Annotated in this window: 90 protein-coding genes and 1 pseudogene (1 of these 91 cut by a window edge); 58 read left to right on the forward strand and 33 right to left on the reverse strand. The window is 39.0% G+C overall.

Translation table 11 applies throughout. The features are described 5' to 3' along the window. Positions 1-731, reverse strand: partial view of a bacillithiol biosynthesis cysteine-adding enzyme BshC gene (bshC, locus tag U0R11_RS06840; protein WP_406750838.1) — the start only. Its footprint begins 832 nt before the window's first position; the window shows 731 of its 1,563 coding nt (coding positions 1-731); the start codon lies at positions 729-731; its stop codon lies beyond the left edge, outside the window. A gap of 107 nt (positions 732-838) precedes the next feature. Between bshC and U0R11_RS06845 the strand changes: the two genes are divergently transcribed. Then, entirely contained in the window at positions 839-1,975 is a 1,137-nt protein-coding gene (locus U0R11_RS06845; protein ID WP_406750840.1) for a PorP/SprF family type IX secretion system membrane protein, read from the forward strand. Positions 1,976-1,977: 2 nt separating this feature from the next. Here the strand turns inward: U0R11_RS06845 and U0R11_RS06850 are convergent, their stop codons facing one another. Further along, a complete protein-coding gene (locus U0R11_RS06850) occupies positions 1,978-2,442 on the reverse strand; it encodes an NADH-quinone oxidoreductase subunit A (protein WP_406750842.1) in 465 nt (154 codons plus the stop codon). Next, complete coding sequence (locus tag U0R11_RS06855) at positions 2,442-3,059, reverse strand: DedA family protein (protein WP_166373766.1); 618 nt, start codon at positions 3,057-3,059, stop codon at positions 2,442-2,444. The genes U0R11_RS06850 and U0R11_RS06855 overlap by 1 nt, the downstream gene beginning before the upstream one ends. Positions 3,060-3,173: 114 nt before the next feature. On the opposite strand from U0R11_RS06855, the gene U0R11_RS06860 reads away from it, so the two are divergent. From U0R11_RS06860 to U0R11_RS06870, 3 genes are read left to right on the forward strand one after another with little or no spacing between them, the layout of a single operon-like run. After that, a complete protein-coding gene (locus U0R11_RS06860; RefSeq protein WP_166373767.1) occupies positions 3,174-3,557 on the forward strand; it encodes a hypothetical protein in 384 nt (127 codons plus the stop codon). Positions 3,558-3,601: 44 nt separating this feature from the next. After that, positions 3,602-7,930, forward strand: coding sequence for a CusA/CzcA family heavy metal efflux RND transporter (locus U0R11_RS06865; RefSeq protein WP_406750844.1), 4,329 nt, complete (start codon positions 3,602-3,604; stop codon positions 7,928-7,930). After that, positions 7,923-9,053, forward strand: a complete 1,131-nt coding sequence (locus tag U0R11_RS06870; RefSeq protein WP_406750846.1) for an efflux RND transporter periplasmic adaptor subunit — start codon at positions 7,923-7,925, stop codon at positions 9,051-9,053. The genes U0R11_RS06865 and U0R11_RS06870 overlap by 8 nt, the downstream gene beginning before the upstream one ends. Here the strand turns inward: U0R11_RS06870 and ispE are convergent. From ispE to U0R11_RS06890, 4 genes are read right to left on the reverse strand one after another with little or no spacing between them, the layout of a single operon-like run. Then, entirely contained in the window at positions 9,050-9,859 is an 810-nt protein-coding gene (gene ispE / locus U0R11_RS06875; RefSeq protein WP_406750848.1) for a 4-(cytidine 5'-diphospho)-2-C-methyl-D-erythritol kinase, read from the reverse strand. The genes U0R11_RS06870 and ispE overlap by 4 nt on opposite strands. Before the next feature lies 1 nt (position 9,860). After that, positions 9,861-10,853 carry a VWA domain-containing protein gene (locus U0R11_RS06880; RefSeq protein ID WP_406750850.1) on the reverse strand — a complete coding sequence of 331 codons (993 nt, stop codon included), beginning with the start codon at positions 10,851-10,853 and terminating at the stop codon, positions 9,861-9,863. Further along, entirely contained in the window at positions 10,850-11,710 is an 861-nt protein-coding gene (locus U0R11_RS06885; protein WP_406750852.1) for a VPS52 family protein, read from the reverse strand. The genes U0R11_RS06880 and U0R11_RS06885 overlap by 4 nt, the downstream gene beginning before the upstream one ends. After that, a complete protein-coding gene (locus tag U0R11_RS06890; protein WP_406750854.1) occupies positions 11,710-12,582 on the reverse strand; it encodes a DUF58 domain-containing protein in 873 nt (290 codons plus the stop codon). Before U0R11_RS06890 ends, U0R11_RS06885 begins: the two co-directional genes overlap by 1 nt. Positions 12,583-12,682: 100 nt before the next feature. On the opposite strand from U0R11_RS06890, the gene U0R11_RS06895 reads away from it, so the two are divergent. The 7 genes from U0R11_RS06895 (at position 12,683) to U0R11_RS06925 (ending at position 18,420) form a co-directional block, all read left to right on the forward strand. Next, the gene (locus U0R11_RS06895) at positions 12,683-13,024 is read left to right on the forward strand and encodes a DUF4296 domain-containing protein (protein WP_406750856.1); all 342 of its coding nucleotides are present in this window, start codon (positions 12,683-12,685) and stop codon (positions 13,022-13,024) included. A 44-nt stretch (positions 13,025-13,068) separates the two neighbouring features. After that, positions 13,069-13,920 carry a glycerophosphodiester phosphodiesterase family protein gene (locus U0R11_RS06900; protein WP_406750858.1) on the forward strand — a complete coding sequence of 284 codons (852 nt, stop codon included), beginning with the start codon at positions 13,069-13,071 and terminating at the stop codon, positions 13,918-13,920. Continuing rightward, a complete protein-coding gene (locus U0R11_RS06905) occupies positions 13,920-15,452 on the forward strand; it encodes a GH3 auxin-responsive promoter family protein (RefSeq protein ID WP_406750860.1) in 1,533 nt (510 codons plus the stop codon). Before U0R11_RS06900 ends, U0R11_RS06905 begins: the two co-directional genes overlap by 1 nt. 5 nt (positions 15,453-15,457) lie before the next feature. Next, positions 15,458-15,910 (forward strand): GatB/YqeY domain-containing protein, encoded by a 453-nt coding sequence (locus U0R11_RS06910; RefSeq protein ID WP_406750861.1) that lies wholly within the window; start codon positions 15,458-15,460, stop codon positions 15,908-15,910. A gap of 1 nt (position 15,911) precedes the next feature. Next, entirely contained in the window at positions 15,912-16,973 is a 1,062-nt protein-coding gene (gene rlmN, locus U0R11_RS06915; protein ID WP_406750863.1) for a 23S rRNA (adenine(2503)-C(2))-methyltransferase RlmN, read from the forward strand. Positions 16,974-16,982: 9 nt separating this feature from the next. Then, on the forward strand, positions 16,983-17,567 hold the full coding sequence (locus U0R11_RS06920) for a precorrin-2 dehydrogenase/sirohydrochlorin ferrochelatase family protein (protein ID WP_406750865.1): 585 nt from the start codon (positions 16,983-16,985) through the stop codon (positions 17,565-17,567). Positions 17,568-17,817: 250 nt separating this feature from the next. Beyond that, on the forward strand, positions 17,818-18,420 hold the full coding sequence (locus U0R11_RS06925; RefSeq protein WP_406750867.1) for a transposase: 603 nt from the start codon (positions 17,818-17,820) through the stop codon (positions 18,418-18,420). Between the two features lie 213 nt (positions 18,421-18,633). Here the strand turns inward: U0R11_RS06925 and fbaA are convergent, their stop codons facing one another. Continuing rightward, positions 18,634-19,716: a class II fructose-bisphosphate aldolase gene (fbaA, locus tag U0R11_RS06930; protein ID WP_109324434.1), complete on the reverse strand. Its 1,083-nt coding sequence runs from the start codon at positions 19,714-19,716 to the stop codon at positions 18,634-18,636. Positions 19,717-20,246: 530 nt separating this feature from the next. On the opposite strand from fbaA, the gene rplC reads away from it, so the two are divergent. From rplC to carA, 30 genes are all read left to right on the forward strand, one after another. Beyond that, the gene (gene rplC / locus U0R11_RS06935; protein WP_275612322.1) at positions 20,247-20,864 is read left to right on the forward strand and encodes a 50S ribosomal protein L3; all 618 of its coding nucleotides are present in this window, start codon (positions 20,247-20,249) and stop codon (positions 20,862-20,864) included. Positions 20,865-20,906: 42 nt separating this feature from the next. After that, a complete protein-coding gene (rplD, locus tag U0R11_RS06940; protein ID WP_109324431.1) occupies positions 20,907-21,536 on the forward strand; it encodes a 50S ribosomal protein L4 in 630 nt (209 codons plus the stop codon). A gap of 37 nt (positions 21,537-21,573) precedes the next feature. Then, positions 21,574-21,861, forward strand: coding sequence for a 50S ribosomal protein L23 (gene rplW, locus U0R11_RS06945; RefSeq protein WP_109324430.1), 288 nt, complete (start codon positions 21,574-21,576; stop codon positions 21,859-21,861). Positions 21,862-21,908: 47 nt separating this feature from the next. Then, the gene (gene rplB, locus U0R11_RS06950; RefSeq protein ID WP_109324429.1) at positions 21,909-22,736 is read left to right on the forward strand and encodes a 50S ribosomal protein L2; all 828 of its coding nucleotides are present in this window, start codon (positions 21,909-21,911) and stop codon (positions 22,734-22,736) included. A gap of 3 nt (positions 22,737-22,739) precedes the next feature. Further along, the gene (rpsS, locus tag U0R11_RS06955) at positions 22,740-23,018 is read left to right on the forward strand and encodes a 30S ribosomal protein S19 (RefSeq protein ID WP_109324428.1); all 279 of its coding nucleotides are present in this window, start codon (positions 22,740-22,742) and stop codon (positions 23,016-23,018) included. A gap of 39 nt (positions 23,019-23,057) precedes the next feature. Then, complete coding sequence (gene rplV / locus U0R11_RS06960) at positions 23,058-23,435, forward strand: 50S ribosomal protein L22 (protein WP_109324427.1); 378 nt, start codon at positions 23,058-23,060, stop codon at positions 23,433-23,435. 23 nt (positions 23,436-23,458) lie between these two features. Next, entirely contained in the window at positions 23,459-24,286 is an 828-nt protein-coding gene (gene rpsC, locus U0R11_RS06965) for a 30S ribosomal protein S3 (protein WP_109324414.1), read from the forward strand. Positions 24,287-24,329: 43 nt separating this feature from the next. Continuing rightward, the gene (rplP, locus tag U0R11_RS06970) at positions 24,330-24,749 is read left to right on the forward strand and encodes a 50S ribosomal protein L16 (protein ID WP_109324413.1); all 420 of its coding nucleotides are present in this window, start codon (positions 24,330-24,332) and stop codon (positions 24,747-24,749) included. Between the two features lie 38 nt (positions 24,750-24,787). Further along, positions 24,788-24,979, forward strand: a complete 192-nt coding sequence (gene rpmC, locus U0R11_RS06975; protein ID WP_109324412.1) for a 50S ribosomal protein L29 — start codon at positions 24,788-24,790, stop codon at positions 24,977-24,979. Positions 24,980-25,047: 68 nt separating this feature from the next. Next, positions 25,048-25,305, forward strand: coding sequence for a 30S ribosomal protein S17 (gene rpsQ, locus U0R11_RS06980; protein WP_406750872.1), 258 nt, complete (start codon positions 25,048-25,050; stop codon positions 25,303-25,305). 46 nt (positions 25,306-25,351) lie between these two features. Next, positions 25,352-25,720 (forward strand): 50S ribosomal protein L14, encoded by a 369-nt coding sequence (gene rplN, locus U0R11_RS06985; protein ID WP_109324411.1) that lies wholly within the window; start codon positions 25,352-25,354, stop codon positions 25,718-25,720. Between the two features lie 41 nt (positions 25,721-25,761). Further along, positions 25,762-26,097 carry a 50S ribosomal protein L24 gene (gene rplX / locus U0R11_RS06990; protein ID WP_166373780.1) on the forward strand — a complete coding sequence of 112 codons (336 nt, stop codon included), beginning with the start codon at positions 25,762-25,764 and terminating at the stop codon, positions 26,095-26,097. Positions 26,098-26,141: 44 nt separating this feature from the next. Beyond that, entirely contained in the window at positions 26,142-26,696 is a 555-nt protein-coding gene (gene rplE / locus U0R11_RS06995; protein WP_166229555.1) for a 50S ribosomal protein L5, read from the forward strand. 39 nt (positions 26,697-26,735) lie between these two features. Then, positions 26,736-27,005 carry a 30S ribosomal protein S14 gene (rpsN, locus tag U0R11_RS07000; protein WP_109324408.1) on the forward strand — a complete coding sequence of 90 codons (270 nt, stop codon included), beginning with the start codon at positions 26,736-26,738 and terminating at the stop codon, positions 27,003-27,005. Positions 27,006-27,081: 76 nt separating this feature from the next. Continuing rightward, on the forward strand, positions 27,082-27,477 hold the full coding sequence (rpsH, locus tag U0R11_RS07005; protein WP_109324407.1) for a 30S ribosomal protein S8: 396 nt from the start codon (positions 27,082-27,084) through the stop codon (positions 27,475-27,477). A 61-nt stretch (positions 27,478-27,538) separates the two neighbouring features. Further along, positions 27,539-28,096, forward strand: coding sequence for a 50S ribosomal protein L6 (gene rplF, locus U0R11_RS07010; RefSeq protein WP_406750875.1), 558 nt, complete (start codon positions 27,539-27,541; stop codon positions 28,094-28,096). Positions 28,097-28,143: 47 nt separating this feature from the next. After that, positions 28,144-28,491 (forward strand): 50S ribosomal protein L18, encoded by a 348-nt coding sequence (gene rplR, locus U0R11_RS07015; RefSeq protein ID WP_406750877.1) that lies wholly within the window; start codon positions 28,144-28,146, stop codon positions 28,489-28,491. Positions 28,492-28,499: 8 nt separating this feature from the next. Continuing rightward, the gene (gene rpsE, locus U0R11_RS07020) at positions 28,500-29,018 is read left to right on the forward strand and encodes a 30S ribosomal protein S5 (protein WP_166229560.1); all 519 of its coding nucleotides are present in this window, start codon (positions 28,500-28,502) and stop codon (positions 29,016-29,018) included. 35 nt (positions 29,019-29,053) lie between these two features. Further along, positions 29,054-29,233, forward strand: a complete 180-nt coding sequence (gene rpmD / locus U0R11_RS07025; RefSeq protein ID WP_406750879.1) for a 50S ribosomal protein L30 — start codon at positions 29,054-29,056, stop codon at positions 29,231-29,233. Positions 29,234-29,278: 45 nt separating this feature from the next. Further along, on the forward strand, positions 29,279-29,725 hold the full coding sequence (rplO, locus tag U0R11_RS07030; RefSeq protein ID WP_109324402.1) for a 50S ribosomal protein L15: 447 nt from the start codon (positions 29,279-29,281) through the stop codon (positions 29,723-29,725). Positions 29,726-29,742: 17 nt separating this feature from the next. Continuing rightward, the gene (secY, locus tag U0R11_RS07035; protein ID WP_406750881.1) at positions 29,743-31,062 is read left to right on the forward strand and encodes a preprotein translocase subunit SecY; all 1,320 of its coding nucleotides are present in this window, start codon (positions 29,743-29,745) and stop codon (positions 31,060-31,062) included. A 1-nt stretch (position 31,063) separates the two neighbouring features. Beyond that, positions 31,064-31,870, forward strand: a complete 807-nt coding sequence (gene map / locus U0R11_RS07040) for a type I methionyl aminopeptidase (protein WP_406750883.1) — start codon at positions 31,064-31,066, stop codon at positions 31,868-31,870. A 10-nt stretch (positions 31,871-31,880) separates the two neighbouring features. Then, the gene (gene infA / locus U0R11_RS07045) at positions 31,881-32,099 is read left to right on the forward strand and encodes a translation initiation factor IF-1 (RefSeq protein WP_092013982.1); all 219 of its coding nucleotides are present in this window, start codon (positions 31,881-31,883) and stop codon (positions 32,097-32,099) included. Positions 32,100-32,127: 28 nt separating this feature from the next. Further along, complete coding sequence (gene rpmJ, locus U0R11_RS07050; protein ID WP_109324399.1) at positions 32,128-32,244, forward strand: 50S ribosomal protein L36; 117 nt, start codon at positions 32,128-32,130, stop codon at positions 32,242-32,244. 43 nt (positions 32,245-32,287) lie between these two features. Next, positions 32,288-32,665 (forward strand): 30S ribosomal protein S13, encoded by a 378-nt coding sequence (rpsM, locus tag U0R11_RS07055; protein WP_109324398.1) that lies wholly within the window; start codon positions 32,288-32,290, stop codon positions 32,663-32,665. 45 nt (positions 32,666-32,710) lie between these two features. Beyond that, positions 32,711-33,106, forward strand: coding sequence for a 30S ribosomal protein S11 (gene rpsK, locus U0R11_RS07060; RefSeq protein WP_109324397.1), 396 nt, complete (start codon positions 32,711-32,713; stop codon positions 33,104-33,106). Positions 33,107-33,209: 103 nt separating this feature from the next. Beyond that, on the forward strand, positions 33,210-33,815 hold the full coding sequence (rpsD, locus tag U0R11_RS07065; protein WP_406750885.1) for a 30S ribosomal protein S4: 606 nt from the start codon (positions 33,210-33,212) through the stop codon (positions 33,813-33,815). A gap of 71 nt (positions 33,816-33,886) precedes the next feature. Then, positions 33,887-34,876, forward strand: coding sequence for a DNA-directed RNA polymerase subunit alpha (locus U0R11_RS07070; RefSeq protein WP_166373786.1), 990 nt, complete (start codon positions 33,887-33,889; stop codon positions 34,874-34,876). Between the two features lie 90 nt (positions 34,877-34,966). Next, the gene (rplQ, locus tag U0R11_RS07075) at positions 34,967-35,584 is read left to right on the forward strand and encodes a 50S ribosomal protein L17 (RefSeq protein ID WP_406750888.1); all 618 of its coding nucleotides are present in this window, start codon (positions 34,967-34,969) and stop codon (positions 35,582-35,584) included. 89 nt (positions 35,585-35,673) lie between these two features. Beyond that, positions 35,674-36,774, forward strand: a complete 1,101-nt coding sequence (gene carA / locus U0R11_RS07080) for a glutamine-hydrolyzing carbamoyl-phosphate synthase small subunit (RefSeq protein ID WP_406750890.1) — start codon at positions 35,674-35,676, stop codon at positions 36,772-36,774. A 58-nt stretch (positions 36,775-36,832) separates the two neighbouring features. On the opposite strand, the gene U0R11_RS07085 is transcribed toward carA, so the two are convergent. From U0R11_RS07085 to U0R11_RS07095, 3 genes are all read right to left on the reverse strand, one after another. Further along, positions 36,833-38,254, reverse strand: a complete 1,422-nt coding sequence (locus U0R11_RS07085) for a TonB-dependent receptor (RefSeq protein WP_166373789.1) — start codon at positions 38,252-38,254, stop codon at positions 36,833-36,835. 93 nt (positions 38,255-38,347) lie between these two features. Beyond that, positions 38,348-39,208, reverse strand: coding sequence for an N-acetylglucosamine kinase (locus U0R11_RS07090; protein ID WP_406750892.1), 861 nt, complete (start codon positions 39,206-39,208; stop codon positions 38,348-38,350). A 4-nt stretch (positions 39,209-39,212) separates the two neighbouring features. Beyond that, positions 39,213-39,452, reverse strand: coding sequence for a cytochrome b5 domain-containing protein (locus tag U0R11_RS07095; RefSeq protein ID WP_406750893.1), 240 nt, complete (start codon positions 39,450-39,452; stop codon positions 39,213-39,215). Positions 39,453-39,550: 98 nt separating this feature from the next. Here U0R11_RS07095 and U0R11_RS07100 point away from each other — a divergent pair, with 98 nt between their 5' ends. The 4 genes from U0R11_RS07100 (at position 39,551) to U0R11_RS07115 (ending at position 43,844) form a co-directional block, all read left to right on the forward strand. Beyond that, positions 39,551-40,036, forward strand: coding sequence for a hypothetical protein (locus U0R11_RS07100; protein ID WP_406750895.1), 486 nt, complete (start codon positions 39,551-39,553; stop codon positions 40,034-40,036). 47 nt (positions 40,037-40,083) lie between these two features. Next, positions 40,084-41,109, forward strand: a complete 1,026-nt coding sequence (gene thiL / locus U0R11_RS07105; RefSeq protein ID WP_406750896.1) for a thiamine-phosphate kinase — start codon at positions 40,084-40,086, stop codon at positions 41,107-41,109. 1 nt (position 41,110) lies between these two features. After that, positions 41,111-41,812, forward strand: a complete 702-nt coding sequence (locus U0R11_RS07110; protein ID WP_406750898.1) for a WbqC family protein — start codon at positions 41,111-41,113, stop codon at positions 41,810-41,812. A gap of 103 nt (positions 41,813-41,915) precedes the next feature. After that, a complete protein-coding gene (locus U0R11_RS07115) occupies positions 41,916-43,844 on the forward strand; it encodes a polysaccharide biosynthesis protein (protein ID WP_406750900.1) in 1,929 nt (642 codons plus the stop codon). On the opposite strand, the gene U0R11_RS07120 is transcribed toward U0R11_RS07115, so the two are convergent. Further along, positions 43,841-44,479, reverse strand: coding sequence for a phosphatase PAP2-related protein (locus U0R11_RS07120; RefSeq protein ID WP_406750902.1), 639 nt, complete (start codon positions 44,477-44,479; stop codon positions 43,841-43,843). The two genes, U0R11_RS07115 and U0R11_RS07120, sit on opposite strands and share 4 nt — an antisense overlap. A 161-nt stretch (positions 44,480-44,640) precedes the next feature. Between U0R11_RS07120 and msrA the strand changes: the two genes are divergently transcribed. Continuing rightward, on the forward strand, positions 44,641-45,198 hold the full coding sequence (msrA, locus tag U0R11_RS07125; protein ID WP_406750904.1) for a peptide-methionine (S)-S-oxide reductase MsrA: 558 nt from the start codon (positions 44,641-44,643) through the stop codon (positions 45,196-45,198). On the opposite strand, the gene U0R11_RS07130 is transcribed toward msrA, so the two are convergent. Continuing rightward, the gene (locus U0R11_RS07130) at positions 45,195-47,912 is read right to left on the reverse strand and encodes a putative LPS assembly protein LptD (protein ID WP_406750906.1); all 2,718 of its coding nucleotides are present in this window, start codon (positions 47,910-47,912) and stop codon (positions 45,195-45,197) included. The genes msrA and U0R11_RS07130 overlap by 4 nt on opposite strands. Positions 47,913-48,074: 162 nt before the next feature. On the opposite strand from U0R11_RS07130, the gene U0R11_RS07135 reads away from it, so the two are divergent. The 4 genes from U0R11_RS07135 to U0R11_RS07150 all read left to right on the forward strand — a co-directional run bounded on the left by U0R11_RS07135 (position 48,075) and on the right by U0R11_RS07150 (position 53,714). Further along, positions 48,075-48,875, forward strand: coding sequence for an N-acetylmuramoyl-L-alanine amidase family protein (locus U0R11_RS07135; RefSeq protein ID WP_406750908.1), 801 nt, complete (start codon positions 48,075-48,077; stop codon positions 48,873-48,875). Positions 48,876-48,883: 8 nt separating this feature from the next. Next, the gene (locus U0R11_RS07140; RefSeq protein ID WP_406750910.1) at positions 48,884-49,831 is read left to right on the forward strand and encodes an MlaD family protein; all 948 of its coding nucleotides are present in this window, start codon (positions 48,884-48,886) and stop codon (positions 49,829-49,831) included. A 6-nt stretch (positions 49,832-49,837) separates the two neighbouring features. Continuing rightward, positions 49,838-50,665, forward strand: a complete 828-nt coding sequence (gene prmA, locus U0R11_RS07145) for a 50S ribosomal protein L11 methyltransferase (RefSeq protein ID WP_406750912.1) — start codon at positions 49,838-49,840, stop codon at positions 50,663-50,665. 109 nt (positions 50,666-50,774) lie between these two features. Continuing rightward, a complete protein-coding gene (locus tag U0R11_RS07150; protein WP_406750914.1) occupies positions 50,775-53,714 on the forward strand; it encodes a DEAD/DEAH box helicase in 2,940 nt (979 codons plus the stop codon). Between the two features lie 18 nt (positions 53,715-53,732). Here U0R11_RS07150 and U0R11_RS07155 read toward each other — a convergent pair whose 3' ends face one another. After that, positions 53,733-54,395 carry a metal-dependent transcriptional regulator gene (locus U0R11_RS07155; protein WP_406750916.1) on the reverse strand — a complete coding sequence of 221 codons (663 nt, stop codon included), beginning with the start codon at positions 54,393-54,395 and terminating at the stop codon, positions 53,733-53,735. Positions 54,396-54,524: 129 nt separating this feature from the next. On the opposite strand from U0R11_RS07155, the gene U0R11_RS07160 reads away from it, so the two are divergent. Further along, entirely contained in the window at positions 54,525-55,847 is a 1,323-nt protein-coding gene (locus tag U0R11_RS07160) for an Nramp family divalent metal transporter (RefSeq protein ID WP_406750918.1), read from the forward strand. On the opposite strand, the gene ribD is transcribed toward U0R11_RS07160, so the two are convergent. From ribD to U0R11_RS07205, 9 genes are all read right to left on the reverse strand, one after another. Continuing rightward, positions 55,839-56,867 carry a bifunctional diaminohydroxyphosphoribosylaminopyrimidine deaminase/5-amino-6-(5-phosphoribosylamino)uracil reductase RibD gene (ribD, locus tag U0R11_RS07165; protein WP_406750920.1) on the reverse strand — a complete coding sequence of 343 codons (1,029 nt, stop codon included), beginning with the start codon at positions 56,865-56,867 and terminating at the stop codon, positions 55,839-55,841. The genes U0R11_RS07160 and ribD overlap by 9 nt on opposite strands. Beyond that, a complete protein-coding gene (locus U0R11_RS07170; protein ID WP_406750922.1) occupies positions 56,860-59,964 on the reverse strand; it encodes an efflux RND transporter permease subunit in 3,105 nt (1,034 codons plus the stop codon). The genes ribD and U0R11_RS07170 overlap by 8 nt, the downstream gene beginning before the upstream one ends. An 8-nt stretch (positions 59,965-59,972) precedes the next feature. Further along, positions 59,973-61,019, reverse strand: coding sequence for a glycosyltransferase family 9 protein (locus U0R11_RS07175; protein WP_406750924.1), 1,047 nt, complete (start codon positions 61,017-61,019; stop codon positions 59,973-59,975). Between the two features lie 8 nt (positions 61,020-61,027). Further along, positions 61,028-62,125, reverse strand: coding sequence for an efflux RND transporter periplasmic adaptor subunit (locus U0R11_RS07180; protein WP_406750926.1), 1,098 nt, complete (start codon positions 62,123-62,125; stop codon positions 61,028-61,030). A 72-nt stretch (positions 62,126-62,197) separates the two neighbouring features. Beyond that, complete coding sequence (locus tag U0R11_RS07185; RefSeq protein ID WP_406750928.1) at positions 62,198-62,680, reverse strand: Lrp/AsnC family transcriptional regulator; 483 nt, start codon at positions 62,678-62,680, stop codon at positions 62,198-62,200. Positions 62,681-62,685: 5 nt separating this feature from the next. Continuing rightward, positions 62,686-63,171 (reverse strand): gliding motility lipoprotein GldH, encoded by a 486-nt coding sequence (locus tag U0R11_RS07190; RefSeq protein WP_406750929.1) that lies wholly within the window; start codon positions 63,169-63,171, stop codon positions 62,686-62,688. Next, positions 63,146-64,546 carry a PSP1 domain-containing protein gene (locus U0R11_RS07195; protein WP_406750931.1) on the reverse strand — a complete coding sequence of 467 codons (1,401 nt, stop codon included), beginning with the start codon at positions 64,544-64,546 and terminating at the stop codon, positions 63,146-63,148. The genes U0R11_RS07190 and U0R11_RS07195 overlap by 26 nt, the downstream gene beginning before the upstream one ends. 24 nt (positions 64,547-64,570) lie before the next feature. Continuing rightward, positions 64,571-65,857 (reverse strand): phosphoribosylamine--glycine ligase, encoded by a 1,287-nt coding sequence (gene purD / locus U0R11_RS07200; protein ID WP_406750933.1) that lies wholly within the window; start codon positions 65,855-65,857, stop codon positions 64,571-64,573. 8 nt (positions 65,858-65,865) lie between these two features. Beyond that, on the reverse strand, positions 65,866-68,187 hold the full coding sequence (locus tag U0R11_RS07205) for a RecQ family ATP-dependent DNA helicase (RefSeq protein ID WP_406750935.1): 2,322 nt from the start codon (positions 68,185-68,187) through the stop codon (positions 65,866-65,868). A gap of 88 nt (positions 68,188-68,275) precedes the next feature. On the opposite strand from U0R11_RS07205, the gene U0R11_RS07210 reads away from it, so the two are divergent. Continuing rightward, positions 68,276-69,244: a KpsF/GutQ family sugar-phosphate isomerase gene (locus U0R11_RS07210; RefSeq protein ID WP_406750937.1), complete on the forward strand. Its 969-nt coding sequence runs from the start codon at positions 68,276-68,278 to the stop codon at positions 69,242-69,244. A gap of 4 nt (positions 69,245-69,248) precedes the next feature. On the opposite strand, the gene U0R11_RS07215 is transcribed toward U0R11_RS07210, so the two are convergent. Continuing rightward, a complete protein-coding gene (locus U0R11_RS07215; protein ID WP_406750939.1) occupies positions 69,249-69,722 on the reverse strand; it encodes a DUF4293 domain-containing protein in 474 nt (157 codons plus the stop codon). Between the two features lie 22 nt (positions 69,723-69,744). Beyond that, complete coding sequence (crtD, locus tag U0R11_RS07220) at positions 69,745-71,214, reverse strand: 1-hydroxycarotenoid 3,4-desaturase CrtD (RefSeq protein ID WP_406750941.1); 1,470 nt, start codon at positions 71,212-71,214, stop codon at positions 69,745-69,747. Between the two features lie 105 nt (positions 71,215-71,319). Between crtD and aspS the strand changes: the two genes are divergently transcribed. Then, the gene (aspS, locus tag U0R11_RS07225) at positions 71,320-73,080 is read left to right on the forward strand and encodes an aspartate--tRNA ligase (protein WP_406750942.1); all 1,761 of its coding nucleotides are present in this window, start codon (positions 71,320-71,322) and stop codon (positions 73,078-73,080) included. On the opposite strand, the gene U0R11_RS07230 is transcribed toward aspS, so the two are convergent. From U0R11_RS07230 to U0R11_RS07245, 4 genes are read right to left on the reverse strand one after another with little or no spacing between them, the layout of a single operon-like run. Beyond that, a complete protein-coding gene (locus U0R11_RS07230) occupies positions 73,075-73,716 on the reverse strand; it encodes a carbonic anhydrase (protein WP_406750944.1) in 642 nt (213 codons plus the stop codon). The two genes, aspS and U0R11_RS07230, sit on opposite strands and share 6 nt — an antisense overlap. A 4-nt stretch (positions 73,717-73,720) precedes the next feature. Beyond that, the gene (locus tag U0R11_RS07235) at positions 73,721-75,250 is read right to left on the reverse strand and encodes a SulP family inorganic anion transporter (RefSeq protein WP_406750945.1); all 1,530 of its coding nucleotides are present in this window, start codon (positions 75,248-75,250) and stop codon (positions 73,721-73,723) included. Positions 75,251-75,294: 44 nt separating this feature from the next. Then, complete coding sequence (locus tag U0R11_RS07240) at positions 75,295-75,651, reverse strand: hypothetical protein (protein WP_406750947.1); 357 nt, start codon at positions 75,649-75,651, stop codon at positions 75,295-75,297. Beyond that, on the reverse strand, positions 75,651-76,589 hold the full coding sequence (locus U0R11_RS07245) for a toxin-antitoxin system YwqK family antitoxin (protein WP_406750949.1): 939 nt from the start codon (positions 76,587-76,589) through the stop codon (positions 75,651-75,653). The genes U0R11_RS07240 and U0R11_RS07245 overlap by 1 nt, the downstream gene beginning before the upstream one ends. A 120-nt stretch (positions 76,590-76,709) precedes the next feature. Here U0R11_RS07245 and fcl point away from each other — a divergent pair, with 120 nt between their 5' ends. Genes fcl through U0R11_RS07260 form a run of 3 tightly spaced genes read left to right on the forward strand, consistent with a single transcriptional unit; the run spans position 76,710 to position 79,389 of the window. Then, positions 76,710-77,648, forward strand: coding sequence for a GDP-L-fucose synthase (fcl, locus tag U0R11_RS07250; RefSeq protein ID WP_406750951.1), 939 nt, complete (start codon positions 76,710-76,712; stop codon positions 77,646-77,648). A gap of 5 nt (positions 77,649-77,653) precedes the next feature. Beyond that, the gene (locus U0R11_RS07255) at positions 77,654-78,391 is read left to right on the forward strand and encodes an SAM-dependent methyltransferase (protein ID WP_406750953.1); all 738 of its coding nucleotides are present in this window, start codon (positions 77,654-77,656) and stop codon (positions 78,389-78,391) included. Between the two features lie 5 nt (positions 78,392-78,396). Next, positions 78,397-79,389, forward strand: coding sequence for a YhdH/YhfP family quinone oxidoreductase (locus U0R11_RS07260; RefSeq protein ID WP_406750954.1), 993 nt, complete (start codon positions 78,397-78,399; stop codon positions 79,387-79,389). On the opposite strand, the gene U0R11_RS07265 is transcribed toward U0R11_RS07260, so the two are convergent. Both U0R11_RS07265 and U0R11_RS07270 read right to left on the reverse strand, forming a co-directional pair. Then, positions 79,386-83,366, reverse strand: a complete 3,981-nt coding sequence (locus U0R11_RS07265; protein WP_406750956.1) for a S8 family serine peptidase — start codon at positions 83,364-83,366, stop codon at positions 79,386-79,388. The two genes, U0R11_RS07260 and U0R11_RS07265, sit on opposite strands and share 4 nt — an antisense overlap. 36 nt (positions 83,367-83,402) lie before the next feature. Beyond that, entirely contained in the window at positions 83,403-83,990 is a 588-nt protein-coding gene (locus tag U0R11_RS07270; RefSeq protein ID WP_406750957.1) for a ribonuclease HII, read from the reverse strand. 131 nt (positions 83,991-84,121) lie between these two features. On the opposite strand from U0R11_RS07270, the gene U0R11_RS07275 reads away from it, so the two are divergent. Continuing rightward, positions 84,122-84,745, forward strand: a complete 624-nt coding sequence (locus U0R11_RS07275) for a porin family protein (protein ID WP_166373824.1) — start codon at positions 84,122-84,124, stop codon at positions 84,743-84,745. Here the strand turns inward: U0R11_RS07275 and U0R11_RS07280 are convergent. Both U0R11_RS07280 and U0R11_RS07285 read right to left on the reverse strand, forming a co-directional pair. After that, the gene (locus tag U0R11_RS07280; RefSeq protein ID WP_406750959.1) at positions 84,742-86,082 is read right to left on the reverse strand and encodes a dihydroorotase; all 1,341 of its coding nucleotides are present in this window, start codon (positions 86,080-86,082) and stop codon (positions 84,742-84,744) included. The two genes, U0R11_RS07275 and U0R11_RS07280, sit on opposite strands and share 4 nt — an antisense overlap. 1 nt (position 86,083) lies before the next feature. Further along, entirely contained in the window at positions 86,084-88,108 is a 2,025-nt protein-coding gene (locus tag U0R11_RS07285; protein WP_406750961.1) for an OmpA family protein, read from the reverse strand. 137 nt (positions 88,109-88,245) lie between these two features. On the opposite strand from U0R11_RS07285, the pseudogene U0R11_RS07290 reads away from it, so the two are divergent. After that, a pseudogene (locus tag U0R11_RS07290) lies at positions 88,246-88,961 on the forward strand (hypothetical protein); the annotation flags it as partial.

Raw genomic sequence — 88,961 nt, forward strand, 5'->3', positions numbered from 1 at the left:
TGGTTTTCTACTAAAGTTTCATGCACCTGATTCAGCAAATCAGCCTCCATCATAGGAAGAAATAAAGATTTTAATCGGGCATCATCAGCATCCAAACAAACTAATCCTTCCGCTCCAAAAAGCTCATGCATATAACATCGGACGGCTTCAGATAAAGTCTTGTTTTGAGTATAGGCTTTTTGGAAAATAGGCAATGAATAGGGCAATGATTGTAAAAAATCACTTATCCCTTCTAAGTTAAATCTCCCCACGGCTCCTTGTTGATGGGTATTCCAAGAGTAGGTCTTTTGGTTCAGGTGCACATGATTTATCTCATCCCAATCATGGTCCTCTGTCGCCATCCAGTAAACAGGAATAAAGTGATATGCTGGATATTTAGCTTTTAATTGTTTAGCCAGATTAATGGTAGAGACTATTTTGTAGATGACGTACAATGGGCCAGTCATGAGATTGAGCTGGTGACCAGTGGTCACGGTAAAAGTATGCGCATCCAGTAATTTTTCAATGGCGGGAGCGTTTTCTACATCTTGGTATTGATCTTGAAGTACTTCTACTAAAGTTTGTCGATTGCTGACAGGGAATGACTTTTTATCAGCTAATTGATTTTTAAAGCCAGCAATGTTCGGGCTATTTTGATATAAGTTTTTTAAATTAGGTTTCTCGTCTAGATAGTCCAACAGTAAAGAACTGAAAGCAGCAATTTGAGATAGCGGGTAACTTTGGATAGGCATATGGTTGAATGGAAAGGGCGGTTAATATATAAAAACCCAACTGTTTTCCAGAAAGTTCGAGCGAAATTAAATATATTTAACAGAATTTTGAGGTTCTAATTTTTCAAATGAGATTTTTCGCCGTTCTTTTCTTACTTCTAGTTGCGCATTTGGGCTTTGCACAACAAACACCTCAAGTTACTCAATTCATGATGAATCGTTATCTGTATAATCCGGCTTTTGCTGGATTTGAGGATTATACAGATATTAAAGTGGGTTATCGACAGCAGTGGGTCGGTTTATCAGAAGGTATGAAGACCTTTAATGCTACAGCCAATTGGTCCATTGATAAGTCGGACAGGACTTCCACGGGACCTACACCTTATATGTCCAAAACGATTCGAAGGTCTTTTATTCCAACAAAACGGAGAAAGAAAGATTATCGTTGGGAATTTCATCAGGGTTTGGGACTACAGGTTCAAGCTGATCAATTTGGCCCCATGTCTACCTTTTCTGTAGCTGGATCTTATGCATACCATGTATCCTTGGGTGGGGAAAATAAGTTGTCAGTGGGAGCAACAGGCGGATATTATTCCAGGGGCTTAAACATGAATAATTTTGATGTAAAAGATGGAGGAGATCCATTAATTTTATATTTAGATCCACCGGCTGGAACAGCCATCACATCGGCACCCACTCCTTATGGATCCCTCACGGCAGGTCAATTAATGGCCAATGTAGGGGTGCTTTATTACAATCGAGAATTTTTCTTAGGTCTTTCGGCAAATCAGTTGATATTTGAGAACTTCACCTATGAGCGCTCTGATCCTTCAGCTTTGGATACGCTTAGTAGAAGGTATTATTGGCCAAATAATTCGGATTTTGACAATGATAAGGTCATGACGCGGGCCTTATATTCGGGAACCATGAAGCCTAATTTATTTGCCATGATGGGTTATCACATCCGTACTTCGAAATATTTTACAGTTTCACCGGCAGCCATGGTGAAGTTTTATAAAGCAGGAACCATGTCCATTGAGGCGAATGTAAAAGCCGATTTCAATCAACAGTTTTGGATTGGTTTTGGATACCGACACAGGGAATCCTATTCTGCCATGTTTGGAGTTCAACTCCGGCATAATATGCACATGTCTTATTCGTATGACTTGAATGCCAACGGACTAGCCTATCAGTCCATGGGTTCACATGAAATAGTATTGGGAATTACAATAAATAATAGGATAGGAGTTCCAACTCCGCATTGATATTATTCTGAAACGTATTTATCTCGAATTTTTTGGTAAGCCTGATCTGGAATTGGGCTATCGTTTGGTAGGCTAGGAGCAATAGGTTTATCCCAATTTAAATATCCCTTCACCCAAGCTAAGGCAAGACCTAAGGTTAAAATCCCAATGAAAATAAACATTTCAACCAAGGCATAGCTGGACCAGGTTGGACTTGCATTTTCTAGGTCAGGATGGTGGAAAACGGAGGCCCAAGGAAAAAGGAAAATAAGTTCGATTTCAAACAAGACAAACATCAAGGCAATCAAATAAAAACGAGGATTGAAGCGAATGTTGGCATTCCCCATAGGTGCTTCGCCTGACTCATAAGTGCTCAGTTTTTCAACATTAGGGCGATTCGGCCTAATCCATTTGGCAAGGGTTAAAATAATGGCTAAGAATAGAATTCCTGCGATCAAAAAGGCCGCGACATATGCGAAAGCTTCCATTACTGCCTCATTTTTAAATAACCTTTAATGACGGTAAAGGTGGTTATCCCTAAAAAAAACAAAATAATATAATGTACATAATTAATGATCCAAGGGAAATGCTGTCCAAGGTAATAACCGGAAGTAACCAAAATTCCTACCCAAAGACCACCGCCAATGACATTTAATAATAAATAACTGTACCAGGGCATTCTACTAATACCTGCCAAGATGGGAGTAAAAGTTCTAACTACGGGTAAAAATCGACTGATAACCAAGGCCATAAAGCCGTATTTATCGAAAAATTCACGAGTTGAATCTAAATGTTTTTTCTTAAAAAAGAGGCTGTCAGGCCTGTTTTCTAGAGATTTTCCAAAGAAACGCCCAGAAAGATAACCTACGAGAGATCCGATTACGGCAGCCAAAAATATGCTGGCTAATAAACCCGAAAGTGGTTCTTTTAAGACACCTGTACCTCCAAATACGCCCGTTAAAAAAAGCAAATAATCACCTGGAAGGAAAAAGGCAAAGAACAGACCATTCTCAGCAAAAACAATCAACGTAATAACAAGCAAGCCTGAGCGAATGATGGTTTCAGAATCAGTTAACTGATGCCACAAAATATTTATTTCATCCATAATAGGGGCTATACAAGCTTATTAATCGTTGGTTTTTAGGCTTTTGTCTCAAAAAAATGTACATTGAGAGTATAAATATCCATTAAAATTTCCATTTTTTCCTACATTTGAGCTATGAAAACTTGGCTAGCCTCCATCCTTTTTGTGATTATCTTTGCGGGATCCTGGATTCCAAAGGTGGGAATGGAACAAAGTTTCAAGGCGAATGAATTGCTAAAACACTTTCAAGATCATAAGCGTCAGGCACCAGCAGGATTTAGTTTCATGGATTTTCTTTGGATGCATTATGCCGCTGATTCCAAACACGCTAAAACAACCAGTCATCCTAGTTTACCTAGTTTTGATTTTAGTGGCGTAAGTGGATATGTCCTACCATCCATTTATTTAGTCTTTATCTTACCGCTACTTTTTGTGTTACCTCGTCGCCAGTTAATCAATTGGCAAAATCTATATCGTTTTTCATTAGCGAGAGTGCTAATTGCACCTCCACGGTACTAGGGAATTGACATTCATTTCCTTACGTTCACCATTTCCATTGAAAAATGATTCATTCGATAATATATTTTAGTATTCGAAATAAACTCATTGTAGGTTTATTCGTCTTAGGACTTGTGGCATGGGGCGGCTATTCGCTCACTCGTTTGCCCATTGATGCATTGCCTGATATCACTTCGAATCAGGTACAAGTGATGACACAATCTCCCGCTTTAGCCGCGTCTGAAGTGGAAAAATTCATCACTTATCCTTTGGAGATTTCTTTGAGAACCATCCCCAATGTGAAGGATATTCGTTCTATTTCCCGCATGGGCTTATCCATTATTACCGTCGTCTTTGAAGATGAAGTAGCGATGGAAGTAGCGCGACAGCAGGTTTCGGAAAAATTAAAAGCGGCCGAACCTTATTTATTACGTGGAGCAGGTATTCCTGAAATGGCTCCAATCACCACGGGTTTAGGGGAATTCTATCAATATACCTTGGACGTAGATCCCGAATTCCGAGATCAATATTCCTTGGCTGATTTACGTACCTACCAAGATTGGATAGTCAAGCGTCAATTGCTTGGGATCAAGGGTGTTGTAGAAGTCAGTTCTTTTGGAGGTTATGTCAAACAATATGAAGTAGCCATTAATCCTGAGCGAATTCGTGCGATGAATATTAGTATCGACGAGCTATTTACTGCCTTAGAAAATAACAATTCCAATTCAGGGGGAAGTTATTTAGAAAAGGGAACCGATGCCTATTTCATTCGTTCAGAAGGGATGATACAGTCCTTAGCAGATATCGAAAATACGGTGATTAAACAGCGTGGTTCGGGTGGATTGCCAGTTTTCGTCAAAGATGTTGCCCAAGTTCAATTTGGGAAAGCGGTACGTTATGGTGCCATGACAAAAAACGGAAATGGAGAGGCAGTGGGTGCGGTAATGCTTTTATTGAAAGGAGCGAATGCCAATACCGTGGTGAAGGATGTGAAAGAGCGTATGGAATTGATTCAAAAAACACTCCCTCAGGGAATTCACATTAATGCTTACCTAGATCGAAGTATATTAATAGGGAAGGCCATTAATACCGTCGAGAAAAATTTAATCGAAGGGGGATTAATTGTGGTCTTTATTCTTGTCTTGTTATTGGGAAATTGGCGGGCTGGACTTATTGTGGCATCCATGATTCCTCTCTGTTTGCTGTTTGCCTTTGCCATGATGAATATCTTTGGCGTTTCAGCGAATCTAATGTCATTAGGGGCAATAGACTTTGGTTTGATTGTGGATGGAGCCGTGATCATTGTAGAATCCATCATTCATCGACTCCATTCAAGGAGGAAAGGAGAAGTCCTAAGTCAACATGAAATGGATGAAGAAGTAAATATCTCAGCTCAAGCCATTTTTAAATCGGCAGCCTTTGGTGTAATCATTATTCTAATTGTGTATTTACCGATCATGGCATTGGGAGGTATTGAGGGTAAAATGTTCCGTCCTATGGCCCAAACGGTTTCGTTTGCCATTTTTGGAGCTCTGTTGCTTTCATTAACCTATGTGCCGATGATGTCTTCCTTATTTCTAAGTAAAAAGGTGAGTCATAAGATTACCTGGGCAGATAGAATCATGAACTTTATGTATGGCAAATACAGCCCTATCGTCAATTGGGCACTCAGCAATCGTAAGAAAGTGGTCATAGCATCCTTTGTGCTATTAGCAGGAAGTATAGGTTTATTTACCACCTTGGGAGGGGAATTTATTCCAGAGCTGAATGAAGGCGATTTTGCAGTAGAAACGATCTTGCCAACCAATGCCTCCCTATCTCAAAGTATAGCGGTCAATAATAATGCTCAGGCCTTGTTGCTTAAAAAATTCCCAGATGAAATCAAGCAAGTCGTGTCACGAATTGGAGCATCGGAAATCCCAACGGATCCTATGGGAATCAATGCCTGTGATTTAATCATTATATTGAATGAACCCAGCGTTTGGAAAAAAGCCAAAAGCATGGAGGAATTGGAAGAAAAAATGGATCGAGAGTTAGATGCCTTTCCTGAAGTAAACTTTGAATTCACCCAGCCTATTCAAATGCGTTTTAATGAGTTGATTGCGGGTGTTAAATCCGATGTGGCCATTAAAATATTTGGCGAAGATCTAGAAATCTTGTTTGATAAAGCGACTGAAGCAGCTCGTTACATTCGAAAAATCGAGGGAGTGGGTGATATCAAGGTTCAACAAATCGACGGCGTGCCGCAGTTAGTTGTTCATTATAATCGCGCTAAAATGGCTCAGTATGGTTTACGTATTCAAGATGTGAACAGACGGGTAAAAATGACTTTTGCCGGAGAAACGGCTGGTTTGGTGATGGAAGGAGAAAAGCGCTTTGACTTAGTGGTTCGTTTGGATTCAGCGCATCGTGCCGATATTCAAAATTTGAAGGAGCTTTATTTAGATTTACCGAATGGTTCTCAAATTCCACTGGAAGAAGTGGCCACGGTAGATTATCAAAATGCCCCTGTCGAAATATCTCGTGATAATACCAATCGACGAATTACCATTGGTATCAATGTGAGAAATAGAGACGTACAAAGTGTCGTGACAGACATTGAAAAGGTCATGAAGAATAAAATTACTTTGCCAGCAGGTTACTATGTTAAGTACGGGGGTACATTTGAAAACCTTCAAGCGGCAAAATCCAGATTGTCCATCGTGGTTCCTTTGGCATTAGCCTTAATTTTTGCGCTCTTGTTTTTTACATTCAATTCCATGTTAGAAGCGGCCATCATTTATTTGGCTATTCCGCTTTCTGCCATAGGGGGTATATGGGCTTTATACCTCAGAGGAATGCCGTTTTCAGTTTCCGCAGGAATTGGTTTTATAGCTTTATTTGGTGTTGCCGTATTGAATGGAATTGTTCTACTTTCTTTTTTCAAACAATTAGCTACGGAAGGGTATTCGGTAGCAGAGCGACTAAAGAAAGGGCTCGAATTGCGTTTTCGTCCAGTTATCATGACTGCTTCTGTTGCTTCCTTAGGATTCTTACCCATGGCTTTGAGTCATTCACCAGGTGCGGAGGTTCAGCGACCATTGGCCACGGTGGTCATTGGGGGCTTAATCACAGCTACCTTTCTAACGCTGGTAGTTATTCCCGTGGTTTATTCTTTGGTGATGACAAGAAGAGAAAAAAAGTTGAAGTCGCAGCCTATGATTGTTTTGGTGATTTTAGCCGGCTTAATGCTTAGTTTTTCAAGCTTAGGTCAGGGATCTAAACCGGTTTTGACCTTGTCAAACTGCATGCAGGATGCATTACAACATAATGCTTTATTGAATACGGGAAACCTAGAAATTCAAAGTGCAGAAGCATTGATTCAGTCTGGAAAGGATTTGCCAAAAGGAAGTATTGATTTTCAATATGGTAAAACGCAAACATATTTTAGTCAGGATTATACCATTATTGCTTCCCAAAGTATTCCTTGGCCAACCTTGTTAAGAGCTCAGGTTAAAGCACTGACGTCCCAAAAAATGTTGGTAGAGAAAAGGCAAAGGATTACCCAAATCTTAGTGCTTTCTAGCGTTAAATGGTATTACTATCAACTGTTAATTCAGCAAAAACATCTAGAATATTTACATCAACAAGATAGTATCTATTCCCAAATGTTGAAGGCAGCCAGTGTCCGTTTCAAACAAGGAGAAACGAACCGATTAGAGGTGGTTGCTGCTGAAGCGCGTTTGAGGGAATTTCAACAGAAGCAGCTTTCCTTGCAAGCAGATATTCAGGCTAATTATCAGAATTTGGCTTACTGGATGAATCGAAAGGAAGTGTTTGTGATACAAAATTCAAATGCTTTAACGATGCAAGCGCCTCTAATTCCAGCTGATTTAGCTAAAAATCCTACGCTTCAATTTTTGGAAGAGCAGGTAGTTCATGCCAAACTTCAAACAGAGGTGGAAAAGAATAAAATGAAACCTGATATTCGGGTAGGAGCTACTACGCAGAGTATTGAAAATTATGGAGGTCAGAACTTTGTTCAGGCAGGTTTATCTTTACCCATTTTTGCCAAAGGGCAGAAGGCGCGTATTTCTGCCGCTCAAAAGCAAGAGCAAGTAGTTGCAAGCCAAAAAGATCAGGTATTAAGTCAAATTAGTACAGATTTACAAAATGCTCAAATATCCTTGGGCAAATTTGGTAATTCATTGAAGTACTACCAACAAACAGCCTTGCCTCAAGCAGAATGGTTGGTTCAAACGGCTTTGAAAAGCTACCAACAAGGGGAAATCGAGTATGTAGAAATGCTTCAAAATACGCAACAAGCTTGGCAGATTAGAGAACAATATTTACAGGAAGTTTTGGCATATAATCAAAACATCATTCAAATTGAAACCATATTAGGAAATGAATAAGCACATCATATATCAATGGATTATCCTAATTTTCATCGGCGGATTGTTGGCCTGTGGAAATAAAGAAACGGAAACAGCAGTAGCCGAAACAGCTGTGTCAAGTATCAAGCTGAGTGCCGAGCAGAAACAAAATGCTGGAATTGAATTAGGACAACTAGAGGAAAAAGAAATGTCCTCCGAAGTGTCTTGCACGGGTTTAGTGGATGTTCCACCTATTTCAATGGCTTCTGTTTCACTGCCAATAGCGGGATATGTCAAATCGACTTTTGAAATATTACCAGGAAAGCTAGTACACAGAGGACAGGTTTTGGCCACGATTACCAGTTTGGATTATATTCAAATGCAACAAGAATATATTCAGGCATTGAGTCAGCAAACCTATTTGACTTCAGAGAAATCTCGTCAACAGGTTTTGAATACAGAAGAAGTGGGGTCTAAAAAGAAACTCCAATTGGCGGAGGCTGATTTTTCTAACGTACAGGCGCAGGTGAAATCCCTTGGCTTGAAATTGGAAATATTAGGTTGTGATTTGAAAACTCTCTCTAAAGGAAATATCTCTTCCTATTTACAATTGAAAGCTCCCATTGATGGCTACATCGTAGATGTATTTATGTCCATTGGGAAGTATGTTCAGCCCACCGATGAATTGGTGAAACTGGTTGGTATAGCTCACAAACATGTGGAGTTGAAAGTGTTTGAGAGAGATTTAAGTAGTTTAAAGATAGGTCAAACAATCCAATTTGAAGCAGAAGGAATGCAAGGTAAAGGGAAAGTGTTTTTGATTGGCAAGCAGGTCGATTTAAGTACACGTACCACCTCAGTCCATGGTCATTTTAATAATGAATCTGATGAGCAACGTTTCACCGTAGGCCAATTTATCAATGCGAAGATTTTGGTAGGAAATCAAAAAATGAAAACCATTCCACAGGCTGGTTTGGCTCGAGTAGGTAAGGGAGGATTTATTTATGTAGAAAACCCACAAGGGATCATGAAACAGGTTCCTGTAAAAGTACTTAGTTCCAATGAGGAATTTGTTGGAGTGCAACCTACTAAAACCTTGCCAGAAGGAAAGGTTGTCATTAAGGGAGCCTCTGCCTTAGAGGCGATCTTTGCTAAGGACTAAGAAATTACACCTTGGAAACAAGTGAAGTTGGCCCAGCGCTCAGCTAGGTCGACTTCTTTGTTGAATATCCCAATGATGGTAGATCCAGAGCCACTCATAGCAGCATATAGGGCGCCTTGATCATATAAATCTTGCTTAATTTGAGCTAGTATAGGGTATTTCGGGAATAAGCTTTGTTCAAAATCATTGGAAATGAGGTCTTTCCAGACTTCTAAAGGCTTTTGAATGGATTGGGCCAAATCAATTTTTGCTGGCTTCGGTTTGACTTGGGAGTATGCTTCCTGCGTGGAAATGCCAAAATTAGGATATATTAGGATGACATGATGACCTTGTAAAGAACAGGCAATAGGACTTAATTTGTCGCCTTTACCTTTGCCTAATTGGGCCTGTTGGAAAAGAAAAAAGGAACAATCGCTGCCTAATTGTTGGGCGTAGGGGACTAATTGTTCGTTCGTTAGTGGTAAATTAAATAAATCTCGTAAACCCATTAAAGTAAATGCTGCATCAGCAGATCCTCCACCTAATCCTGCTCCCATAGGTATGATTTTATGTACATGTAGGTGAACTGCTGGGACTTGAAAATCCTTGGCCAAGGCGTAATATGCTCTTAGACATAAGTTATTTTGAACTTCACCTGAAATAGGCAGACCTGAGGAAGAAAATTCCACCTGTGAGCTTGGACTAATTTCTAGAATATCTGTCCAAGGTATATGAAAGAAGCAGGTTTCCAGTTCATGAAAACCATCTGGTCTTTTGGCAATGATTTGTAGACCTATATTAATTTTGGCATTCGGGAAAAGGACCATATTAATCTTCTAAAATATTACTGATTGGACTAAGTTTTAAAAACAGCCCCAAAAAGAAAAGAATGAAGGCAAAATCAAAGAAAAATTTGCTCTGATCTACATGTTCTTCCCAATATATTTCTTTCACTTTGGTAGATTCCAATTGATTGATTTCATCAAAAATGGCATTTAAACTCTTTTGGTCAGTAGCACGGTAAAACTTTCCATTGCTTTTTTCGGCTATGATACGAAGCGTACTTTCATCCACTGGGTCCAATGAAGGTTTTACACTTCCAACAGCAATGGTATATACTTTGATGCCAAATGTTTTCGCTAATTCAGTGGAAGTCAAAGGATCCAAATTACCTGCAGTATTATTTCCATCACTGATTAAAATGCTGATTTTCTTTGGGTTGGGAGAATCCCTTACCTGATTGATACACATGCCTAGTGCATCGCCTAAAGCAGTACCCTCTTCCTTGATTAATTTAGAATCTAGTCCTAACAAGGCTTGTTTCAAATAACTTGAATCGTTCGTGATTGGACTTGCCAGATAGGGCGCGCCAGCAAATGCTACTAAGGCGATGAAATCATTCTTTCTTTGTTTGACAAAAGAGGTGGCTACTTGTTTGGCAATCACTAATCTAGAAGGACTTACGTCTCGATTCAGCATGGAGGAGGATATGTCGATAGCTAGAGCCATGTCAATTCCATCAGGCTGAATCTTTCTTTTTGGATTGACTTTATAAGGGCCCGCTAAAGCTAAAATGATGCTGGTTAGGAGCATGATTTGAACGATATCTGGGATAAAGCTGATGAAGCGGATTAATCGGTTTTGGATTAAAGGTTTTGTAAATGAAAGGGTAATTCGAGCTTGATTTTTTCTATTTAATAAATATCGAATCAAAAATATAAGCAAGGGAAGGGGGAGAAGAAATAGAAAAATCTCATGTTCCCAATGGTAGGAAAATAGGGAAATAAATTGCTGCCAGGAAAAGAATAATTGGTATTTCATGACTTTTTATTTTCCTGAGATATGACTTTTCTTTCTTCTTGGTATATAGAATTGGCAATTTCCAAAAGCTTGTTGACAGATTCCGTGGTTTTACTAGAAAAATTCCCGCCATAAATCGCCGAATCTAATTCATGTAGGGCCTTGGCCAACTGTTTATTTTCTAAAGTATCCACCATTTCTTTGGTGGTAAACGTGGTAAATGGTTTTGAGGTTAAGCTTTCTATGTATTTTTTCCAAAGCGAAAAGGCTCTTTCTAAATTTTGTAATCCCAATTGATTATTTTCAATATTTCGAGTAAACCTTTGATAAATTCGGCGGAAGTCAGCATTTTTTCGCCACAATAGATAAAGTTTAAACCATTTTTTCAGGCTATTTCCTAAAAACCAATAGATTAATCCCGTGAAAACGAGAAGACCAAGTCCCCAAATGACCACATTTTTCAGGTCGGTTTTTGGCTGCAAAGGTGCGATAGGGACATGTTGATATAGCGAATCCAAATTGATTTTTTCGGGATGTGGTACTAAGCGCTTTAAATATATATGGTCCTTGGTCGGGAAAATTTTAGTACAATCTGACTCTTGCAAGAGGTAAACTGGAATGGCTAAACTATGTTGATTCTCTATTCTAAAAAGTTGAAACGTATAGACGGCAGAATCAATACTACCGCTGGCATCTGTTTTGGTTGGGAAATACGTTCTTTCTACAGCTTGAAATGCCCCAAAGTTTTGGTTCACGGTGGGAAAGAATATTTCTTGGTTTTTACCATGTCGGACCGAAAGGCTATAGTGAATCTGCTGTCCGATCTTGACAGAGTCTTCCAAGAATTGCCCTTTAATTTGAATGGGTTTTTGTTGCATTATTTTCTAACCGTAAACAATTTCACTAGAGTAGGAACAAAATCTTCCCCTGCCCGTATACTGATGTAATCAGCTTGCCATTGTTTACATAATTTTTTGAGCTCTTCGGCTCGTTGGAAACCTTGCTCTTTTTGTAAATTTTTGAAAAATGTAGAACTGGTATTCACCCAAGTAGTCCGTTTTCTTTCAGGATCGAAAATTGGGATAATACCCAAGGATGGAAGTTTTATTTCTTGTTTGTCCAAAATTTGAATGACCACTAAATCATGCATTTGCGACATGGCCCTTAAAAGATCGTGGTAATTCTCATCGATAAAATCAGACAAGACAAATATTAAACTACGCCTTTTTAATATCTGCAAGGTAAATCCTAAAGCCCCTTTTAAGTCGGTCCCTGTATTTTCTGGTTCCATTTTAAAAAGCTCAGTGATGACCCGGTAGGCATGTTTTTTGCCCATGGCGGGAGGCATGAATTTCTCATTTTTGTCAGAAAATCCACAAAACCCTAAATGACTTGCTTCTTGCATGGCTGAAAAGGAAAGTACGCCTGCTACTTCTTTCAATGTTTTAAGTTTGGATTGGGAGTTTCTGCCAACCTGTTGGGAGGCACTTACATCCAACAGGAAAAATACGGTTTGTTCCTTTTCTTCTTTGAATAATTTGACAAAAGTACCGTGGCCTTTGGCGGTGGTATTCCAGTCGATATGACGTACATCATCGCCATAATGGTATTGACGTAAATCGCTAAATTCCAATCCTGAGCCTTTGAAAATGGACGAAAAATTCCCGTGCATTTGGGTATTTATCGCTTTTCTGATGCGAATTTCCAATTGAACAACATGGGAAAGAAAGGAATGAATGTCCGAATCCATGGAATGAATGAGGGCTTAGAATCGTGCTAAATTACCTATTTTTTGAGCAAGTCGAATGAAAAGCCATAAAAGCTTTCTAAATTAAGGGGAAATTTGAACCATGAGAAAAATTTATTTCCTACTATGTTTGGGATTCTTTGCATGCAGGGAATCGTCGGAATCCAAACTCATTGAAGAGGATAAATTAGCTGAGATATTGGTCGATATACACATCGAAGAATCCAAGGTTTCCAATTTGCATTTTGGAAGTATTGATTCATCGATCTTGGCGTACAATTATCAAGAAAAGCGTATTTTTAAAAAGTATGGAGTGGATTCTTTGCAGTTTGCGAGCAATTTTGATCGCTATGTACAAGAGCCCAAGGATTTTCTGCGCTTGTATGATAAGGTAAATCGAATCATGGAAAAACGATTTAAAAAGCCTGAAACTTCACATCGATGAGACAAGTAGGAATATGTATTTTATGGCTATTAAACTTTATGGCTATGGCGCAACTGCCCTTCATTCAAGGACATCGAGGGTTTAGGGGACTTTACCCTGAAAATACCATTCCGGCATTTGAACATGCATTAAAAGCAGGTGTTCGAGTACTTGAGATGGATGTATGTATTTCTGCAGATGGGCAAGTTCTTGTTTCGCATGAACCTTATATGAATTCAATCTATAGTTCCAAGCCAGATGGACAGGCTGTAACGAAGGAAGAAGAAAGGAAATTCAATCTGTTTCTTATGACTTATGAAGATATTAAACAGTTTGACACAGGAAAAAGGGGAAATGCCTCTTTCCCAGAGCAAAAAGCTATGGCAGCGCACAAGCCATTGTTGTCCGAGGTTTTAGCACTCGGCGAAGCTTTTAGAAAAAAATACAAACAGGAAATTTTTTACAATATTGAAATCAAATCTGTGGAGGCAGAATATGGTATTTCTCAACCCAAAACGGTAGAAGAGTTTTCTGAGAAAGTTTGGGCGGTCATTTCCAAGCAGGTAAAACCTGAGTACATCATGTTACAAAGTTTTGATTTCCAAGTGTTAAAATATTGGAATAAGGCCATGTTGGAAGGGAAATTTCCAGCACAAATTAGGCTCTCTGCTTTAGTTTCGAGAAAAAGCCCAGAAAATACAATCAAAGATTTAGGATTCATCCCGGCTATTTACAGCCCTAATTATCAAGCTCTAAGTCCAGAATTGGTGGTTTATTGCCATAAAAATGGAATGAAAGTAGTGCCTTGGACAGCCAATGAAGCGGATGCGATATCTCGTCTGGCGGAGATGGGTGTTGATGCTGTCATTACAGATTATCCTAACCGTGTACCTCAATATTTAAAACCTGTGCATTGATGGCGAACGGAATTTCTTTATTCAATGAAACGCTTTTATGGTTCATGAAACGACGTATGTCGCGGATCGAATCCATTTATACACGTCCATTGGATTTGCAGGAAATTTGTTTGAAGGATTTGATACAAGCAGGAAGGCAAACCGAATGGGGCAAGCAATTTGGCTATGGTCAAATTAACAATTATGCAGCATTTAAGGCACAAGTGCCCATTTCTACGTATGAGGAAATTTTTCCTTACATCGACCGGATGATGCAAGGAGAGCAACAAATCCTTTGGAATAGTCCAGTGACATGGTTCTCTAAATCTTCTGGTACTACGAATGCGCGGAGTAAGTTCATACCTGTTTCTAAAGAATCCTTGGAATCTTGTCACATGATGGGAGGAAAGGACATGATTACTTTATTGATACATAACCGACCCGAAACAAGGGTTTTTGAGGGGAAGGGATTGTCTATTGGCGGTAGTTTGTCTTATTGTGCGACCAATACCAATGTGCTTGTAGGAGATGTGTCAGCAGTTATTATGAAGAATTTGCCTGTTTGGGCTCAAATGATTCGGACACCTTCTTTGGAAGTGGCCTTGATGGATGATTGGGATCAGAAGATTGAGCGTATGGCATTGGAAACATCCAAAGAGAACGTAACGAGTATTTTGGGGGTTCCAACATGGACATTGGTATTGATTGAAAAAATATTAGAGATTACCGGGAAGAGTTCCATTTTGGAAGTTTGGGAAAATTTTGAATTTATGATTCATGGAGCAGTAGCTTTCGGGCCTTATCGGGAGCTATTCCAAAAACAAGTTTTTCGGGATCAAGGAGTAGGTTTTCTGGAAATTTATAATGCCTCCGAGGGGTTTTTTGGTATTCAGGATGATTTGACTTTAAACGACGAATTATTGCTGATGGTGGATTATGGGATCTTTTATGAGTTTATACCCATCAATGATGAAGGGGAAGAACAAGATACGATTGTTGAATTAAGTCAAGTTGAATTAGGAGTCAATTATGCATTAGTGATTAGTACCAATGCAGGTCTGTGGCGTTATAAAATTGGAGATACGGTTCGTTTTACTTCTTTGGACCCTTTCAGAATTAAAATTTCGGGGAGGACCAAGCATTTTATTAATGCATTCGGAGAAGAGGTAATTATGGAAAATGCAGAAAAAGCAATATCTAAAGCCTGTTTGACCACTAATTCTGTTATCAAAGAATATACTGCCGCACCTAATTACATGAATGGGGGCCAACGGGGTAGCCATGAATGGATTATAGAATTTTCAAAAGCACCAAAAGAAATGCGTACCTTTGTGGAGGTATTGGATCAAACCCTTCGTGAGATTAATTCAGATTATGATGCTAAGCGGTCTTATGATTTAGTATTAGGCCCACCCATTGTACATCAGGCTCCACAGGGAACTTTTTACGCTTGGATGCGAGAAAGAGGAAAGTTAGGTGGCCAGCATAAGGTTCCTCGATTGAGTAATAATCGGGAGTTTTTGGAGGGAGTCAAAGCTCATTTTAAAGAATAAAAAACATGTCATTAAAACTTACCATTGAGAACGGGATCAAAGACGCGATGCGTGCTAAAGATGCCGATAGATTACGTGCATTACGCGCCATCAAGTCACAAATTTTATTAGAAGAAACTTCTGGATCCCATGTGGGGGAATTGTCTACTGATACAGAAATGAAGATTTTGATGAAAGCTGCCAAGCAGCGTAAAGATTCATTGGAAGTGTATGTAGCTCAAAACCGTCCGGATTTAGCCGAAAAAGAACAGGCAGAATTGAGTATTATTGAAGAGTTTTTACCAAAGCAGTTGAGTGAAGCAGAATTGACAGAAAAGATTCAAGCTATCATTGTTCAAGTAGGAGCCATGAGCCCAGCTGATATGGGAAAAGTAATGGGAGTAGCTAGTAAGCAATTAGCTGGATTGGCGGATGGTAAAGCCATTTCTACCAAAGTAGGAGAACTTTTAAAGAAATAAAGTGTCAGAAATAGTTAAGAAAGAGGAATTGGGAGCCATCAGAAAGCTCAGTTTTGACGAGTTGAAGCAGCTTATGGTTCAGCATGGAGATCCTGCGTTTCGTGCTAAACAGGTTCATGAGTGGATTTGGAAGAAATCAGCCCGCAGTTTTGATGCGATGGGTAATATTCCGAAAACTACACGCGAGTGGTTAAATCAGCATTTTTCTTTGCAATGCGTGCAAACGGACGATATGCAAATTAGCACGGATCGGACGATCAAGTCGAGTTTTAAGTTGCATGACGGGCATTTGGTAGAGGGGGTATTAATTCCAACTAGGGAAAGAATGACTGCTTGTGTATCATCGCAAGTGGGTTGTTCTTTGACTTGTAGTTTTTGTGCTACGGGATATATGGATCGGAAGCGAAATCTGGAGTCTTATGAGATTTATGACCAAGTCGTATTGATTCGTGATCAGGCTCAAGAGAAATATGGTATCCCATTGACCAACATCGTATATATGGGCATGGGGGAACCCTTATTGAATTATGCCAATGTGTTGAAATCGATTGAGGAAATTACTTCACCAGATGGCTTAGGGATGTCGCCAAAGCGGATTACGGTTTCTACAGCGGGCATTGCTAAAATGATTAAGAAGTTGGGGGATGATCAAGTCAAATTTAATTTGGCGCTTTCTCTTCATGCGGCCAATGATACCAAAAGGAATCAGATCATGCCGATTAATGAAACCAACACATTGGTGGCATTAGCAGAGGCTTTGCGGTATTTTTACGATAAGACAGAAAATGAGATTACATTAGAGTATATCATGTTCAATAAGTTCAATGACTCAGTAGAAGATGCTAAAGAGTTATGGGAGTTTGCTAGAAAGTTGCCTTGTAAGATTAATATCATTGAATATAACCCGATTGCACAGGCTTCATTTGTGAATGCTGAAGCAGATGCATTAGCGAAGTTTACTTCATTTTTAGAAAGTAAAAAAATGATTGTCAATGTGCGTAGGTCTAGAGGCAAGGATATTGATGCGGCTTGTGGACAATTAGCAGGAAAGAAAACAGCATAATTTTATTGGATGGAAGCGCAGAATAGGCTATTTCCTGTTTTTTTGAAACTGGAACAATTGGATGTTTTGGTTGTGGGAGGGGGTAATGTTGCCTTGGAAAAGGTTTCAGCTATGTTAAGGAATGCGCCTAACTCCAAGATAAGCTTGGTGGCTCCATTTTTCAGAGAAGATACATTGAATTATTTGAAGGATTTTCCACAAGTTCAATTGATGCACAGACCATTTGAAGCAGCTGATTTGGATGGAAGGGATTTGGTGATTTGCACAACAGATCAATATACATTACATGTCCAGATTCGTGAATTAGCTCAGCAAAGACATTTATTGTGCAATGTAGCAGATACACCGGCATTGTGTGATTTTTATTTAGGGTCAATCGTTCAAAAGGGGGATTTGAAAATTGCGATTTCGACCAATGGGAAGTCGCCTACTTTAGCTAAACGCATTCGGGCCTTTTTAGAAGAAGTTATCCCGGACGACATTCAAACCTCTTTAGATTCCTTGGAGGCCTTACGAAAAGAACTTAAAGGGGATTTTGAATCTAAGATAAAGGCTTTAAATGAGCTGACTAAAGGTTTGATTTTTAAGAAATAAATCGGCAAAAGACCCTAAGATTTTTTATGATTTACTGATTTTGCTGATTTTTAAAAGATTTGACAACTTTTCAAAAGTTGTCAAATCTAAACTCAAGTAGACAAATCTATTGACAAGGAATCGTTTTTCAAAGTTAGTATCCTAACTGATAAGTTTTCATCTCTACCAAATTTTATCAGTAAACTTATATTCTTCTCGGACGAATGTTAATGCAGTTCATAATTTCTAGATTCGTTTTTTAATCTAGCTTATGGCCTTTGTCGAACACTATTATACTCAATTTACATCTGGAGAGTTTTATCACCTTTACAACAGAGGGGTAGATAGAAAATCAATATTCAAATCTCGATCAAACTATTTTTATTTTTTGCGTCAGTGGGTAAAATATCTTGAGGGCTATTTGGACGTATTGGCATATAGTCTAAACGATAATCATTTTCATTTTTTAGTTCGGGTCAAACATTTTAGTGACAGTGATCTAGGAGGCAAGACGGTTCATCAACTAATTGCGAGTAGACTTAAAAAGTTTTTTCAATCTTATACCATGGCATTTAATAAGCAACATGGACGCGTAGGGACATTGTTTCAAACACCATTTAAGCGGGTATTGGTGGAGAAACCGGAGGATTTGACTACTTTGATAAGTTACATCCATATTAATCCACAGAAGCATGGATTAATATCTGATTTTAGACAATGGGAATGGAGTTCTTATTCCCAGGTAATACAATTCAAAAAGAGTTTTGTTGAAAAGGAATTTGTGTTGGAATGGTTTGGCGGGAAAAAACAGTTTGTTGATTTTCATGCATGGGAATTTAAGGAAACTGATATTCTTTCATTGACGGACGAGTAATGGGGGGATTTATGTTGACATTTGACAATGATTTGACAACTTAGATTTGACAACTTTTTAAAAGTTGTCAAATCTTCCCTTACCCTTACCCTCATTACCCTTACCCTCATTCCAACATAACTTATTCCTCCCTAGTTTTTCCAAAAGCATCAAATTTAGTTAAAAAAATAGGGCTCGATTGAGCCCTATTTTTTCTTGTACATACAGTAAAAATTATAAGTACTGATTGGCATTGTTGGCATTTAAATCTTCAAACGCTGATTTTAAACGGGCAACAAATGTGTCTTCACCTTTACGTAACCAAACACGTGGGTCATAAAATTTCTTGTTTGGAGCATCGTCACCACTAGGGTTACCAATTTGACCTTGTAGATAAGCTTCTTTCTCTTTGTAAAAATTAAGAATACCTTCCCAGAAAGCCCATTGTAAATCAGTATCAATGTTCATTTTGATAGCTCCATAGGAGATAGCTTCGCGAATTTCTTCACGAGAAGAACCTGAACCACCGTGGAACACGAAGTTGATCGGTTTCTCAGCGGCTAATGCATATTTGTTACGGATGAAATCTTGAGAGTTTTTCAAGATAACAGGTTGTAATTTTACATTTCCTGGCTTATATACACCATGTACGTTACCAAATGCAGCAGCAATCGTGAATCGATGAGAAATAGCATTTAATACCTCATAGGCATAAGCCACTTCTTCCGGTTGAGTGTATAATTTAGAAGAATCAACATCTGAATTATCTACACCATCTTCTTCTCCACCAGTTACACCTAATTCAATTTCAAGTGTCATGCCAATCTTAGCCATACGGGTTAAGTATTTAGCACAGATTTCTAAGTTTTCTTCTAAAGGTTCTTCCGACAAATCAATCATATGAGAGGAGAACAAAGGTTGTCCTGTTTCCGCATAGAATTTTTCACCTGCATCCAAAAGTCCGTCTAACCAAGGTAGTAATTTTTTAGCACAGTGGTCGGTATGAAGAATTACTTGCACACCATACACTTTCGCTAATTGGTGTACATGATAAGCTCCGGAGATAGCCCCAGCGATGGATGCTTCTTGGTTTCCATTAGGAAGAGATTTTCCAGCATAAAATTGAGCACCGCCATTCGAGAATTGAATGATAACTGGAGAATTAACCGCTTTAGCAGCTTCTAATACACCATTTACAGTGTCAGTACCAGTAACGTTTACCGCAGGTAATGCAAACTGATGTTTTTTAGCAATTTCAAATAATTCCTGAACGGCATCTCCGTGCAAAACACCTTTTTGGTTGGTTAAACTTGACATAATGATTTTTTTTCTTGGGAAATAAATAAAAACTACCTGATTAACAGGTGAGTAGGGCACAAATTTAGTAAAAATGCACAAATTCTAAGGCTTAATTCCGAATAATACACTGACTCAGTGACTCAGCTAAAAAATATTTTTAATAGAGCTATTGGATGTGTTAATATTTTTCCTACCTTTGCACTCCCGTTCGACAAACGCAGTTTTTTATTCAGAAAGAGGTTGGCAGAACTTCTCGAATTTATTTAAAACACCAAAAATGCGGGTCGAAATGGTTTAAATTGAGGTAAGCTCGATTTTTGTGTTAGAACTGGTATTGATTAATGAATGTTGAATGCCCAACCCATTGATTGAATATTAAGCTACACAAGGTGTTTTTCGCTGTTATCCACAGCGCCGCCATCTTGTCGCTTTACGCCAATCTGCATTTTTTTTGATTCTTCGTCATTGTTCGCAGTGATTTTTGAATAAAAGTCTCACAACAAGCCTTAGATAGCCTTGTGAGCATAATTTTTTAAACAAAATATTATATGTCTGGAATTATTGGTAAAAAAATCGGAATGACCAGCCTATACATGGAAGACGGTAGATCCGTTGCATGTACGCTGATTGAGGCCGGCCCTTGTGTTGTTACGCAAGTGAAAACTGTTGAGAACGAAGGCTACAACGCTGTTCAAATTGGTTTCGGTGAAAAGAAAGAGAAGCACACAACAAAATCTTTGTTGGGTCACTTTAAGAAAGCTAACACAACTCCAAAGAAAAAATTGGTAGAGTTTCGCACGTTCGAGCAACCATTGAGCTTAGGAGATGTATTAACAGTAGAAATGTTAGAAGTTGGAACCTTTATTGATGCGGTAGGAACTTCTAAGGGTAAAGGTTTTCAAGGTGTTGTTAAGCGTCACGGATTTGGTGGTGTGGGTGGTCAAACTCACGGTCAGCATAACCGCGGTCGTCACCCAGGTTCTATTGGAGCTTGTTCATTCCCATCACGTGTATTCAAAGGCTTACGTATGGCTGGACGCACAGGAGGGAATCGTGTTAAGGTTCAAAACTTAGAGGTTTTGAGAATTTATCCAGACAAAAACCTTTTGGTGGTATCAGGATCAATTCCTGGAGCGAAGAACTCATACGTAATTATTGAAAATTAAAACCCATAAAGGCGTGAGCCTTTAACAATAGACATTCTGATTATGGAATTAGCAGTATATAACATAGCAGGTAAAGATACCGGAAAGAAAGTAACCCTTTCTGACGAGATCTTTGGCATTGTTCCAAACGAGCATGTGGTTTACTTGGATGTGAAGCAATATTTGGCGAATCAACGTCAAGGAACACACAAGGCGAAAGAGCGTGCAGAAGTTTCACGTTCGACGCGTAAGATTAAAAAACAAAAAGGTACAGGTGGTGCGCGTGCAGGTTCGATGAAATCTCCTTTGATGAAGGGTGGTGGTCGTATCTTCGGTCCACGTCCACGTGATTACCATTTCAAATTAAACAAAAAGGTGAAGTCTTTGGCTCGCCAGTCAGCTCTAGCTGCGAAAGCACAGAGTGGAGATATCGCAATTTTGGATTCAGTGGCATTTGACACTCCAAAAACAAAAGCGTATTTGACTATGTTGAAAGCTTTCTCTTTAGACAATACCAAAACATTATTGATCACTCCAGAGGTAGACAAGAATGTTGTATTGTCAGGACGTAACGTTCCAAAGGCCAAAGTTTCGACAGCATCGGATGTGAATACATATGATTTAGTGAATGCTACTAAGTTGTTGATCACAGAAGCAGCGATCCAAAAAATTGAATCATCTTTTAGTAAATAATTTTCAGAACCTAGTTCTGTTATAAACGAAATATACCATGGGCATTATTAAACGTCCGGCCTTGACTGAAAAGTCGCAAGCCATGCAAGAAAAAGGCAAGTATGTATTTGTGGTTGAATTAACTGCAAACAAGATTGAGATTGCCAAGGAGGTTAAGAAAATGTACGGAGTTGAGGTGTTGGATGTAAAAACCATGCGTCAAATTGGAAAGAAAAAATCCAAAAGTACTCGTACTAAAATTACTTCTGGACGTACTTCTACGATTAAGAAGGCAATCGTTACAGTAGGAACTGGAGAAGTGATTGACTTCTACCAAGGAATTTAATTAGAATGTATTAAGGGGGTTCATCCCGATAATTTGAACTAAAATAAATGGCAGCTATTAAAAAATTAAAACCAACAACTCCAGGCCAACGTCAGCGCATTGCGCCAACGTTTGAGGAGATTACTACGGACAAGCCGTATAAGCCCCTTTTGGAGCCTATCAAGCGTACAGGTGGTAGAAATGCAGATGGTCGTCGTTCGATGCGTTACATCGGAGGAGGTCACAAGCGTCGTTACCGTGTGATTGATTTTACTCGCTCTAAGTTTGATGTATCGGCTACTGTTTTGACAGTAGAATACGATCCAAACCGTACTTCACGTATTGCTCTAGTAGAGTATACAGATGGAGAAAAGGCTTATATCTTAGCTCCGCAAGGAATTCAAGTAGGTCAAACAGTGATCTCTGGTGAGTCAGTGGCTCCCGAGATTGGCAATACATTGCCTTTGGCAAACATCCCATTGGGTACTTTGGTACACGCAATTGAATTGCAACCAGGTCGTGGAGCTGAAATGGCTCGTTCGGCAGGAACTTACGCTCAATTGTTAGCACGTGATGGTAAATACGCCACGCTTAAGTTGCCTTCAGGTGAAATGCGTATGGTATTGGCTCGTTGCTTAGCAACAATCGGTACTGTATCGAATGCAGATCACATGAACGTGAACTTGGGTAAAGCAGGTCGTCATCGTTGGTTAGGTCGCCGTCCACGTGTTCGTGGTGTGGTGATGAACCCAGTAGATCACCCGATGGGTGGTGGTGAGGGCCGCGCTTCAGGAGGTCACCCACGTTCTCGTACCGGTTTATTGGCTAAGGGTAAGAAAACTCGTAATCCAAAGAAACACACTAATCGTCTTATCATCAGTAGAAGAAAAAAATAGTAGATGGCACGTTCACTAAAAAAAGGTCCTTACATTGATTACCGCCTTGACAACAAGGTACAGGTGATGAACGAATCCGGCAAAAAGTCGGTGATCAAAACATGGTCAAGACGTTCAATGATTTCTCCAGATTTCGTAGGCCACACGTTTGCGGTACACAATGGGAATAAATTTATTCCAGTTTATGTCACTGAAAACATGGTAGGTCACAAATTAGGTGAGTTCTCGCCGACCCGTAACTTCCGTGGTCACATAGCGAAAAAAGACAAGGGTAAAAAGTAAAGATATTGACCTACGGGTCTTATAATCAGAAATTGAAAAATGGAAGCTATTGCTAAATTAAGAAATGTTCCTACCTCGCCTCAAAAGATGCGTTTGGTAGCGGATATGGTACGCGGACAAAAAGTATCTAAGGCTTTAGGTATTTTAAAGTTTGAGCCTAAAGTGGGTGCTAAAGCAATTGAAAAATTGTTATTATCGGCAGTCTCTAACTGGCAGAACAAACATGAGGACGCTAAAATCGAAGAAGCTGATTTATACATCAAGACTATCTTCGTAGATGGAGGTTCATCTATCAAGCGTTTACGTCCTGCTCCTCAGGGAAGAGGTCACCGGATTTTGAAAAGATCCAATCACATCACTTTAGTAGTAGCCTCTTCGGCGGCACCTGCTTTAGAGGAAACAAATTCAGCTGAATAATTAACTATTAGATATAACAAGAAATGGGACAAAAAATTAACCCCGTTGGATTAAGATTAGGTATCGTAAGAGGTTGGGATTCTAACTGGTACGGTGGTAAGACTTTCGCGGATAAATTGGTTGAGGACGAGAAGATCAGAAAGTATGTGGCTGCTCGTATTCCAAAGGGATCTATCTCTAAAGTTATTATTGAACGTACTTTAAAGCGGATCACATTGACGATTAATACAGCTCGTGCTGGTGTCGTGATTGGTAAGCAAGGTGCCGAGGTAGATAAGGTAAAAGAGGAGTTGAAAAAGATCACTGGAAAAGACGTTCAAATCAACATATTTGAAATTAAACGCCCAGAAATCGATGCTAAATTAATTGGAGAAGCAATTGCTCAACAATTACAAGCTCGTATCTCTTTCCGTCGTGCGATGAAACAAGCGATTGCTTCAGCGATGCGTGTAGGAGCTCAGGGTATTAAATTGAAATTATCAGGTCGTTTGGGAGGTGCTGAAATGGCACGTTCTGAAGGATACAAAGAGGGACGTATCCCATTGCACACATTGCGTGCAGATGTGGATTATGCTATCTCTGAGGCATTAACTGTTTACGGTAAAATCGGTATCAAAGTATGGGTATTCCGTGGAGAGGTTTTTGGAAAGCGTGATTTATCTCCCAATGCAAACATGGGCTTGCAATCTACTTCGGCAGATTCTCGTCCTGGTGATCGTGGCCCACGTGGTCGTGACGATGACCGTCGCGGAGGAGGACGTTCTCGTCGTCCAGAAGGAGCAGATCAAGGTGGTGATCGTAATAAACCAGGTGCTGGTGGTGCAAACCGTGGCCGTGGAGGAAAGCGCTAAGCATCCATAATAATTTTGTATTAGATATTAGACTTATAAGAAGATGTTACAACCAAAAAGAACGAAATTTCGTAAGCAGCAAAAAGGTCGCGTAAGAGGGGTTGCTACCCGTGGCCACGAAATTGATTTTGGATCATTCGCTATTAAATCTTTGGAGCCAGGTCGTATTACAGCTCGTCAAATTGAGGCAGCTCGTATTTCGGTAACTCGTGCCATGAAACGTGAAGGTCAAGTTTGGATCCGTATTTTCCCTGACAAACCTATTACTAAGAAACCTGCAGAGGTTCGTATGGGTAAAGGAAAGGGAGCTCCTGAGTATTGGGTAGCCAACGTTCGTCCAGGTACTATTTTGTTCGAATCAGCAGGTGTTCCTTTAGCCCTAGCGCAAGAAGCTTTGCGTTTAGCCGCTCAGAAATTACCGATGCGTACAAAATTTGTAGTACGTAGAGATTATTCAGAATAGAGTTTTAGACCCAGGTTTAAAATTTAAATAGCATCGTTATGAAAAACGCAGAAATAAACAAATTAGGAGTAGCGGAATTGACACAGCAAATTGTTGTAGAGCAGGAGAACTTATCTCGTTTGAAATTGGCTCATGCCATTTCACCGATTGAGAACCCAATGCGTATTCGTGAAACTCGTAAATTGATTGCCCGCTTAGAGACAGCTTTATCGGCGCAAGCAAAAGCTTAATTAATTATTAATTTTAATAGACCATTTCGACATTGCTAATGGTCAATTGTTTAACAAGTCCAACAACCATGGAAGAAAGAAACCTAAGAAAAGTAAGGATTGGGAAAGTGGTTAGTGATAAGATGGATAAATCAATCACTATTACAGTAGACCGCAAGGTTAAGCACCCCTTGTACGGAAAGTTCGTACAAAAGACCACTAAATTGATGGCTCATGATGAGAAGAATGAGTGCGGAATTGGTGATACAGTGAAAGTGATGGAAACCCGTCCTCTTTCTAAAAATAAGCGTTGGAGATTAGTAGAAGTAATCGCAAAAGCGAAATAATTCTATCTCTTGTTATTCAAAATTTAAAATTTAAAGATCAAAGATAATGTTACAGCAAGAATCAAGATTGGGTGTAGCGGATAATTCTGGAGCGAAAGAAGTTTTAGTGATTCGCGTTTTGGGAGGTACTGGAAAAAGATATGCTTCTGTAGGCGATAAAATTGTAGTTTCAGTTAAGTCGGCTCTTTCCTCTTCAAGCATGAAGAAAGGAACAGTTTCAAGAGCAGTAGTTGTTCGTACGAAAAAAGAAATTCGTCGCAAGGATGGTACGTATATTCGTTTTGAAGATAACGCGGCCGTTTTATTAAATGCCAACGATGAGCCAAGAGGAACGCGTATTTTTGGACCTGTAGCGCGTGAATTACGTGAGGCTGGTTTTATGAAGATTGTTTCTTTAGCCCCAGAAGTTTTATAAATAGATAGATATATTGGTTATCCAATAGAAAAAATCATACCATGGAAAATAATACAAGCAAGCAAACAAAATTGCACGTAAAAAAAGGAGATACTGTGATGGTGATTGCAGGTAATGCCAAAGGTAAAACTGGCGTTATCAAGCAAGTGATCATTGAGAAATCTCGTGCAATTGTAGAAGGAGCTAATTTGCAAACGAAGCACGTTAAGCCTTCAGCAAGCAATCCTCAAGGAGGTATTGAAAAGCGTGAGGGTTCAATCCACATCTCTAATTTGATGGTGGTTGAAAACGGAAAGCCTGTACGTACTGGTCGTAAAGTAAACGAGCAAGGAAAGTTACAGCGCTATTCTAAAGTAACAGGAAAATTTATTGCATAAATAGAATTTAACGCGTGGGTCGGAAATCCACAACATATACAAAAATGGCAGTACCTAGATTAAAAAAACGTTTTGTAGAAGAGGTTGTACCAAGCTTAAAAGAAAAGTTTCAGTATAAATCTGTGATGCAAGTACCTAAGATTACTAAAATCGTAATCAATAAAGGTGTAGGAGCCGCAGTAGCGGACAAAAAGCTAGTAGATGTAGCTGTAGAAGAAATCACTCAAATTGCTGGTCAAAAGGCAGTGGCAACGATTTCTAAAAAGGCGATCTCTAACTTTAAATTGCGTGAAAACATGCCAATTGGTGTGAAAGTAACCTTGCGTGGAGATCGTATGTATGAGTTTTTAGATCGTTTAACTACGGTTTCTTTAGCTCGTGTGCGTGACTTTAAAGGAATTTCTGAAAAGGGATTTGATGGTCGTGGAAATTATACATTAGGGGTAAAAGAGCAAATCATCTTCCCTGAGATATCCATCGATAAAGTAGCTAAAATTTCCGGTATGGACATCACTTTTGTGACAACCGCTAATACGGATGAAGAAGCTTACGCTTTATTGGCTGCCGTAGGAATGCCTTTTTCCAATATTAAAAAATAATTAGCCAAGGGCTACTAACACATTTAAAATTTTTACATCATGGCTAAAGAGTCAGTAAAAGCTAGAGAAAGAAAACGCGAAGCAGCTGTTGCTAAATATGCAGTTAAAAGAGCGGCATTGAAAGCAGCAGGTGATTACCTAGGATTGGACAAGTTACCTAAAAATGCTTCTCCAGTACGTCTTCATAACCGTTGTAAGTTGACCGGTCGTCCACGTGGTTATATGCGTAAATTCGGCATTAGCCGTGTTACTTTCCGCGAAATGGCATCTAATGGTTTGATACCAGGAGTGACCAAATCAAGCTGGTAATATAAAATTTGATTAATTAAATTCATTTTTGTAATTTTGCAGGCCTTTTTAATGGCTTGCGGCAAATTTAAAAACAATGACAGATCCTATAGCAGACTATTTAACCCGATTGAGAAATGCCTTGAAGGCACGCCATAGGGTAGTTGAAATTCCTGCTTCCAACATTAAAAAGGAAATCACGAAGGTGCTTTTTGATAAGGGGTATATTTCAAATTATAAATTTGATGATACTACAGTTCAAGGAACCATCAAGATTGCTTTGAAATACAATGCAGTTACTAAGCAACCTGCAATCATTAATTTGACTCGTATTTCTAAGCCAGGTTTACGTAAGTACAACGGAGCTGAAGAGTTACCACGCGTATTGAACGGTTTGGGTATCGCAATTTTGTCTACTTCGAAGGGAGTAATTACCGACAAAGAAGCGCGTACACTACACGTTGGTGGTGAGGTACTTTGCTACGTATATTAATAATTAATTGTTTAACGCTGAAAGGAGCTAAGCTCGAAATTTAAGCAAAAACTACATTTTCATGTCAAGAATAGGAAATAAAATTATCAACATTCCTGCTGGTGTAACAATCGATGTTAATGCGGGTAATTTGGTAACGGTAAAAGGCCCTAAAGGAACTTTATCTCAGCAAGTTGACCAAGATATCATCATCGAAATCGAGGAAAACGTGTTGACGGTTAAGCGTCCAACAGAGCAGAAACGTCACAAAGCTATGCACGGTCTTTACCGTTCATTGATCAACAACATGGTTGTTGGAGTTAGCGAAGGTTTCGTGAAAAATTTAGAAATCATTGGTGTGGGTTATAAAGCAGCAAACCAAGGTAATATCTTGGAATTGAGCTTAGGTTACTCTCACGCTATTTTTATGGCTATACCTGAAGAAGTCAAAATCACGACGGCGATGGAGAAAGGTAAAAACCCAATGGTTAATTTAGAAAGTATCGACAAGCAATTGATCGGTCAAGTGGCAGCTAAAATCAAATCACTTCGTCCAGTGGAGCCTTACAAAGGCAAAGGTGTTCGTTTTGTGGGTGAGCAGGTTCGTCGCAAGGCAGGTAAAGCAGGTGGTAAGAAATAAATAGAAAAAGCGTGGGCCGGAAATCCACACAAACAAGTTAAATCAATATGGCAACAACAAAAGATTTACGTAGACTTCGCATCAAACGTGCGATACGTGCGAAAATAAAAGGAACAGCTGAACGTCCTCGTTTAACTGTTTTCCGTTCCAACACAGCGATGTACGCTCAGTTGGTGGATGATTTGAGTGGAAAGACTATAATGTCTGCTACCTCATACAGGAAAGGTAAAGTGAACAACAATGTAGAGGCTGCCAAATTAGTTGGAACAGCTATCGCAGACAAGGCCAAAGCTGCGGGAATCACTAAAGTGGTTTTTGATCGTAACGGTTATTTGTATCACGGAAGAATTAAATCATTAGCTGAAGGCGCTCGCGAGGGTGGCTTACAATTTTAATAAAAGATATGTCGCATTTACAAGCAAAACCAATTAAGGTTAATGAGGGTGAGTTGAAGGAGAAAGTAGTAGCCATCAACCGTGTTGCCAAAGTGGTAAAAGGGGGTCGTCGTTTCAGTTTTTCTGCTATCGTTGTAGTAGGTGATGGTCACGGAATCGTAGGATTCGGATTAGGAAAAGCAAACGAAGTAACAGATGCTATCACTAAAGGTATCGAAGACGCTAAGAAAAATTTATTCCAAATTCCATTGTTGAAGAACACGGTTCCTCACGAGCAATTAGGTAAATTCTCTGGTGGTTTCGTATTAATTAAGCCAGCTGCTCCAGGTACAGGATTGATCGCCGGTGGTGCGATGCGTGCTGTCTTAGAATCAGCAGGTGTTCACGACGTATTAGCGAAGTCTAAAGGTTCTTCTAATCCTCACAACGTAGTTAAAGCAACAATTGATGCTTTAGTGAAGATGAGAGCTCCTCACACAGTAGCTTTCCAAAGAGGAATTTCTGTAGCTAAAGTATTTAATGGATAATCGAGCGCCTTAGTGCCTCTAAAATAGAACATACGATGTCTAAAGTTAAAATTACCCAAGTAAAAAGTGCTATCAAGCGTCCTGAAGTTCAGAAACGTACGATTCAAGCACTAGGATTAGGTAAGATCCGTAAAAGTGTTGAAGTAGAATTGAACCCAGCTATCGCAGGGATGATTCGTGCAGTCAATCACTTAATTGTAGTAGAGAATTTATAATTTAATTGCGAGTTACCCCCAAGGGTAGCGTTAAGCCCAATACACATGAAATTATCTTCATTAAAGCCGGCAGAAGGCTCAGTAAAAACAAGAAAAAGAGTAGGTCGTGGTCAAGGTTCAGGTCTTGGTGGAACTTCCGCTCGTGGTCATAAAGGAGCTCAATCTCGTTCAGGTTATTCACGTAAGCGTGGATTTGAAGGAGGTCAGATGCCAATCCAACGTCGTGTACCTAAATTCGGTTTCAAAAACATCAATCGTGTAGAATACAAAGCAATCAATTTAGATACCTTACAAGCTTTAGCAGATGCGACAGGTTTGAAGCAAATCAATTTTGAGACACTTTACAGCCACGGATTAGTATCTAAGTCTGACTTAGTGAAAATCTTAAGTCGTGGAAGTGTTACTTCTGCTTTAGAAGTTACCGTTAAAGGTTTCTCTGGTGCTGCTAAAGCTGCTATCGAAGCAGCAGGTGGTCAAGCAATTGTTGGTTAATCCTCTATTCTAAACGAATGAACAAGCTAATAACAACGTTTAAGCATATCTTCGCGATTGAGGAATTAAGAGGTCGTATTTTTAATACGTTACTTTTTATCACCTTTTTCCGTCTGGGTTCTTATATCGTTCTACCGGGTGTAGACGCGACTAAATTAACACAAGCTGGTGATGGTGGACTCTTTGGTTTGTTGAATATGTTCTCTGGTGGAGCTTTGAGCAATGCTTCGGTATTTGCTCTTGGTATCATGCCTTACATTTCAGCATCTATCGCTATTCAGTTGTTGACCATTGCTCTTCCTTACTTCCAAAAGATGCAAAAGGATGGAGAATCAGGTCGTAAAAAATTAAATCAAATCACCCGTATCTTAACGATTTTCGTTACGGCGGCACAAGGTTTTACCTATTTACAAGTAACGATTCCAGCAGAAGCTATCTTGGTTGATCCTTGGTTCTTCCGTCTTTATGGAGTAGCTATCTTGATTGGTGGAACCATGTTGTGTATGTGGTTGGGTGAGAAAATTACCGACAAAGGTATTGGAAATGGTATTTCTATGTTGATTATGATTGGTATTGTCTCTCGTTTTCCTGCTTCTATATTACAGGAGGCTGGATCACGTGGTATGGTAGGGGCCTTGTTATTCATCATTGAAATAATAGCTTTATTCTTCGTCGTGATGGGTGCTGTTATGGTAACTCAAGCGGTTCGTCGTATTCCTGTTCAGTATGCGAAGCAAGTGGTAGGGAGCAAGATGTCGGTAGGCGGAGAGCGTCAATACATTCCATTGAAGTTAAATGCTTCTGGTGTTATGCCCATCATTTTTGCTCAGGCATTGATGTTTATACCGGGATTAGTAGCTCAATCTTTTGCTGAGAAAAGTGAATTTGCTCAATCGGTAGCTCAGGCTTTCGGTGATTTCACAACCTGGCAATACAATGCCTTATTCGCTTTATTGATTGTCGTGTTTACTTTTTTCTACACAGCGATTTCCATTAATCCAACACAAATTTCGGATGATATGAAGCGTGGTGGAGGATTTGTCCCAGGTGTTAAGCCAGGAGAAGAAACATCTAATTTCATTGCTAGTATTTTAGACCGCATTACATTGCCAGGTGCTTTGATGTTGTCTATCATTGCTATTCTACCAGCTGTTGCCAATTTATTTGGAGTGACAAGGGGTTTTGCATCCTTCTTTGGAGGTACATCCTTGCTCATTTTGGTCGGTGTAGTTTTAGATACATTGCAACAAATAGAAAGTTATTTGTTGATGCGTAAATATGAAGGGTTGATGCAGTCAGGACGTGTGAAAGGACGTTCCGAAATGATTAGCCGATAAGATGATTTATTTAAAGACGCCCCAAGAATTATCGATCATTCAAGCGAATGGTGAAATTTTAGGAAAGTGTCATGCTGAAGTTGCCAAAGCCATTCAACCTGGTGTAAGTACCTTAGCTTTAGATAAAATTGCCTACCAATTTATTAAGGATCATGATGCCCATCCTTCCTTTTTAAATTACCAAGTAGGCGATAAGAAGTATGCTTATTCGCTTTGCATCTCAGTGAATGACGTGGTAGTTCATGGATTACCAGGGAGTTTGGAACTGAAAGAAGGAGATATAATTTCCATCGATGCCGGGGTTTATAAAGATGGTTTTCACGCCGATAGCGCTTATACCTATGCAATAGGTCAAGTGGGGGAGGATGTTGGGAATTTATTAACAAGGACAAAAGAGTCTTTGTACCAAGGAATTAAGCAAGCAGTAGCAGGAAAACGTATCGGTGATATAGGCTCGGCAGTGCAGACTTATACCGAGGGATTTGGTTACGGAGTAGTGCGGGAATTAGTAGGACATGGAGTAGGTAAAAATCTACATGAAAGTCCAGAAGTTCCTAATTATGGTCGCCGAGGAGATGGAGCTAAATTAAAAGAGGGAATGGTGATAGCCATAGAACCGATGGTTAATTTGGGCAAACGTCAAATCACCGTAGACAAGGATGGCTGGACTATCCGAACGGTAGATCGAAAAGCATCTGCGCATTTTGAGCATACCGTAGCAGTAGGGAAGAATGAAGCTTTACAGCTGACAACCTTTAGTTACATTGAAGAAGTATTAAAAACATCAACAGTATTGTTGAATATTTAACATATAAATTATGGCCAAACAATCCTCGATCGAAGTAGACGGCATCATATTGGAAGCCCTTTCGAACGCGATGTTTCGGGTGGAATTAGAGAATACGCATCAAGTGATTGCGCATATCTCGGGTAAAATGCGGATGAATTACATCAAAATTTTACCTGGTGATAAAGTGAAGTTAGAAATGTCTCCTTATGATTTGAGTAAGGCAAGAATAGTTTATCGTTATAAATAGTAAGGTTTGACCCATAAATTAAACAAATATGAAAGTTAAAGCATCGATTAAAAAGCGTAGTGCAGAATGCAAAGTCATTCGTCGTCACGGAAAGCTTTATGTCATCAACAAGAAGAATCCTAAGTTCAAGCAACGTCAAGGATAATTCGAAAGTATTAAATGATTAATAACAACAATTAATTACCTATATGGCTCGTATTGCAGGGGTTGATATTCCCGACAAAAAAAGAGGAGAAATTGCCTTGACTTATATCTTCGGTATTGGTCGTAGCACTGCTCAAAAGATTTTGACGAAAGCAGAAATTTCGTTTGATAAGAAAGCTGGTGAGTGGAATGATACGGAGGCTAGCGCCATTCGTGCTATTATTGCTGCCGAATTCAAAACGGAGGGACAGCTTAAGTCTGAGGTTCAATTGAACATCAAGCGTTTGATGGACATCGGATGCTACCGTGGTTTGCGTCACCGTAAAGGACTTCCTGTACGTGGCCAAAGAACTAAGAACAATTCTCGTACGAGAAAAGGTCGTAGAAAGACAGTTGCTAACAAGAAGAAAGTAACTAAATAATAACAGGGGATAATTCCCCTACACAATTTTTATTGATTTTATCCAATGGCACAAGCAAAAAGAAAAGATAAAGCGAAGAAAAGAGTGGTGGTAGTTGAGTCGGTAGGCCAAGTACACATCAAAGCTTCCTTTAACAACATCATTATTTCAATTACCAATTCAGCAGGACAGGTAATTTCTTGGGCATCTGCAGGAAAGATGGGTTTCCGTGGGTCTAAGAAAAACACTCCTTACGCAGCTCAGATGGCAGCATCAAACTGCGCAGCAGTAGCTGTTGAAGCGGGAATGAAAAAAGCAGAGGTTTTTGTAAAAGGACCAGGAGCTGGACGTGAGTCAGCTATCCGTACTATCCAAAACTCAGGTATTGAAGTTTCCTTAATTAAGGATATCACTCCAATGCCTCACAATGGATGTCGTCCTCCAAAACGTCGTCGCGTTTAATTTTATTCATGTTGGGTAATTAGTAATTATTTTCTCCAACATCATTTATTCACTTAATTAATTACTTCATTGCCCACAAGAAGGGCATTGACTTTTAAAAAAAATGGCAAGATACACTGGTCCAAAATCCAAAATTGCTCGTCGTTTCGGCGAAGCAATCTTAGGTCCGAGTAAAGCATTAGCTCGTAAAAATTATGCTCCTGGTATGCATGGTAAAGGGAAACGTTCAAAAGTTTCTGAATATGCCATTCAATTAAAGGAAAAGCAAAAGGTAAAATATACCTATGGTATTTTAGAACGTCAGTTCGAAAATTTGTTTCACAAAGCCGCTGTTAAAGAAGGTATCACAGGTGAGAACTTGTTGAAAATGTGTGAAGCAAGATTGGACAACACAGTATATCGTTTAGGAATTGCTCCTACCCGTCGTGCTGCTCGTCAATTGGTTATCCACAAACATATCATTGTGGATGGTGATGTAGTAAATGTGCCCTCTTACTCATTACGCCCAGGCCAATTGGTAGGTGTACGTGAAAAATCTAAATCTCTTGAGGTTGTTTCTGATTCGCTTGCGAACCGTTCACCAAAGCGTTTCAACTGGTTAGAGTGGGATGGTGTGGAATTAGTAGGTAAATTTACTGCTTTTCCAGAAAGAGATCAGATCCCTGAAAACTTTAATGAGCAAGCTATCGTCGAATTGTATTCGAAGTAATAAGCTGCTTAATAATACAATTTAAAAGAGTATCAATAACGTTTTTTCAAGATCATTTTAAGCTACGAAATATGTCAATATTAGCATTCCAAATGCCCGAGAAAGTTGTGATGGAGAAAGCCGATGACTTCCACGGGACATTTGAGTTCAAGCCACTCGAAAAAGGCTACGGTGTTACCATTGGTAACGCACTTCGTAGAATTTTACTTTCCTCTTTGGAAGGTTATGCGATTACAAGCGTTAAGATTTCTGGTGTTTTACACGAGTTTTCAGCAATAGAAGGTGTTCATGAAGATGTTTCTGAAATGATCCTTAACTTGAAGAAGATCCGTCTTAAGAAGGCGCAAGAGATTTTGGAAAATAAAGTAAATATCAAAGTGAAAGGCCAAACTTCCTTTACAGCTGGTGATATTGCTAAATTTACGCCTTATTTTACCGTTTTAAATCCTGATTTGGTGATTTGTAACTTAGATTCTTCTAAAGAATTAGAGGTTGAGTTAATCATCGAAAAAGGTCGTGGATATGTACCAGCTGATGAGCCTCGTGCTAATGAATTAGCTTTTGGTCACATTGCCATTGATGCCATCTACACGCCTATTAAAAATGTTAAATTTAGCATTGAAAATACACGTGTAGAGCAAAAAACTGACTACGAAAAATTAGTGTTAGATATCGAAACAGATGGTTCTATCCATCCTGAAGATGCATTGAAAGGTGCAGCTTATATCTTAATCCAACACTTCATGTTATTCTCTGATCAAACTATGACTTTCGAAACGCCAAAAGCGGAGGAAGATAACGTAGTAGACGAAGAGATGTTACACATGCGTAAATTATTGAAGACTTCTTTAGCCGATCTAGATTTATCTGTACGTGCTTACAACTGCCTTAAATCAGCTGATGTTCGTACTTTAGGGGAATTAGTGAAATTAGAGATTTCAGATATGATGAAGTTCCGTAACTTTGGTAAAAAGTCATTAACTGAGCTAGAACAACTAGTAGAAGAGAAAGGCTTAACCTTCGGAATGGATGTTGCGAAATATCGTTTAGACGAAGATTAATTAATCAATTTTTAAATAAGTAATAGGTGGTGGTCATGTAAAACCCACTAACCGCAGTCCGAAAGGACTTTTAACTTACGAATTAACACAATGAGACACGGAAAAAAATTCAATCACTTAGGAAGAACAGCTTCCCACAGAGCAGCCTTATTATCAAATATGGCATCCTCTTTAATTTTACACAAACGTATCGAAACAACTGTTGCGAAAGCAAAAGAATTACGTAAATATGTTGAGCCTTTAATTACAAAGTCTAAGACAGATAGCACGAACAATCGTCGTGTTGTTTTCTCTTACCTTCAAAATAAAGATTCAGTTAAAGAATTATTTGGAATCGTTTCTGAAAAAGTTGCTGCACGTCCAGGTGGTTACACTCGTATTATCAAATTAGGAAATCGTCTTGGTGATAACGCTGAGATTTGTTTCATCGAATTAGTTGATTTCAATGAAACGATGCTAGCTGCTTCTGCTGAAAAAGCTGGTAAAACTCGTAGAAGTCGTCGTTCAGGAGCAAAGAAAGAAGGCGTTGAGGCTGCTGCACCAGTAGCAGAAGCACCATCGGCTGAGGTAGTTGAAGAAGTAACTGCAGCTGAAGAAGTAGCAGAAGCTCCAGTAGCTGAAGTAGTTGAAGAAGTAGCTGCGGCTGAAGAGCCTGCTGCTGATGAATCAACAGAAGAGCCTAAAGAAGAAAAGGGAGAAGATGCATAATTCATTTCTCTTTTAATATGGGAGGGCTTTAACTTTAATTAGTTGAAGCCCTTTTTTTAGATAAAAAATTATTCAAACATAGATACATTATGAAAATTACAGAATCGACTCCGGCGGTTTTATTGTTGCAAGATGGTACGCTCTTTCATGGGAAAGCATTAGGCAAAATAGGCACACACGGTGGTGAGATTTGTTTTAATACGGGAATGACGGGGTACCAGGAAATATATACTGATCCATCTTATGCTGGACAAGTAATTATTAATACCACCGCTCATATTGGCAATTATGGTGTAATGGATGCCCAGGAAGCAGAGTCCAATCAAGTACAAATTGCTGGAATGGTGTGTAATGAATTTTCAAGTGTCAATTCTCGATTTACGGCCACTGGATCTTTACAAGATTATTTAGAAAAAGCAGGAATTGTAGGAATATCAGGTATTGATACGCGTGCTTTGGTACGTCATATTCGTACTAAAGGTGTCATGAACTGTTTAATTTCGTCTGAAATTTTTGATATCGATTCATTACAAAAGCAATTAGCTAAAGTGCCCGACATGGAAGGACTAGAACTTTCTTCTCAGGTGTGTACCCAAGAAACCTATTTCTTAGGAAATGAAAATTCGGATTTTAAAGTAGCTGTACTTGATCTTGGGGTTAAGAAAAGTATATTAAGTAATCTGACAGACCGTGGTTGCTATTTGAAAGTATTTCCAGCTAAAACTTCTTTTGAAGAGATTGCAGCTTGGCAGCCGGATGGCTATTTTGTATCCAATGGCCCAGGTGATCCTGCTGTAATGCCCTATGCTGTAGAAACAGTGAGCCAATTTTTAGCTAGTGATAAACCCGTATTTGGGATTTGTTTAGGTCACCAAATTTTAGCTCAAGTTTGCGGTTTATCCACCTATAAAATGCACAATGGACATCGTGGCTTAAACCATCCTGTTAAGAATTTAGAAACAGGTTTATCGGAGATTACTTCCCAAAATCATGGATTTGCTGTTCGTGTGGAGGAGCTTAGTGCAAGTTCACAGGCAAGTCTTACGCACATTAATTTAAATGACCAGACCGTAGAAGGATTACGTGTCAATGGAAAAAAAGCATTCTCGGTGCAGCATCACCCAGAGGCTAGTCCAGGGCCACATGATTCCCGCTATTTGTTTGATCAGTTTATTGATCTTATGCGATAGAAACCCAAAAAGGCAACGTCACCGTTGCCTTTTTTATTAACTCTATATTACCTGAAATTTAAGCCAGGCTTTTTTCCGGATAACCAAATAATGCTTTTTCCTTAATGAGCTTAACCACCGAGCTTGGAACCAGATTTTCCCATTCACCTGAACCTTGTTGAATTAAATCCAACACTCGATCTGTACGGATTTTCATCAAATTCTCATCATAAGAATGTATGTCGGCTAGTTTTTCATTGTCCAATAAGTATTGGAATAAACCAGTCAAATGAGCCTCGGGTTGGAAACTTTTTAGGTTAATTAATTGCCCATTTTCATCCAAGGTAGGGTATAAATAAAGCTTGATTTTCAAACCAAATAAACTAGCAAAAGCGGTTAATATTCCTCCTGGATATTGCGTGTAATGCTTCTCTTCAAAGATGTAATCCAAATTTGGCATACCCATGATTAAAGCCATTTTTAAGCGACTAAATTTGCTTAGGTAAGCTACCAGTTTAAAGTATTCGTGGAAATTTGAAATCAATACCGTTTGACCCAAAGAACATAAAATATCCACACGGTCTAAAAAGTCCTTTTCATTGATGTGATTACCTTCATTTTCTAGATTCCTCAGCGTTAATTCAGATACTACACAAATTTTATCATCATCAATATCGGCCTCATTTTCAAACTGTTTAATCCCTTTCTTGACCATGTCAGAAAAGATGTTTGTCACTGGCCTGAAACGACCACGGATGGCTACAATGTGTTTCTTGGAAAGGGCATCATAAGGTTGCATGACATTTCCATCAGGACCAAATAAGGCCGCTTGCGTGAATCCATGCTTCACCAAGTACAAAGACATCAGCCGGTTGTCAACATCCTTAAAATCTGGACCCTCAAAACGAATCATGTCAATCTCAATTCGATCAGGAGAAAGGTCGTCCAATAAAGAAACTAGTATTTTTTCTGGGTCAGCATGATAATGGTAGCAACCATAAATTAAATTTACCCCAATGATTCCCAATGCCTGTTGTTGAAGAATATTATCATTATCTAACATGTTGATATGGATAACGACATCATTCACAGGCCCATTAGGACTTAACTGAAAACGTAATCCTACCCAACCATGGGCATCATTATCTTTTTGGTAGTTTAAGGCAGAAACGGTATCCGCAAAGGAGAAAAAACGTTTTTCATCGGCTGATTCTGTCAATCGAACTTTCAATAATTTGAATTCACGATTGAGCATTTTCATCAAACGAGGCTCACAGACATATTTTCCAGATTCTTCTTCCCCATAAATGGCGTCAGAAAAGGCCATGTCATATGCTGAAATGGTTTTGGCTATGGTACCTGATGCCCCACCTGCTTTGAAAAAATTAGCAGCAACATCCTGTCCTGCTCCTATTTCTGCAAATGAACCATATATACTGCGATCTAAATTGATCTGAAGGGCTTTTTGTTTCGTCCCTATGGATTTTAATTTGGCAGTCATAGACGAATGAGTTTGTTGATTACGAAGGCTACTACTTAGCAAAGTTATATAATTATCCTGCTATTTACATGATTTTCTTGAAAACATCCTAACCTATTCAGGCCATCTTTTTGATTTATGGTATAAGGTTAAGCCTGCCATAGGGGTCTCGCTGATATTTCCCAAGAGATAACGATTTTTTCTAAGTACTTGTTTCAAAATATCCGAATAATAAAAGGCTATGGAGCCAGTGAAATGAATTTTTCGAGTTTCAACTTCAGCATATTTACAAACATATAATCGGATAAACTCTTGAAAAGCGTGTTCAATCATTTGATAGCAGAAAGGGTGCTTGCGGTGATCAAACAAAAATTTTGAAAATCCAGCAAACCATCGATTAGGATATTCTCCTTGATACGCTTTGGATAAAATGTCTAATCGATTCAACTCTCCATATCGTTTGACAAATAAATCACGAAGGTCTTGTGGCAGTTCATGATGTAAATAGGCTAATATCAGCAGCTTTCCTAAGTGCCCACCACTACCTTCATCACCCAACCAAAAGCCCAAAGGTGGGATTTGTTCCTTAATACTCTCACCATCAAAAAAACCAGAATTAGACCCAGTTCCCAAGATACAAGCAATTCCCGAATCATCACCGCACAACGATCGAGCCGCTGCTATTAAATCATTTTCTACCAGAATGGTCTTGACACTTGGAAAATATGGGTTGAGCCAATTCCGTATGATCTCTCTTTTGGAGTCATCGGTAATGCCAGTGCCATAATAGTAAATCTCCTCAACCGTAAGTGTACTTAGTTGAGAAAGAACATCCTTCTGAGAAGCTTGTATTTCTTCTGGTGTTTGATAATAGGGGTTGATTCCCAAGGAATGAAAACGCTGATAAGCTTCATTTGGGGAAGAAATATACCTCCATTCTGTTTTACTTGAACCGCTTTCTATTAGTAAAATCATGGATTTAGATTAATATGCCAATGGCTTTATATTTGTCAAAAACTTGTTCTGTATGGGGAGCATCTTTTAATTCATCGCTCAAATCTTGGCCAGCCCAATGTTCATAATGTTTGCCATTTTTCCAAAGTCGGGAATGACTCATATCATATATTTTTCCTTGGAAAGCTACCCAGATTTCAGGTCGGTCTTGTCCATTCCTTAAGGCCAACTGAGCCCGAGAATAATGTGGAAGTGTTGAGTCCAATGCGTTTATAATTAGTACGAAACTAAATAAAAAGGATGAAAAGCCGTTTTGTAAGCAAAGATTTTTAATTTTACTTGATATTTAATGTTACTGGATTTATGAAAAATACATTACGCGTATTTATTTCAGTCTTATGTTTAAGCTTAATTGCCGCCTGTAGTAAGGATGATCCTAGCCCAACACCACCAACTCCTACTCCTTTGGTTTCTGATTTAATTAAGAAGGTTTGGTCAGCTTCCAATATTCAATGGGACGGAAATGTGCAATATGACAAAACCGCTACATCCAATTTAGTGGCAGGCTATGCCCAGTTTAAATTGGATCTAACGAGCTCTTCATCGGTCTCTTTGACAGAGTATGATGGAAATAAGTTTACAGGTACTTATAGCTTATCATCAGATAATAAAACCTTAACATTGTCAAACTTAAAAACAAGTGATGGTACGGAGCCTACGGGTACTGGTGGGACATTAGCCTTTACCATTTCAGGGGTACCCACGGCCAGTAGCTTGGTGATAGAATCTACTACGGCATACGTAAAAGCAAGTAATAAAAAGATTAGGTTGAGTTTAGTCAATCCTTAATCACAAATTAATCATGAGGCCGCCTCATTGGGCGGCTTTTCTAGTTTATGGAGAAAAGAACAGAAATTGGGTCTTTAGGAGAATTTGGTCTCATTCAACGCTTGGCAGAAGGATTTACATCACATCAACCATGGACATCCATCGGGATTGGGGATGATGCAGCAGGTTTAGAATCCAATGGATTTAAAGTCGTTTCAACGACTGAATTAATCATAGAAGGGGTACATTTTGATTTGTCATATACGCCTTTAAAGCATTTGGGTTTTAAGGTAACGAGTATGGCTCTTTCAGATATTGCGGCCATGAATGCCATCCCAGCTCAGCTTTCAGTGGGCCTAGGCCTCAGTAATCGTTTTTCAGTGGAAGCTGTGGAGGAGTTGTATGAAGGAATAAAATTAGCCTGCGAAGAATATAAAATTGATTTAGTCGGTGGCGATACCACGTCATCACCCCAGGGTTTGATTATTTCAGTGAGTGCTTTGGGCTTGGTCGCAGAAGATCAGCTCGTGAAGCGAAGTGGAGCAAAACCCAACGATGTTATTTGCGTAACGGGGGATTTAGGGGGAGCTTTGATGGGTTTACAATCTTTGGAAAGAGAGAAACAAGTATATTTGGCTAATCCAGCTATGCAGCCAGAATTGAATGAAAAGAATTATGTGGTGATGCGTCAGCTCAAACCAATGGCTCGTTTTGATATCATTCATGATTTAAAGGAATTAGGGGTGGTGCCTACCTCAATGATTGATTGTTCGGATGGATTAGCTTCTGAGATTTTGCATTTATGTAATGCCTCTGGTACAGGAGCAAGGATTTTCGAAAAAAATATACCTATCGATGATGAGACTTATTTAGTGGCTACGGAATTTAGTATTAGTCCATTAACCGCCGCCTTGAATGGAGGTGAAGATTATGAATTGGTGTTCACCATTGCACAAACTGATTTTGATAAAGTAAGTAAAATTACGGATGTTACGGCCATTGGTTACATGACGGACATTCCTAAAGAACGGGTTTTGGTGATGAAGTCAGAACAAATAGTCGCTTTGACTGCCCCTGGATTTGGTCCACAATAATATGTCAGTAGCTATCATGCAGCCTTATTTTTTTCCTTATTTGGGCTATTTCCAATTAGTTCAATCAGTGGATGATTTTGTCTTTTATGACGATGTCATGTTCATTAAAAAAGGCTGGATAAACCGAAATCAAATATTAATGCAGCAAAATGCATTTTTATTCACCATACCATTAGAAAAACAAAGCCAAAATAAGAGTATTCGGGAATCCAACATTTCCTGGGGCTCCGAATTTCCTAATAAATGGTTGCAGCAATTGCAGTCGGCCTATAAAAAAGCCCCGCAGTTTATACCAGTGATGGAGTTGATCGAGTCTATTTTAAGCAAAAAGCCCTCCAGTATAGCTGATTTAGCCGCTTCAAGTGTGATGGCAACTTGGCAGTATTTGAACTTAGAGAAAAGGTTTCATTTTAGCTCAGAATTGGGTGTTTCTAAAGATCTCGACCGAGCAGAAAGGCTTATGGCCATAACAGAAACGTTAGGTAGTAAACACTACATCAATGCTAAGAATGGTCAAGATTTATATCAAAAAGAGTATTTCGCGGACAAAGGATTTGAATTAAACTTTTTAAATCAAACCTTGCCTCCTTATTATCAGGGGATTAAACATGATTTTATCCCAGGCTTATCCATGATTGATGTATTGATGTGGAATTCGAAACAAGAGGTAGTCATAATGCTTTCTGCTTATTCTTTGATTTAGTCAAAGGAATTCCGTTTGATAAGTTTAGGTATTATTTGATTGTAGAATTATTAACTTTACGATAATTCTCTTAAAAAGGGATTCTCGAAAGTAAATGAGTTCTATGTCACAATCTTTACTTCTTAGTAAATACTCCAATACCTTCCTCTCCAGGTGGTTAGTATTTGCTTTCGATTTGGGAATTGTTGTTTTTTCCTTTTCTGTGGCGACCTTGCTTCGCATGAATTTTCGATTAACAGACATTAATTTCGATGTTTTTAAGTACCATTTCTTATTCCTTTTTACTTTTAGGGCGCTGGCTTTTTTGTATTTCCAATCTTACACTGGGATAATTCGTCATACTAGTATAGAGGATGCCGTTATTATTTTAAAAGCTGTTTTTACTGGGACTTTCTTCGCTACCATTCTCTCTTTGGTAGTGCGTTATTACTTCAATCTGGACACCTTGTTTTATGTTCCTTTGTCCATTTTAGTCATTGATTTCTTTATTTGTTTATTCTTAATGGTTTCATTAAGATTTTGGGTTAAATCATTTTATGAATCTTTTATTAGGGAGTTTAGGCCTTCTGTTGGAATATTGATTTATGGGGCTGGATATTCTGGAATGTTAACCAAAAATGTGATAAACAATGATCGAGGAATCAATTACACCATATTAGGATTTATTGATGATAATGAGTCTAAGATAGGAAAGACCATTGAAGGCATCCGTGTCTATAGTTTGACGGAAGCCATGGATAAGTTTGTAGATAAAACAGACGGTCTGGAAGTTATCATGGCTATCAATAATATTTCGCTGAAAGTGAAAAAGCGAATTACCGATACTTTTTTGGATCGGGGAGTTGTGGTTAAAATCCTTCCTCCGGTAGAAAAATGGGTAGGAGGCGAGTTTGCTGTCAATCAAATTCATAATGTAAAAATTGAAGATTTATTGGGCCGCGATGTTATTCAAATGAATAATAAGGAAGTGGGGGAGCAATTGTACAGCAAAACCATTCTAGTTACTGGAGCGGCAGGGTCTATTGGAAGTGAAATAGTGCGACAATTAGTTGCTTATTTGCCAGCGTCCATCATTTTGGTTGATCAGGCTGAATCTGGCTTATTTGACCTTGAATTTGAAATCTCAGCAAGTATTCCCATTAATACTAAGCTGTCAGTATATGTAGCCGATGTAACGGACCAAAAACGCATGTCTCGGATAATTTCAGCCCATAAGCCTAACTTTATTTTTCATGCAGCGGCCTATAAACATGTACCTTTGATGGAAAGTAATCCCTATGAGGCTGTTCGGATTAATGTCTTGGGAACTAAAATACTTTCGGAGTTAGCAGCCGAATATCATGTCGAGCGTTTTGTAATGGTCTCTACTGATAAAGCGGTGAATCCAACCAATGTGATGGGTGCCACAAAGCGTTTAGCTGAAATGTACACCCAATCCATGAATCATTTGGAAGGAATCTCCACCAAATTCATTGCCACCCGATTTGGGAATGTATTAGGATCCAGCGGATCTGTGATTCCTTTATTTAAAAAGCAAATTGAGCGAGGTGGGCCAGTCACGGTTACTCACCCAGATATCACCCGTTATTTCATGACGATTCCGGAAGCTTGTGAACTCGTTTTGGAGGCAGCTACCATGGGAAATGGGGGTGAAGTATTTGTTTTTGATATGGGAGATTCGGTAAAAATCATCGACTTGGCTAAAAAGATGATAACCCTGAGTGGTTTACGAGTAGACCGAGATATTGAAATTAAGTTTTCTGGTTTACGTCCTGGGGAGAAATTATACGAAGAGTTGTTGAATAACAACGAAAACACCTTGCCAACGCATCATCCTAAGATTTTAATTGCCAAAGTAAATACACCAAGTTATTCCTATATGGAGATTCAATCCAATGAATTAGAACATATATTGGAACATGGAACAAGTAATCAACTAGTTTCAAAAATCAAGGATATCATACCTGAATATAAATCCAATAACTCTGTTTTCGAACAGTTGGATAAAGTTTCAATCCGTTCCAAAGGCTAGATTTTCAACCACCTTTTTACTAGGTAAATAGCTCCAATAGTCACTATCGGAGCAGCTACCACGTCCATCGTATAATGCACATGTTGGACAAGTAATAGAGCCATTAGTATCAAGGTTAATATATAAGCCCATTTTTTCTCCTGGGTTTTAGGTAGAAAGAAACATACAAAAACCATAGTAGCTGTATGACCCGAAAAGAAAAGATCTTTAGTAATGGCTAAATTCTCCCCATAAATAAAAATTTCAGCCAGAGGATCATGTAAATCCACTAATTGGAGGGGAGGATTTAGCGGTATAAGGTAAATGCAGCTAAGTCGAATTAGGGTTTCAAGATTGAATGCCCAAGCGAACCATAAAAAGGTATTTGGATTGGGAATCAATCGAATGAGTAAGTAAATGACGCTACAGTAGATGATGCTAAATATGGGGTAAGAGACATTGAAAGCGGGAATATGGACTAAGATCATGTCTTGAATTAACATACCTTCACGCATTTGAATCCACTGAAAATAATCGTCGGCTTTCCATGGGAATAGCATAAAAACCAGTAATGCACTCACGAATTTCCATCGAAAAGCACTTTCTTCCCAAGCCTTTGACCAGTTTGTTCGAACAGATTGAATATAACTTTTCATGCTTATCTTTGGTTCTATCTATAATTTAAGTCCGCAAAACTACGTTAAAAATTAAAATAATGGAGAAATTGATGAAAAATGCCTGGGTAATTCTCGGAATAGTAATAAGCTTTTCTCATTTTTCATGTGGAAACGCTACAAAAGATAAAATAAATACAAAAATGACAAATACAGAATCTAGTCATGCACAACTGGAAACCATTACCTTTGGAGCTGGGTGCTTTTGGTGTGTGGAGGCAGTATATCAACGCGTTAAAGGTGTACAAAAAGTAGTATCTGGATACATGGGTGGTAAAATGAAAAACCCAAGTTACCGTGATGTTTGTACAGGGCTTACAGGCCATGCTGAAGTTTGCCAATTGACCTACGATCCTAAGGTGGTCTCATTTGAAACCTTATTAGAAGTTTTTTGGCAGACCCATGATCCTACTACATTGAATCGACAAGGGGCTGATGTAGGAACACAATATCGTTCGGCTATTTTTTATCATACAGCAGCACAAAAAGCTGCAGCAGATCAATGGAAGCAAAACTTGAATGCTAAGAAAGTTTTTCCAAATCCCATTGTCACAGAAATAGTAGCAGAAAGCACTTTTTATCCTGCGGAAGATTATCATCAAGATTACTTCAATCAAAACGGAGAAGAGCCTTATTGCAAAATTGTGATTAAGCCTAAGATGGATAAATTCCTTAAAGCTTTTAAGGACAAATTAAATTAGAAGCCTCCTTTATCATAAAAACTTCTTCTTCTTGAAATTTTTAGTTCTTGTAATAAACTTGATTTAACGCGTAAATCGAAAGAATAGTTGCTGGCCCTTCCATAAAATGGGCTAGCTATAGGTGTCCAGTTGAAATTAAGTTCCCAGCAGTGTAAATCTCGGTGTACTGAAATATTGGTATAGGTCAGTCCACTATATTTGAAATCGTATCCAGAGCTAAAAGAAAATTTCCATTTCTCACTCAAGCTCAAATCTCCCTGAAAAGTTAAACCACTAATATTTTGGGATGGAGCTAAGCCTGCTCGGTTCATGCTAAATTGATAACTGAATGAAAAAGACCAAGGGATATTCCAGTCCACATAGTCATCACGATTCCTGTTAATTTGTCTTAATTGTGCCTCAGAGGCATTTTTACTTACCTTTTCTCCTTGGCCTTTGGCGGGAGCAAATCTCTTCCCAATAGATAAATTAAAGGATTGTAATCGGGCTAAACCTTCACCTTTGGTGACCATTAAATCAGGAGTTCTTCTGCCCACAACTGCAAAAGACTGGTCAGGGACATATAAATAGGGATCTAAGTTACCTCCAATGTTAATATCAAATTGTTTGATTCTGGAGTTGGCATTAAAGGATAAATTGGACAAATTGAATTCTTTGGCTAATAAATTATAGCTACCATTAATTCCAAAATTGTCCAGAATATTGATCTTTTCTGATTCTTTTGTCGCTGTATCAGACTTGGTTTTCAACTTAGCTTCTAAGGTGTTTTGTATACCAAAACTAATACTTCCAGATGCTCCACCATAACTAAGCTGACGAGGGTCAAAGGTGCTTATTCTACGTATATCACCAACTTGTTCTTCGCCATTGGTATTGATGAATTTTCTATTGTTGATGCGAACATCTTGGTAATAACCATAGGTTGGGTCTGAATAATCAGGAGTATAACTTAAACTGACACTAGGAGCCATGGTATGACGAATCGCTTGTAAGCGTCCTTTGCTAAAGCGCATCGTTCCATACACACGGGTGTTCATACTGGCAGAAAAGGAAATCTGTGAGCTGAATTTGGGCAATCCTCCTACTGTATCAATTCTGACGGTGGAGTCAGTAGGCATGTAAGTATATTTATAAGAACGGGTATACATATTTCCTGACCAAGAAATCCCTGGAGTCAGATTAATGTATGGATTGATTTTAATATTGGGTAAGGATAATGGAATGCTATAATTGAATTTAGTTTGAGCTTTTTCCAATAACATCGGGAGGGTGCTTCCATTCAATGGAATCACGCCAGGAGGCAAATCATCCGCATTTTTAGGAATAAATGGCTTTTGAATGATTCCTCGTTGACTATTGGATTCACGAGGGTACACATCAAATTCGTATCGCGTATATAAATCAGAAACTTGGTTCGACAAACTGACCGTTCCTGAAAAGTCCATTCCAATTCTAAATTGATCAATGAAGCGGTCGGCAATGGCATTCTTTTTCTTAAAAGGCTGAAACTGGTTGAGTCCCAAATTGAAATCAGTACCTGCATCAAATACCCGAGTGGTCGTATTCTGGTTGATCCTCAAACTGATACCACTTCTAAAATTTTGTCCGATGGCTTTGGTATATTGAACAGATGAACCAATGGTATTGGAAAGGTATTGTTGCGTATTAAACGTGTTGAATTGATTGTAAGAGTTCGAGGCAATGTTAACGGAGGCGGAGAAACTAGAATTACCCAAACTTCTCGGGCTATGCGACCATTGTAAGGCAAAATCCGTACGTGTTGATGGGCTAAATTCTGAACCTGAATTATTGCGATTTAGGGCCAAGTTAAAGGAGCCAGTATATCGGTAACGCTTATTGTATTGGGAATTAGCCCCTAAACCCCAGCCGCCTTTAGAGTAAATTTGTCCTGTGAATCGAACACCAATATTTTCACTCGCCGCCCAATAGTAGCCACCATCACGTAAGTAAAACCCTCTGCCCGAAGGTTCCTCTCCATAGGTAGGGATTAGAATACCGGACTTCCCCGCTTCTTTGGGTTGAGAATAAGGGAAAAACCCGAATGGCAGACCAATGGGTAGCGGAATGTCATTCAGTTCAAAATGGAAAGGACCAGAAATAATTTCTTTCTTGCCTACTACTTTAATTTTACTAGCCCGAATATTAAAATGGGGGTGACTTAAATTACAGGTGGTATAAATTGCATTTCGGATGTAGAGATTTTCTTCTTCATCTTTTTTGACATTTTTTCCTTGGACAAACCCCTCGCCTTGTTGAGTAACTATACCTTTGATAATAGCTCTTTTCGATTTGAAATTGTAGCGGATTTCATCGGAATCATATTTGTCACTTCCCTGCGTAAAAACAGGAAGACCTACCATCTTTTTACTGGTGGTATCAAATGTCCCTTTGGCATAGACTTCGTTTTTTGCCCAATCTAAGCGGATGTATTCTGCCTCTAAGCTAATGTTGCCATATTTTACTTTGGCACCTCCATACAAATTGACAATTTGTTGATCAGCATCTAATACGGTGGAGTCTACTGCAGAATAAAAAACGGTAGTTTGTAAATCTTGACTTTTACTGGCAGTATCTTTAGGAATACTTTTTTGTATGGTATCGGCGCGAACAATTCGTTGAGCATGGACATTGGGTAGGCCTATGCAGGTTACAAGTAAAACAACGAAAAGAAAATAGATGCTATTCTTTATCAAATCAGCGCTAGTTCAACGTTCATCATGTGGACATCATCAATGGTTTGGTGATAAATTCGCATGTTAATGAACGAAGGATGGAATTTAAAAATTATATTTGTCTTTGTATAAGCGTACAAAATTACATCATTGCGACTAACCTACGTCTAATTCATTAAAATAATGTTTACAGTTCTTAGAGCTTTTATTGGATTTGCCTTAACATGTTTGTTAATCGCCGCCATACCAAGTCTTCCTGAGCCTACTCGTTCTGCTAAGCGTAACTTGGTTAAAACGATTTGTTTGGATGCTGGTCATGGGGGGAAAGACCCAGGTTGTTTAGGCCCCAAGGGTGCCCAAGAGGGGAAAGTGACTTTGAAAATTATCCTAGAAGTGGGTAAACGTTTGAAAAGTGAATTTCCAGAATTGAAAGTGATATATACACGAGATACGGATGATTTTGTCGAATTAAATGAGCGGGCCAACATTGCCAATCGCAATCGCTCTGACTTATTTATCTCTGTGCACTGTAATGCTGCCCCCAATAAGGCGGCTTATGGAACAGAAACTTACACAATGGGTTTACATAAAACGGATGGCAATTTAAACGTAGCCAAGCGAGAAAACTCGGTTATTTTACAAGAGAAGGATTATCAGACGACCTACAATGGATTTGATCCTAGTTCTCCTTTAGCCCACATTATGATGGCAAATTACCAAAGTGCCTTTATGGCTAGTTCGGTGAAATTTGCGTCTAAAATAGAAGAGCAGTTTGCCAAAGTATATAACAGAAAAAGTTTTGGCGTTAAACAAGCGGGTTTTTTAGTTATTTGGCGGACAGCTATGCCCAGTGTTCTAATTGAAACGGGCTTTTTAACTAACCCTGAAGAAGAGGGGTATTTAAATTCGGATAAAGGCCAATCGGAAGTAGCTGATGCTATCGTAGGAGCTTTTAAAAAGTATAAGGAAGAAATCGAAAAATAGATTCTGACATGTTTCAAAGTAATGAATTAAAAGTTGGGTTTTTGGCCTTAATCGCCTTTTTAATCCTCTATTTTGGATTTAATTTTCTAAAAGGAAACGATGTGTTTTCTTCTTCTAGAATCTATTATGTTGAATATGACAATGTGGATGGTTTAATGGTTTCCAATCAAGTCATGGTCAATGGGATTGAAGTTGGCAAAGTGAAGTCGGTCACCTTACAGCCAGAAAAGGGAAATAAAATTTTAGTAACGCTTCGATTAGCGAAAGATTTAGTTATTCCAGATAAGACAGAGGCTATTTTGATGGATGGCGCTCTTTTAGGAGGTAAAATTATCCGTTTAGAATTTGGCGGCAAAGGGATACTACCCGAAGAATCATTTATCCCTGGTTCATTAGAAAAAGGGGTTACTTCCTTATTGAAAGAAAGAGCCATTCCTGTTATTGAAAATGCGGACTCTCTCTTAATTTCTTTTCGTCAAATCAGTAAAAAGTTTGAACATACAGGATCCTATTTGAATGAGTTAATCAAAAGCTCCAATAGTACCGTCAATGGGATTAATGGTTCGGTGAATGGTATGGTGGAAGAAAATCGGAATAATATAGCACAGATTTCTGCCAATATGAAAACATTGTCACAGAGCTTAATTGAAACCGAAAAACAATTGAAGCCTATCTTAGTCAAATTCAATACGGTAGCAGACTCGCTGCAAGCTTTACAAGTGGGCAGAACATTGCATGAGGCTAATTTGGCTGTGACATCCATCCAGCGCATTGTTTCTGGTTTGGAAAAAGGTCAAGGTACAGCAGGTAAATTCTTAAAGAATGACAGTTTGTATGTGGGATTGAATAAGACTTTGATGGATTTAGATAAATTATTGATCGACTTCCGCTTGCAACCTAAGCGATACGTGAATATTTCCGTATTTGGTAAGAAGGATACACCTCCTAGTAATTAATTAAAAATGGCAACGATTCAAGCACGTATTTCAGCTTCAGCTGAATTGTCGGATATCTTATTGGCAGAACTTGGCGAAATAGGTTTTGATATCTTCGAAGATACAGAGGAAGGTTTTTTTGCCTATTGTCCTGAAGCTTTATTTGAAGAGGAGGCATTTCAAGAAATTATCACACGATATCAAGCTATTGGACCCATAGAAGTAGAAATGGGACGAATAGAAAAGCAGAATTGGAATCAGGTTTGGGAAAGTAATTATGATCCTATTCGAATTTCTAATTTATTATTTATTCGAGCCAGCTTTCATGAATCTGAGCCAGGCTATCAGATGGAGCTAGTCATTAATCCCAAAATGTCTTTTGGAACGGGTCATCATGAAACTACCAGTTTAATGGTCGAAACATTATTTACATTGGACTTAGAAGGAAAATCTGTGTTAGATGCTGGTACGGGAACGGGGATTTTGGCTTTTGTGGCTAAAAAATTAGGAGCTAATCCGGTGAATGGCTTTGATGTGGACGAATGGTCTGTCGAAAATTCTGTAGAAAATGCAGGATTGAATGATTTAACGTCTGTACGATTTGATTTAGGAACCATTCGTGATCAATCATCGGATGAATACGATGTACTATTGGCCAATATTAATCGCAATATTTTATTAGATGAAATGGCTGAATATGCGCGTCGGATTAAAGCTGGAGGACATTTATTATTAAGTGGTTTCTATCAAGAAGATGTTCCACTATTGTTGCAAGAAGCCTCAGAAGCGGGTCTTTCTTTTATCACAGAAAAGGAGAAGAATCGTTGGACCTGCTTACACTTGAGAAAGCTTTAATTTTGTAGTTTTCTAATATTAGCCTATATTTTTTCGGTATTTCGTTTAAAAACCTTATTTTTGAAGGTTTTACTCTAAGAACTCGTGCATTCGAGTGCTTTACTAGTACATGAAGATCTCACCCAGTAAGCCTTTTCAGGTAATGTATTCTTTGTTATCCCATGAATGTCTCGGCTATTTGTTCGAGGTCTTTGTGGTACAGTTAAATGAAAAATCTCAATTAACCTGGGAATATCAGACTTTAACGACACGAAATTTTCATGAATTTGCTCATGGCTTGGATGAGCGTGATGAACAAGCTGTGAAGTTTATCGAAGGGATGAAACCTGCTGCCATTTTCGAAAAGTTTAATACTTCCAAACGCAAAACGATGGAAGAGTTTTTTCTTAAGACTTTTGATGCAGAAAAGGGGGAAAAGGAAATTCAAGAAGCGGTATTAAGTATCGTTGAAAAAAAGCGAGGTCAAGTCTTTGAGTTGATTTGTCCAGATAAGACTTTGTTCATCATGGGTAATGATGGAAACCCAATGCGCCAGCATGTGTTTATACAACCAGAGCCTGTGGAGGTATTATTTCATTTTATGCGAAATGAAGAAAATACCCATTATTTCCCCACATTAAAATATGCTGGAAACAAATTAGAGTTTCAATATAAAGATGCCATGGTGTTGTGTGATGAACCAGCGTGGATGTTATTGAACCAAAAATTATATCATTTTAAGCCAGCGCTGGAAGGGAAAAAATTGCGTCCATTCTTGAATAAGAAGTTTGTCGTAATTCCTAAAAATATGGAAGAGGATTACTTCCGTAAGTTTGTGAAAGCGATGGTTGCTAGGTATCCTGTACATGCCAAAGGCTTTGAGATATTTAATACTGAAAAGAATTGCCAGTATTTACTTTCTTATGGCCCCATTGTTAATAAATTAGAAGAGGAAAAGGCCCCAAGTAAAAAATCAGCTGCTTTAGAAGCGGCTGACCGGTGGAATTTTGTATTGTCGTTTCAATACGGCAATAATCGTTTTCCATGGGATGGATTAGGCTCTGAGGCTAATGTCTTGTTTGAGAAAAAAGGCGATAGTTATGCTTTCCAAAAAATCATGCGCTCTTTGACCAAAGAAAAAAGAGCCTATCAACAATTAAAATCATTAGGATTACAAATTGAAGTTGACGGTAAAGCCGTCTTGTCAAGAGGTGAGGCTGTTCAATGGTTGACGGTGCATAAGGCTGCTTTAGATCAAGCAGGATTCAGTGTGCAGTTTAAAGGCGACGGACAAGCACCTCGGTATTTCCTCGGGAAGCCAGATATTAAAATTCGAATTGGAGAAAAATTAGATTGGTTTGATATCCAGGCAATTATTTCATTTGGTGAATTCCAAATACCCTTTCTGAAAATACGTCAATTGATCTTACAAAAAAAGAAAGAGTTTCATTTGCCAGATGGGTCCATTGCCATCATTCCAGATAATTGGTTTCATGATTACCAAGATTTATTCTATTTTTCAGAGACTAGACCTGGAGAAGATGGGGTATATTTAAAGCGTCAACATTTTCAGTTGGTTCAAGAATGGGAAAATCAGGATTTGGTCAAAACTGCCTTGCGTAGTAAAACCATGAATGATTTGGCCTTAGAGACTAAAGAATTCCCCGTTCCCAAGCAATTCAAGGGGACCTTGAGGCCTTATCAAATGGAAGGCTACCGATGGATGCGGACTCGACAAGCAGCGGGCCTAGGAGCCTGCCTAGCCGATGATATGGGTTTGGGAAAGACTGTTCAGACTTTATGTTTATTGCAAAGCTTAAAAGAGCAAGGGGAGACCTTGCCTAGTTTATTGGTGATGCCCACTTCCTTGTTGTATAACTGGGAAATGGAAGCGAAAAAATTCACTCCTCAGTTGAGGGTGTTAGTATATAGTGGCCCTCAAAGGGAAAAATTACAAGCCCAATTAGGCAAAGTAGATTTGATACTTTGTTCTTTTGGAATGGTACGTTCCGATATTGATTGGTTTGAAAAGCAGGCTTTTAGTTATGTGATTTTGGATGAATCTCAAGCCATTAAAAATCCAATGGCTAATATTACTAAAGCGGTTCAAAAGCTTACGGCTAAATACCGATTGGTCATGACAGGTACGCCACTGGAAAATTCAACCATGGATTTATGGTCACAAATGAATTTTGTGAATCCAGGTTTATTGGGTTCACAGCGTTATTTTAAGGATTTATTTCAAGTGCCTATCGAAAAGAAAGCCGATTCAGATAAAAAGAAGCGACTGTATTTCTTGATTAAGCCTTATTTATTACGCAGAGAAAAACGCCAAGTAGCGGCTGACTTACCCGCAAAAATGGAATCGGTTACGTATTGCGTGATGTCGGAGGAGCAAGAGAGATTGTACGATAAAACGAAATCCTTTTACCGAGATGTTTTGTTGAAACAAATCAAAGATGAAGGTTTACAGAAATCGCGTTTCTCTGTTTTACAAGGTTTAACCAAGTTACGTCAATTGGCCAATCACCCTTCCTTATGTGAAGAAGGATATGTCGGGGAATCGGGTAAGATGGAGGCCGTGTTAGAGAAGTTAGAAACAGTATTAGAACAACACCATAAAGTATTGATTTTTAGTCAATTTGTGCAGCATTTGGCATTGATTAGAAAAGCACTGGATGAAAGAAACATTGCCTATGCTTATTTGGATGGAAGTACCTCTGACCGAAAAGGGCAGGTGGAAAGTTTCCAAAAATCAGATGGTCAGTCGGTATTTTTGATTTCCCTAAAAGCCGGAGGAGTTGGATTGAATTTAACTGCAGCAGATTATGTCTTTTTACTGGATCCTTGGTGGAATCCCGCAGCAGAGGCGCAGGCCATTGACAGAGCGCATCGAATTGGGCAGGTTAAAACCGTATTTACCTACAAGTTTATTTCTAAACAGACGGTAGAGGAGAAGATTTTAGCTTTACAACAGCGAAAATTGGATCTTGCCAATGATTTGGTTACTTCCGATGAAAGTATTTTAAGAACCCTAAGTGAAGACGAGGTTTTGGATTTGTTGAGTTAGGCTATTCCCCAACTCAAACTAGCCTAATTTAATCAAGATATTTTTTGCTACTTCATGGCTAATGAATACAGGCACTGAGTCATTAACCGACACGGAAATAGAACGGTCAAAAGGATTGATTTCTTTTACCATGAGTTTTGCTCCCAAGCTCAAATTTAGTCGTGTGAGCAGTTGAAGAAAAACAGCTGAGTCCTTGGCTACCCCCATCAAAACGCATGCTTTATTTTCTTTTAAATCGGATAGAAGCACATAGCTCAGCTCAGGAAGGATGCCTTCTTTATTGGGGATAGGGTCACCGTGAGGATCTGTTTTGGGGAAATCTAAGAACTCATCTAATTTATTGATTAGCGCTTCGGATTCAATATGCTCTAATTGTTCGGCAATTTCATGGACCTCATCCCAGTTGAAACCCATTTTTTCTACCAAAAATACCTCCCATAAACGATGTTTTCTAACGACCGACAAAGCTATTTTTTCTCCTTCTTTAGTCAGTCGAACTCCTTGGTATTTTTGATAATTAACCCAGCCTTTTTCGGCTAATTTTCGAAGCATGTCCGTGACAGAGGCAGCTTTAGTTTGGGTTAATTCGGCTACAGCATTGGTAGAAATATCCTCTAAAGTCGATTCAGATAATCGATATATAATCTTTAAATAATTTTCCTCCGCAAATGATGTTGCCATTTTCTAAAATTAAGCTAGCATAAAAGTAAGCAAAATAGGATATAAAATAAATTTTTAGTCTCGACTAAAAAATATTTTTGTTTAATCGTAATTCTTATATATATTTGTTTGCAATAAAACCATTATTCCATGTCAAATGCTTGGCGATCAGAAGGTAAGACTCGTTCTTTAAGTGAGGTGTACGGAAGTATTCCCATTCACTCTGGACCTGGTTTCTGGAAAAATCTGCGTGCATTTATTGGCCCTGGATTTATGGTGGCTGTGGGGTATATGGATCCCGGAAACTGGGCTACAGATTTAGCAGGAGGGTCCCAATTTGGATATACCTTACTGTCAGTCATATTTATTTCCAGTCTTTTTGCCATTGTATTGCAGCATTTAGCATTAAAATTGGGAGTTTCAACTGGCCGAGATTTGGCACAGGCATGTGGGGAAGCTTTTTCAAAACCAGTAGCCATTTTTTTATGGATACTTTGTGAATTAGCGATTGTGGCATGTGATTTAGCTGAAGTTATTGGATCAGCTCTTGCCTTGAATTTACTTTTTGACATTCCAATTCTGTATGGTATTTTAATTACCATATTGGATGTGTTCTTAATTTTATACTTCCAGCACCGCGGCTTCAGGGTGCTAGAATCTATTGTCATGTCTTTATTGGCGGTGATTTCACTATGCTTTGGCTATGAATTACTACTGTCTCAACCTGATATTGGAAGTGTGATGAAGGGGCTAGTTCCACAAGCATCTATTTTTCAAGATTCGAGTCAGTTATACGTGGCCATTGGTATTTTGGGTGCTACGGTGATGCCTCATAACCTGTATTTGCATTCGAGTATTGTTCAAACAAGAGCATTTGCTCATACAGAATCAGATAAAACCAAAGCCATTAAGTTTGCAACCATTGATTCAACGCTTTCCTTGGGATTAGCCTTTTTTATCAATGCGGGTATTTTGATTTTAGCGGCATCTGCATTTCATATCAATGGAATGCCTCATGTGGCTGATATTCGTGATGCTTATCAATTGTTGGATCCTGTTTTGGGAAGTAAGTGGGCCTCCGCTTTGTTTGCTATTGCATTATTAGCTTCGGGTCAAAATGCCACATTAACGGGTACTTTGGCTGGCCAAATCGTCATGGAGGGTTTTATTGATTTAAAATTAGCTCCTTGGTTGCGCCGATTAATCACCCGAATGTTGGCCATATTACCCGCCTTTTTTATTACTTGGATTTGGGGAGAGAGCAAGATAGGTGAATTATTAGTTTTTTCACAAGTGATTCTTTCCATGCAATTAAGCTTTGCAGTAATCCCTTTGGTTTGGTTTACCAGTGATAAGGTTAAGATGGGAAAATTCGTAAATCCTGTTTGGTTAACTACCCTTTCTTGGATAATTAGTGCGGTAATTTTAAGTCTGAATGTCTATTTATTATTGCAAATATTTGGTCTAGCCTAAATCAGCCTGATACCAAATATTATCCTCACCTATTTGAATTCCATTTTTCCAGTTAATCGATTTTTGAGGCTCAGCGATTCCTTTTCCTAAGGTAGAGTCTTTCTCTTGCTTCCAGATTTCGTCCACAAAATTAGACTGAAGAAATGCCTCTAAGGTTTTTGCGCCACCTTCAACTAAGATGGAAATCAGGCCTTTTTCATAGGCTAACCGCAGAATATCCTCCAAGAGGTAATTTTCACCGAGGGCAAACCATTGACAAGGGCCATCTTGGGCTACGGTATTTTTAGTAATGATCCATGTGGCTTGACCATCTCGTAATACTTGACTGTTTTTGGGGATACGATGATGAGGGTCTAATACAATCCGTATGGGGTTATTCCCTGGCCATAATCGAGCATTTAAACTTGGATTATCCTGGATAATGGTTTCGGCACCGACCAATATTCCTTGGTGTTGAGTTCGCATTTGGTGTACCAAAGCCTGACTTTGTGGATTGGAAAATCTTATAGGTTTTCCGTCCTCTTGAGCAATAAAACCGTCTTGGGAGGCGGCCCATTTTAACGTAATGTATGGTCGTTTCTTAGTGTGAAAAGTGAAAAATTGTCGATTGATTTTGGCACCTTTATTTTCCAAAATCCCCTGGAAAACTTGAATTCCTGCAGCTTTTAATTTCTCTATTCCTTGACCAGCAACCAGTGGATTAGGGTCTAGATTGCAAATGAAGACTTCCTTGACTTGAGATTTAATCAATAAATCGGCACAGGGTGGGGTTTTTCCTGTATGAGAACATGGCTCTAAGCTAACATAAACGGAGGAACCGATGCTGTCTTCTGGATTAGCTAAAGACCAGATGGCCATGACCTCCGCATGCGCTTGGCCATAGGCTTGGTGCCATCCTTCTCCAAGGATTTGATCATTTTTAACAATGACACAACCAACTAAGGGATTAGGTGCAACGAGCCCTGATCCCAGTAGGGATAAATCCAAGGCGCGCTGCATCCAAATCTCTTGTTTATTCATGACCAACCAAAGAAGGACTTTCTTCTTTTTCTCCTTGGTGCTTCAGGTTACTGGACATGTAGCTATAAATAGCAGGGATGATGTACAAGGTTAAGGTAGTAGAAAATAACATACCGCCAACTACCGCAATACCCATAGACACACGACTTTGAGAACCAGAACCTAAGGCAAGGGCAATCGGTAAAATACCCAAAATGGTACAAAGTGAAGTCATTAAGATAGGACGGAATCGAGCTGTAGCGGCTTCTTGTACCGCTAGCATTTTATTGGATCCTGCTTCTTTTCGCTGGTTGGCAAATTCCACAATCAAAATACCATTTTTCGTTACTAAACCAATAAGCACGATGATACCAATTTGGGAGAAGATGTTCAATGTTTGACTGAAATCCCACAATGTTAATAAGGCACCAGCCACGGCCAGAGGCACGGTAAATAAGATAATTAATGGATCTATAAAGCTTTCAAACTGTGCAGAAAGAATTAAGTAAATTAATAAGATAGCTAAAGCAAAGGCAAATAATAAAGAAGAACTAGATTCTTTAAATTCCTTACTTTGTCCATCATAAGCCGTAGAGAAGGAAACATCTAGCGTTTCTTTGGCAATTTTGTCCATCTCAGTCAAGGCTTCACCCAAGGTTACACCTTTGGCCATTTGAGCTTGTACAGTGGCTGCTACATAACGATTATATCGGTATAACTGCGGAGGCGTACTTTGTTCCGTAATCTTCACCAAGTTGTCTAACTGAATTAAATCACCTCGGTTATTTTTAACATACAGTGATTTCAAATCATTTACGTCATTTCGCATCGGTCTATCGATTTGACCAATGACTTGATATTGTTTTCCATCCATGATAAAATATCCAAATCGACGACCTGATAATCCTAGTTGAAGGGTCTGCGCAATGTCTTGAATTGCGATACCTAGGTTTTGAGCCTTGGCACGATCAATTTCTATACGTAATTCAGGTTTGGTGAATTTTAAATTCACATCAGATGTTTCGAATTTTGGATTATCACGCACTTTAGCAAGGAACTGAGGCATGATTTTTTTCAAACTCTCAAAGTTTGGAGCTTGAACCACAAAGGCAATGGGTAAACCTCCACCACCACGTTGACCCGTAGAAAGTGTAGGCTCTTGAATTAAGTTTGATCTAGCTCCCGTAAACTTTTTGATCTTGGGAGATAATTCATCCGCAATTTCCTGTTGAGTCCTTCTGTTTTCTGGATCACCTAGTAAAATACGGAAACTACCAGTATTGGCAGCACCATTTCCAAAAGGAGGGGACGTAATAGCATAAATAGCATAGCGTTCTTTCGCTGGAATCGTTTCCATCAAAAACTTAGCCATTTTATCGGTATAGTTCAACATATAATCAAATGTGGCACCTTCTGGCGCTGTAGAACTAATGCGTAATGCACCACGGTCTTCTAATGGAGCTAATTCAGAAGGAATTGCATCGTATTTAAATAAAGTATAAATGATACCAATCAAAGAGACCATAATAACCCAGGCTATCCAACGGATTTTTAAAAATGACTCCAATGATCCTTGGTAGGCGGCAGTTAACCAAACAAAGAAAGGTTCAGTAACTCGGTAAAACCAAGGTTTATGATGTCCGCCTTTTAATAATTTGGAACTTAACATAGGAGTTAAGGTCAAGGAAACAAAGGCCGAAATGATCACGGATCCCGCTACTACGATACCAAATTCACGGAACAAACGCCCCGTAATACCTTGCAAGAAAATAACTGGAAGGAATACCGCAGCTAAAGTGATGGTCGTGGAAATAACAGCGAAATAAATTTCTTTAGAACCTTCTAAGGAAGCTTTCCATGGTGTCATTCCATCTTCAATTTTGGAATAAATATTTTCCAATACCACAATTGCATCATCCACTACAAGTCCGATGGAAAGTACAATACCCAATAAGGTTAGTACATTGACCGAGAAACCCACTAAGTACATAAAGAAAAATACGCCAATTAAGCTGACCGGAATAGCGGTTAATGGAATTAAGGTAGATCTCCAATCACGCAAGAATAAGAAGATGATGATGGTTACCAATAAGATAGCCGTCAGGATGGTTTCTTCTACTTCTACCAAGGATTTACGTACGTATTTCGTATTATCAAAACCTTCTTTTAACTCAACGTCAGGCGGTAAGGTTTGACGGATTTGTGGTAGTTTTCTGTTGATTGCATCCACAATTTCAATTTGATTGGATCCTGGTTGAGGAATTACCGCAATCGAAATCATGGGAGTCAAATCACGCTTAAAGAAGGTCTTATCGTTTTCTGGAGATAATTCGGCATATCCTACATCGGAAAACTTCACCGAACGACCATCTTGTTCTTTGATAATCAAGTTATTAAAATCTTCCACGGTAGTCATTCTACCTTGGGTACGAACCGTTAATTCGGTATTTGCACCTTCAATACTACCCGACGGTAATTCAATATTTTGCTTACTTAGTGCCGAAACGATATCTGGAGCTGTTAAACGGAAAGAAGCCAAACGCTCAGGGTCAATGTGCATACGCATGGCATATTTCTTCTCTCCCCACATTTGTACGGAACTAACTCCAGGAATAGTTTGAAATTTTTCCTTGACATTTCTGGTAGCTAATTCATTCAACTCCAAAAGACCACGTGTTTTGGAGAAAATATTGATATTGTAGATTGGACTAGCGTCCGCATCTGCTTTGGCTACAACTGGTGGGTCCACATCTTTTGGCAATAACGCCATGGCTCTAGAAACACGGTCACGAACATCATTGGCCGCATCTTCAATATTGACAGCCAAATCAAATTCTACGGTGATGCTGGAACGACCATCTCTACTGGAACTGGCTAAGGTTCTAACCCCAGCGATACCATTGATGGATTCTTCCAATGGTTCAGTAATTTGAGATTCAATAATGTCTGCGTTAGCTCCCGTATAGGAAGTTTGAACAGTTACGACAGGAGGATCCACGGATGGGAACTCACGAACACCCAAATAGGTATATCCAATGATACCAAACACGATAATGGTGATGGACATAACGATGGATAATACGGGTCGTTTAATGCTGGTTTCTGATAGAGAGGCCATAATATGTATTATTTATGATTTGGTATTTCTGATATAATATGATTGACTTCTACTGCGGTCTGGAGTTTAGTCCAAACTAGGTCAAAGCTTAATTCTTTTGCTGGGCCATTTTCATGATGCACTAAGCTGGCAATTTGATTCAATTGATATGCCCCAGAATAGGACATGTATTTTTTAAAGTCAGCAAACTCTCCCAACATAATCAAGGCTGGAATTTGAAAGGCGTTAGCACAATGTGTTGGTCCTGAGTCGATTCCAATAAAAAAACTAGCGGATTTGATGAGGAATAAACTGTCCTCTACGCTTGTTTTACCTACCAATGAAAGGAATTTTGGATGTTCAAATACGAGGCCTTGATTTGTGCCAATTTCCACCACATTAACATCCCATTCTTGGATGGCAGCTTGGATTAATTTGACCCAATTTTCGTCGGTCCATTCTCGGCAAGGGTCGTTGGAGATCCGATGAATAAGCCAATAGTTGCCTTTAAAAGGAAGAGGGAAGTTTTTATTAGGTAAATAAAGCGTGGGTTGTCCAGCGATTAATCCTAAGCCTGCTAATTGAGAAAAATTCTCTAATAAATTATGCTGGGAATAATAATTATGAATGTTGATATTCAGTTCTTTTGCTTTCTCGTTTTCTAAAGGAATATGGAAATAAGGATCTTTTCTTAATTCATTTAGGTGAAGGTTGAAAAAATGCTGCAAGGGATTCCACTTTGTTAAGAAATAACTAAATAGCATATTTTCTTCGGTTACTAAGCGGTAGATTCCAGGATGGTGTTCCAAAAGCGGTCTGAAATGGCCTTGAATAATCCAAATAATTTTAGCTTCGGGGTATTTTTTCTGTAAAGCGGGAATGATGGGTTCTGAAGCTACTATATCTCCTAAATGTTGGGCCAATAATACCCCCACTAGCGGTCGTGAGGGCTGGAATACACGTTGGAAAATGGCCCAAGCACATAGCTGAATATAGGCATTTAAACCTGCAAATAAATAACCTAATTTGCGGAATTTAAATTGCCAAAGAGCTGTACTTAGGTAAATGCTGGGCATCTTGTATGTTATTGAACAACCTCTTTAATGTCCACTTCTCCATCTGGTTTAACCTGGATGATTCCGTTGGTAATCAAGGTGTCACCAAGGGAAAGTCCTGATAAAATCTCCACGGTTTTCTCTCCACGAGTTCCTAATTCTACCTTGGTAGAAACAGCTTTTCCATTTTTTACGATAAATACTTTACTTCCTTTGGATTCAGGAATAACGGCTTCTGTAGGTACCAAAATGGCAGATCCTTTTGTTTTTAGAATCAAATTGACCTTAGCGAAAGCTCCAGGAACTAAAACACCACCTGGGTTAGGGGATAAGGCTCTTATTTGAAGTGTACGTGTTAAAGGGTCAATCTTAGGATCTATGGCATAAACCTTACCTGTATAAGTTTTAGTCTCATTTTCTGTCTCAAATTCAATGGTATTGCCTTTGCGAATTTGAGAAGCATATTTGGCTGGAATAGAAAATTCAATTTTAGCTGGATTGGTATTCGTCAATGTCGCAATTTTAGTAGTGGGAGAGATATAACTTCCCATACTTACATAGCGAAAACCAATGGTACCTGAGAATGGAGCACGAATCGTTGTTTTTAAGATTTGTGCTTTTAGATCATCAATATCGGCAGAAATGGTATTGACTGAGTTCACCGCAATATCATATTCTCTTTGAGAGATGGCCTCTTTTTGAAGTAAAATCTTTTGACGAGCTTCATTATCTTCGGCTAATTTTTTATTGTAACCTAATTTTTTCAAACGAGCCTGCAAATCATCGTCATTAATATGCAATAAAATAGTCCCTTTCTGAACCACATCGCCCTCTTTGATATTCAATTGATTAATTCTTCCGGCAATTTCAGAACGAATTTCAACCTCTTCATTCGGTAAAATACTTCCCGTTGAATTAATCATGTCATCTAGTCTTGTGGTTTTAACCACCATAACTACCACAGTAGTTTTCCCACCCTTTCCCCCGGCAGGACCACCTTTACCTTTCTCTTTGCCTTCTTCTTTCTTTTCAGCAAAAAATGTCTTTTTTACCTTGGGGTAAAAGGCGATGCCTAATATCAAAGTGATTACTAATAGGCTGACGATTGTTTTTGTAATCTTGTTCATAAGGTCAATTCAAACGATGTTAATTATTCAAGTTAGGTAATTTAATTGGTGCATCTACCCCAATTTATAGGTTTATCTGGTTTTTTCTTGATTTAACCAAGGTAAAATGCTTTCATTTTGTATTTGATTCATCACAAAGTGACTTTGTGCATTGCCAATATTCTTGATACTCGCCAGTTTATGTAGGATAAAATCTCGGTATTCATCCATATCTGCCACGACGATTTTTAGAAGGAAATCACTATGACCAGAAACGCAATAGCATTCTTGAACTTCCAATAAACTCATCACATCCTCTTCAAATTGTTTGAGGAATTCTGCCGCATGTTCTTTCAAGGAGATATCGCAAAATACCGTTAGGGATTTTCCTAATTTGTTGGGATTGATCGTGGCCTTGTATCCAGTAATTACCCCATCCTTTTCCATACGTTTGATTCGTTCATGGATAGGCGTTGGGCTCATGCCTAAGCGCTGGGCCATGTCCTTGTTGGACATATAAGCATCTTCATGTAAAAAGGCGAGGATTTGTTTATCAATATCATCAATCTTGGACATGAGATTTAGGGATTAGGAACTAAAGATGCACCAACAGAAATGATACCAGCCAAGGTATCTGTTCGCATGTCATGGGATAAAAGTAATGTATATTTACCCTTTTTAGGAAATTTTAATTGCTTAAAAATCAAGAACTTGTGGCTGTAAATATCACCTAGTCCTTCTCCCTTGGCTTTGCCAGATTTGGGGTCATATAAGACAGCTTCGGCTAAGGCTTGCTTGATTAATTTCCCATCAGATCCCAGCACTTTGGGAATGAAATAAAAGTTGTTAAATGGGTAATCATTGGATTGTCGTAAAGCTACATACAAGCTATACGATTTATCCAAATCTTTGATTTCAAAAGGGTAGCTAACCTGATTTTTTTGCGACCAGCCTTGCTCTCCCATTTTGCTTGTTTGGTCAAATACCTGATCACCTTGACAAGCTATTAGAAAGCCCAAGGAAAAAAATAACAGCAAGGGTTTAAGCAGTGGGCGTCTCAGGGCCATTTCTAGGTGGTCTGGGTTTAAATTTCTTTTTGAATTTCTTTTTAAATGGTTTTGGTGTAGCCTCTCCAGCATTTTCTGTACCTTCTGGAGCATTAATCACAGGAGATGTTACGCGATTATCAGGACGATCCGTGTTGCCTTCTGGTTTATTTTGGGGTCTATTGGGATTAGCAGGGACCTTATTCCCTTTTTGGAAATTACCACGCGCTTTTTGATCTCCATTATTTCTTTTTGGATTATCGGAGCGTTGGCTGCTAGGTTTTCCCTTGCCGTATTTTTTGTCCATCCTGTCCAAATCGGAATTTAATTCAGACAATTTCGGTTTCTCAACCTCAGGTACGTCTGGATTCAGATTTTCGAAGGAATCAGGAATGATACCTTTTTTATTTAAGTCAACGATTTCTTTTACTCGGTCACAAGTTACAGGGATCCATATGGACTCTTCTCCTGCATAACCAAACCACATCATGCGCTTAAAGATGTCTGTTTTTTGTAAAATAGCATCTCCACGCTTGGTTTTTATACGGCCCTCAATGGTCGGAATGTCTTTCAAGGCATCCATGTAGGTCTCCAATTCGTAATTGAGACAACATTTTAAACGACCACACTGTCCACTTAATTTAACGGGATTTAAGGAAAGATTTTGATACCTAGCTGCCGAGGTTGTCACATTTTTGAAGTCGGTAAGCCAAGTAGAGCAACATAATTCTCTTCCACAAACACCAATACCTCCTAATCTTCCGGCTTCTTGACGCAAAGAAATCTGCTTCATTTCCACACGGATTTTAAATTCTGTGGCCAGCAATTTGATTAACTCACGAAAATCTACTCGGTCGTCTGAAGAATAATAAAATACAGCTTTTGTCCCATCTGTAAGAAACTCCACATCGGAAAGCTTCATATTCAACTTTAAATCACCAATAATCTGACGGGTTCGATAAAGCGTAGGTAAATCTCTTTCTAGGGAATTACGATGCTTTTCTTCATCTTTTTCCGTCGCCATGCGTAAGATATCTTTGAGCTTATCATCATCTTTGATACCTTTTTTTAGTAATTGTAAACGCACCAATTCCCCTTGAAGGGAAACAACGCCCAGCTGTACACCTGAAGAAGAGTCTACCATGACGGAGTCTCCTGTGTGTAAGGCTAATTGGTTGGGATTGCGAAAATACTCTTTTCTCCCAGCTTTGAATTTTACTTCAACTATATGAAAACGTTGAAATTGAGGGACATCCAAATCGGATAACCAATCAAAAACGTTCATTTTGTTGCAAGCACCTGTACCACAGCTTCCATTGCTTTGGCAGCCTGAAACTGCACTATCTGATGATGCCTTGGATCCACATGATCCAGTTGAACACGATTTACATGCCATAATTATATGTGTCAATCGGTCTCATTACGACTTATAGCGTAATACGTCGAGACCAATATCTCGTCTAAAGTTTTTGCCTTCAAATTGAATGGTTTGAGCCGCCTTTTGAGACTTTTGTATGGCTCTTTCCAAGGTATTTGAAGTGCCTGTTAGGGCCATTACTCGGCCTCCCGAGGTAACAATTTGTCCGTCTTGCTCACGGGTCCCTGCATGAAATACTAGGGCTTCTTCTATTTTTTCCATGCCTGACATGATATCCCCTTTTCGGTAATCTTCGGGATAACCTCCTGCCACGACCATGGTCGTAACGGCATATTGGTCAGAAATCTGTAAACTTTCGGTTTTTAGTTTCCCTTGAGCAGCCGCAAGAAGCAAAGATAAGAAATCTGATTCGATTCTTGGCAATACCACTTCTGTTTCAGGATCTCCCATGCGGGCATTGTACTCAATCACGTAAGGTTCACCTTCATGATTCATTAAACCAATGAAGATAAAACCTTGGTAGGGAATGTTGTCGGATTTCAGACCCTGGATGGTTGGTTCAATCACTTTTTGTTTAACCAATTCCATGAATCGCTCAGTAGCAAATGGAACTGGAGAAACAGCTCCCATACCACCCGTATTTAAGCCTTCGTCATTTTCCCCAATACGTTTATAATCTTTGGCTTCTGGTAAAACCACATAGTTTTCCCCATCGGTTAAAACAAAAACGGAAAGCTCAATGCCTCGTAGAAACTGTTCCACGACGACCTTTGAACTAGCTTCGCCAAATTTGGCATCATAAATCATTTCTTTGAATGATTTTTCGGCTTCAGCATGGCTTTGTGCAATGATCACACCTTTACCAGCGGCTAATCCATCTGCTTTTAAAACAATGGGCAGCGACTGCGTCGCCAAATAGGCTAGGCCTTCTTCCCCATTATCCTTAGTAAATGTTTTGGAGGCTGCTGTAGGTACACCATGCGCATGCATGAAGTTTTTAGAAAAATCTTTACTTCCTTCCAATTGTGCTCCTAGTGCACCGGGGCCCACAATTCCCACATGTTGAAGATCTTCTTGAGATTCAATATAATCCCGAACTCCTTTGACTAAAGGTTCTTCTGGGCCAACAATCACTAATTCTATTTGGTGGGTTCTTATGGCCTCAACAATGGCCGAGAAATCAGAAAAACCAAAGGGTAAATTAATGCCCAATTGGGCCGTCCCGGGGTTACCTGGGGCTATATATAATTGACTTAATAATGGACTTTGGGATATTTTCCAGGCAAATGCATGTTCTCTTCCTCCGGATCCCAAAAGTAATACATTCATAATATTCGTTAATTGGCTAGTTCACTTAAAAATTTAATGCGCATTAATCGCAACTCTTCTTCACTGACGTCGTCTATGTTGCAATTATCTAAAGCTTCGGTAATATTATCGGTATCAGAACTTAAGAAGTAATCGTAAATTTCCTCCTGCTTATCGGGTTCAATGACTTGATTGATGTAATAATCTAAATTCAATTTTGTCCCTGAATAACAAATGGCTTCAATCTCCTCAATTAATTCAGCCATGTTTAATTCTTTCTGATAAGCGATGTCATCTAAATCAATTTTACGATCCACTTGTTGGATGATATAAATCTTGATTTTTGACTTATTGACCGTAGATTTAACCACCACCTCGCGGGCCGTTTCAATCTCATTTTCATCCACATAACGATTGATGACATCCAAGAATGGCTTACCAAACTTGATTACTTTTCCCATACCGACCCCATTAATTTGGGCCATTTCTTCTTGATTACTAGGATAGGTGGTGGCCATCTCTTCCAAAGAAGGATCCTGAAAAATAACGTAAGGAGGAAGGTTTTTCTCCTTAGCTAATTTCTTGCGAAGGTTTTTTAATAATTCAAATAAAGCATCATCATAGGCTTTTGCCCCTACTCCTGCATTCATCTCATCATTTTCATCTGGTTCTGCTTCTTTCTCATAATCATGATCTCTGGAGAAAGTAACCGGATATGAATCTTGAATGAAGTTGAGCCCCTTTTCGCTTAATTTTAAAACGCCGTAGTTTTCAATGTCCTTAACTAAATAACCATGTATGGCAATCTGTTTGATGAATGAAATCCATGGGGATTTTACATCATCACTGTGGTGGTCCTTCTGCGATTTCTTTTTGAGCTTCGGTTTTTTGGGTGTTGGATTGTCCTCGTCTTCATCCTCATTGTCATCGTCATCATCATCGTCTTCTACTGCCGGGGTATTCCATGAAACGGTTTTTCCAGCACCAAACACGGGTAATTTATTGTGATCGTAACTTTGAACGTATTGATTTAATTTGCCTTCCAACAAATCAGCAATGTGCTCAGCATCAAATTTCTCTTCCGTTTCTTGTATGGCTTGTAAGGCTAAAACGACTTCTCGTTCGGCCTTGAAAGTGGGGGTTGGATGTAGGCAGTTGTCGCAAAAGCCACAATTTTCAGCCATATATTCCCCAAAATAATTGAGTAATTGCTTTCTCCGACAGACGCCCAAATTGGCATAGTACACCATTTCTGCCAATAATAATTTGGCATTCTCTTTTTCTGATACGGCTTTATCCTTATTGAACTTATCTAGTTTTAAGATATCGTCGTAGGTATAAAATAAGATACAAGTTCCATCCAATCCATCTCTACCTGCTCTACCCGTTTCTTGATAATAGCCTTCTAGGGATTTAGGGGCATCATAATGTATCACAAAACGGACATCCGGTTTATCAATTCCCATGCCAAAGGCAATGGTTGCTACCATGACTTCCACTTCTTCATTCAAAAATGATTCTTGGTTAGCCATGCGAATGGCTGGATCTAATCCTGCATGGTAGGGAAGGGCCTTGATGCCATTGACATGTAATAAATCCGCAATTTCTTCTACTCGTTTCCTACTTAGGCAGTAAATAATTCCTGCTTTACCAGAATGACTTTTAATGTAGCGAATCAGTTGTTTGTCAATGTCCTTTTTGGAACGTATTTCGTAGTAGAGGTTTTTTCGGTTAAAGGAAGTTTTAAAAACCTGGGCATCTTCTAAATTTAACGTCTTTTGAATATCCAATTGCACTTTGGGAGTAGCAGTAGCTGTCAATGCAATGATGGGCAATTTTTCATCAACCGATTCAATGATGGCACGGATTTTTCTATATTCAGGCCGGAAATCATGACCCCATTCTGAAATACAATGCGCTTCATCAATGGCCACAAAAGAAATGTTCGCTTGTTGTAAAAAGTTGAGATTCTCCTGCTTATTCAAAGATTCAGGAGCAATGTACAATAACTTCACATCGCCACTTAACACTTCGTTCTTAACCCGATTCATTTCTGCACGGGTCAAAGAAGAATTTAAAAATTGAGCATTAACACCAAAAGCGATCATTTGATCTACTTGGTTTTTCATCAAAGCAATTAATGGAGAAATAACAATGGCTGTTCCAGGCATAACTATAGCCGGAAGCTGGTAGCAAAGAGATTTGCCTGCTCCAGTAGGCATAAGCACAAAGCTATTATTCCCTTGAAGCGTATTTTGGATGATAGCTTCCTGTTCTCCACGAAATTGGCTAAATCCAAAGGTCTTCTTGAGATGCTCCTTTAACGTATCGTTGGAAATTTGAATGGGCATAATTTTAGGAACTACTGGTATGTTTCACAATGTAGCAGAATTATTCTTACATAGTTAATTAACTTTGTGTACTCAAATTCTACTAAAATTGAAATTAAACAAAAATATTCAATCCACAGCAAAAAAAGTTTTAACCCAAGAAGCAGAAGCTATTTTACAAGTTAGCGCTGCCATAAATTCTGAATTTGAAGCTTGCGTGGAACATTTATTGGCAAATCCAGGCAGAATTGTCTTTACTGGAATAGGTAAATCGGCTTTAATTGCTCAGAAAATTGTGGCTACTCTCAATTCCACGGGAAGTCCTGCTTTGTTCATGCATGCAGCTGATGCCATCCATGGGGATTTAGGAATGATACAAAGGGGTGATTCGGTCATTTGTATATCCAAGTCAGGAGATACTCCAGAAATCAAAGTTTTAGTCCCATTGATCAAACGTTTAGGGGTTTCTTTAATCGCCATGGTTTCTAATAAACAATCGTATTTAGCGCAACAGTCCGACTTTGTTCTTCATGCTCAAGCGGATTCAGAGGCAGATTTATTGAATTTAGCTCCTACCACTTCCACCACCGTAGCTCTAGCATTGGGTGATGCCTTGGCCGTATGTTTGTTGGAATGTAAAGGTTTTACATCCCAAGATTTTGCCAAATATCACCCAGGAGGGGCTTTGGGAAAACGTTTGTATTTAAAAGTGGCGGATATTTATCCTCAACACGAGTTTCCTCACATCTTACCTCAAGCCAGTATACAAGAGGCAATCCATGAAATCAGCTCCAAGCGTTTAGGAGCTACTACCGTGATGAACGAGCATGAGGAATTGTTAGGAATTATTACCGATGGGGATGTGCGTAGAATGTTAGAAAAACAACAAGACTGGGCGAATATTCAGATTGTTCACATGATGAATTCCAATCCAAAAACCATTTCATCCGAAGCTTTTGCTACCGAGGCTTTGTCCATGATGCAAGAAAAGAATATTACACAATTGGTTGTTCTTGAAAAAGAAAAGGCCGTGGGATTCATACATCTCCACGACCTTTTACGTGAGGGTATCGTGTAATTTCTTAGCGCATACGATTCGAAGATTGAACCAGCATTTCGTCTTTACGAATTAAACGATTGGCAATCATATTGGCTAATAGAGCCACAATTAAGGCATAAAATCCTAGGTCATAGGCTCCTTGCATTTCTGGATTGAATAAGGGAATCGTTTTTTTGTAAATGGTATAAAAACTGTATCCCATGGTGGCAGCAATTAACATGGAATTGACTAGTCCAAGCGCCATTTGACGCATTCTGTTCTTAAATTGGAACAAAATGTAGGCTGTAAGGGCTACTGAAATTAACAGCAAAATTAGCGGAATATATTGAGCTTCAACTTGCGCTTTTCCTTGGATCTGAGAGGTCCATTCCGATATAAATACTTGGGCTGTTTCACCTGACATACCCGTTTTGGTCCATAACGGCCAACCTGCTATCACCAGAATTTCTGCTATAAGGACAATAAGTAAAAAAATAGATTGGGGTCTTTGAATCATAATATTTCGATTTTCTACGAAATTACGCATTTTCTTGAAAAAGCTTGGAAGCAATTTTGGCAGATGACAAGCAAAGTGGAATTCCACCTCCAGGATGCACGCTTCCACCAATCCAATATAGGTTTTTTATAGCACTACGGTAATTGGGATGACGTAAAAATGCAGCAAATCGATTATTGGAAGCATTTCCATAAAGGGCCCCACCTGAAGAAGAGGTGCGCTCTTCAATCCTTCTCGGATCTAAATAATCCTCCGCTACCATGTACAAACTAATATCCTCTCCTAAGGCCCGACTGATTTTTTGAATGACCCTTTCTCGGGTTAGTTGCACTAATTCATCCCAGTTTTGACCTTGGTTGGCTGGGGCATTAATCAAAATAAACCAGTTTTCTCCACCTTTAGGGGCATCTTCTGGGGCGACTTTGCTAGAGATGTGGAGATATACTGTGGGGTCATCCGACAAGGTTTTGTCCGTGAAGATAGCTTTAAACTCTTCTTGATATTTTTCTGAAAAGAAAATATTATGAACCCCTAATTCATCCCACTGTTTGTTCATCCCCCAATAAAATATGATGCCAGAACTCGACTTTTCTTGTTGTAGAAGCCTTTTAGGTTGAATTTGATCAGGGAGTAATTTTTGATAAGTTGGTCGGATATCCATATTACTCGCCAACATATCGAATGGATATTTCCCTTGAGCCGTTTCTAGACCTATTGCTTGGTTGTTCTCACAAAGTATTCGATTGACCTTTTCATTAAAATGAAATTGCACGCCTAAATCTTGGGCAAGTTGATACAAAGATTGAGTAATGGCTATCATCCCCCCTTCTGGGAAAAAGGCTCCAATATTGTATTCTAAATGAGGAATGATGGATAGTGTGGCAGGTGTTTGGTAGGGATCTGATCCATTGTAAGTGGCATAACGGTCAAATAATTGAACCGTTTTTGGGTTTTTGAATCGTTTTTTATGCAATTGGTGCATGGTGGAAAACAAGCCTAAGCTTGGAATGTTCCAATAGCCATTCCAAGCTTTTTTACTTAGCCAGGTACTTGATTGATGCAAGGAATTCTCTAGAAAAAGTTCAGAAATGATTTGGTATTTTTCTTGTAAACCTAGAATGAAATCATAGACATTTTTCTCATTTTCTCCCAAGTTTTTGGCTATTTCATGTGCTGTTTCAGCGAAGTTTTCCAAGGTACAAAGTCGGGTACGGTCTTCCCAAAAATATCGACAAACTTCAGGTAATCGCGAATAATTAAAATAGTCTCTAGGGTTTTTATTGGCTAGAGTAAATAACTCATCCACCAAATGTGGAAGGGTAAATAAGGATGGTCCTGCATCAAACCTGAAGCCATTAATCTGAAATTCGGATAACTTTCCACCGGGGAAGGAATTAGCCTCAAAAACCTGTACTTGATGTCCTAAACAAGCCATACGAATAGCAAAAGCCAATCCACCCACTCCCGAACCAACAACCCCTACTTGTTTCATAGTCATGATATTTCTCAAATTGGCTTAACTTATTAAATGGACAAAATGTTTAAAACGGATATTTTCCGTAATTTTGCACAAATTTTTTTAATCTGAGAATAAACTATGCTACGCACTCATACGAATGGCGAATTACGATTGAATCATGTAGGGCAAGAAGTTACCTTGTGTGGTTGGATACAGCGAACTAGAGATAAAGGAGGAATGATTTGGGTTGATTTACGTGATCGCTATGGCATTACTCAGCTCATGTTAGAGGAGGGAAAATCCAGTCCAGAGGCCTTAGCAATGGCCCGTAATTTAGGGAGAGAGTTCGTGGTAGAAGCCAAAGGAGTAGTGGTAGAAAGATTAGCCAAAAACGATAAATTAGCCACGGGAGATATTGAGATTAAGATAAGTGAAATTAACGTACTAAATCCTGCCAAATTACCTCCATTTTTGATTGAAGATGAGACCGATGGAGGAGAGGACGTGCGTATGAAATACAGGTATTTGGATTTACGCCGTACACCTATTCGTGAAAGTTTACGTCTACGTCATACCGTAGCTAAAGAAGTCCGCCGTTATTTGGATGATGCCGATTTCATTGAAGTAGAAACACCCGTTTTGATTAAATCTACCCCAGAAGGAGCACGTGATTTCGTAGTGCCTTCGCGTATGAACCCAGGTGAATTTTATGCTTTACCACAGTCCCCACAAACATTTAAGCAACTCTTGATGATTTCTGGTTTTGACCGGTATTATCAATTAGTGAAGTGTTTTCGGGATGAGGATTTGCGAGCCGATAGACAGCCTGAATTTACGCAAATTGACTGTGAGATGTCATTCGTAGAGCAGGAAGATATTTTGAATATGTTTGAAGGTTTGATCCGTCATTTGTTTTTACAAGTGAAGGGATTGGATATTGGGGAAGTTTCTCGTATGACCTATGCCGATGCGATGAAATATTATGGTTCTGATAAGCCAGATATTCGTTTTGACATGCATTTTGTGGAATTAAAAGGAGAAGAGCAAGACCTGACATCCGATAAGGACTTCCAAGTGTTTGATTCGGCTTCGCACGTGATTGGTATTTGCGTGAAAGGGGCTGCAGAATATACGCGTAAGCAAGTGGATGAGTTAACGGATTTTGTTCGTCGTCCGCAAATTGGTGCTAAGGGATTAATTTATGTTCGTCATCAAGCGGATGGATTGAAGTCCTCTGTAGATAAATTTTACGGAGAAGAGGATTTGAAAAAATGGTCTTCTGCATTCAATTCTGAGCCAGGTGATTTGATGTTGATTTTAAGCGGAGAAGGGGATAAGGTGCGTAAGCAATTGAATGAATTGAGATTAGAAATGGGCACTCGCATGGGATTGCGTGATCCAAACAATTATAAAGTACATTGGGTAGTTGATTTTCCTTTATTGGAATATAGTGAAGAAGAAAATCGCTGGTTTGCCATGCACCATCCATTTACAAGCCCTAAACCAGAGGATATTTCATTGATGATGGCGGGAGATTTTGGCAAAGTAAGAGCTAATGCCTATGATTTAGTGGTGAATGGAGTAGAAGTAGGAGGAGGGTCTATTCGGATTTTCCAAAAAGAGCTTCAATCGACCATGTTCAAGGTTTTAGGCTTTACAGAAGATGAAGCAAAAGCGCAATTTGGCTTTTTATTGGATGCGTTTGAGTACGGTGCACCTCCTCATGGTGGTTTAGCCTTTGGTTTTGACCGCCTATGTTCTTTGTTTGGTGGTTCTGAATCGATCCGCGATTATATCGCATTTCCCAAAAATAATGCAGGTAGGGATGTGATGATTGACTCACCATCACCCCTTGCCCCTGCACAATTAAAGGAACTGAAAATTAAGACGGATTTATAATTCTTCGTCGAAATTGAAGGAGAACACCGAACTTTGCCATTCATTAGGGTCAATGTTCAAGATCTCTTTAATCTCTCCATGATGCATGTCGAATACCCAGCCATGTAGGTATGGGTATTCGAATTTTTTCCATGATTTTTGAATAATGGTCGTTTTGGCTAAGTTAAGGACTTGCTCTTTTACATTCAATTCAACCAATCGATCAAACTGTTCTTTTTCGCTAGTCAAGGAGTGGATTTCAGTGAAATTCTTTTCATAGACTTCCTTGATATTTCTAAGCCATTTATTGATTAGGCCATAGTCCTTGTTCGTCATGGCAGCACGTACACCTCCACAATTATAATGCCCACAAACAATCACATGTTTTACTTGTAAAACTTCTACAGCATATTGTAAGACCGAAAGTAAATTCATGTCGGTATGCACGACCATATTGGCTACGTTTCTATGAACAAATATGTCGCCAGGGTTGGCATGAGTGATTTCCTCAGCTGGCACCCGGCTATCCGCACATCCAATCCAAAGAAAAAGAGGCTTTTGGTCTTTGGATAGATCATCAAAATAATGCTCATCTACGGCTAATTTTTCAGATGCCCAGGCTTTATTACTCAAAAGGAGTTTTTTATATTCTTTCATGTTTTTATTTCTTTTTAATTTCGGCTTCTATGCCTCTTTCGTGAGCTGTATTAATAAATTCTTCAATAAGTAATTGAATATCATGGTCCATAAAGTGCACTTTTGTGGTATCGATGTATACTTCAGAACCTGATGGGATTTTTCGAAAAGTTTCTTTCAAAGCCATCTTATGTAAAAAGGTGACGTCTTTTTGGAATTTTATCAAAATTTCATTTTGACTACTAAACACTGAAAACACAGAAGAATAATTGGTTACAATGACAAACCCAATACCCACAATGGTTCCAACAAAAATACCCCATAATAAATCAACCAAAACCACAACAATGATGGTGATTAAAAATGGAATCCATTGTTTCCAGCCCTCAGAAATGACTTTTTGGAATTGACTAGGATGAGCTAGTTTATATCCTGTGTAAAGTAATATGCTCGCTAAACAAGCCAGAGGAATTTTATTTAAATATTGTGGTAATAATAATACGGCTAATAACAAGAGTATTCCATGAAAGAAACCTGACATTTTACTTTTTCCTCCTGCATAGACATTGGTGGAAGATCGAACAATAACCGATGTAATGGGTAATCCTCCCAAGAATCCAGAAAATATGTTTCCAATCCCCTGAGCTACGAGTTCTCGGTCTGCAGAAGATATTCTTTTGGCTGGATCTAAGGAATCTGTGGCTTCTAACGATAACAGTGATTCCAAACTGGCAACCAATGCTAGCGTAATGGCTAAGCTATACACTTTGGGATTGCTTAGAAATTCCCAATCAGGGAAAACCATGGCTTGTCCTATTTCGGCAATATTGGAAAAGAGTGGCAAGCCAACCATGTGGTCTTTGGAATTGCCTAAAAACCATTCAGGCATCCATATTTCATAAGCACCATTAACAAGAACACCTAAGATCACCACAAATAAGGAAGCAGGTAGCTGGGAAAGGAAGGGTATTTTTTTACTTAGAGGTGTCCAAGAAAACAATAATATTAATCCACCAAGAGCAATAAATAAGGCTCCAGGATTGATGGATAAAAGGGAACCTATCAGTTCACTAAAAGTATTTTGACCATCTGCACTTTGATTAAATTCAAATTCGCCAATAAAATCTAAATCATCTCCTATGGCATGGGGGATTTGTTTTAAAATGATAACAATTCCAATAGCCACGAGCATCCCGCGGATGACAGAAGAAGGGAAAAAGCTACCCAGTTTACCCATTTTAGCTAATCCTAAAATAACTTGGATAATACCAGCTAAAATAACAACGAGTAAAAAGCCAGCAAATGAACCTAAATCTAGTATAGCGTTTGCTACGATAATCGTTAAACCTGCCGCAGGCCCACTGACAGACAATTGAGAGCCGGAAATCCAAGAAACAATGATTCCCCCAATAATACCAGCAATTAATCCGGCTAATAATGGCGCCCCAGATGCTAAAGCAATTCCTAGGCATAATGGTAATGCGACTAAAAATACCGCAATTCCAGACTTCCAATCCCCTTGTGCAAAGGATTGGAGATAATTTTTGAAAGACATATACGTGTGGTTTGATTAAAATCTACAATAAATTCAAATAGAGATTATCCACGTGTATCAGGAGGAGGGGAAAAACTTTGTAAATGCGGATTTCTTAGCCTAAAAGGCTGAAAAGCATGGGGATCTTGTATGGATTCCGAAAAAAATATGAATTTTGAATTGTCCTGTGTGGAGAAAAGAGATAAATCATGCTGTGCGTTGCTCACTTCTTCTCCCTCTTCTTCCTCTTCGCAAAGTTCTACCCAAAGGGCCATGAACATTTTGGATTCTAAATTATCTGTCTTCAGGCTGGTTTTTGAAACGGGTATAGTTGACACTGCCGTGATGGAATTCAGCTGCGAATATACCGTAGCTACCATCAAGAAGGCAAAAGCCAATAAAGTAAAACCTAGCTGTTTCATCAATCAAATTTCTGAGTACTTTGAAAGATAATTTTAGCTTGATTATCCCTCTCTTGCACTAGTACTGGGGCAAAGTTATCAAATTTATCCTTTCCATAACGCCATTCTTTTTTTAATCTTCCACCACTCCCTTTTTCATGATATTCTCTCCATCGACCTACCTTAACACTGTCATCTAGCTTACCTTCTTCTTTTAGGAGTCCATTGGGATAAAAAGACAAAAACTGTCCCGCAATTTTACCATATACTTTGGGGATAACTTCTTTTATCTTTTTTTGCTCTTTATCATAATAAGAAATGATGGACTCTGCTGGAAAGCCTTTTTTATAATACTGTTTGTTCTCTAGTTCAAACTCTTGACCATAATTTTCCCAACGGCCATCTTTGACTCCCATATAAAAACTGCCTTCTTCCACTAAATTTTCATGGATAAATTTCCGGTAAGGACCATGGCAAATTTGAGCATTTTTACTGTCTTTGATGGGGGAATTTACTACCCTAGATTGTGCAGGATCATACCACCATATTTCTTGGTTATAGGGACTTACCGCCTCATCTTCTACGTATTTTACAACATTTAGTTCTTCTACGGTCGCTCTATTTCCACTTCCGTAGGCACCTATTCGTCGTTCGGTTTTGATACCCAAGTATTCATCTTTAATCTCAACTTTCTTCTTTTTGGAGTTATTTTTCAGTTTTGAACCAATGTTTTCTATCCCTAATTCAGATAAAATCGCCTTACTTTCTTTTTTCCAATTAGCACTTTCGTCTTTGGTTTTACCACCTAGATCGGAGATACGCTGAAGGGTTTTTTTATTTTTTTGACTGCTATCAATGGTAGGTTTTTTACTAGTCTGCAAGACATTATTTTGCCCTTGACTTGGAAAATATCCAAGTACTAATAAACTCAAGCCCAATGTTAGGAACGATTTAGTCATGTGAGGTGGAACGAAAGCACAGCAAAATTATTTCGCAAATTAAGAATTTAAATAATTAGAACCTGCTTTTATGTATTTTTACACTCTTATGCTGCATTTATTAAACAAAAATTGAATTCATTGGAAAAAGAAGCTAAAATATACGTTGCGGGGCATCGAGGAATGGTGGGATCATCCATCCTTAGGCAGTTACTCTCACAAGGTTATTCCAATTTAATTCTGCGTACTTCTGCCGAATTAGATTTGAGGAATCAAGCGGCAGTAGATACCTTTTTTGCTCAAGAAAAGCCTGATTATGTTTTTTTGGCTGCCGCTAAAGTTGGTGGGATTGTAGCTAATAATACCTATCGGGCTGATTTTCTGTATGAAAACCTAGCTATTCAAAATCATGTTATTCATGCTTCTTTTGTTCATCAAGTTAAGAAACTAATGTTTTTGGGTTCTTCTTGTATTTATCCCAAAATGGCCCCACAACCATTGAAAGAATCATATTTATTGAGTGGTTTTTTAGAGCCGACCAACGAACCATACGCCATAGCTAAAATAGCAGGCATTAAGATGTGTGAGGCCTACCGTGCTCAATACGGCTGTCAATTTATTTCCGTCATGCCCACCAATTTATATGGCATGAATGACAATTATGATTTAGAGAACTCTCATGTTTTACCTGCCATGATCCGGAAATTTCATGAAGCGAAAGAACGTGAGGATGCTTCTATGACACTTTGGGGGACAGGGTCACCGAAAAGAGAATTTTTATATGCAGATGATCTAGCCAAGGCTTGTTTGTACCTCATGGAAAATTACAATGAGTCAGAATTTGTCAATATAGGAACAGGAGTAGATGTCAGTATTTTGGAATTAGCAGAGATCGTTAAAAAAATTACAGGTTATGAGGGGTCAATTCATTGGGATACGTCCAGACCTGATGGAACCCCAAGAAAACTGATGGATGTTTCCAAATTACATCAATTAGGATGGAAACATGAAGTAGAGTTGTTTGATGGTATCCAATTAGCTTATCAAGATTTTTTACAAAACCCCAAATCGAGGAAATAGGAAGGATGCAAGTGAAGGAGTGGTTTAGTACCTGGTTTGATTCCCCATATTATCATATTCTGTACGCCCAACGTGACGAGGTGGAGGCTGCGGCATTTATTAGTTCATTACAAACAAAACTAAGACTACCAGCAGGTGCTCAAGTCCTAGATGTTGCTTGTGGAAAAGGCCGACATGCCATTACCCTTCATGATTTAGGATTGGATGTTAAAGCTTTTGATTTATCTCCGTCCAATATTGAACAAGCGCAAGCATTTTCTACTGACAGACTTTCGTTTTTTGTTCATGATGTCAGAAATGATTTACCGGTGGAATGGCAGTATGATGCCATCTTTAATTTCTTTACCAGCTTTGGATATTTTGATTCTCGGGAAGAGAATCAGCAAGCATTCAAGGTGCTTGGGGATGTCTTGAAAATAGATGGAGTTTTTGTCTTGGATTTTTTCAATCCAAGCTATGTGATGGCTCATTTGATTGAGGAGGAAAGCTTGGTAAGAGGAGGCATTCATTTTCAGATAAGACGTTGGGAATCCGATGGATACTTATATAAATCCATTGATTTTGAAGATCAGGGTGAAGTCTATCATTTTGAGGAGCGAGTAGAGTTGATATCAAAAAATGATTTTATTGCCTATGCTGCCCAATCCGGCCTACATTTGGTGGATTTGCTTGGAGATTATAAATTAGGTTCTTTTGATGAAAAGAACTCGACCCGCATGATTTTTGTCTGGGTTAAAAAATAGGCTTCATGGATTTTTTTAACGCATTATGGACTACTGAAAAGCCCGATGGGCATTTTGAAACGAAGCTTCAGTCTGTTCCTTTTTCTACTTTAGCTACTGATAGGGTGCTTGTTCAAGTCAGCTATTCGTCCCTCAATTACAAAGATGCTTTATCTGCCAATGGCCATAAAGGCATCACCAGAGATTTTCCTCATATTCCAGGGATTGACGCGGTAGGGAAGGTCGTTATAGACCCAAGTCAATCATTTGCCATTGGACAGGAAGTCATCGTTACTGGTTTTGATTTAGGTATGAATACCCATGGAGGCTTAGCTGAATTTATAGCAGTGCCAGCCAATTGGATAATCCCAATACCTCATGGAATGTCTGCTCACAAAGCCATGCAATGGGGAACGGCTGGTTTAACGGCTGGGATGGCTCTTGCAGCTTTATGGCATCATGGAGTTCGGCCAAGCCAAGGTGAAATAGTGGTAACTGGAGCCACTGGCGGAGTAGGGTTAATTTCTATATTATTACTTAAACATCTTGGATTTCAAGTAGCGGCTATAACGGGAAAAATGGACCAATATGAATTTTTGAAGCAAATGGGGGTTGATCGAATCATTGATAGAGAAGAATTTTTATCCGAAAAACCTCGAGCACTATATCCCATGCAATTTGCAGGAGCCATTGATGTGCTTGGCGGAGATGTGTTGGCTAAGATCATCAAGAGTTTACATTTTGGGGCTGCTGTTTCTGCTTGTGGTATGGCTTCCAGTGTTGACTTACCCGTACAGATTTATCCATTTATTTTAAGGGGAGCCAATTTGCTGGGCATCTATTCGGCGGATTCTCCATTAGAAAAGAAACAAGAAATTTGGGATAAATTAGCCAAGGAGTGGAATATTCCTTTGGATGCGATTTCTCGCACAATAATATTAGTAGAAGCCCCTGCTTATTTGGCCAAGATTCGAGCAGGTAATCACGTTGGTCGAACAGTCGTTCAAATCAAGCCTTAGTATTTAATGAATTTTACAGGTGCTTGACTAGGAAAATCGGCCATTCTCAATACATAAGAACCTGAAGGTAAACTTCTCACATCAAGGCTCATATTGTTGCCAGAAAAGGCAGAAGAACCTATAACTTTTTCAAGTACCATTTTGCCTTGTAAATCCCAAATTTCAATATGGTATTCATCCCGCATTGATTGATCAGGTATACCTATTTGAATATACTCTTTAGTAGGATTAGGAAATAGGGTTAATTGCGGGTAAGGATTTTCTTTTTTGGTGGCTAATATGACGACGTTGATATAATCAGATACTGCTAAACAACCATTTACATCCGTTATTTTTACTTGGTAAGCCCCTGATTGAACAGGAATATAACTGGCTTGATTGGCCCCTGTGATGGCTGTGATGCCATAAAACCATTGATAGACGCTGGCATTGGCTGGAGCTTGTAATATACCTGTAGCGTAAGAAACGGTTGGAGTAGGGATTGTTCCTATATTGATGGTCAAGCCAGGTGCCGTGGCTGGGCAAGAACCATTATAACTTGCTACCATTTCATATTTCCCCTTGGTCAAAGCTTTGTATTGTAGATTGGTAGCACCATCGATTGCCTTGCCATTTAAAAACCATTGTATGAGTGTGTTATCTGATGCTTTTCCTTGGATGGAGACACTAGCTCCTTGACAAACGGTCAAGTCTCCAAATGGACTGATTGAGGCTAAGGGAGTATCTTTGACACTTACCACCACGTTGGCCCTAGGACTGGGACATCCCAGAGATTTAAATTTCATGTCATAGAAATAGTAATATCCCGAAGTAATGATCCCATTATTGAATAAAGCGCCAGGTATGGTAAGGATATTAGGAATCGAATACGGGAATCCAATATTCTCCGGAGCATTTATCGTATCGGTTTTACTTCGATTACTGCGATAAATAGAAGCCCCATCTAGGCAGGTTTGACTTAAATAATAGGTACCTGCACTTGGGATTTGTAAGTTCAGCGTAACAAGTACGCCCTCATCTTTTTTATCGTCCACTAGCTGTCCTGTAATTCCAACACCACTAATTGTTCTAGTTGCTTTTACAGTTTTAGTTATTGTTGATACCACATTACCTGTTTCTTTATCTATGACATCAAAAGTAATTTTACCAGGGGTTCCTACATAAATTCGGGCACTTTCAAATACAATGGGCACCTTAGCTTCTACAATAACCGTTGGGCCAAATGTAGTGTAATAGGTTCCTCCTCCAAATTCTAATTTTGTTTTTGGTCCAAGGCCTCCGCTGAAATCATTATATGAAGCTACATATTGTCTATTTGCTGGCACCTTGATGTTCGATCCTGAACCGACCAAGGTATTGTCACTAGTATACCAAAGTGGAGTTCCCGAAGTGGCAGATAATGTCAATTCGCTTAATCCTGCACATTGTATTCCACTAACAATAGGTGGGCTAGGGTTTTCAATGGTTTTATTAATTGTATACGTGTTATTCGAGGTATTTTGGTCAGAAGTCAATAAGGTACTTAATTCAAAAGTATAAGTTTGACCAGCTTGTAAGTTGAAGTCCCCTGTAATGGTTTCTTCTACTTCTTTACCAGAATTGACTTCGGCTATGGTCCCGGTAAATTTACTTATTTGAATGCCATTTTGAAGAATTTTCAATTCATAAGGCACATTGACCTGATTTTTCAAACCTTGGTTTTTCATAACAATATGAAAGCTGCTGCTGGTGGACGAAGCACAAAAGCTCCCCGTAGGAGAGGCTATGGATAAGGCACTAAGGTCATTGGAAGCATTGGCTGTGAGTAAAACATATTCTTCACTTTCTCCGCTACTGATATTTCCACAAGAAGCGGCTAATGTAGCACTGTTGCCTAATTCAGTAACCACCCTCATTCGGAAATATTGACCCGTTTCTGTAGCGGGAAAATTTGTGGCATTTCCTGAAAAGGATGTTGCTGTAAGTATACCGCTATCCAAAATCATTTCCCCCGTATCTTCAAAGTCGCCATCTTGGTTCCAATCCACAAAAACCTTGGTTTGTTTGGACTGAGAAGTACTGAATTTCAAATCAATCGGAATTTTTGAGCCAATTTCAACAGGAATTGTATTTTGTGTAAAATCTTGACTGGAAGAAACACTATTGCTGTAAGTTCCCAATGTGAATTTTTCTAAGGCATTACTTTTGTTTTGAGCCGTTATTGCACAATAGGCTTTACCACCCATGCCAGAAATTAATAAAGCATAATCTTGCTTGGTGTTTTTTAATATGCCTTTATGTGATACGGTCAAACTGTAGGACTTACCGGGTACAACATGATTAACCAATATCTGCTCAATATTATCCCGGATATTATCCCCTGCTACGGCAGCTTTAGAGGGATTATCTGGATCTAATATAAAAGGCAATAATTGACCATCTGCTGACTGCAATCGAATATCCAAGTCATTCACCAGCATGGGGATTCGGGAGTTTAGACTAGAAGGTATGATAGGTAATACTTTTCCATTACTCCCTTCATAAGCGGGATCTGTCCAAGCAATAGAGACATGAAGCTGGCCTTTCCCAGAGGCAATCAAATCCATCTTTTTAGTAGCCCCATTGGCAAGGGTTTCCTCTGAAAGTAGATAGGAGTTATCTTTGTTTTGAAGCAATTTTCCCGCTTTTTCCAAATCCAACAATCCCCATCCACTCGTATAATCTGGACCTGCCTGACCTACATCAAATGCCGTGTGAGTGACTAAACCTCGTAAGGTAGAGGCCCACATGAATTTTTTATTCAACTGTTGGTAGAGTTGCTGCAATAAAAATAAAGATCCTGAAACTTGGGGTGTAGCCATGGAGGTACCACTCATTCGTTCATAATCAGTATTGCTAAGAAAACCTGTGGAGAATAGATCTTTTCCAATTCCAATGATTTCAGGTTTTATACGCCCGTCGTCTGTTGGACCCCGACTAGAAAAGCTGGCGACGGTAACATCACTAGGTTTAACAGGTGGAGAGGCTAGGGGCTCGGCAGCACCCACGGATAGCATGTTTTTAGCGGTTGCTGGACTTGCTACCGTATTAAACCCTGTATTTGTGGCTCTGAGCACATTAGAAGAGTCTTTGGTGTTTCCAATCAGGTAATATTGACCCGCCGGAGGGCCATTTTCATCAGCACTATTGCCTGTGGCACCCACCATCAAATAATAAGGAGAATTAAAGGCAATTTTATCTTTCGATTGAGCATCATCGTCATAAAATCCAAATACATAATCCTCAGATACACTCATTTTATCATCACCAAACCAGCGGTATTTATTTACATCTGAATCAAAACTCCATCCAGCTACGGCACCATAGGAATGATTACTGATAAGTAGGCTGGGGGATGCGGCACTGATTTTGGCATCATCATTCTGAAAATCCCATGATTTTAATGTCGCTTCAAAAGCCATTCCTCGGGCTTCTGGATTAAAAATGCCTGAGGCTATCATGGTACCCCCAACGTGGGTCGAATGTTCACCAAAAGTGATGGTCTTTTCTTGAGCTAAAACTCTACCGGTTAATTCTTGATGGCTTAATCGTACGGTTTGCTCGTCCCATATGGCTAATTTGCCATATAAACTGTCTGATTTACCTGTTAAATTGAGACCTAATGATCCTCCAGTATAAAATTGATTCGTTTTAGTTGCCATGGAAGCCACTTTATTGGAAAATACTCCTTTGTAAATTGGTCTTCCATTGGGATTGATACTCTGAAGGTAGATGGATCTCTTCCCCATTTTTGCGGAAGTGGCAATACCCTTTTCTGCAGCTAGTTTTTGAACTTTGAGGTATAAGCTGTCCTTTTGAGCACTAAATTGATTGGCAAAATTCAAAATGGCTTTTCTTCTTTCTATCGGATATAATTCACCTTGTCCATGATTTGAATGGGATGTGACAAAAAATAGAAAAATCGCCGAAAAAAATTTCAATAAAAGTTTCGTTCTCAAATTGTTAGCGGATTTGAATATCGAAAATACTATAAATTATTTGATTTGCACTCGAAAGGTTTTTCGATGTAAGTAACATGGGCCATGAGTAAGTATGGCTTTTCTATGTTGCATGGTAGGATAACCAGCATTTCGCTCCCAACCATATTCAGGGTATTCTAAAGCCATTTTTTCCATTAATTCATCTCGATAGGTTTTGGCTAATATGGAAGCCGCCGCTATAGAGAAAAACTTAGAATCGCCTTTTACAATGCAGGTATGGGGGATTAATGGGTAGCTGATAAACCGATTTCCGTCGACTAATAAATGATCTGGACGTTGTTTTAATTGATCTACAGCTTGATGCATGGCAAAAACGCTTGCTTTATAAATATTGATTTTATCGATAGTCGGCGCATCCACTTCTGCTATAGCAAAGTCAATAGCGACACTTTCTATCTCTTTTTTTAATTGTTCTCTTTGTCTTGCACTCAATTGCTTGGAATCATTCAAATAAGGATGATGAAAATCTAAGGGTAAAATAACGGCAGCTGCAACTACCGGGCCCGCTAAACAACCTCGACCAGCCTCATCTAGGCCAGCTTCAAAACCTATATTTGAAAAATAGGGAAGAAGTGTCGACATTTGTGTATTAAATTAAAATTTTGTTCGTTTCAATTGCCTTAATGTCTGCAAAATTGATGAATAATTCTCTAAGCTATCTCATGCGCTCTAAAATTTATCTTTTTTCAATCTTGTTTTTAACTTTAACCCACATGCTTGTGGCACAAGGAGACAAACCAAAAAAAATATTTCATTTGTCCATGAAATCTGTCCGATTTAATGGAGATGTTTCCAATGGGGAGGTTTATTTATTTAAACCGTCTATTGAAGTTGGATTTGGACTACAATTTCCCATAAATAAACATTGGAGTTTTAACCCTGAAATTAATTTGGCCCAACGTGGCCATCATGGGAAAATCACTTATTCCGATTCCACATATTCAGAAAGAACGATAACCTTAAATTACTTAGATTTAAATCCCAATTTTGAATTAACCTTAGGGAAAGTTTCTGAATTTTCGAACAATATTTCTATATGGGGTGGACCTTATTTGGGAGTAGGGCTTTGGGATAATACCTTAGTTGAAAACAAGATTATCAATCCCAATAAACCCAATAGTTTCATTACGATCACTAATTCTAGTGAGAGTTTTTCTAGTGATTTTCGTCGTATTGACGCTGGATTAAAATTTGGTATAGGAATCGTTGCAAAGCGTTTTGTTGCCGCAGGTTTTACTTATCAAACGGGTTTTATTAATATCACGGCTTCATCCGTTAAAACCTATAACCAGTCTTTGGGCTTTTATTTTAGAGTCTTTTTCGACGATATGTTTTAAATACGGTCAAAAAGTAGACGTTTCCCTAATTGACTTTCATTGAATTTTCCTTGTGAATAGGCTAAATGTCCAGATACAAAAGTATGGGCAATGCTGGCACCAAACGTATGGCCTTCCATAGGAGACCAATTACATTGGTAATGTAGATTAGACTTTTCCACTTTTTGTGGAGTATTGAAATCGACAATAGCTAAATCAGCCCAATATCCTTCACGGATAAATCCTCTATCTTGAATTTGAAAAATTTCAGCCACCGTATGAGCTGTTTTTTCAGCAATTTGCTCAAGTGAGAGTACTCCTTCTTTTTCTAAGTCAAAAAGCATCAATAATGGATGTTGAACTAAAGGTAATCCTGAAGGCGACTTCCAATAACCTTGTTGTTTTTCCTCCCACGTATGTGGAGCATGATCTGTTGCGATGATGTCCAAACTTCCAGTTTGTAATGCTTTTCTAAGCGCATTTTTATGTCTGGAATCTTTAATTGCTGGATTACATTTAATTTGGTTATCGAGCTTTTCATAGTCCGAAGCATCAAACCAAAGGTGATGTACACAAACTTCGGAAGTGATCCGCTTATCTTTGGAAGGTTTCCCTGTTTCAAATAAAGCCAATTCTTCTTCTGTACTTATATGAAGAATATGCAGGCGAGTATTCCATTTTTTGGCTAAATCGACGGCCATAGATGAAGATAAATAACACGCCTCCTCATTTCTAATTAAAGGATGTATAAAAGCAGGAGCTTCGTCTGGGTACTTTTCCCGAAATAATTGTGTGCGTGATTTTACGGTTGCCTCATCTTCACAATGTGTGGCAATCAATAGTTCACTCTTAGAAAAGATATTTTCCAACGTGAGGCTATTATCCACCAACATGTTGCCTGTGGATGAACCCATGAAGATTTTTATACCGCAGACCTGCTGTTTATTTGTTTTTAAAACTTCTTCCAAATTATCATTTCCCGCCCCCATGAAAAAGGAATAATTTGCCAGGGACGACCTTTGCGCAATGGTATATTTATCTGCTAATATCTCTTGAGATAAGGCATTTGGGACGGTATTCGGCATTTCCATGAAACTGGTAACGCCTCCTGCTACAGCTGCTCTAGCTTCACTGGCAATATGTGCCTTGTGGGTTAGGCCAGGCTCTCTAAAATGTACTTGATCATCGATCATTCCTGGAAAAACATGTTTCCCAGTTAAATCCATGATTTGCTCATTTCCTTGAGGACTGATCGTACTAGCAATTTTGTCAATTCGGCCATTAGAAATGCGTATATCCCCTTCTACAATCTGACCTTCATTGACAATTTTAGCATTTTTCAATAGGTAATTCGACATATTACTCCGCTTTAATTTCTGTAATTTTGAATTCTGTTCTTCTATTTTGTTGGTGCATTTCTTCATTACACTCTACTCCATCTGCACATTCATTAACTAATTGACTTTCTCCGTATCCTTTGGCTTTGATTCTTTTGGGGTCAATGCCACGTTGTACAATGTATCGAACTGCGGACTCTGCTCTTCGTTGCGATAGCTTTTGGTTATATGGAACGCTACCTCGAGAGTCAGTATGAGATCCTAATTCAATGGAAACATTGGTATTGTCTCGTAAGAATTGTACAATTTTTTCTAATTCTTCTGAAGCATCATTTCTGATTTCTGAACGATCTAAATTGTAGTAAATCGGGTTGATTTGATACAACTGAGTAATTTCTTTACCCACTTCTGCTTTGTCCATGACGATTTGCCAAACAAAAGTCGTGTCGGTGAGTTCCTTCTTTAATAACCTTGCTGGGATTTCTCTTCCTTCCATGGAGAATGAAGACCTTTTGGTTAAATAGTCTTCTTTTTCACAGACAAAGTCGATTTGGTCATTTTCTCCCAAATCCATAATTTCTAAACGTCCTTTTTTGTTGCTATATCCAGGATCAACACTTTGTCCATTTCTGCGTATGCTGACCTTGACGGAATCAATAGATTTACCGCTTGGATCTATGATTTCTGTTTGCAAAAAGTATTGAACGATTTTATTTTCAGTAGCAGCTACTACTGGCGGAGCCTCATTGGTCCACCATCTTTCAGGATTGCTAGCTGGAGACTTAAAATAATATATATCATCATCTCCTTTCCCTCCAGTTCGATTGGAGCTAAAATACCCTGATAAGGAATCAACTAAACTAATGCCAAAATCATCAGAAATGGAATTCATAGGGACACCTAAATGCTCAATGATAATGTCGTTTTCATTCCGTGAAGCAACAAATAAATCAAGTCCCCCTAAACTTGGATGTCCATCCGATGAAAAATATAATTTACCATCTTCACTCACAAAAGGGAAAATTTCATCACCTGGGGTGTTAATCGCGGAGCCTAAATTGATGGGTCTACCAAATCTACCTGAGTTATCCATGGGTGAACGGTAAATATCCAATCCCCCTTTACCGCCTCTTCGATTGGAGCTAAAATATAGGGTTTTCCCATCTGATGAAAATGCTGGGCTGCCATCCCAAGCAATGGAATCCGAAATGGCTAATCTTTCTGGTAATGACCAATCATTGCCATTTCTACGACTGATGTAGAGGTCTACATCTGGGGATAAATCTTTGTTTTTACCTGTATTTCCTCGAGCAAAAACCACCGTATTACCATCTTTGGAAAAGGCAGGTGTTCCCTCATTTGCATTTTCCTTATCAATCATCGGACTGAACAAGTTCAATGCCCCTATTTCTACAGGACTTTTTAAGGATGCTTTATATAATCCCAAGTATGGAAGTCCATTGTTCTTATAAATACTTTGTTTTCGAGAACTCGTTATAATTAATTCATCCCCCAGTTTTCTGGCAGAGAATTCCGCCATAGGTGTATTACCTTGAACAGCCTGAACTCCAACAGGACTCGTTTTTTTCTGTAATTCACTTACTTGAGGAAGATTTTCTAATTCAATTTCTGCCTTAAGTTTTAATGATTTACTCGGTTTGTTTTGGAGAAAATCACTAAGTGCAGATTTGGCTAACGCATAATTTCCTGTTGCCTTGGCAGCAAAGGCTAAATTGAAACGAATGGTATTATCGGTATTCCCTTTCGCTAAAGCAGTTTGATAATAGGGTAAAGCTGAGGAAATTCGATTGGATAAACGATAGGATTCTGCAATAAAATAACTGGTTTGGTCTAATTGATACCCTTTCTCAGCTAAAGGTTTTAATTGTTGAATGACCAATTCATATTCCCCTTTATCAAATGAATTAAGCGCTTTTTTGAGCTTAAATTCATCTCCTTGGCATGCTAAAAGGCATAGCGCAAAACTGATTCCTAAGAAGGAATTGATGATCAAGCGTAATGTTGACTTCGGTTTGGCGTATTTCATGGAGTGTAAAAGAAATTCAAATGTAACAAGCTAAGCTCATTTATTTCGTGTACCTTTGTATAAATTTCGAAAATCGAAATAATTACAAGACAAAAGCGTCTTGCTTCTTACAGCAGTGATGTTGCAAATTTAGTATTATGAGAAAAAGAATTGATAAGAACGACGGCCGTCGTTCAGATTCAACCCCCAAGTCTTCGGACGACCGCCGTTCAAGTAGAGGCGGAGAAAGAGCACCTTATGCAGGTCCTCGTTCCAATTCAGAAGGACGTTCCTATTCAGGACCACGTTCAGATAGCCCAAGAAGTTTTTCTGGCCCAAGAAGAGATTCAGGAGATTCGCGTCGCCCATCTGGTGACGGAGAAAGAAGACCTTATTCAGGACCAAGAAGTGATTCAGACCGTAAACCTTACGAAGGAAATCGTGAAGGTGGCGAACGTCGTTCATTCTCTGGCCCAAGAAGAGATTCAGGAGATACTCGTCGCCAATCTGGTGACGGAGAAAGAAGACCTTATTCAGGACCAAGAAGTGATTCAGACCGCAAACCTTACGAAGGAAATCGTGATAGTGGCGAACGTCGTTCATTCTCTGGCCCAAGAAGAGATTCAGGAGATACTCGTCGCCCATCTGGTGACGGAGAAAGAAGACCCTATTCAGGACCAAGAAATGATACAGACCGCAAGCCTTACGAAGGAAATCGTGACGGTGGCGAACGCCGTTCATTCTCAGGCCCAAGAAGAGATTCAGGAGATACTCGTCGCCCATCTGGTGACGGAGAAAGAAGACCCTATTCAGGACCAAGAAATGATACAGACCGCAAGCCTTACGAAGGAAATCGTGACGGTGGCGAACGCCG

Source organism: Aquirufa salirivi (assembly GCF_045310485.1).
Taxonomy (GTDB): domain Bacteria; phylum Bacteroidota; class Bacteroidia; order Cytophagales; family Spirosomataceae; genus Aquirufa; species Aquirufa salirivi.

Excerpts from the sequence above, each read along its gene's own strand:
- U0R11_RS06845 (WP_406750840.1), top strand. The coding sequence starts at position 839 with ATGAGATTTTTCGCCGTTCTTTTCTTACTTCTAGTTGCGCATTTGGGC.
- U0R11_RS06850 (WP_406750842.1), bottom strand. The coding sequence starts at position 2,442 with ATGGAAGCTTTCGCATATGTCGCGGCCTTTTTGATCGCAGGAATTCTA.
- U0R11_RS06855 (WP_166373766.1), bottom strand. The coding sequence starts at position 3,059 with ATGGATGAAATAAATATTTTGTGGCATCAGTTAACTGATTCTGAAACC.
- U0R11_RS06860 (WP_166373767.1), top strand. The coding sequence starts at position 3,174 with ATGAAAACTTGGCTAGCCTCCATCCTTTTTGTGATTATCTTTGCGGGA.
- U0R11_RS06865 (WP_406750844.1), top strand. The coding sequence starts at position 3,602 with ATGATTCATTCGATAATATATTTTAGTATTCGAAATAAACTCATTGTA.
- U0R11_RS06870 (WP_406750846.1), top strand. The coding sequence starts at position 7,923 with ATGAATAAGCACATCATATATCAATGGATTATCCTAATTTTCATCGGC.
- ispE (WP_406750848.1), bottom strand. The coding sequence starts at position 9,859 with ATGGTCCTTTTCCCGAATGCCAAAATTAATATAGGTCTACAAATCATT.
- U0R11_RS06880 (WP_406750850.1), bottom strand. The coding sequence starts at position 10,853 with ATGAAATACCAATTATTCTTTTCCTGGCAGCAATTTATTTCCCTATTT.
- U0R11_RS06885 (WP_406750852.1), bottom strand. The coding sequence starts at position 11,710 with ATGCAACAAAAACCCATTCAAATTAAAGGGCAATTCTTGGAAGACTCT.
- U0R11_RS06890 (WP_406750854.1), bottom strand. The coding sequence starts at position 12,582 with ATGGATTCGGACATTCATTCCTTTCTTTCCCATGTTGTTCAATTGGAA.
- U0R11_RS06895 (WP_406750856.1), top strand. The coding sequence starts at position 12,683 with ATGAGAAAAATTTATTTCCTACTATGTTTGGGATTCTTTGCATGCAGG.
- U0R11_RS06900 (WP_406750858.1), top strand. The coding sequence starts at position 13,069 with ATGGCGCAACTGCCCTTCATTCAAGGACATCGAGGGTTTAGGGGACTT.
- U0R11_RS06905 (WP_406750860.1), top strand. The coding sequence starts at position 13,920 with ATGGCGAACGGAATTTCTTTATTCAATGAAACGCTTTTATGGTTCATG.
- U0R11_RS06910 (WP_406750861.1), top strand. The coding sequence starts at position 15,458 with ATGTCATTAAAACTTACCATTGAGAACGGGATCAAAGACGCGATGCGT.
- U0R11_RS06920 (WP_406750865.1), top strand. The coding sequence starts at position 16,983 with ATGGAAGCGCAGAATAGGCTATTTCCTGTTTTTTTGAAACTGGAACAA.
- U0R11_RS06925 (WP_406750867.1), top strand. The coding sequence starts at position 17,818 with ATGGCCTTTGTCGAACACTATTATACTCAATTTACATCTGGAGAGTTT.
- fbaA (WP_109324434.1), bottom strand. The coding sequence starts at position 19,716 with ATGTCAAGTTTAACCAACCAAAAAGGTGTTTTGCACGGAGATGCCGTT.
- rplC (WP_275612322.1), top strand. The coding sequence starts at position 20,247 with ATGTCTGGAATTATTGGTAAAAAAATCGGAATGACCAGCCTATACATG.
- rplD (WP_109324431.1), top strand. The coding sequence starts at position 20,907 with ATGGAATTAGCAGTATATAACATAGCAGGTAAAGATACCGGAAAGAAA.
- rplW (WP_109324430.1), top strand. The coding sequence starts at position 21,574 with ATGGGCATTATTAAACGTCCGGCCTTGACTGAAAAGTCGCAAGCCATG.
- rplB (WP_109324429.1), top strand. The coding sequence starts at position 21,909 with ATGGCAGCTATTAAAAAATTAAAACCAACAACTCCAGGCCAACGTCAG.
- rpsS (WP_109324428.1), top strand. The coding sequence starts at position 22,740 with ATGGCACGTTCACTAAAAAAAGGTCCTTACATTGATTACCGCCTTGAC.
- rplV (WP_109324427.1), top strand. The coding sequence starts at position 23,058 with ATGGAAGCTATTGCTAAATTAAGAAATGTTCCTACCTCGCCTCAAAAG.
- rpsC (WP_109324414.1), top strand. The coding sequence starts at position 23,459 with ATGGGACAAAAAATTAACCCCGTTGGATTAAGATTAGGTATCGTAAGA.
- rplP (WP_109324413.1), top strand. The coding sequence starts at position 24,330 with ATGTTACAACCAAAAAGAACGAAATTTCGTAAGCAGCAAAAAGGTCGC.
- rpmC (WP_109324412.1), top strand. The coding sequence starts at position 24,788 with ATGAAAAACGCAGAAATAAACAAATTAGGAGTAGCGGAATTGACACAG.
- rpsQ (WP_406750872.1), top strand. The coding sequence starts at position 25,048 with ATGGAAGAAAGAAACCTAAGAAAAGTAAGGATTGGGAAAGTGGTTAGT.
- rplN (WP_109324411.1), top strand. The coding sequence starts at position 25,352 with ATGTTACAGCAAGAATCAAGATTGGGTGTAGCGGATAATTCTGGAGCG.
- rplX (WP_166373780.1), top strand. The coding sequence starts at position 25,762 with ATGGAAAATAATACAAGCAAGCAAACAAAATTGCACGTAAAAAAAGGA.
- rplE (WP_166229555.1), top strand. The coding sequence starts at position 26,142 with ATGGCAGTACCTAGATTAAAAAAACGTTTTGTAGAAGAGGTTGTACCA.
- rpsN (WP_109324408.1), top strand. The coding sequence starts at position 26,736 with ATGGCTAAAGAGTCAGTAAAAGCTAGAGAAAGAAAACGCGAAGCAGCT.
- rpsH (WP_109324407.1), top strand. The coding sequence starts at position 27,082 with ATGACAGATCCTATAGCAGACTATTTAACCCGATTGAGAAATGCCTTG.
- rplF (WP_406750875.1), top strand. The coding sequence starts at position 27,539 with ATGTCAAGAATAGGAAATAAAATTATCAACATTCCTGCTGGTGTAACA.
- rplR (WP_406750877.1), top strand. The coding sequence starts at position 28,144 with ATGGCAACAACAAAAGATTTACGTAGACTTCGCATCAAACGTGCGATA.
- rpsE (WP_166229560.1), top strand. The coding sequence starts at position 28,500 with ATGTCGCATTTACAAGCAAAACCAATTAAGGTTAATGAGGGTGAGTTG.
- rpmD (WP_406750879.1), top strand. The coding sequence starts at position 29,054 with ATGTCTAAAGTTAAAATTACCCAAGTAAAAAGTGCTATCAAGCGTCCT.
- rplO (WP_109324402.1), top strand. The coding sequence starts at position 29,279 with ATGAAATTATCTTCATTAAAGCCGGCAGAAGGCTCAGTAAAAACAAGA.
- secY (WP_406750881.1), top strand. The coding sequence starts at position 29,743 with ATGAACAAGCTAATAACAACGTTTAAGCATATCTTCGCGATTGAGGAA.
- map (WP_406750883.1), top strand. The coding sequence starts at position 31,064 with ATGATTTATTTAAAGACGCCCCAAGAATTATCGATCATTCAAGCGAAT.
- infA (WP_092013982.1), top strand. The coding sequence starts at position 31,881 with ATGGCCAAACAATCCTCGATCGAAGTAGACGGCATCATATTGGAAGCC.
- rpmJ (WP_109324399.1), top strand. The coding sequence starts at position 32,128 with ATGAAAGTTAAAGCATCGATTAAAAAGCGTAGTGCAGAATGCAAAGTC.
- rpsM (WP_109324398.1), top strand. The coding sequence starts at position 32,288 with ATGGCTCGTATTGCAGGGGTTGATATTCCCGACAAAAAAAGAGGAGAA.
- rpsK (WP_109324397.1), top strand. The coding sequence starts at position 32,711 with ATGGCACAAGCAAAAAGAAAAGATAAAGCGAAGAAAAGAGTGGTGGTA.
- rpsD (WP_406750885.1), top strand. The coding sequence starts at position 33,210 with ATGGCAAGATACACTGGTCCAAAATCCAAAATTGCTCGTCGTTTCGGC.
- U0R11_RS07070 (WP_166373786.1), top strand. The coding sequence starts at position 33,887 with ATGTCAATATTAGCATTCCAAATGCCCGAGAAAGTTGTGATGGAGAAA.
- rplQ (WP_406750888.1), top strand. The coding sequence starts at position 34,967 with ATGAGACACGGAAAAAAATTCAATCACTTAGGAAGAACAGCTTCCCAC.
- carA (WP_406750890.1), top strand. The coding sequence starts at position 35,674 with ATGAAAATTACAGAATCGACTCCGGCGGTTTTATTGTTGCAAGATGGT.
- U0R11_RS07085 (WP_166373789.1), bottom strand. The coding sequence starts at position 38,254 with ATGACTGCCAAATTAAAATCCATAGGGACGAAACAAAAAGCCCTTCAG.
- U0R11_RS07090 (WP_406750892.1), bottom strand. The coding sequence starts at position 39,208 with ATGATTTTACTAATAGAAAGCGGTTCAAGTAAAACAGAATGGAGGTAT.
- U0R11_RS07100 (WP_406750895.1), top strand. The coding sequence starts at position 39,551 with ATGAAAAATACATTACGCGTATTTATTTCAGTCTTATGTTTAAGCTTA.
- thiL (WP_406750896.1), top strand. The coding sequence starts at position 40,084 with ATGGAGAAAAGAACAGAAATTGGGTCTTTAGGAGAATTTGGTCTCATT.
- U0R11_RS07110 (WP_406750898.1), top strand. The coding sequence starts at position 41,111 with ATGTCAGTAGCTATCATGCAGCCTTATTTTTTTCCTTATTTGGGCTAT.
- U0R11_RS07115 (WP_406750900.1), top strand. The coding sequence starts at position 41,916 with ATGTCACAATCTTTACTTCTTAGTAAATACTCCAATACCTTCCTCTCC.
- U0R11_RS07120 (WP_406750902.1), bottom strand. The coding sequence starts at position 44,479 with ATGAAAAGTTATATTCAATCTGTTCGAACAAACTGGTCAAAGGCTTGG.
- msrA (WP_406750904.1), top strand. The coding sequence starts at position 44,641 with ATGACAAATACAGAATCTAGTCATGCACAACTGGAAACCATTACCTTT.
- U0R11_RS07135 (WP_406750908.1), top strand. The coding sequence starts at position 48,075 with ATGTTTACAGTTCTTAGAGCTTTTATTGGATTTGCCTTAACATGTTTG.
- U0R11_RS07140 (WP_406750910.1), top strand. The coding sequence starts at position 48,884 with ATGTTTCAAAGTAATGAATTAAAAGTTGGGTTTTTGGCCTTAATCGCC.
- prmA (WP_406750912.1), top strand. The coding sequence starts at position 49,838 with ATGGCAACGATTCAAGCACGTATTTCAGCTTCAGCTGAATTGTCGGAT.
- U0R11_RS07150 (WP_406750914.1), top strand. The coding sequence starts at position 50,775 with ATGAAGATCTCACCCAGTAAGCCTTTTCAGGTAATGTATTCTTTGTTA.
- U0R11_RS07155 (WP_406750916.1), bottom strand. The coding sequence starts at position 54,395 with ATGGCAACATCATTTGCGGAGGAAAATTATTTAAAGATTATATATCGA.
- U0R11_RS07160 (WP_406750918.1), top strand. The coding sequence starts at position 54,525 with ATGTCAAATGCTTGGCGATCAGAAGGTAAGACTCGTTCTTTAAGTGAG.
- ribD (WP_406750920.1), bottom strand. The coding sequence starts at position 56,867 with ATGAATAAACAAGAGATTTGGATGCAGCGCGCCTTGGATTTATCCCTA.
- U0R11_RS07170 (WP_406750922.1), bottom strand. The coding sequence starts at position 59,964 with ATGGCCTCTCTATCAGAAACCAGCATTAAACGACCCGTATTATCCATC.
- U0R11_RS07175 (WP_406750924.1), bottom strand. The coding sequence starts at position 61,019 with ATGCCCAGCATTTACCTAAGTACAGCTCTTTGGCAATTTAAATTCCGC.
- U0R11_RS07180 (WP_406750926.1), bottom strand. The coding sequence starts at position 62,125 with ATGAACAAGATTACAAAAACAATCGTCAGCCTATTAGTAATCACTTTG.
- U0R11_RS07185 (WP_406750928.1), bottom strand. The coding sequence starts at position 62,680 with ATGTCCAAGATTGATGATATTGATAAACAAATCCTCGCCTTTTTACAT.
- U0R11_RS07190 (WP_406750929.1), bottom strand. The coding sequence starts at position 63,171 with ATGGCCCTGAGACGCCCACTGCTTAAACCCTTGCTGTTATTTTTTTCC.
- U0R11_RS07195 (WP_406750931.1), bottom strand. The coding sequence starts at position 64,546 with ATGGCATGTAAATCGTGTTCAACTGGATCATGTGGATCCAAGGCATCA.
- purD (WP_406750933.1), bottom strand. The coding sequence starts at position 65,857 with ATGAATGTATTACTTTTGGGATCCGGAGGAAGAGAACATGCATTTGCC.
- U0R11_RS07205 (WP_406750935.1), bottom strand. The coding sequence starts at position 68,187 with ATGCCCATTCAAATTTCCAACGATACGTTAAAGGAGCATCTCAAGAAG.
- U0R11_RS07215 (WP_406750939.1), bottom strand. The coding sequence starts at position 69,722 with ATGATTCAAAGACCCCAATCTATTTTTTTACTTATTGTCCTTATAGCA.
- crtD (WP_406750941.1), bottom strand. The coding sequence starts at position 71,214 with ATGAAACAAGTAGGGGTTGTTGGTTCGGGAGTGGGTGGATTGGCTTTT.
- aspS (WP_406750942.1), top strand. The coding sequence starts at position 71,320 with ATGCTACGCACTCATACGAATGGCGAATTACGATTGAATCATGTAGGG.
- U0R11_RS07230 (WP_406750944.1), bottom strand. The coding sequence starts at position 73,716 with ATGAAAGAATATAAAAAACTCCTTTTGAGTAATAAAGCCTGGGCATCT.
- U0R11_RS07235 (WP_406750945.1), bottom strand. The coding sequence starts at position 75,250 with ATGTCTTTCAAAAATTATCTCCAATCCTTTGCACAAGGGGATTGGAAG.
- U0R11_RS07240 (WP_406750947.1), bottom strand. The coding sequence starts at position 75,651 with ATGAAACAGCTAGGTTTTACTTTATTGGCTTTTGCCTTCTTGATGGTA.
- U0R11_RS07245 (WP_406750949.1), bottom strand. The coding sequence starts at position 76,589 with ATGACTAAATCGTTCCTAACATTGGGCTTGAGTTTATTAGTACTTGGA.
- U0R11_RS07255 (WP_406750953.1), top strand. The coding sequence starts at position 77,654 with ATGCAAGTGAAGGAGTGGTTTAGTACCTGGTTTGATTCCCCATATTAT.
- U0R11_RS07260 (WP_406750954.1), top strand. The coding sequence starts at position 78,397 with ATGGATTTTTTTAACGCATTATGGACTACTGAAAAGCCCGATGGGCAT.
- U0R11_RS07270 (WP_406750957.1), bottom strand. The coding sequence starts at position 83,990 with ATGTCGACACTTCTTCCCTATTTTTCAAATATAGGTTTTGAAGCTGGC.
- U0R11_RS07275 (WP_166373824.1), top strand. The coding sequence starts at position 84,122 with ATGCTTGTGGCACAAGGAGACAAACCAAAAAAAATATTTCATTTGTCC.
- U0R11_RS07280 (WP_406750959.1), bottom strand. The coding sequence starts at position 86,082 with ATGTCGAATTACCTATTGAAAAATGCTAAAATTGTCAATGAAGGTCAG.
- U0R11_RS07285 (WP_406750961.1), bottom strand. The coding sequence starts at position 88,108 with ATGAAATACGCCAAACCGAAGTCAACATTACGCTTGATCATCAATTCC.